The organism is Arthrobacter sp. 4R501, assembly GCF_002929755.1.
Lineage (GTDB): Bacteria > Actinomycetota > Actinomycetes > Actinomycetales > Micrococcaceae > Arthrobacter.
Map to the genome: position 1 here is coordinate 1 of NZ_PJIW01000015.1, position 114,642 is coordinate 114,642.

A 114,642-nucleotide genomic window follows, 5' to 3' on the forward strand; every position below is an offset into this window, starting at 1 on the left:
ACGGCATGGCCTGGCTCTCCGCCTACCTCCCGGCGGACACCGCCGCGGGGATCTGGAACCGGACCACCTCTGCGGCCCGTGCCCTCCAAGGGCCTCATGAGGACCGGAACCTCAGCCAGCTCCGCGCTGACACCGTCGCCACCTGGCTCCTCGGCAACAACATCGCCGGCGCCGGAACCGGCGTTATGACGAACGTGACCGGCGGCAGCGGCGAACCGGGCATGGCAGTGGGCGGCGGTATTCCGTCACCGCGGGCGCAGGTGTTGATCACGGTCCCGGTCATGGCGCTGCTGGGCCTCACCGACGAACCGGCCATGTTGGATGGGTACGGCCCGATCCCGCCGTCCATGGCCCGGAAGCTCATCGTCGACGGCGCCGAGTCCTTCCACCGCGTCCTGATCGATCCCCGCGACGGCGCACCCCTTGAGATCGGGCGGACCAGCTACCGCGTGACCAAAGCCCAACGCCAATGGCTACGACTACGCGACGGAAAGTGCCCGTTCCCCGGCTGCAGCAACCACTCCCTGGACAACGAAGCAGACCACCTCCTCGCCTGGGCCCACGGCGGCCGTACCGGGATCAGTAACCTCGGCCAGCCATGCCGCAAGCACCACCGACTCAGACACACCACCGGTTGGAAACCCACCACCGCCACCAAGAATGAACCACCCGGCTGGATATCACCCACCGGACGGCACTACGCCAGCGAACACCCCGACTGGGAACCACCCCCCTGGCCAGACGACTTCCAGGCAATGGCCGACTATATGGCCAAATATCTGGCCGAACATCCGGAGCCAGCGATCCCCGGACCGAGTCCTGTCCGAACACCATGAGCTGGACCGTGACCTCGCTATTCGCCAGCCGTTGCCGGACGACCAACTCCCACGGCCAACATGGCCGCTGACTGAGCGAGCTACTCCGAGTGGGCGCCAATCAGCACGTGTCTATTTGCCGAGGCCAGCCTTGCGGAGGGCCTCTGCCATGGCGGTGTTTACCGGCACTGGCTTCGGTGCCTGCGGCCGGCCGCCGGACGACTTCGGATCGGGCTTCGAAGTCGATGCGTTGTTTCCCTGGCGCGGCGCCCCGGATCCGCGCTGACCACCCGAGTCGCGTCCGTTCGAGTCTCGCCGCGCATCTGCCGGACGGCCCCCTGCTGGGCGTCCCCCAGCTGGCCGACCGCTTTCAGGCCGCCCCCCTTCCGAACGCCCGGCTTCCGAACGCCCACCCGCCGAACGCGTACTCTCCGAACGCCCGCCCTGCGCCCGCCCACCCGAAGGCGACGGCTCGTCGTCGAGCCTTAGCGTGAGCGAGATCCGTTTCCGCTCCGGATCGGCTTCCAGAACCTTCACGCGGACAACCTGCCCGGACTTCACCACCTCGCGGGGATCGGAAACAAAGCGGTTGGCCAGCGCCGACACATGAACCAGGCCGTCCTGGTGCACTCCGACGTCCACAAATGCGCCGAACGCGGCCACATTGGTGACGGTCCCCTCAAGCACCATGCCGGGCTTGAGGTCGGAGATCTTCTCGATGCCTTCGGAGAAGGTGGCCGCGGCAAAAGCGGGTCGGGGGTCGCGGCCTGGTTTGTCCAACTCCGCCAGGATGTCCTGGACCGTGGGCAAACCAAAGGTGCCGTCGACGAAAGCGCGCGGATCAAGTGACGACGCCGGCGCCGAGCCCGCAGCCACCAGGATTTTCCGGGCAATCGGATACGCCTCGGGGTGCACGCTCGACGCGTCCAGCGGCTCTGCTCCGCCGGTGATCCGCAGGAAGCCGGCGCACTGCTCAAACGCCTTCGCACCCAGGCGGGGCACCTTCTTGAGCTCGCTGCGCTTGGCAAACGGCCCGTGTTCGTTTCGGTACGCCACAATGTTTTCGCTCAGCAAAGGTCCGACGCCGGCCACGCGGCTCAGCAGCGCCGGCGAAGCAGTGTTCACGTCGACGCCAACCGCGTTCACGCAGTCCTCGACCACGGCATCCAGGCTGCGGTCCAGCTTCGACGCCGTGACGTCGTGCTGGTACTGCCCCACGCCGATGGACTTGGGATCGATCTTCACGAGTTCGGCCAGCGGATCCTGAAGTCGCCGCGCAATGGAAACGGCTCCGCGCAGGGACACATCCATGCCCGGCAGCTCCGCCGAGGCCAGCGCCGACGCGGAATACACCGACGCCCCGGCCTCGGAAACCACCAGTTTCTGCGGTTTCGTCTCCGCGGCTGGCAGCAGCTTGATCAGTTCCGCGGCAAGCTTGTCCGTCTCCCGGGACGCGGTTCCGTTGCCGATGGCCACCAGCTCCACGTTGTGCTTCCGGGCCAGCCGCACCAAGGTGGCGAGGGCCTCGTCCCACTTTCGGGCAGGCGCGTGCGGATACACCGTGTCGGTGGCAACCACCTTGCCAGTCCCGTCCACTACGGCAACTTTCACGCCGGTCCGCAGTCCCGGGTCCAGCCCAAGAGTGGCGCGGTTTCCGGCGGGTGCGGCCAGGAGGACGTCGCGGAGGTTGGCGGCGAACACCCGGACAGCCTCGTCTTCTGCGTCGGTGAACAGCCGTCCGCGGAGGTCGGCGGTCAGCCGGGCCAGCACGCGCGAGCGCCAGGCAAGCTGCGCGGTCTGGATCAGCCACGAATCGGCGGGACGGCCGCGGTCGGCGACCCCGAGGCACCTGGCAACGGCGGATTCGTAGCGGGAACGCGCGGCGGCCAGGGCGTCGTCGTCGTTCGGATCCGCCTCGGCGAGATCCAGCTCCAGGACGCCGTCCTTCTCACCGCGCAACAGCGCAAGCACACGGTGCGAGGGCATCCCGGTGGGCGCCTGGGCGAACTCAAAGTAATCGGCGAACTTCTGCCCATCGGCCTCCTTGCCCTTCTTCACCCGCGACACCATCCGCCCCTGCGTCCACAGCCGCTCGCGCAGGGTTGCGGCGAGATCCGGATCCTGCGCAACCCTCTCGACGAGGATGGAACGGGCGCCGGCGAGCGCGGCGGCCGCGTCATCAATGGAGTGTTCGGCGTTCAGGTACCTGGCAGCCTCGCGTTCCGGGTCCAGGTCGGGCCGCTTCAGCAGCGCATCGGCGAGCGGCTCCAACCCGGCTTCACGGGCGATCTGGGCCTTGGTGCGGCGCTTGGACTTGAACGGAAGGTAGATGTCCTCCAGCCGGGACTTGGTATCAGCGGCGAGGATCGCTGCCTGCAGCTCGGGGGTCAGCTGCCCCTGCGCGGCAATCGCTTCGAGGATAGTACGACGGCGGTCCTCAAGTTCGCGGAGGTAGCGCAGGCGCTCGTCGAGCTCGCGCAGCTGCGTGTCATCCAGCGTCCCGGTGGCTTCCTTGCGGTACCGGGCGATGAACGGAACGGTGGACCCGCCGTCGAGCAGGTCCACTGCAGCCTTGACCTGCCAGGTCTTCACGCCAAGCTCGGCGGCGATCTGGGCGTGGATGGCGCTGTCCGGAGTTGGGGCAGACGTGGGGGCGGACGGGACGTGCGGGAGTTGGGTCACCTGAACATTTTGCCCTACGGGCCTGGTCGTCTCCAGCGGCGCCCGGCCGGGCAGCCGGCCGGGGTATTCCGCTCCGGGCCGTGAAGTGCTGTAGTTGATATGCCGTCACAGGTAATCACTTCGAGGAAGAGGCCACCATGCGGGAACTGCTCATCGTCTTTCAGGAAGGATTCGACGAGGCCAACATCACCGTTATGGTCAACGGCAAGGAGGTCCGCCGCGATATGGGAGTGTCCACCAACCCGCTGCTGGGAGAAGCCTACGAAGCGTCCGTGGAGCTGCCCGCGAAAGGGGCGCAGGTGGGCGTGGAAGTCACCAACCGAGGCCTGAAAGCCATTACCAAAGTCAGCGGAAAGCCCAAAAGCCTGCTCGTCTCCATTCAGGACGACAAGCTGGTGATGCGCGAAGGGACGGGCCGGGAGGCATACCTGTAGCTATTTCTCTAGCAATAATCCAGTCGCTGGAGTATTCTGGGGTTACCGCTCAGCGCTTGTGAATCTGGGCGGGCCAATTTTGAAAAATGAGCCAAAACAGCCGTCGGATGGCTATTTGGCGCGGGCTGCCGGGACAGCACACCGAGCAGCCAACGACGGCGGCACCCAAGCCGGGTGCCGCCGTCGTCGTTAATCTCTGGCCAAGGCGAGCATTGACCGCTAAGCCGAATACGCGGGGTAATCCGTGTAGCCTACGGAGCCCTCTGCGTAGAACGTGGACGCGTCCGGTTCGTTCAGGGGGAGGCTTTCCTTCCAGCGCCGCGCGAGGTCCGGGTTGGCAATGGCGGGGCGTCCCACCACCACAGCGTCTGCATGACCGTCGGCCACCAGCGCGGTTGCTTCCTCCAGCGTGGTGATGGTGCCGAAGCCGGAGTTCACCAGGAACGTGCCGTTGAAGCGCGCCCGGAGATCCTGGACCAGCTCACTGGAGGGCTCGTGGTGCAGGATGCTGACGTAGGCGAGGTTGAGCGGCGCAATGCTGTCCACCAGCACCTCGTAGGTGGCGCGGACATCCGCCGCATCGGTCTCGGCGATGCCCTGGACGCTGTGCTCCGGCGAGATGCGGATGCCCACACGGTTAGAACCCACCGCGACCACCACGGCGTTGACCGTTTCGATCACAAAGCGGGCCCGCTTTTCCGGCGAACCGCCGTAACTGTCGTCGCGGACGTTGGAGTTCGGGGCAAGGAATTCGTGGAGAAGGTAGCCGTTGGCCGAGTGCAGCTCCACGCCGTCGAATCCCGCTTCAATGGCGTTAATCGAGCCGGTGACGATTTCCTGCATCACGACGGGCAGCTCACCGATGGTCAGCGCGTGCGGGACGGGGTACGGCTGCTTGCCGGACGGGGTGCGGACCTCGCCGTCGATGGCGACGGCGCTCGGACCCACGATGGTGTGGCCGCCGGTGATGTCCGCATGGGAAACCCGTCCGCCGTGCATGATCTGGGCGAAGATCCGGCCGCCTTCAGCGTGCACCGCGTCGGTGACCTTCTTCCAGGCTGCAATCTGCTCCGCGGTGACGAGACCAGGCTGCCCCGGGTAGGAGCGTCCGGCGGGGCTCGGGTAGATGCCTTCGCTGACAATGAGTCCCAGGGATGCGCGCTGCCGGTAGTGCTCCACGACCAGCGGACCCGGAACACCGTCCTCGCCTGAGCGGAGACGGGTTAGGGGTGCCATTACCAGGCGGTTGGGCAGTTCAAGCTCGCCAAGAGTCAAGGGGGAAAACAGCATGCGCAGTTCCTTTCGAGGTGAATTGGTACTGCTGTGCCCAACTGCCCGGCGCGTGCAAGTATTCCGGTTGAGGCGCGGATCACTCTCTGCGGGGGTGGCTTGTCTGGATTCCGGGCGCGGTTGCCGGCCGCCTCATAGGCGTCGTCTGGAGCTTCCTACCGGGACGATGCCACGCCGGGGCAACCTTGTCCCTGCGGGTTCTGGTTGCAGTCGTCGGCGTAGTTCCGGGTGATGGATCGCCAGACGCTGATGGACTGAGGCGGTGCGCTGAACTGGCCTTGGCCCGGTATGGGCAGCGGCGGTCCGTTGTTCACGGAATATGTGCCTTGGAAGGACGTAGTAAGGACGACTGGGAAGTCACCGGTGTCCGCATAGACGTGGCTCGTTCGGGTCTTCTCACCCCAGCGGTCCTGCGGCAGCGGCCCTCCCATGGAAGGCTGCGGACCGAAGACGGTTCCGTCGCCGTAATTCCAGGTGTACTGAACCGGCGTGGCGACAATATGCACCTGCTGTCCGAGCATCGTCACATCAAACTGTTGCTCGGAAGCGTCGGCGTAGAAGTTTGTCTCGGCCCCGCGGAGCGTGTTGGGGCTGGGCTGCGCGACCACGGCTCCGGCGTTGATAGGCAGGCTCTCGAACTGCCGCTGTATCTGGGCGGCAATGCGGGCCAGCAGGTCCTCCGGCCGAGCATCGTAGAGACAAGTGGGTCCCGAATGGTGGGACCATACAGGATTCGCGATGCCTCTGGGCGCGCTCAGCCAGACTACGGGAATGCCTTCCTCGTTGCCTTCCGGCCCGTTATGGCATTCAATCTGGTCGCGTATACACACTGAATCGAAGTCTCCACCACCGAGGTGGCACTGGAGTTCGTATTTGTATTGGTTGGGGTCTGTAGAGACCATCCCTGGAGGCGCTGGCACGATTCTCCCTGTATCAGGATCAACCATCACATTGTCGGCACCCACTCCTAGGCCCTTTTCTTCGAAGCCAACGACGATGGGCGGTGGTTTGGGTGGCGGCGTGGCAGTGCCGTGAGGCGAAATTGCCGACGTGAGGGCAACAGAGAATGTCGTTAGGAGCAAGCACGCCCGAGTCAGAAAGGCAGTGGACATGACTAGCGAATCAGGCTTAGATCAGTCAGGACCCAACCGCTATCACCGAAGGTTGCCGTGGCTAAACTCGCCCTGTTCGTTGCCTTCGTGGGATCTTGATAAAGCCCACCGTCGGACATGCGAATTTCGATCTGGGCCTGAATTACTTGAACAGTGGCCTGAGAGGGTGAACCTGGATTGAGGTTCGCGTCGATACTGGGGGTCTGAATGGTTCCTCCCGCCACCCAGCGGCCGTCACTCCAGGCCGCCGCCAGTCCATCCCGAAGACCCGTACAAAAGACGCAGTTCGGCCGGCTAATGCCTTCCAGCGGCTTGGTGTCACCGGTTTCATAGCCATAGCTCAACAGTTGAAACCAATAGCGAACGAACGCCTCGAGCCCCTCCTTCGTCTCCGTCTTCGCAACCTCCGGCAACACCGGCATCGGCACATTCTGAGCACGTCCGCTAGCCGAGGCGGGCACATAAGCAGGAGTCGGCGTCGGGGTCGGCGTTGCGCTTGGGCTTGCCGTCGAAGTCGGAGACGCGGACGTGGTGCCCCCAGGATCGCCACCCGAGTTGCAACCGGTCAACAGCAAAACGGAAGCGGCAACAGCAGCAACAAGGTGCAGGCGCGAACGCCGCGAAGTAGTGGAAGTGATGTGCGATGTCATGGGCAGCTAATCCCCCGATAGTTTCAAGACGCCTCGCTCCGAACAATGACCTTAAGGGTAGCCCAGGACACATTTGAGCGATGAAAGTTATCCACAGCCACCCGCCATCGGTTCTACCACCGCGAAGGACCAATAAAAAGTCACACGGACAATCGCCCTCCCAGCCCCCTGCAAACCGGATTCCCACGCGCAACCCCTAGAATTCTTCTACCGAACGTAGAAGAATAGGATTTATGATGTTTACGCACGCAGATGGCAACCCCGTTCTGGAACTCGACGACGAGCAGTCCTGGAAACTCCTGGAAGCTACCAGCCACGGCCGGCTGGTGGTTTCCGTTGCCGGCGAACCAGATATATTCCCCGTCAACTACCTCACCTCGGACCGGAAAATCTACCTCCGCACGGCACCAGGCAACAAGCTGGCGCAGCTCACCATCAATTCAAGGGTGCTGCTTGAAACGGACGGCATCCTCTCGGACGAAGCCTGGTCCGTGGTGCTGCGGGGAACGGCGCGCGTCCTCACCAGCTCAGCCGAGCTCGCTGCCGTCGAAGAGCTCGGCCTGAAATCTTGGGTGCCGACGCTGAAGGACTTCTACGTGGAGATCGTGCCCACGTCCGTCAGCGGCCGCCATTTCGAGCTGGGAGACCAGCCGGAGCGCGAAATCTAGGAGCTCCCAGGCTGGAATCATGGCGGACAGGCTCACTCCCGAGCAGCGCAGCTGGAACATGTCCCGCATCAGGGGCAAGAACACCAAGCCGGAGCTGCTGGTGCGCCGCCTCCTCCACTCCAAGGGCTACCGCTATCGCCTGCACGGCAGGGCCGGCCAAAGCCGCCTGCCCGGCCGCCCGGACCTCGTATTCGCCGGCCGGCGAAAGGTCATCTTCATCAACGGCTGCTTCTGGCACTTCCACGACTGCCGCGTAGGCCAGCACGCGCCCAAGGCGAATGCCGCCTTTTGGGAGGCCAAGCGCACGCGCACCAAAGACCGCGACGCCGACCAGCGCCAACAGTTAATGGCCGCCGGGTGGGAGGTGCTCACCGTGTGGGAGTGCGAGTTGAAGGACGGCTCCGCCCTCGAAGCCCACCTGGTGGAGTTCCTCGGCGCCAGCAAATAGCCCGGCAAGCCGGCGGCAGGCAAGAACGCCAGCCGGAACTTGAGTCAAACTTGAGCCTTTGCCGCCTCCCGAATTGATCGGCGCCCGCAAAGATGAACTCCTATGAAAAACCCGCAGTCTCCTCAGGAATCCCGCAGTCCTTTTCCCGATCGGCTGCATCCCCAAGTAACAGATTTACTCTGAAAGTGGACACAAAACCAGGTCATATCCCGCTATGGGGGCGGCAGGCACGAGCGGAAGGGACGGAAATGGCACCATCCGATGACGCAGGGCGCCCCTTGGTAGATCCCTCCGTACTTGACCGGCTGCGGGTCGAACTCGACGAGGACGAGGGCTATTGCAGCGTCTTCGTAGGGAACTTCATCGACTGCCTGCCACTCCGGATCGGCAAGCTGCGGCTGGCCTTGACCACCGGAGACCTGGATGGGGCCGTGGACGCGATCCTTAGCCTCAAAACATCGAGCCAGATGGTGGGCGCGGAACGGCTGGCGGGCCTGGCCATGGACCTTGAACGTTCAATCCGGGACGAGTCACCGAGTGCGGAACTTTCCGTTGCACTGCCGCAGCTTGCCGTCAACTACCTCCGGCCGATCAACCTGTGCAGCCGCCAGACCCTGCACAGGCTCCAGGCTCAGCGCCCGCCAGGCGCCAAACGGTAGCCCACGCCGCGGACCGTCTGCAGCCAGCGCGGTTGCTGCGGTGAATCACCGAGTTTCTTCCGGAGGTTGCCCATGTGCACCTCCACGGAACGTTCGTCCGCCTCGCTGATGTAACTTCCGACGTCGTAATCCTCGTCCCGGAGCCGACGCACCAAGTCCGATTTGGTCCGGACAGTCCGTCCCGCCTCGAGCAGGGCATACAGGAGTTCGAACTCGGTCCGGGTCAGGTTGAGCTCCTGGCCGTCCACGCTGACCGACCGTGAGGCGTAACTCAGCTCCAGCCCGTTGTGGTTGTAATGACCGTTTCCGCTGTCACTAACGGCGTCTGCCGTGCGATCAGAAACGGGAGCGCTCTCCCCCGCGTCCGGTACCGACCGGGGCCGGCGCATCATCGCCGCTATCCGCGCGCGGAGTTCGCGGGGGCGGAACGGCTTGGTGAGGTAGTCGTCTGCACCGGACTCGAGACCGATCAAAGTATCCAGTTCTTCAGCCCGTGCCGTGAGCATCACGATGTACGCATCCGAGAACTCGCGAATCTGGCGGGAGACCTCGAATCCGTCGATATCCGGCAACCCCAAATCGAGCGTTATGACGTCAGGTTTCAAGATCCTCGCAGCCTTAACCCCTTCAGAGCCGCTGCCAGCCACGGTGACGTCAAAACCCGCCTGCGTCAGGACCGCGCGGACCAACTCCCGGATATCCTGATCATCCTCGATGACCAGACCCACTCGTGCTTCACTCATACCAGCCCCTCAGCCCCCTCAGCCCCCTCTGCCAGCTTGACAACGTCAGAAGTATAGCCCGCTGCCGATATCCTGCTGGTATGCATTCCCCTATACTCCCACTTCAGGCCGCCGTTCATGAGTGAACCCGTAACGTGGGCCACGCGTCGCTTCAAGTTTTTCCGGCGGCCCTTCCATGAATACAGACTGACGGACAGGGTTGTCCTCAGCCAGACGCCGCTGTTCGTCACCTCCATCCTGACGGCATTGCTGATGTGGGCGTTTTTCCCGGGGACGATGGACAACCCGCTCTTCGTGGCCTTCCTCGTTTCCCAGCTGGCCATCATGGCTCTGGGTTACTTCGTGCCGTGGGACCGCCTGCCCTACACCAGCTTCCTGGTCATTCCGCTCCTGGACTTTGCCTCCATCGCCCTGGGCAGGGAGGGCGGGCAGGAGGGCCTGACCGGCATCGGTCTGTTGGCGGTTTTCCCCGTCATCTGGCTGTGCGCATCAGGCTTTTATCCGCGGGCCTCCCTGTGGTTGTCCTTCTTCGGGCCCCTAGCCATCATCTGGGTTCCGCTGCTGATTCGCGGGGATGTTTCGGGCCCCAGCTTGGCGAAATCCCTGCTCGTCCCCGTCATGATGCTGGGAATCGGCGTGTCAGTCAGTGTCCTGACCCTGAGCATGATGCGGCAGCAGCGCACCCTGGAGGAGAAGGACAAGCAGCTCCAGGCAAGCCTGCGCAGCACAAGGCAGCAGGAAGCCTTGCTCAACTCCGTTCTTGAAACTGTGCACCTGGGCGTCCTCGCCGTCGACGCTGACGGACACGACATCCTGATGAACCGGAAGCAGCGCGCCAACCACGAACTGGCCCGCCCGAAGGACATCGACGATCCGAACGAGTCCCAACTGCTGGTCTTCGCCGCAGACCGTACCACCCCAGTCCCGGTGGCGGAACGCCCCGTACGCCGGGCTGTCCTGGGCGAAACGTTCACCGACTACCTGGTCTGGCTGGGCGCCGGCAAGGAGCAGCGGGCCATCACCACCAGCGCCCGGGCCATGAAGGACCCCGACGGGACGTTCGCCGGCTCGGTGATCGTCTTCAGCGACGTGACCGACCTGGTGGACGCCCTGGCCGCCAAGGATGATTTCGTCGCCAGTGTCTCCCACGAGTTCAGGACTCCTCTGACCTCCATCCTGGGCTATGTGGAACTTCTCCTGGAAGACAATCCCGGCAACGACCAACTGGATCCACTGAACATCATCAAGCGCAATTCAGAAAGGCTTCTCACCTTGGTGTCCGATCTCCTGGCCACCAGGAACGGGCAACTGATCGTGACCCCCCACGCCGTGGACGTCGCGGAACTGGTGCGGGCCAGCGTGTCCGCCGCGATGCCCCGGGCTGACGCCTCCCGCGTGGCGCTGAAAGCCGATATACCAGCAAGGCTGGAGGCCCACGTGGACGGCCCCCGCATCTCCCAGGTGCTGGACAATCTTGTCTCGAACGCGATCAAATATTCGCCCGACGGCGGCAACGTCCTGGTGTCGTTGGAGCACGACGGCGGCCACGTCGCCTGCCGCGTCAGCGATACCGGCATGGGCATGAGCGCCGACGACCAGGCCCAGGTGTTCGCCAAGTTCTTCCGGACCAGCAACGTCCGCCGGACAGCCATTCCCGGCGTGGGCCTGGGCCTGCCCATCAGCAAGGCAATCGTGGAGGCCCACGGCGGAACCATCCAGGTGGAAAGCAAACTGGGCCAGGGCACCACCTTCACGTTCCGGGTGCCGGTTTAGCCTCCCGGCCTAGGCTGGGCCCACGCCCGCCGGGTTCCCTGGCCGAGCTTGCGAGGTTAGGGGGCGGGTGGGGACCACTTCGCCCCAGGACTGCCGCGCCAGGTCGCCCACAGCTGCCAGGATGTCCGACGGCGGCAGCGATAGATCCAGCGGAAACTCAACAATGTCGATGTCAGTGTTAAGGATCCGCCGCAGCTTCATCTCGCCCGCGCCTGCATAGACCAGCCAGGCGGTGGGCACGCCCAGGGCGGTGCAGTGGGCAAGCATCTGGTAGTGGTCGGCGGTCAGGGACGCGCCAAGGTCAGCGGCGGCCTTGTACTTCGTGTTGTAGGCCACTACCGGCCGGCCGCCCAAAAGGTGCACCGCATCCGGACGCACGGACAGCCTGTCGGAATCGTGGACAGCCTCGCTGAGGAGAGCGTTGTACTTCAGCCGCATTTCCCCCGGATACGCAGCCATCGCCTCGCGGAGCGCCGTGCCCACAAAATCCTCGAACACCTGGGCCATGTCCACCACAAACGAAGCCGTCTGCTGCTTCCCCTCCCCAGCCTCCGCGGAGGCATTCCGCAGGATCAGCTCAGCGAGGCGCAGCACTGACTGGTAGCGGACGTTCATCCTGCTGGGGGTCCACGGCGGCAGGGGCGCGCCGGCTGGAAGGCGGGTGACGGCGTCGAGCTTTCCCTTCAGCTGACGCAGGCGGCTCAGCACTTCCGGCCGGACGCGTGGAACCTGTCCCATCCGCTCCAGCGCGGCCCGCAGGATCCGGTTTTCGGCGATGTCCTCAGTGAATTCGTCATAGGACACTTCCAGCGGCACCAGCATGCCGGGGCGGCGCGAGATCTGGTCGGAAATCCGGATGCGTCCCTTGACCGTGCGGAGGGACTCGTCAACGGTGAGGTAGCCCTGCAAGGCTCCTCGGCCAAGCGCACGCTCCGCCATTTGGGCGAGGGATTCGGCCAGCGCGCTCCAGAGTTCGCGGTCCTCGGTGGCCGCCACAGAATCGGCCCGGAAGCCCTGATTGCCGGCATAGCTGAGGAGGAACAGGAGCCTGCTCAGCCCCAGCCGGTCCTTGGGGCGCACATCCAGCTGCAGCGTGGCCGTGCGGACCGACCCCACCTTGCCAGCGGGCTCGATCCGGTACAAGCCCATGCCCATCGGGGACGCCTTGGCCAGCCCGCTGGCGTTCACGAAGGCCGCGCTGGCGGCATCCAGGCGTTCCACGGCGCCTTTGGACAGCTCGTCGAGGACCAGATGGCGAGCCGCCTGGCCGCGGCCGTGCAGCGCGGCACCGCTGTGCCCCACGCCACCCAACGCTGCGCCACCCTGAACGGCCCCTCCTGACGCGGCGCCGCCGTGCACCGGAGTGTGGGTCGGCTTAGCTGGTAACAAGGCGTCCCAGCAGCTGCTCCAGCCCGAACCGCTCCTCCAGCTGCGCCCGGGTCAGCTGGCCGTGGTAGTGCTCCTCAAGCAGCGGCATCAGCTCGTATTTCCAGATCCGGCGCAGCCCCGACGGAGTCTGGGCGGCCGTCTTCATGAAGTACGACGGGCCGATCATCAGGTCCCGGTCCCACTCGTCGATCGCCGCATTCAGGGCGTCCAGCAGCAGCGCCGGCGTGGTGTCCAGGTCCCGCGCCTGCAGGAACCGCAGCAGCGACCCCCTCACAGGCTCCGTCTGCGGGTGCAGCTCGATGAACGCGAACCGGCGCCGGATGGCGGCATCCATCATGGCGATGGACCGGTCCGCGGTGTTCATGGTGCCGATGATGTACAGGTTGTCGGGCAGCGTAAACGGCTCGTTGGGGCTGTACTGCAGGTAGATCCGGTCGTCACGGTATTCCAGCAGGAAGTACAGCTCGCCGAACACCTTGGCCAGGTTGGCGCGGTTCATTTCATCGATGATCAGGAAATAGGGCTTCTTTTCGTTCCCGGGCTTCGCGGCTTCCTCGGCCAGCCGGCGCAGCGGCCCCGCCACGAGCTTGAAGGCCACCTGGCCCTCGTCCGTCTTGTCCGGCCGGTAGCCCTCGAAAAAGTCCTCATACGCGTACGACGGGTGGAACTGCACCAGCTTCACCCGCTCGTCCGTGCTGTCCTGGGCCAGTTCCGCCGCGAGATGCTTGGCCAGGTACGTCTTGCCCGTTCCGGGCGGCCCGTACAGGACCAGCTGGCGGTTCTCCTCCAGCAGTTCCGCGATCTCCTGCAGCGGCTCCAGGTCCATGTGCAGCGAATCCGCGAAGTCGCGGTTCAGCGGGCGGAAGCCCTCCTGCACAGGGGGCACGACGGCGTCAGGCGCGTCGGCGTCGTCGTCCTCCGGTTCCGCCTCGGCCGGCACGAGCGCCTGGAGCGCCTGCACCACCCTGGTCACGTCAACAACGATCCCCGAGGTGGCCAGCTGGCGCTGGACGTGGCGGGGCAGGTCCGCGGTGGCGTGGCCGTCGTCGTCCAGCCAGCGCACCTTGCGCCGCAGGCGGCGGTTGTCATCGTTGTGCTCGGGCTCGCCCAGCACCACGCCCAGCCGCACGGTGCCGGCGTGCTGGAACAGCACCAGGTCGCCCGGCTTCATGACGGTGAGGAAGGCGAACACCGCCGTTTTGGTGTCCTCCCGCTCCACGTAGCCGAGATGCTTGTAGTCCTCGTCCACGGCGTGCTGGACCAGCCCCGCGGTCACGCCGGGGTCCAGGTGGCGGAGATGTTCGACGTCGAGCGTCACCTTCTCCTCGTCCTGCCACGCGGTGAGGAGGTCAGTGTTGTCGCTGTGGGTACGCAGCAGCCACGCGCGGCGGCCGGGGTCCCCCACTTTGCGCCACTGGCTGACCAGCTGGCGGGCGTACCAGTCGATGCGCTGGCCCGCCTGTTCATCCAGGTGCAGGCGGATCCGGTTAATGTCCGCGGTGATTTCCTCGTCGGAATCGCCCTTGGCCCCGCCCACCAGCGAGGCGAAGGCGTCGCGGATTTCCTGCCGCTCCACGTCCGCCACTACCGGCTCGAAGTAGCTGGGCCAGGCCAGGTACTCGATGCTGCGGCGGATGGCGGGCTGGTCCCCCGGGGTGCCCGCGGCGAGCTCGTGGAACTTGAGCGGGTCCTTCAGCGCCTTGGCGATGGCCGCCGGAACCTGCTGGTCCACATGCTGCACAAACCGGCAGAGCCACTTGAGGTGGTCCCAGATGGTCCAGTTGAATTCGGCGGTGCGGTCCCTGATCACGCCGTGGTCCGTCATCCCCTTGTAGAGTTCCTCGGGCAGCTCCAGCGGCGGCTCCGGCGCTGTCTCCAGCCAGGACGCGGCCTCCGCCACCCGGGCGCGCTTGACCTTCAGCGACTTGACCTCGTGCGCCAGGGGCAGTGACTGCAGGAAGAGCAGCTCCACGGCCAACTGCTTGGCCTCCCGGGAGGCGTCCTCGAGGTTCTGCCGGAGGTTGGTCATCATGGGCGCCTTGGCGTCCGCGGCTCCCCGGTCCAGGCGCTCCAGCAGCTCCGCCGCGGCCTCCGCTGTCCAGGTCAGGGTCTTCCCGTCCAGGGCCGACGGCTTGCCCTGCATGCCCGGACCCAGCACAAACCAGGCCGCGTCCTCGATCTCCTTTGAGACACCGAGGGCGCGGTGCATGGCAGTCTTGGGATTTGGGGTCATGGGTTCAAATTTACAGGCTCAAACTGGGTGCCTGCTCCGAAGACCCTGACGGTGTGCAGATCCGAGGCCTGCTACTTAACTGCCCCGAGCCCGGCTCCGGGCCGCTTGCGCCCCAGAATGAAGTAGCCCATCGGCCCAATGAAATTGATCAGGGCGGCCACCCGCCAGGCCGCCTTCGGCCCGTTGATTTGCGCCGCGGGACGCTTGGAGATGTCACGCTGGGCGGCCAGCATCAGCGCCACCTGCCCTATACCGATGACCACGAATCCCGTCCGTGCCGCCGGTGACATCTCTTTCCAGGTCTTTTTGTTTTTCTTGGCCATGGTCAACGCTCTCCTTAGTGGGTATTTCCAGTTTCCGGTGTGCGCCGTGCCTGCGCAACGGGTGTGCAGGCACGGCGCCGTACGGTTCAAAACGTGAACGGCTCAAACGGTGAACGGCGCCAGCCGCTCCTTCTGCTCCGGCGTCAGGCGCAGGACGCGGCCGGAAGCCTCGTCCACAAACGCCAGATGGCTGCTGGCCCGGACGCACTCCTCCCGGGTGATCGGGTCCTGCACCACGTAGTGGATGTCGAAGCTGGCGCCCTTCACCGCGCCGATCCACACCTGGACCACAGCCGGGACGTTGCGGTATTCCAACGTCCTGACGTAGCGGATCTTGTGGTCCACCACCAGCGCCAGGGTTCCCTCCGGAACGTCGTTGAAGAGCGACACTTCCGGTTCGATGCCGGGCAGGCCGGCACCCCGGGGAGGCCCGAACGCTGCGATACGGGCCTCCTCGAGCATCCTGACAATCTGGACGTTGTTGATGTGCCCGTAAGCGTCCATGTCGCCCCAGCGCATCGGGACCAGGACCTCGATGCGCCGGGACTCCGGAGTGCTTGGACCGCGGCCGGACGTGTTCTCAGACGCGTGGTCGGTACCCAGCGCGCTCAGCTGTGGACCGCCGTCGAATCGTCCACAACGGTTTCCTCAACATCGGAACCAGCGAACTGGGACATGTACAGCCGGTAGTAGGCACCCTCAGCCGCCAGCAGCGTCTTGTGGTTGCCCTGCTCCACGATCTTGCCGTTCTCCATCACCAGGATGGTGTCGGCGTCCCGGATGGTGGAGAGCCGGTGGGCGATCACAAAGCTGGTGCGGTCCGTCCGCAGCGCCGCCATGGCCTTCTGGACCAGCAGCTCGGTGCGGGTGTCCACGGAGCTGGTGGCCTCGTCCAGGATGAGCAGCGACGGGTTGGCCACAAATGCGCGGGCGATGGTGATGAGCTGCTTTTCACCGGCGCTGACGTTGTTGCCTTCTTCATCGATCACGGTGTCGTAGCCCTCCGGCAGGGCGCGCACAAAGCGGTCCACGAAGGTGGCCTTGGCGGCTGCCATGACCTGCTCCTCGGTGGCGTCCAGGTTGCCGTACCGGATGTTGTCGAAAATGGACCCGCCAAACAGCCACGCGTCCTGGAGCACCATGCCCACCTTGGACCGCAGCTCGGAGCGGCTCAGGTGCGTGACATCCACGCCGTCCAGGGTGATGGACCCGGAGTTGAGCTCGTAGAAGCGCATCACGAGGTTCACCAGGGTGGTTTTGCCGGCCCCCGTGGGACCCACGATTGCCACGGTGTGCCCCGGTTCCGCCGTGAAGGACAGGTTTTCGATCAGCGGCCTGTCCTCCGTGTAACTGAACGTGACGTCGTTGAACTCCACATGCCCGTCGGTCTTGGCCGGCAGGTGCTCGGTGGCGGTCTCGGAGTCCTGCTCATCGGCGTCGAGGAATTCAAAGACCCGCTCCGAGGACGCGACGCCGGACTGCAGCATGTTGGCCATGCCGGCCATCTGGCCCAGCGGCTGCGTGAACTCTCGCGAGTACTGGATGAACGCGGTGGCGTCGCCGAGGGACATCGAGCCGGAGGCCACCCGGAGGCCACCCACGACGGCGATGCCCACATAGCTGAGGTAGGAAACGAACTGCATGACGGGGAAGATCATGCCGGAGACGAACTGGGCTCCGAAGCTGGCCTTGTAGAGGGCTTCGTTCCGCTCTTCGAAGCGTTCCAGCATGTCAGCGTCACGGCCGAAGACCCGCACAAGGTCGTGCCCGGAGAAGGATTCCTCGATCTGGCCGTTCAGCTCCCCCGTGTTCTTCCATTGGGCGGCAAAGAGCTTCTGGCTGCGCGAGCCGATCATGCCGGCAGCCACGCCGGACAGCGGCAGCGCCACGAGGGCGATGAGGGCCAGCTGCCAGGAGACGATGAACATCATGATGACGATGCCGATGACCGTCAGCAGCGAGCTGATCAGCTGTGCGAACGCCTGCTGCAGCGCCTGCTGGACGTTGTCGACGTCGTTCGTCACCCGGGAGAGGACGTCGCCGCGCTGGCGGGTGTCGAAGTAGTTCAGCGGGAGCCGGTTCAACTTCTTTTCGGTGTCGTCCCGGAGCCGGCGGATCACCTTCATGACAATGCGGTTCAGCACGTAGCCCTGCAGCCAGAGGAAGATGTTGGCCACAAAGTACATCAGCAGCACGATGGCGATCAGGACCGAGAGTTTCTGGAAGTTGATCCCGGTGCCGGGAACCAGCTCCATCCGCGAGACCATGTCCGCGAAGTTATCCTGGCCCTGCTGCCGCAGGCCTTCCACGAACTGTTCCTTGCTGGCGCCAGCGGGGAGCTGTTTGCCCACTACGCCGCCGAAGATAACGTCCATGGCCTGGCCCAGGATCTTGGGGGCGATGACGTTCAGGACTACCGAGACCACCACCAGGGCCACCACCGCGTAGATGCCCACAGCTTCAGGCTTCAGAAGACCCAGCAACCTTTTGGCAGACGGCCAGAAGTGCTCGGCCTTCTTGGCGGGCATGCCGCCGAACATGTCGCCGTCGGCCTCGGAGGGCTTGTATTCCTCCTCGAAGAAATCGTCGTCCTCCAGGAGGTCTTCCGGAGTTACGGAATCCGGGTTCGTTTCGGTGGTCGAGCCTGTCGTTTCAGTGGTCGAGCCTGTCGTTTCGGTGGTCGAGCCTGTCGTTTCGGTGGTCGAGCCTGTCGAGACCTTCTTGGCGGCGCTCATGCCATTTCCTCCACGCTCAGCTGGGATTCAACAATTTCCTGGTAGGTGGGTGAGGTTTCCAGGAGTTCCTCATGCGTTCCGCGGTCCACGATCCGGCCGTTGTCCAGGACCAGGATCTGGTCTGCGTCGGTGATGGTGGAGATCCGTTGGGCCACGATGATGACCGTGGCGTCGGCGGTGGTCTGTTTCAGGGCGGCGCGAAGCCTGGCATCGGTTGCGACGTCCAGCGCCGAGAACGAATCGTCAAAGAGGTAGACCTTGGGTTTGGTGATCAACGCCCGGGCGATGCAGAGCCGCTGCCGCTGGCCGCCGGAGACGTTGGTGCCGCCCTGCGCGATGCGGGCGTTCAGTCCGTTCTTCTTCTCGCGGACAAAGCCCTCGCCCTGGGCGATCTGCAGCGCGTCCCAGAGTTCCTGGTCCGTGGCCTCGGTTTTGCCGAAGCGCAGGTTGTGCTCGATGGTGCCCGAGAAGAGGTATGGCCGCTGCGGGACCAGGGCCACGCGCTTGGTGATCTCGGCGCGGTCCAGGTTGCTGACGGAGACGCCGTCCAGGAGGACTTCGCCCTCGGCGATGTCGTACAGGCGCGGCAGCAGGGCCAGCAGCGAGGTTTTGCCTGCACCGGTGGAACCGATGATGGCAACGGTCTCCCCCGGTTTGGCGGTGAAGCTGATGTTGCTCAGCACCGGCGTCTCGGCACCGGGGTAGGCAAAGGTGACGTTCCGGTATTCCACTACCCCGGCCAGCGTGGCGGGAGTCTCAGGACGTTCGGGATCGTGAATGGAGGGTTCGACGTCGAGCACTTCACCGATGCGGTCCGCGCAGACGGAGGCGCGCGGGATCATCATGGCCATAAACGTGCCCATCATGACGGCGATCAGGATCTGGAGCAGGTACTGCAGGAAGGCGGTCAGGGCGCCCACCTGCATTTCGCCCGAATCCACGCGCTGGCCGCCGAACCACAGCACCGCGGCCGTGGACAGGTGCAGGATCATGCCGATGGCCGGGAACATCAGGACAAACAGGGCCCCGATTTTCAGGGAGACGTCCGTCAGGTCCTTGTTGGCAACGCCGAAACGCTCGGTTTCATAGGGTTCGCGGACAAAGGCGCGGACTACGCGGATGCCGATGATCTGCTCGCGAAGAACGGCGTTGATGCGGTCGATCTTCTTCTGCATGGAACGGAACAGGGGCATAAGCCGGACCACCAGGTAGCCCACCACCACGATCAGCACGGGCACGGAGACCCAGACCAGCCACGACAGGCTGATGTCCTCGCGCAGCGCCATGATGATGCCGCCGATGCACATGATGGGGGTGGCCACCATGAAATTCAGTCCCATCAGCACGAGCATCTGGACCTGCTGGACGTCGTTGGTGCCGCGGGTGATGAGGGTGGGGGCGCCGAACGTGTTCACGTCCTTGGCGGAGAAGCTGGTGACCTTGCGGAACACCCCTCGGCGCAGATCGCGGCCCACGGCCATGGCCGTTCTTGAGCCGTAGTAGACGCCGGCGATGGCAGTGCCCACCTGGACAATGGCCACCACCAGCATCACGGACCCGGTCCGCCAAATGAAATCCGTATCCCCGCGGGAAACGCCTTCGTCGATGATCTGGGCATTAAGGCTGGGAAGGTAGAGCGCTGCGATCGTGGACGCCAGTTGGAACACAACGACGGCCACGATGTATGGCATGTACGGTTTGGAGTAGCGCCGAATGAGGGTGAGAAGCATGCCCGTGAATCCTTAGGACGAGAGCGCGAAATGATGAGGATAAGTAGTAACAGACGGGGCTGACATTTCTCAGCCTACCCACTCTACGAAATCCGTTGCCCGGGCGAAACATCGACGGTAAAGATCATCCGATCGGCGTACTCCCCCACGCGGTTCCACGGCCACCCACCTGCGCGAACGGGCACTTGCGGTCCCGGATCGCGGGGGCCTCAAGTGTCCGTTCGCGCCTCTGTCAGTAGCCGTGCTGAGGTCAGCGGCTCGCGGAGGCGAGTTCCGGCGTCGTGCTTTCAGCTTTGGCGCTTTCTGCGGCGCTTTCCCCCGCGTCGGTCCCCGCCCCTGGCTGCGCCTCCGGCTGGATGTCAACGGTGCGCCGCAGCGGGCGCTCCTTGATGAACAGGACCGAGATCAGGGCTATCACCGCAACGCCGGCGGAGATCAAGAAGACCTCGGCGGTGGCGTCTCCGTAGGCGGCGCGCATGATCTCGCGGACCGGTGCGGGCATGTCAACGAGGTCCATGCTGGCTCCGGCCGACCCGCCCTCCACCGGGATGCCGGCCGCAGCCAGGCCTTGGGCGGCGAGTTCGCTGACCCGGCTGCTGAGGACGGCGCCGAGCACGGACACACCGATCGCGCCGCCCACCGAACGGAAGAAGGCCACAGACGCGCTGGCCGAGCCGATATCGGACGCCCGGACGGTGTTCTGCACCGCCAGGACCAGGTTCTGCATCAGCATGCCGAGGCCCACCCCGAGGATTGCCGTGAAGATCCCGGCCTGCCACAGTTCGGTGGTGTGGTCCATCGTGCCGGCCAGGCCGAGGCCGCCGATCAGCAGGATGGACCCGCCGATCAAGTAGCCCTTCCACTTGCCGGTGCGGCTGATGAGCAGACCGGAAACGACGGAGCCGGTCAGGTTGCCGGCGATCATCGGCAGCGTCAGGAGCCCGGCTTCGGTAGGCGTGGCGCCGCGGGCCACCTGGAAGTACTGGCCAAGGAAGGTGGTTGAACCGAACATCGCGATGCCCACGGCCACTGAGGCGATGACGGCCAACGCGGTGGTGCGTTCGGAGATGATCTTCAGCGGGATGATGGGCTGCTCCACCTTGGACTCCACCAGCACCAGCAGGGCCAACAAAACCACACCGCCACCCACCATGGCGGCCGACTGCCAGGAAACCCAGTCGTAGTAGGCAGGGTTTCCGGCGAAGGAAACCCAGATCAGGAGCAGGCTGACACCGGAGGTCAGCAGGATGGAGCCAAGCCCGTCGATCTTGACGTGGCGTTTGATGTGCTCGATTTTCAGGGTGATCTGGAGCAGGATAAGCGCGACGACGGCGAGCGGCACGCAGATGAAGAACGTCCAGCGCCAGCCCAGCGGGCTGTCCACGATGAATCCGCCGAGCAGCGGACCGCCGGCAGTGCCCACTGCCATCACTGCGCCCATGTAGCCGGAGTATTTGCCGCGGTCCCGGGGCGGGATCATGGTGCCAATGATGGCCTGCGCCAATGCAGTGAGCCCGCCCATGGCCACGCCCTGGATAACGCGGGCGGTGAGAAGCAGCGGGATGGTCTCGGAGAGTCCGGCCATGACCGAGCCGGCCACAAAGATGAGAATGCTCAGCTGGACCAGGAGCTTCTTGTTGAAGAGGTCGGACAGCTTGCCCCAGATTGGGGTGGTGACGGCGTTGGCCAGCAGCGCGGCGGTGATCACCCAGGCGAAGTCGGTCTGGGTGCCGTGCAGATCGGACATGATGGTGGGCAACGCGTTGGCCACGATGGTGCTGCTGAGGATGGCGGTGAAGAACGCCGCGAGGAGCCCGGTCAGGGCTTCCATAATCTGGCGGTGGGTCATCGCCAAGGGCGGCGCGGCGGGTTGGCTCGACATATCAGTGCTCCTGGAGGGTCTGGGTTGCGGCGGCTGGTGGCGCGGTTGAAAGTGCCGGGACTGCATGTGCCCGGGCTGAATGCTTGAGGGACTCCGAGAGTTTTGTCAGGATCCGTGCCGTGTCTTCGGCATCCTCCTGGCTCCAGTCGCTGAGGTAATCCTGCAGCGTGGCCGTGCGGCGCTCTTCGATCTTCCGGAGTCTGTCAGCGCCGGCCGGCGACAGGGCAACCAGCTGGGCGCGGCCGTCGTCGGGATCCTGCCGCCGGATGACGTAACCCTGCTCTTCAAGGTCCGCGATGTGGCGGCTGAGGACGGGGGCGCTGACGCCAAGCCGCTCCGCCAGCTGGGTGGCGCGGGATTCCCCCTCCCCCACGAACCTGAGCACGCCCTGCAGCGCAACCCCGGTGTCCTGTCCGCGGAAGCTCGCCGCGGCGACGCATCGGACCACCCGTTGGAGGTCGAAGATGCGGTAGACAAGGTCCGCTGCGGTGTCCGGGGCGACTGCCATGGTTGAGCTCCTCTATTGTTTGCCTAAGGCAACTATATACATAAATGGTTGCTTTGGGAAACTAAAGAAGAGATGACCGGGATCACTGGCCTTAAACGCCAAGCGCGAACCGGCAGCTAATACCCTCAAATTTGCTTGGGAGGGTATTAGCTGCCAGTTCGCGCGTGCTTTGGTGCTGGGTGTTCAGTCGTCCAGGTGGGTGGGGCCGAACATCTTGAGCAGGGTTTCGACGACGACGACGTTGGGTCCGTCCGCCGCGAAGCCCGCCTTGAGCGCGTCCCCGACGTCCTCGGGGGCCACTCGCGTGGCCGGCACACCGAATGCTTCGGCGAGCTTGACGAAGTCGGGACGCGCAAGCTCGGTGGCCGTGGCCTTGCCGAACGCGCCCACCATGTATTCGCGCAGGATGCCGTAGCCGCCGTCGTCCACGATCAGCCAGGTGACCGGGATGTTGTGCTGCTTGGCGGTGGCGAGTTCGGAGATGGAGTACATGGATGAACCGTCACCGGACACCGCTAGGACCCGGCCGGGTTTGCCGACTGTTTCCAGCCCGACGGCGCCGCCGATGGCTGCCGGGAAGCCGTAGCCCAGGCCGCCGGCACCCTGTGCGGAGTGGAACTGGCCCTGCCGGGCATCCCAGCAGCTCCAGCCCCAGTACGCGGAAATGGTCATGTCCCAGAAGGTCTGCATGTCCGCGGGGACGGCTTCCCGGATGTCGGACATGAACTTCAGCTCTTTGCCCAGGTCCTGGGATTCCAGCCTTGCCTTGACCTTGGCGAGCGAGTCCTTCACCAGGTCCTCCGGGGCGGTCCCGTGCCAGCTGCGGGTGGTGGCGACGGGCGCCACAAGGGCATCGTCGAGGGCGGCGAGCGCCTGGCCGGCGTCGGCACGGATACCCAGGCCGGGGCTGTTCGATTCGAGGACGCGCGGCTCGGCGTCAATCTGGATGATGCGGCCGCGGGGCGCGAACGTGAAGTAGTTGGACGTGACTTCCCCGAGGGAGGAGCCAATGACAATCAGGACGTCGGCATCCTCCAGGAGGTCCGTCATGTGCCGGTCCTCGATCCAGGACTGAAGCGAGAGCTCATGGGTCCAAGGGAAGGCGCCGTTGCCGCCAGGTGTGCAGATGACCGGCGCCCGCAGCTTTTCGGCAATCGAGAGCAGCGATTTTTCGGCCCGGCCACGCCGGGTACCGCCACCGGCGATGATGGCGGGACGTTCCGCCGTCGACAGCCATTTCACTGCTTCCCGGACCAGCTCCACGCGGGGCGGGTTGTCCGCTGCTTCGGCGAGCGCGTCCTCCACCGGGGGCACCATGATGGGATCCAGGAGAACGTTCTGCGGGATTTCCAGCCAGACCGGGCCCTGCGGCGAGGAGATGGCTTCAGTCCAGGCATCCTGGATGGCCGACGGAATACCGGACGCGTGCTGGATCAGGCGCTGGCTCTTGGTGACGTTCGCGGCCGAGGCCTTCTGGTCATCGAGCTGGTGGAGCATGCCCTTGCGGCGGGCGCCGAGTCCCTCGAGCGGGATCTGGCTGGCCACCACCACCATGGGCACACCCGTCGCGTAGGCCTCCTGCAGGCCGGCCAGGGACGTCAGTGCGCCGGGTCCGGTGGACAGGAACAGCACACCCACCTCACCGGTGGCGCGGGAATACCCGTCCGCGGCGAAGGCGCTGTTGTTCTCCACGCGGGAGGACACAAAGTGCAGATTGCCGCGGCCCATGGCGTCAAACAGGCCGAGGGCATGCTGGCCCGGAATGCCGAAGACGGTCTTGGCGCCGAGCGCTTCCAGGGTTTCGACGACGAGGTCCCCGCCGTTGCGCTGGCTGGTCCCCCTGGTCGGGGCCGCTGTGCCCGGATCGAAATCAATCATGGTGGTGGCTACTCCTTGGTTCCGACGGCGAAACCGGCAGGTTGGCGGGCTTCTTGGCCGAGAGCCTGGGCGGCGTACCCGTTGGCTGCCCCGAACCGGTCACCTTCAACAGCATTGTCCGCCATCAGTGTGATCAGTTCATAGGCCACATGGCTGGCTGCGACGCCGGTGATTTCGGCGTGGTCGTAGGCGGGAGCAACCTCGACGACGTCGGCGCCCACCAGGTTCATGCCGCGGAAGCCGCGGATGATCTCCAGGAGTTCGCGGCTGGTGATGCCGCCGGCTTCGGGGGTTCCGGTGCCCGGGGCGTGGGCGGGGTCCAGGACGTCGATGTCCACGGAAATGTAGAGGGGGCGGTTGCCGATCCGGTCGCGGACCTTGGCCACGGTCTCCAGGACGCCCTGGTAGTAGACGTCAGCGGAGGTGACGATGCCGAACCCGAAGCGGTGGTCGTCGTCGAGATCCTTTTTACCGTAGAGCGGGCCGCGGGTGCCGATGTGGCTGATCGCTTCCGTGTCCAGGATGCCTTCTTCAACGGCCCGGCGGAACGGGGTGCCGTGGGTGTACTCGGCGCCGAAGTAGGTGTCCCAGGTGTCAAGGTGGGCGTCAAAGTGCAGCATGGCGATGGGTCCGCCGGCCCGCTCGGCAGCCGCGCGGAGCAGCGGCAGCGCGATGGTGTGGTCCCCGCCGAGCGTCACCAGCTTGCTGCCGGCCGCGGTGAGGTCCAGGGCGTTCTGCTGGATGGTTTCGATGGCTTCGTTGATGTTGAACGGGTTGACCGCCATGTCGCCGGCGTCAGCCACCTGGATGTTTTCGAACGGGCTGACGTCCCAGGCGGGGTTGTAGGGCCGGAGCAGTCGGCTGGCCTCGCGGACGTGGTTGGCGCCGAACCGTGCGCCGGGGCGGTACGAAACACCCGAGTCGAAGGGCACTCCCACCACCGTCACGTCAGCCTTGGCCACCTGGTCCAGGCGCGGCAGGCGGGCGTAGGTTGCGGCGCCGGCATAGCGCGGGATACGGGATGAATCGATGGGGCCAAGGTTGCCGTTGGCTTCGATGCGCAGCTCTTCCATGGGGAAGCTCTCCTTCGAGGATTGATCGGCTGGTGTGATACCCATCATAGCCTGAAGTTTTCTTATGCGCATCAAGTGTTTACAAGAACCACCCTCACCGCCGCTCCTCAACCTTGTGGAACTGAGAACAGGGCAGAGACCGGTGATCGCGTCCCAAAGTTGATGTCGAAGGACGGAATCTTCCTCGCGAAGAGCGGGAACACCGGACCGCCGATGCGTTCGGACATTTCGAACCGGGTCTGTCCAGGGCCAGTCTCCGCCAGCGTGTAGACGCGGGTTCCCAAGGCATCGCTCCATGCCAGCCGTTGCGTCGGCGAGAATTCCTTGATTTTCAGGGTGACTCTGAGGGGTGCCGGGGGTCCGCCGCTGTGTGGCGGCGGACACGCTGCGGGATGTGAATAGAAGGGCTGCAGCTACATGCCGGGGATCTGCTGGGCCTCGTGGACCTCGATTTCGCTGCCCGGCATGTTCAGGTGCGGGTGCTGCTTGGCGAGTTCCAGGGCTGCCTCAGCAGTCTCGGCTTCGATGAGGCTGTATCCGGAGACCTCGAGCTGGCTCGGCGCGGTGGCTCCGCCGGGCGAAACGCGGACGCCGTTGGCCAAAGGGGTTCCGAAGTCGATCAGCCCGTGGCCCACTTTGGCCCCCCAGGCGTTCCAGTCCCCCATGGCGGCTTCCATGTCTTCCGGTGCCGGCGGCGCGGCCTCGGCGGGTGTCATCGGGGAGTGGTAGATGAAGAGAAACTTGGACATTTTCGTTCCTTCTTTCGTGATTGTTGTTTTGTTGTTGCGGCGGCGAAACGATCAGGCGGTGACAGTCCGCCCGGTGAACGCAATGAGTCGCTCGAGGCTGCCAGCGGTCTCCGCGACAGGCTGGGCGGGCGCGAAGCTGCCGCCGGAGCGGACCTGCTCGGAGATGGTCACCACGGCCAGGCCCTCTACATAATCCGTAACGACGTCGGACACTGCCAGGTCCTGGCCGCTTGCCTTCGCGAAGTCCCACGCGTGGACCAGCAGCTCGAGGTTCAGGATGCTGGCCACCATGGTGGCGGGGAGTTTGGCGAAACCCATGTCGATGGTGCCGTCAACGCCTCGGCGGGCGAACGCTTCCAGCGTGGGCTGGGCAAGTTCGGCGATGCGGACTTCGGGAGTCGCATCGGCGCGGTCCGTAACGTCGACACCCAGGGCGGTGCCGATGTTCTTCAGCGACCCCGCCAGGTGCCCAAGGAGTTCACGGGCAGTGAAGTCCTCGCACGGCGTCGGCTTTTCCCGGTCTTCCGGGGTGAGCTTACGCAGGACCCCCAGGAGGACTGCCAGCGACGCGTCGGCGGCGATGAGGTGGTCGATGGGGTCCGGGGCAGCGGACCATTCGTCCGGGCCGGCACCGGAATCCGACGACGCCTCCGCGACCAGGCGTCCCAGGAAGTGGTTCCAGCCTTCGGCGTGTGCCGTGGACTGTTCGGGTGTGAGGCCCTCGTGCACCAGTCGAAGCGACGTGCCGCCTTCGACGGGCTCCAGCGTAATGGTGACCGTGGACGCGCCGGGCGGCAGGTCCGTGGCGGACTCCCAGCCCCAGGTGAACACGATTCGCTTGCCCGGCTCGATTTCCTGGAACGTCCCGGCGGCGTGGTGACCCGGGATGATGGTCCAGCGGTACTCGCCGCCGACGCGAAGGTCCACCCGGGCGGCGACCGTCTTCCAGCGGCGCAGGCGTTCCGGCTGCGTGATCAGGGCGAAGGCCTCGTCAGCGCCGACGGGAAGGTGGATGGTTTTATCGAAGCTCATCTGAGCGGTCCTTTGTCTTGGAATGAAGTATTTAGCGGGGTGGTGCAGGGTTGCCTGAACCGTGCCGGCCTGCTGCCTGCGCGGCGGCGTCCGCGGCCAGCAGATCCAGCTCGTCGGTCCAGAACTGCTCGACCAGCGCACGGAGCCGGCCCATGCCCTCGGGGTCGAGCCGGTAATACCTGTTCCGCCCTTCCTTGCGCGCAACTACCAGGCCTGCCTGTTCCAGCAGCAGCAGGTGCTGGGAGACTGCCGAGCGGCTGATCGTGAAGTGGGCGGCCAACTCCCCCACAGCCTGTTCATGACCTGCCAGGAGACGCAGCAACCTCCGCCGGTTCGGCTCCGCAGCGATCTCCAAGGCATCCAACACACTTAATACGTTAGTATCAGCTAACGTATCCGACAAGCCCCGGCGACCGAAAGAGGCCCGCGACTTTTGTCGATCCCTGAACTGCGATTGGAACGGGCAGCGGCGAAACTCTTCCACCGGGTGAAGCATCGCAAGCGCTTGCGAAATTCTTTAAATGCAGCTAATTTTATTCCCATGCCTTCTTCCGTAGAAACCGTCGCCGAACGTGCTGGCGTCTCAGTGTCTACGGTTTCCCGCGCCCTTCGCGATATTCCTGGCATTTCGGTCGAGACTCGCAAGCGCGTGCAAAGGATTGCCTTGGAGTTGGGCTATGTTCCTTCCTTGGCCGGATCCCGTCTTGCCACCGGAAAGACGCGAACGGTGGCGATTCTGACCCCCAGCCTGTCAAAATGGTTCTTTGGCCAGGTCCTGAGCTCTGCAGGCAACGTGCTGCGCGAGGCAGGGTATGACGTCCTTCTCTACGAACTGGCTGACCCGGGGTCCCGTGATCGATTCTTCGCCGGGCCCGGGCTGGCCGGCCGCGCTGATGGTGTCCTCATCCTCGCCCTGCAGCCCAGTCCGCAAGAACTGGCGGCGCTGGACAGGCAGGGACTGCCGATCGCGGTTCTGGGGTCCAATCAGCCGGGGCTTGCCGGCGTAAGCGTGGAGGACAGGGCTGCCGGCCTGTCGGCGGTGCGTCACCTGCTGAACCTGGGACATGAACAGATCGGCTTCATCGGAATCCAGGAACAGGTCGGCAGCACGCTAGGCGGTGTTCCACCCGCGCAACGGCACCTCGGCTACCGCGATGCCCTTGCGGAGGCCGGACTCGAGCCGGATCCCGGCAATGAAGTCTTCGACGAGAACACCGTATCCGGAGGGTCAGCCGCCATGGCCAAACTCCTGTGCGCGGGCAACCCACCCACTGCAGTGTTTGTTGCCTCCGACGAAATGGCCTTCGGCGCTCTGCGCTCACTGCGCGATGCGGGAATCAGCATCCCTGATGATGTGTCAGTGATCGGATTCGACAACCACGAACTCGCCGAACTTCTTGACCTGACCACCATGGACCACTCCGTCGCGCGGCAGGGCAGCGAGGCCGCACGACTCCTGCTCGCCAACCTCCAAGCTACCAACCTCCAAGCTACCGACCCTGCGGCCCCTGCGGCTGGCTCGGTGACCATCACGGCCACGCTGGTCGTCCGAGCCAGCACGGCGCCGCCGCGGCCGCTGCGCAGCAAAAACAAGCTCCAGCGGCACCGCGGATAGCAAACCCACAATCGAAGGAACTCCACATGGAATACCGCAAACTCGGCTCATCCGGCATGTACATCAGCGAACTCGCCTACGGCAACTGGGTCACCCATGGAGAGCAGATCGACCAGGAAGCCGCCACGGCCTGCGTCCGCCAGGCACTGGACTTGGGCATCACTACTTTCGACACAGCCGACGCCTATGCAGGAACCAAGGCGGAGACGGCCCTTGGGGAAGCACTCAAGGGGGTGCGCCGCGAGGGCTTGGAGATTTTCACCAAGGTTTACTTCCCCACCGGTGAAGGCAAGAATGATCGCGGACTGTCCCGCAAGCACGTGATGGAGTCCATCAACGGCTCCCTGCAACGCCTCCAGACCGACTATGTGGACCTCTACCAGGCCCACCGCTATGACTATGAAACGCCCCTCGAAGAGACGATGCAGGCGTTCGCGGACATCGTCCGTGCGGGCAAGGCCCTCTACATCGGGGTGTCCGAATGGACCGTGGACGAAATCCGGGCGGGAGCCAAGCTGGCCAAGGAACTGGGCATCCAGCTGATCTCCAACCAACCGCAGTACTCCATGCTGTGGCGCGTCATCGAGGAAGAAATCGTCCCCGTCAGCGAGGAACTGGGACTTGGACAGATCTGCTGGTCACCCATGGCCCAGGGCGTCCTCACCGGCAAGTACGTGCCCGGGCAGCCCGCACCGTCCGCATCGCGGTTCACCACGGATGACGGCGGCCTCAAGACCGACCACCGCTACCTCGGCGACGACGTCCTTGCCCGCGTCCAGCAGCTCAAACCACTCGCCGAGGAAGCAGGACTGTCCATGGCGGCCCTCGCGCTGGCCTGGGTCCTTCAGAACGCCAACGTCTCTGCCGCCATCGTTGGAGCCTCACGCCCGGAACAGCTCGTGGACAACGCCACCGCGGTCGGAGTGAAACTGGAAGCCGACCTCCTGGCCCGGATCGACGCCATCCTGGAACCCGTCATCGAAAGGGATCCCGGCAAAGTCGAGTCCTTCCTGACCCGCCCCTGACGCAAGGAGGCAGTGGCCCGCAAGCGCTATAGGCCGGATTGGAAGTGGGGATCCGCAGCGTGTCATGCTCCGTCAATTAGCCCACACAAACTTTGCCTGATTGGAGAATCTGGGTAATCCTCACTTTAGGTGAGCCTAACCTTGGCTTCCACGAGCCGAGGTGTCCATCCGCAATGACCGCAAATTACCTGATTGGCCTCCGCGAAGGCCTTGAGGCAACCCTGATCGTGGTCCTGCTGATGGCGTACCTGGTCAAAAGCGGCCGCAGGCATCTCCTCCCGCGAATGTGGGCCGGCGTCGGCATCGCCGTGGCCGTTTCGTTCGGCTTCGGCGCGCTGCTCACGTACGGACCGCGTGGGTTGACGTTCGAGGCCCAGGAGGCCATCGGCGGCAGCCTGTCGTTGCTGGCCGTCGGACTCGTCACCTGGATGGTGTTCTGGATGGCCAGGACCGCCCGGACCCTGGGTGGGCCAGACAGTGAGCGCCACTGCGGCGCGCTCAGCCTTGTCCCGGCCCAGCATCCTGATTCCAGTTCTCTCGGTGGCAGCGGCAGCCGCGTGGTGCACGTCCTTGGCCGTGGGCCATACCCGCCCCTTCGACGCCGGCACGCACCGGCTGGCGCTGTCAACCCATGTCCTGGCGATGGTGCTGGCCTTCGGTTCCGTCATAGTGGTCGACTGGGTCGGGTTCCTGTGGTTGATCGGCAAACGGGGGCTGCACGATACGAGCCGGCTGGAATCTGCGGCAGCGCCGCTGATCTGGGCGGCCTAGCAGGGCTGCTGATCACAGGTGCGCTCATCCATCCGGACATCACCAGCCCCGCCACGCAGCTGAAGATGTGCTGCGTCCTGGGACTGATGCTCAACGGCATCTCCCTGGTCCCGGTAATGCGCAGCCGCCGCTGAGTGGAGTCCGGCGATGTGACCGGCCACCGCGAGTTGTATATGTCGCCATAACCCGGGCAGGAGCGCAGCAACGCTAGCGAGCGGGAATCAGCAACCTACCGGCTGGCGGCGGGGACCAGGACCCAGAGAACCTCGACGGCCTCGTCGGTGGGATTGACCCACGTATGCGGTTCGCGGCCCGGGAAGGTCACGGTGTCGCCGGTGCTGAGCTCGTATTCCTCGTTGGTCAGGATCAGCCGGATGCGCCCCTTGATCACGTGGAGCACATCCACGTCGCAGTCCACGGCGTAAAGCTCAGCCTCGCCGCGGCCATGCGGCTCGATGACGGCCTGGATGATCTGGATGCGCCGTTCGGAGCGGGCAGTCAGCAGCCGCTCCACGATGCCTTCGCCGCCCAGGGAGATCCGTGGGCCTTCGTCCCGCTTAGTCAGGTGGGTTTCCGGGGCCACAAACAGGTCGCCAATGGAGATGGACAGGACCTGGCATAGGGTCACCAGGGACGCGACCGACGGCGACGTAAGGTCACGTTCCACGCGGCTGAGGAAGCCCTTGGTCAGGCCGGTGGCGTCGGCAACCTGCTCGATGGTCAGCCGCTGCGACTGCCGGGCGGCACGGATTCGGGAACCGATGGCAACGGGAACGTTGCTCGGCTCAACTGGCAGTGCCTTCATGTGCAGACCTTTCGTGGCCGGCGGTGCGGCCCCATCTCTGGAGCAATCCTAATGGCCAGCAGCAGACGTGACACGGCAACCACGGCAACGAACACCAGGCAGTGCGGCCGGACCTTGACTGTTGCGTCGGTCACAGCATACGCTTTTAGGCAACAAGTGTTGCCCCTGAGGCAATATTCGAGGAACTCTTCCTCCCAATTCCACAAGAGCAGCGGAATACCGGCTTCCCCAGCAGCGCCGCCGGGATTCCAGAAACACTGCAGATCAGCTCCAAGGAGCCCCAAATGGACGCTAACTTCGTCAACATCGCCATCGTGGTGGTGTACCTCATCGCCATGCTGGCCTTCGGCTGGTGGGGCAAGTCCCGCACCAAGAACAACAGCGACTTCCTGGTTGCCGGCCGCCGCCTCGGCCCCCTGCTCTACACCGGCACCATGGCCGCCGTCGTCTTGGGCGGCGCCTCCACCGTCGGCGGCGTCGGCCTGGGCTACAAGTTCGGCATCTCCGGCATGTGGCTGGTGGTCGCCATCGGCGCGGGTGTGCTCCTCCTGAGCCTGCTCTTCGCCGGCACCATCCAGCGGCTGAAAATCTACACGGTCTCCCAGATGCTCAGCCTGCGCTACGGCCAGCGCGCCACCCAGACCTCCGGCATCGTGATGCTGGCCTACACCCTGATGCTCTGCGCCACCTCCACCGGCGCCTACGCCACCATCTTCGTTGTCCTGTTCGACTGGGAGCGCTGGCTCGCCATCGCCGTCGGCGGCGCCATCGTCCTGGTCTACTCGACCATCGGCGGCATGTGGTCCATCACCTTGGCCGACCAGGTGCAGTTCATCATCAAGACCGTGGGCATCTTCGCCCTGATGCTGCCGTTCACGCTCAACGCCGCCGGCGGCTTCGACGGCATCCGCAGCCGCGTTGACGCCAGCTTCTTCCAGCTCGATGGCATCGGGATGCAGACCATCATCACCTACTTCGTGGTCTACACCCTCGGCCTGCTCATCGGCCAGGACATCTGGCAGCGCGTCTTTACCGCCAAGACCCCCACCGTGGCCCGCTGGGGCGGCGCAACGGCCGGCGTTTACTGCATCCTGTACGGCGTCGCCGGTGCCCTGATCGGCCTTGCCGCCCGCGTGGCCCTGCCCGACATCGACGTCGCCAACCTCGGCAAGGACGTAGTCTACGCCGAGGTCGCCACCCAGATCCTGCCGATCGGCATCGGCGGCCTGGTCATGGCCGCCGCAGTCGCCGCCATGATGTCCACCGCCTCCGGCGCCCTCATCGCCGCCGCCACGGTGGCCCGCGCCGACGTGGTGCCGTTCGTGGCCAGCTGGTTCGGCAAGACGATCAACACCGACGACACCGAAAACCCCGAGCACGACGTCAAGGCCAACCGTTACTGGGTCCTAGGCCTGGGCATCGTGGCCGTGCTGATCTCTATGGCGGCACAGGACGTCGTGGTGGCACTGACCATCGCCTACGACATCCTGGTGGGCGGCCTGCTGGTGGCCATCCTCGGCGGCCTGGTCTGGAAGCGCGGCACCGGCATCGCAGCCGCCTGGTCCATGGCCGTTGGCTCGGTCCTGACCCTGGCACTGTTGATCATGTACGCCGTAGGGGTCATCCCCAGCGTTGACGGCGTCTACGCCAACGAACCCATCTACTGGGGCCTCGGCGCCTCGCTGGTTTCGTACATCGTGATCTCGCTGCTCACGCCTCCCACGGACCCCGAGGTCCGCGAGGCCTGGGAGAAGCGGGTCGCAGGAGCGGTCACCGAAGAGCTGCCCATGGAGGCCCACCCGGTCGCCAGCCACTCGAGCCACTAATCTCGACAGGCTCGATCACCGGAGATAACAGGCTCGATCACCGGCGGCCACTGAGCCCGCAGCTTCACTGAGTTAAGTACGACGGCGGCACTCCCCTTCGCTTCCCCGCGAACCGGAGTGCCGCCGTCGTTCGTTCTATTCGGTTCCGCGGAACTCGTCCTCATCGAGTGGAACCACGCGCTCCTCGGCGTCGACTGCCACCGGGGGCGTGGGAACCACCACCTTTTCGGCGTCCAGGAATTCGTCCTCGGCGTCCCAGTCGTCCACGCTGACGGGGACGTCCTCGGCGTAGTCGTAAGCGGGATCCGATTCAACAGATTCCAGGTGCGGCATGTCCGGGTGCTGTCCGGTGGTGCTCATGATTCGACCTCCGTTTGTTCGCCTGACGTGCTTTGTTGATGGGCGCCGCCGGTGGGCGCGGGCGGACGCCACTCCTTCATCACAGCACCGCCGGTGGGCCCGGTCAAGAGCCGGCGCAACCCGTCCGGGCACACGCGGCAGACCGCGGAATTTTGAGGGAAACCTAAACTCCGCACTGAGGGCAGCCAGCCGAAAATCCGCGGAATTCCGCGGTAAGCTGGGCGTTGCAATGGGGCCGAACCATGCCCATCCAGCACAGGAGCCTTGTGTGTCTCAGCACCCCAATCCCAGCCAAGCCCGGCCGGCGGATTCCACCCCATCCGCGCCGCAGCCCACCCCGGCCGACATCCGCCGGTGGCGCCAGTACCTCGCGGACGAACGGGCAGAGGCCGCTGTCTACCGCGATCTCGCCCAAAACCGCGACGGCGAAGAACGTGCCATCCTGCTGGCCCTCGCCGAAGCCGAGGGGCGGCACGAGGCCCACTGGCTGCACCTCCTCGGCGACCACGCCCAAAAGTCCCGGCCGGCGTCCCTCCGCAGCCAGTTCCTGGGCTTCCTGGCCCGCCACTTCGGCTCCGTTTTCGTCCTGGCTCTCGCCCAGCGCGCTGAAGGCCGATCCCCCTACGCCTTGGATCCCAACGCCACAGACGCCATGGCAGCGGATGAACAGATCCATGAGGAAGTTGTCCGAGGCCTGGCAACCCGTGGCCGCAACCGGCTCGCCGGGACGTTCCGTGCCGCCGTTTTTGGCGCCAACGATGGCTTGGTCAGCAACCTCTCCCTCGTCGTGGGCATGGCCGCTTCCGGAGTGGCGAGCGGGGTGGTGCTGCTCAGCGGTGTGGCAGGGCTCCTCGCCGGTGCCATGTCCATGGCCGCGGGCGAGTTTGTCTCCGTGCGGTCCCAGCGCGAGCTCCTGGCAGCCACGCGTCCCACCCAGATCACCCTCGCGGCCGCCCCGAAACTGGACATCGAAAACAACGAACTGATGCTCGTCTACCTGGCGCGCGGAATGTCCCACGAAGCGGCCGCACACCGCGTGGCCGAACGCATGGGGCTGCTGGGCTGCGACTGCGATCCCAGCCTGTCGCTCCAGCCCGAGGTGCCGGAGACTGAGGACCAGCACGAGGCCGTGGGCACCGCGTGGGGGGCGGCGCTGTCCAGCTTCTGCTTTTTCGCGTCCGGCGCCGTGGTCCCCATCCTGCCGTTCCTGTTCGGCCTGACCGGGTTGACCGCCCTGGTGGTGGCAGCGGTGCTGGTGGGGCTGGCGCTGCTGGCCACCGGCGGAATCGTGGGCCTGCTGTCCGGGACGTCGCCGCTGACGCGCGGGCTCCGCCAGCTGGGCATCGGCCTGGGCGCCGCCGCCGTAACCTACATTCTCGGGCTGGCCTTCGGCACCGTGGTGGGTTAGCGACGGCCGGACGCCGGAATAGTCAGCCGCCCAGCACCGCGAGCGCCTCGTCCAGCCTGTCCACCAGGAAGATCCGGTCCTCCATGGCCCGTCCGGCAGCGAGCCGCCGGAGGAGGGGCCACGCGGGATACTCGTGCTCCCAGTGCTGCCGTCCCACCAGCACCATCGGCGTCACGGCTTCGCGGGCGCTGTAGTAGTTCTCGCAGGCGTCCTGGAAAATTTCCTGCACGGTACCGGCCGCTCCCGGCAGGAAGATGATGCCGCCGTCGCACAGTTCCAGCAGGATCGCCTCCCGGATGGCGTTGGCGAAATACTTGGCGATGTGGGTGGCAAAGTAGTTCGGCGGCTCATGCCCGTAGAACCAGGTGGGGATGCCCAGCGACGGCGTTCCGCCCGGATGGCGTTCGACGACGGCGGCCGCCTCGCGTGCCCACGCGGACACCGATGGGCGGAATCCGGGGACGGCTCCAAGGCCGGCGAGCGCCGCCGTGAACTCCGCGTGCGGAACGTGGCTCAGATACGCGCCGAGGTTTGCCGCTTCCATGGCACCCGGGCCGCCGCCGGTTGCCACGATCCGCCCGCTCTTCGCCAGGAGCCTGCCCAGCTCGGCTGCCTGGGCGAAGTCCAGGGTGCCCCGCAGGACGGCATGCCCGCCCATCACGCCCACGGTGGTGCGGCCGGCGTAGGGGTCCGAGTGAGTGAACTCGTCCAAGGCGTCGCCGATGGCGTGGTCATGCAGCGCCGAGGCCAGGGTGGCGTCCAGCCGGTTGCGTTGCCCCGGGCGGATGCTCCACTGGTACACCAGCGCGTCAGGCAGCTCCTCATAGGGTGAGTTTTCCAGGCCGGCGTACAGTTCCTGCGGTGTATAGAGCCGGGCCCGGTAGGGATCGAACGGCACACCCTGCAACCTGGGGAAGATCAGTGCGCCGCGGCGGCGAAGCCCGTCTTCAACGCCCTGGTCGAAGGTGCAGCCCAGGAAAATGGCACCCTCCACGTCCAGGGTTTCCAGCACCGCGTTCCGGCCGCGCAGGTCCAGGGACTGGGCGTGCCAGCCGTGCATGGCCACCGCGCCGGCGGCGACCAGCCGGTCGAAGGCGTCCAGGCTCTCAACCTCAAGGGTCCGAGGGCTGGGGACCAGGCCGCCGGAGGGGTTCATAGTGCCAGCCTAGACTTCGGCCGAGGCTCCGGCACGGCACGGCACGGCACATCACTGGCACGAGGACGCCCCCGCCGGAAAACCGGAGGGGGTGCCCGTGCCTGGTCCGGTTCCCGGTCAGGAAACCTGGAGGCCGCCGTTGATGTCGTAGGTGGCGGCGGTGATGTAGCCCGAGTCCTGGCCCAGCAGGAAGGCGATCAAGGCTGCCACTTCCTCGCGGGTGCCCACGCGGCCCATCATGATGCCCTCGGACAGCTGCGCTTTGCGCTCATCGGTGAGGGTTCCACCCATGATGTCGGTGTCGATCGGACCGGGGGCAATCGCATTGACCGTGATGCCGAACTCGCCGACTTCCCGGGCCAGGGCGCGGGTGAACCCGAGGATTCCGGCTTTGGTAGCGCTGTAGGCAACCTTCGAGAACGTTCCTCCGCCGCGCTGGGCGGAGATGGACGAGATGCTCACGATCCGCCCGAGCTTGCGCTCGATCATGCCCTTGAGGACACGCTGGGAAACGATAAATGTACCGCGCATGTTGATGGCGAAGACGTTGTCCCACTCCGCCACGGTGGTTTCCATGAACGTCGTCGGGGAGCTGATCCCGGCGAGGTTGGCGAGCGCAACAATCGGGGGAAGCGCGTCTTCGATCTCGGTGATGGCCCGGTCAACGGACGCCTCGTCGGACACGTCGGCTCCAACACCAATGGCCTTGACCGCACGGTTGGAGCCGATCTCCGCGGCGGCGGCCTTGGCGTCCTCCGCATTGATGTCGAGGATGGCGATTGACCATCCCTCGCTGGCCATCCGGTCAGCGGCGGCGCGGCCGATGCCGCGGGCCGACGCGGCGCCGGTCAGGACAACCGTGCGTTCGGAGGGGAAGTTGCTGATAGTCATGAGGTTTTCCTTCAGTGATTTCGAGATCAGGAGATTTTGGTGGCGTGCGTGGAATCAGGCGTCACAGCGGCCGTCGCGGCAACTGCGGGATCCAGCGCGGCATCGCCTTCGGGGCGCTTGCGTGCGTAAAGGTAGGTGGCAACCGCCGTGACGCAGAGGCAGAAGGACAGGAACAGCAGGCCGCTCTGGTTGTTGCCCGTGGCGTCGTTCAGGAGGCCGACAGCGTAGGGGGCCACAAAACCACCGAGGTTACCCAGTGAGTTGATCAGGGCGAGGCCGGAAGCAGCAGCTGCCCCGGTGAGCGCCGCGGACGGCATGGACAGGAACGGGGCGATGGCGCCGTAGATACCCATGGCCGCAGCGGTCAGGGCAATGAGGGCCAGTATGGGGTTGACCGGGAGCAGGTAGCCTGCAGCAAGGAGGCCCATGCCGGCAAGGACCATGCTGACCGCACTGTGCCAGGCCCGCTTTCCGGTCTTGTCCGCACGCTTGCTCCAGAAGTACACAAAGACTGCGGCCACGGAGTAGGGAATGAGAACGATGAACCCGACCTGGGCGGTGGAGAACTTGCCCAAGGCGGCGACGATGGTGGGCATCCAGAGACCCAGTCCGTAGATGCCGCAGACCAGGCCGAAGTACAGGGCCGAGTAGGTCAGGGTCCGCTTGTCCTTGAGGCCGGACAGGAAGTTGTGGCTGCGGCCCGTGGACTTGGCTGCCAGTTCTTTGTCCATGGTGGTGACAAGCCATTCGCGTTCGTCGGCGTTGAGCCACTTGGCGTCCCGCGGGCGGTCGGTCATGAGGATGGGCGTTAGCACGCCCAGGAGAATGGCCGGGATGCCTTCAATGATGTAGAGCCACTGCCAGCCCTGCAGGCCCATGATGCCGTCCATCTGCAGCAGAAGCCCGGAGACCGGGGCGCCGAGGGCGTTGGAGATGGGCTGGGCGAGGATGAAGATGCCCAGTACCGTGACGCGCTGAGCGGCCGGGAACCACAGGGTCAGGTAGAAGAGGATGGCCGGGAAGAACCCAGCCTCTGCCGCGCCCAGCAAGAACCGGATGACGTAGTAGGTGGTTTCACCGTTTACCAGGCACATGGCCGTGGCGAAGATGCCCCACGTAATAAGGATCCGGGCCAGCCACTTGCGTGCGCCGAACCGGTACATGCCAGCGTTGCTGGGCACCTCGAGGAGCGCATAGCCGAGGAAGAAGATGCCGGCGCCGAGCCCGTAAGCTGCGGCATTCAGGCCGATGTCCTCGCTCATGGTGAGCTTGGCGAAGCCCACGTTGTTGCGGTCAAGGTAGGCAACGAAATAGAGCAGGACGATCAGTGGCATAACCCGGCGGCGGACCTTGCGGAGCGTGCGCTCGCCAAGCTCGCCGAGCCCTGCGGATTTTAAGGAGAGTGAAGTCATCTTCGACCTTCTGTCTAACGGAGTCCGGCACCGGCGGTGGTGGCGGGAATCCGTGCGGATATCTTGGGAGGCCCAGTCCAAAGGGGAACGGGATCAATGCGATTTGAGTCAGATGTCAGACATCTGATCGAACAACTGAGAAAAAGCATAGATTAGTGATGCGGATTACGTCAAGACCTGCTTGGTGCGGGCTGCAACGTCAGGATGCTGCGTGGTGCACGTAGCGTTCGTAGTCCCGGTATGTCTGGTCCATATGCTCGTCCATGGTGCGGCGGGCCAGCTCGGCCTCGCCGCTGAGGATGCTTTCCATGACCTTTTGGTGGTACTCAATGGCGTGCAGTTGGATCTCTTCGACGGCGGACGTTTCACGCCGTTTTACGTAAAGGAGCTGACCCAGCTGCGCGAACAGCGCCCGGACAAATGGATTGCCGGAAGCCTTCAACACTGCGTCGTGGAAGGCGATGTCTGCCGCCACGAAGGCATCGAGGTCGCCGGAATCATGGAAGCGCTTCATGTCCGCAATGCACTCGCGCATCTGCTGCGCATGCTCGGGTGTATGGCGTTTGGCCGCGAGCGCAGCGGCCCCGGTTTCCACCATGCGCCGCATCTCGATCAACCCCACTGCGACCTGTTCCGCCCCGTTGTCGTGCGAAGCGGCCTTGAAGATCGCATCCAGACCGGTCCAGTTGTCGGTCGGGTTCACGAAGGTCCCGCGGCCGGCTTTAACGTAGAGGATGTTCTGCGCCCGCAGCGCCTTGAGTGCCTCGCGCACCGTGAGGCGGCTGACGTCGTAGGCTTTGGCGATGTCGGCTTCGGGCGGTAAGGCAACGTGGGGCTGCAGTTTGCCGTCCAGGATATCTTCGAGCAGGCCGTCGACAAGGTCGTCAACAAGTGTCCTACGGCCCATCGTGCTTTCCACCTTTAGTCTTGCCCCGTACTCCGGGTGCCATCCACATTACAGAAGCCGCCGTACGGACCGGGACCCCCACCAGCTTCACCGCCCGTTAAGGCGGCGTCTCAGTTCACTTCCATACCAAAGCGGGCCGTAGCCTTGACCGCCAAAGTTCGGCTGATATTATCAACAAAGGCAGTATGTCCTATCAAGCGAACATAGTAGGACATGGATTCCCTCCCGGGCCTCGGGCGGGCACCAGCTTCCGGCATGGAACGAGGAATATCCAGTGGCGAATCAACTTGGTCTCATCATCGACCGCTCCTCGCCCGTACCCCTGTACCACCAGGTGGTGCAGGGCATCGAGGCCGCCATCCACAGCGGAATCCTGGAACCCGGCAGCCGGCTGGAGAACGAAATCGATCTCGCGGCCCAGCTGAACCTCAGCCGGCCCACCATGCGCAAAGCCATGGACGAGCTGGTCCGTTCGGGGCTGCTGGTCCGCAAGCGCGGCGTGGGTACGCAGGTGGTCTCCAGCCAGGTCCGCCGCCCCCTGGAGCTCTCCAGCCTGTTTGATGACCTCTCCAACAACGGCAAGAAGCCCACCACCCAGGTGCTGACCTTCTCCCACATGGAGGCCGACGCTGCGACGCTCGCCACCCTCGAACTGCCTGCCGGCTCCAAGGTGTACCACTTCACCCGCCTGCGGAAAGTGGGCGGCAAGCCCCTGGCCCTGATGGAGAACTGGGTCCGGGACGACATCGCCACCATGGACGAAGCCATGCTGGCCTCTGAGGGCCTCTACGCCATTCTCCGCCGCGGCGGAGTCAACTTTCGCCTGGCCTCGCAACGAATCGGCGCGATGATCGCCAACGACTACCAGGCGCGCCTGCTGGAGGCGGAGGTCAATACCGCCCTGGTCACCATGGAGCGCACCGCAACGGACGACGCCGGCCGCCGTGTGGAAACCGGACACCACGTGTACCGGGCGGATTCGTACAGCTTTGAAATGACACTCGTACAGCGATAGCGCAAGGAAAACATCAATGACTAACTGGGTCTACCCCCTGGGCAGCGCCGCCGACGGCGGCTGGGACATCTCGCTCGGAACCTCCGATTCAACCCTGGCCGTGGACGGCTGGGCCCATACGGGCCTGAAGGTGGCCACCTTAACTGCAGGAGCCGACGTCGTTCTCCCGGCAGCGGACGAAGAGCGGATTGTGGTTCCCCTCAACGGCTCCTTCACAGTCTCTGTGGACAATGAAGAGTATGTCCTGGCGGGGCGGGCGTCCGTGTTCCACGGCCCCACCGACGTGCTGTACTCGGGCACGGGCCGTGCCGTCACCATCAGCTCGTCCGACGGCGGACGGGTGGCGGTCGCCACCGCACCGGCCAAAGCCTCCTATCCCACCCGCCTGGTCACGGCGGCGGAGACACCCGTGGAACTGCGCGGGGCCGGCAACTGCTCCCGCCAGGTCCACAACTTCGGCACGCCTGCTGCCCTCGAGGCTGACCGTTTCATCGTGTGTGAAGTCCTCACTCCCGCCGGGAACTGGTCCTCTTACCCTCCGCACAAGCACGATGAGGAAAAGGACGGCGAAACGAACCTCGAGGAGATCTATTACTTCGAGACGCAGGTGGCTGCGGGCTCCGGGGCACCCGCCGACGCCGACGCCATCGGCTACCAGCGCGTCTATGCCTCGGATGAGCGTCCGATCGACGTGGCGGCCGAGGTCCGCACGGGCGACGTTGTACTGGTCCCGTACGGTTGGCACGGCCCCGCCATGGCGGCCCCGGGCTACGACCTGTACTACCTGAACGTGATGGCCGGCCCCGGTCCCGTCCGTGAATGGCTCATCAGCGACGACCCGCACCACGGCTGGGTCCGCCAAAACTGGGACGGCCAGGACGTCGATCCCCGGCTGCCGTTCGGCGCTTAGAGAGCAAGCGCTAGAGATTAAGAAAATGCCCCTCCGGAACGGATTCCGGAGGGGCAATTTTCATGGCAGCGGTACGCTCACCTGGCTACGCTGATGGCCACCCTGACCGGGACGCCCGTGGCCAGCGATTCCTGGGCGGCGTCCGCCACGCGGGAGGCGGCCACGGCGTCCTCCGGGGTGCAGGGATTCTCCCGCCGGCCCAGGATCAGCTCCACAAACGCGGCCATTTCGGACCGGTACGCCTGGTCGAAGCGCTCTGCGAAGGTCCTGTGGGGTTCACCGGCGGGGAAGGCGATCCCGGCTTCGGCCGACGCCATAGCTGTTTGTTGATCGAGCCCAACCATCAGCGAACGGCTGGAGCCCTGGATTTCCAGGCGGACGTCGTGGCCGGCCCCGTTGTAGCGGGTGGCTGAGACGGTGCCGACCGTGCCGTCGTCGAACGTGATCAGTGCCAGCGCCGTATCCACGTCTCCCACGGCGCCGATGGCCGGATCGCCGTTGTTGGATCCCTTGGCGTAGACCTCCACGATCTCGCGGCCGGTCAGCCAGCGGAGGATGTCGAAGTCATGGACGGAACAGTCGCGGAACAGTCCGCCGGAACTGGCGAGGAACTCCACGGGCGGCGGCGCCATGTCGCAGGTGACAGCGCGCAAGGAGTGGATCCAGCCCAGCTCGCCCGCTTGGTAGGCACGCTTGGCCTCAAGGTAGCCGTGGTCGAAGCGGCGCTGGTGGCCGATCTGCACCACGCCGTTGTTGTCGCGGATGTAGTCCAGCACCGGCAGGGCGTCCGCCACGTTCATGGCCACAGGCTTTTCGCAGAAGACCGGGATTCCGGCGTCCACGCCCGCCTTGATCAGTTCGGGGTGGGTTCCGGTCCCCGTGGCGATGACCAGTCCGTCCACGCCGGAGCCGATGAGTTCCGCCACCGAGGGCAGGAAACCGGCGCCGAGGCCCGCAGCAATGCCCCTGGCGTGGTCCTCGGCGACGTCCGTCAGCAGGAGCTTGACGTTGATGCCGTCCGAGTTGAGAACTCCGTTGAGCGCGGCGATGTTGTTGGCGTGCATCACGCCGATGCGCCCCACTCCGACCAGACCGAGAATGACGTCCTTCATAGTGTTCCTTCCGTTGAAAACGTTGTAGTGCCTGGCACCGTGAACGCCGCCCGGAAGGCCGCCAGGGCTTCCTCGTCGTCACCGCTGGCCCAGGCTTCCATACCCACCGTCCCCTCGTAGCCTGCGTCGGCGAGCGCCCTGGCCACGGCCTGGTAGTTGATCTCCCCGGTTCCGGGTTCGCAGCGCCCCGGTACGTCGGCCACCTGGACTTCGCCGATGTGCGGCAGGGCGGTCCGCACAAGCTCGATGAGGTTCCCCTCCCCCAGCTGTGCGTGGTACAGGTCCAGCATGAGCTTCACGTTGGGGTGCCCGGTTGCTTCAACGAGCGCCAGGGTGTCCTTGGCGCGGGCGAGCGGGATGCCGGGGTGGTCCAGGATCGTGTTGAGGTTCTCCAGGCAGAAGGTCACCCCATACTTCTCCCCCAAGTTGCCGAGCCGTTCCAGGGTCCGCGCCCCGGTGCTCCACATGCGGCCGGTGGACCGGTAGAGGGGGCGGGCCGCCTGGCCATCGATGAGCTCCGCGGAGTGCACCACCATGCGGCTGACGCCGAGTTCCAGGGCGGTCGGGATCAGCGACTCGGCCGTCCGCACCACGTCGTCGGCCGTGTCATGGTCCACGAGGCTCCCGGAGGTGTACCCGGTCATGGAGGAGAACACCGCGCCGGTGGACTTGAGCGCGGCCAGGTCCTTGTCCCTGGAGTCCCACATCTCGACGTCGAATCCGGCGTCGTGGATCCGCTGCACCCGTTCCACAAACGGCAGGTCCGTGAAGACCATTTCCGCGCAGACGGCGAGCCGCATCAGACGCCGGCCCGGGTGTCGTCACGGAGCGCCACCGGGGCTGCGGCCACAGCCACGGGGCCGCCCTGTTTGACCGATTCGATGCACGCGAGCGCCATGGCCAGCGCGCGGCGGGCGTCTGCGGCGCCGGGGGTGAGGGTGAATGCGCCCGGCGCCGGCGGTGTGCCGTCCCGCTGCGCACGAACCGTGGCGGCGAAATCGGCGAGTTCGTCCGTGTAGGCCTGCCGGAAGAGTTCCACGTTGAGGCGAGGGGTGTCCGCGGACAGTCCGTCCGCCGTGTAACGCCGGGCCGCCGTCTCGGTGGCACGGCCGGCCTGGACCATGCCCTTGGAACCGAAAACCTCTCCGCGGATGTCGTAGCCATAGAGGGCGCTGAAGTTTGCCTCGGCCACGGCGATGGCGCCGTTGCTGTAGCGGATGGTCACCACCGCGGTGTCTAGGAAACCCTGATCGCGCAGTTCCGGTTCCACGAGGGCGTCGGCCACGGCATAGACCTCCACCGGCTCGGCGCCTTCGTTGAACCAGTTGAGGGTATCGAAATCGTGGATGAGGGTCTCCAGGAAGATGGTCCAGGCCGGGACCCTGGCCGCGTTCGGGATGCTGCCGGTCCCGGGGTCGCGTGTCAGCGAGCGCAGGAGCTGCGGCTGCCCGGCGATGCCGGCCGCAAGGTCTTTCTTGGCGGCCTGGAAGTCTTCCGCGTAGCGGCGGTTGAAGCCAATCTGGAAATGCACCCCGGCGACCTCCACTGCGGCCAGCGCAGCGTCGAGCTCGTCCAAGCCCTGGCCCGCGGGCTTCTCGCAGAAGACGTGCTTCCCCGCGGCGGCAGCCTGGGTGATCAGGGCGGAGTGGAAGCGGGCCGGGCTCGCGATGACCACGGCGTCGATCTCCGGATCGGCCAGGATGTCCGCGGCGTCGGCCGTGACCTTTGCGGTGCCCAGCGATTGGGCAAGGGCCTGGGCGGATTCCACATTGGGGTCGGCGATGGCCGCCAAGACGGCGCCCGGGACGCGGCGGGCGATGCTTTCGGCATGGAACGCCCCCATCCAGCCGGAGCCGATGAGCCCGACCTTCACGGGTGCGGAGAGTCCTGCGGAGTGCTGTTCGATGTAGGCCATTGGCCCGTCCTTTCGCTTGTCAAAACAAAAATGAATCAGAGCCGTGCAGCGTCCTCGTCCGCCAACGTCTCTTCGCCTGGGAACACGACTCCCAGCTGGCGTCGGATCGCGTCGGCCACGTCCAAGGTGCGGATGGACGCTGCCAGCGTCCGCTGGCCGGCCTGTGTCTGCCCGGCGGCCACGGCACGGGCCACGGCCGCCGCCTCGTAGTGCAGTCCCTCGAAGTGGCCGCCGGGCGGTTCCTCATGGCGCAGCCGGGCCCCGTCCGGGAAGCGGACCTCGAAGCCGCCGGGCATGTTGAAGGGCCCGTCGATGGTCAGCGTGGCTTCGGAACCGACGATCGTGGCGGAGGTGGGCGTGAAGTTATGCAGGTGAGTGTTCACTACGGCCTGCGCGCCGCCGGCGAACCGCATGATGGCGGACAGCTGGGCGTTGACCCCGGATTCGTGAGGCTGGCCGATCGCATGCAGCTCTTCCGGCAAACCCAGGACCTCGGTGACCAGGGCCAGCGGGTACGTGCCGAGATCCAGCAGCGGGCCGCCGGCCAGCGCGGGATCGAAGATCCTGTGGCTGCGTTCGAAGTGTTCGCCGTATTCGGCAAAAACCGTGGTGACGGTGCCCAGGGTCCCGGCGTCGAGGATCTGCCGGATCACGTCGAACTTGGGCAGGAAGAAACTCCACATGGCCTCGGCGGCGAACACCCCGGCGGCCTCGGCCCGCTGGGCGATGTCCCGGGCCTGCGCCGCGTTGAGGCCGATCGGCTTCTCGACCAGAACGTGTTTGCCGGCGTCCAGGGCGAGCACCGCGGCCTGGTGGTGGAAGTTGTGTGGCGTGCAGACGTAGACGATGTCGATGTCCGGGGCGGCCGCCAGCTCCTCATAGCTGCCGTAGGCCGCGGGCACGTCGAAAGCGTCCGCGAATGCCTTGGACCGGCTGAGCGAACGGGACCCGACGGCGGCGATCACCTGGTCCGTGTGCGCCTGGACGGATTCGGTGAAGCGTTCGGCGATCCAGCCCGGTCCCATGATCCCCCAGCGAAGCACCGGGGCATCCCGCGGACCGGGCACGCGGGAGACCGGTAGGGCGGAAAAGCTCACGAGTAGCTCACTTTTGTGTAGGCGCCATCGCTGTGCAAAGACTGGATCATGGCTTGGGCCACGAGCGAGGCGTTGAGGCCATCCTGCGCCCCGGCCAAGGGTGGTTGTTCCCCCTGGGCCAATGCTGAGATCCAGGCCTGCAACTGCAGCCGGTACGCGTCGGCGAAGCGCGGGCGCCAGTCTGCGGGTATTGCCGTCTGGCTGAGGCCCGCCTGCTGGACGCCCAGCAGTGCGGAATCATTCAGGCCGGTGGTGCCACGTTCCGAGACAACCTCGCAGCGCGTGGTGTAGCCGTACTGGGCGTTCAGGAACAGTTCCAGCGTGGTCACCGTGCTGTCGGCGGTGCGGAGCATCATAAAGGCGGGGTCCCGCAGACCGCCGTCGGCATGGCGTGAGCTCCGCCCGGCCTGCCATGACACCTCCATGATGCGCGAGTCCAGCAACCAAGGGATGATGTCCAGCTCATGGATGGCCGAATTGGTGATGGCCGATTCCGAGGTGATGCCGGGGCCCGCAGCGGCGTTGCGGCTGGTGCAGTGGACCATCAGGGGCTCACCGTGGATCCGGTCCTGCACGGCCTGGCGCAGGGCCACGTAGCCGGGGTCGAAGCGCCGCATAAAGCCCAGTGAGAGCAGGGATGCGCCGGTGGCGGCCACAATGTCGGCGTCCGCCGCTACCACCTCGAGGCTTTCCAGGAGTGTGGGTGCCAGTGGCTTTTCGCACAACACCGGGGTCATCGCCTCGAAGCATTCCAGCACCAGCCCGGCGTGGGTGGAGTCGTGGGAGGCAACCACGACGGCGTCCACCTCCTTGGAATGGATCAGCTCGGAGGGATCGGTGGTGATGCGGGCGGATGGCGGTGCAGCGGCCCCAGCACGGCCGGCGTCGAGGTCTGCCACAAAGGTGACTTCGGCGCCGCCGATAGTGGTGGAGAGGTTGCTGATGTGGTCGGCGCCCATGATTCCGGCGCCGATGACGCCTACCCGGATCGGCATGTTGGTCCTGTCCTGTCCATCGTGATTTTGCAGGTCGTTTGATGGCTGCCCCATGGCAAGGCAGGGGCCCGCCGGCAGTCCGCCGGAGGGCCCCTTCGGGCCGGCGCGGCTAGGCGTGTCTTGGGGCGCCTGCCTGGACGGCGTCAGCGACGTCGGCCACTTCGGCTTTGACTTCCTTGAGGGCTTCGCTGTGGCCGCCGAGCTGTTCCAGTTCGTGGGCGAGTTCGGCCAGTTCCGCGCCGCCGGCCATTTGGGCGGTGAGTTCGTCGAGGGTGATGTCCTTCTTGTCGTAGTAGCCGATCGATTTGCCGCGTTTGAGCAGCAGGAACCGGTCGCCGACAGGGAAGGCGTGGTGCGGGTTGTGGGTGATGAAGATGACCCCGAGGCCGCGGTCGCGGGCCTGCAGGATGTAGCGGAGCACGACGCCGGACTGTTTCACGCCCAGAGCTGCGGTGGGCTCGTCCAGGATCAGGACCTTCGCGCCGAAGTACACGGCCCGGGCGATCGCGACGCACTGGCGTTCACCGCCGGAGAGCTGGCCGATCGGCTGCTCCACATCGCGGAGGTCGATGCCCATCTCGGCGAGTTCCTTGAGCGTGATGGCTTTCATCTTCTCGACGTCCAGGCTCTTGAACGGGCCAAAGCCGCTGGTCAGCTCGGAACCGAGGAAGAAGTTCCGCCAGATCGGCATCAGCGGGACCACGGCGAGGTCCTGGTAGACCGTGGCGATGCCGGCGTCGAGGGCGTCACGAGGGGAGGTGAACTTCCGTTCCTCGCCCATGATGTTCAGGACCCCGGCGTCGTGCTGGTGCAGGCCGGCGATGATCTTGATCAGCGTGGACTTACCGGCGCCGTTGTCGCCCAGCACGCAGGTGACGCGGCCGTTGTCCACGGCCATCGTGACATCGGACAGAGCGATGATGTTGCCGTAATGCTTGCCTACTCCCTCGAGGGAGAGCAGGTGCACGGGCGTGTGCGTGAGGGGATCTTTTTCATTCTGGAGCAGCGTTTGCTGGTCGATTTCTTTGGCATTCATTTCTCCGGCCCCTTACTTGAGTTCCGCGCGGCGCTTGACGATGAGGTTGACGATGGTGGCCAGCAGCAGCATCAGGCCCAGGAAGAACTTGAACCAGTCCGGGTTCCACTGCGCATAGACGATGCCCTTGTTGGCCATGCCGAAGATGAACGCGCCGATCGCGCCGCCGATGGCCGAGCCGTAGCCGCCGGTCAGGAGGCAGCCGCCGATGACAGCGGCGATGATGTAGAGGAACTCGTTGCCCACACCCTCACCGGACTGCACGGTGTCGAAGGCGAAGAGGTTGTGCATGCCCAGGATCCAGCCGCAGAAACCGACTCCCATGAAGAGCCCGATCTTGGTGGCTTTGACCGGGACGCCTACGGCGCGGGCGGCGTTCTCGTCCCCGCCGACGGCGAAGATCCAGTTGCCCACCCGTGTCCGCATGAGCACCCACGTGGCCACGGCGACGAGAGCGATCCAGATGAAGACCGTGATTTTGACATCGATGCCGGCGATGGTGACGGAGGAGGCGAACACGGAGCGGGCGGAGTCGAAGCCGTCCATGGCGGAGATCGATGGTGAGGACACGGAGCCGCCGATCAAGCGGGTCAGGCCCAGGTTCAGGCCGGTCAGCATCAGGAATGTCGCGAGGGTGACGATGAAGCTGGGCAGCTTGGTCTTCATCAGGATCCAGCCGTTGATGAACCCGATGGCCAAAGAGACCAGCAGGGCCAGGACAACCCCGACCCAGACATTCGTGCTGAAATACCAGCTGAACATCGAAGCGGTCAGTGCCGAGGAGATCACGGCGACGCCGGTGGAAAGGTCGAACTCCCCGCCGATCATCAGCAGGGACACCCCCACGGCCATGATCCCGATGGTGGAGCTGCCGTACAGGATGGTGGCCAGGGCGTTGGGCTGTGTGAACGTCGGGGAAACAAACGCGAAGAAGACGAAAAGGACGATTGCGCCCACGAGGGCTCCGACCTCGGGCCGGCTGAGGAGCTTCTGCAGCGGGCTGCGCTTGGCGACGCGTTCATCAATCGCCGGTAATTTGAGCTTGGGCTGGGTCATGGTCATGATGATTCTCCTTGCTGCCGGGCCGGCGTTGGCCGGCCCGGCCAGCGGGCTGTTTAGCGGATACCCTGTTCGGCGAACTTCAGGACTTCGGCCGCGTTGGACTGGTCGATGATGGCCGGGCCGGTCAGGACCGACTGGCCGCCGCCGATCTTGAATCCGCCGCGCTTGTTCTGCCACAGCGCATCCACGGCGCTGTAGCCCTGCAGCCATGGCTGCTGGTCAACGGTGAAGAGCACACTGCCGTCGGAGACCTTTTGGGCCAGTTCCTTGTTCAGGTCGAAGCTGGCAACCTTGGCGGTGCTGCCTGCGGTGGAAACGGATTTCAGAAGGGTCAGCGTGATCGGGGCACCAAGGCCGATGATCACGTCAGCGTCTTTTGAGGCCTGCAGCTTGGCGGTTGCCGTTGATTCAACGGACGTCATGTCGGCGCCGTTGACGTACAGGATTTCCGTCCCGGGCACCTTGGCCTTCACACCGGCACAGCGGGCTTCGAGTCCCACGTGCCCCTGTGCCTGGATCACGCAGACCGGGTGCTTGAACCCACCCTCTGCGAGCCTTGTGCCCACGGCCTGGCCGGCGAGCTGTTCGTTGGAACCGAAGTGGGTGAACGCTCCGAGCTGCGCGGAGGCCGATTCTCCGGCGTTGAAGCTGACAATCGGAATGCCCGCGTCGGCGGCCTTCTTCAGCGCACCCTTCAAAGCCTCAGGCGTGGCCAGAGTCACGGCGATGCCGTCCACCTTCTGATCCACGGCCTGCTCGATCAGCTGGGCCTGCCGGCCGGCCTCCGGATCGGAGGTGTACAGCAGCTCGACGTTGTCCTTCGCCGCAGCTTCCTCGGCGCCCTTGCGGACGGTATCCCAGAATGTGTCACCGGCGGGGGCGTGGGCGATCAGGGCAATCTTGATCCGGTCCGTGGTGGCGACCTGTCCGCCGCCCACGTTGCCGGTATCCGCCGGCTTGCCGCCCGTGCTGGAGCAGGCGCTTAGTGCCATCATGGGAACAACTGCCGCCACGAGAGCCGCCTTGCGCCAAGAAAAATTTGCCACGTTAATCTCCTTTGATCTCAGGTTCCGGGCTGCCACTCTGCAACCGTCGGAGCACTGTCTACCTCGATCATGGTGATTCAACTCACGAATGTCAATAGTTTGTCCTGACATTAGGATGTTTTGACGTGGGGAGCCTGCTGTGGCCGCCTAAAGTGCCGGTCGCGCCGTGGTCCCGCGGACAACCAGGGCGGGCTCGATCAGCCTGCGTTGCGGGCCAACCGTGGAGTCGTGAATGCGCGCCAGCAGCGCCTTTGCCACATCCACGCCCACCAGGTCACTTCGGTTGTCCACGGAAGTCAGCTCCAGATACCGCGACTTTGCCAGGGTCGAATTGTCGTATCCGATCACGGAGATGTCCCCCGGGACCGCAAGCCCGCGCGCCTTGATAGCGCCCAGCGCACCCAGCGCCATGGTGTCATTGGCGGCGAAGATTGCGGTGGTGTCCGGATAGTGGTCCAGCAGCCAGCACGTCGAGGCGTAGCCATCCTCCTCGGACGTTCCGCCCTGCTCCCCTACGATCCATGGTTCGGCGCCGGACTCACTGAGCCGGGCGTGGAAACCCGCGCGCCGGTGCGCAGCGGCACCGCCGGATCCGGAAAGGTGGCCAATGCGCGTGTGGCCGAGCCCCAGAAGATGGCCGGCGGCCATTCCGCCGCCACCGTCGTCGTCATTGGTGATCAGATCCGCGCCGGCCGGCACGCCATCGCGCCACCCGGCCACGACCGTCGGAATCCCCACCCCAGCCAACATTGAGGCGCTTGGCTCTGCCGCTATCACCAGCCCGTCAACGTGCATGGCAAGCAAACCGTCAACAGCTCCCTGGATGCGGTTCTCCCCGGGGCGGGAATCAGCCAGCATCACCTGGTAGCCATGATCGGTCAGCGCAGATTCCATCCCCCGCAGCAGATCGACGAACCACAGGTTCCGGTAGTCGTCGATCACCAGCCCGATGCTCTTCGTCCGGCTGCTGGCGAGCGTGGTGGCGGCGCGGCTGGGGCGGTACCCGAGGGCCGAGATGGCCGTCTGGACGGCTTCGCGACGCTTGTCGCTCACCCTCGCGGGGTTCTGCAGGACGAGTGAAACCAGCGACGGCGAGACCCCCGCCTGCTTTGCCACGTCATAGATCGTGGGGCGTCGGTTCCTGGGGCTGTGCAACGTCATTGAAGGTGCCTTTCGTGTCTGCCCTTGAGGATATCCGTAGAGTGATTGACAGGACATACATACATGGATACGCTCAGTTCCAACGCACTAAATTGTAGCGCTACAAAATGCCGTTGGACCTACCCGCTGCGGCTGAATTTCAAAGGAGAAATCAATGGCTGAAAGCCTAGGCGTCGCCGTCATCGGTGCAGGCATGGCCGGCAAGGCCCACGCTGCCGCGTACCGCACCGCGTCTGCCCTCTACAGCCCGGTACTTCCCCCGGTGCGCCTGGTCTCGATCGGCGACGTCAACGCCGAATTCGGCTCGTTGGCCGCCCGTCGTTTCGGATACGAGCGCAACGACACGTCATGGCAGGCAATCGCCGAAGCCGATGACATCGACGTTGTCAGCGTGGTCATCGCCAACTCGCTCCACCGCGAAGTCGTGGAGGGCCTGCTCGCTGCCGGCAAGCACGTTTTGTGCGAAAAGCCGTTGAGCGACTCCCTGGCAGACGCCCGCGCCATGGCCGAGGTAGCCCGCGCGGCCGAGGCCGGCGGAACGATCGCCCGCATTGGCTTCACCTTCCGCCGAACCCCTGGCATCGCCTACATCCGGGACCTCATTCGCAACGGCGTCCTCGGCAATGTGCTGCACTTCAGCGGCCGCTACTGGACCGACTACGGCTTCAGCCCCTCCGCTCCCATGAGCTGGCGCTACAAGGGCGGCCCCGGCTCCGGTGCGCTCGCCGACGTCGGAAGCCACCTGACGTACATCTCCGAGTTCCTCTGTGGTGACATCAAGTCGGTCACCGGCGGCAGCCTCAGCACCGTGATCGATAAGCGGCCCCTCCCGCTCGCGGCCGTTATGGGCCACGACCATGCTGCCGTCAGCGACACCTTCGAAGCCGTCGAGAACGACGACTACGCAGCCTTCAACGCGGAGTTCGGAACCGGCGCCGGCAGCTTTGAAGTCTCCCGGGTTGCAGCCGGCCACGCCAACAGCCTCCAGTTCGAGGTGTTCTGCGAGAACGGTGCCGCCAAGTTTGACCAGCGCCGCCCCGCCGAAATCCAGCTGTTCCTCAACGACGGCTCCGGCAACGAGAACGGCTACCGCCAGGTCATCCTCGGCCCGGGACACCCCTACATCGCCGGTGGCCTCGCCATGGACGCCCCCGAAGTCGGCTTTGGCCAGAACGACGCGTTCGGCTACCAGGCCCGCGCCTTCCTCGAAGAGGTCGCCGGCCTCAGCGAGGAAGAGTCCCTCCCCCGCTGCGCCACGTTCGACGAAGGCGTGCGCAACATGGAACTGCTCGGCGCCGTCACCGAATCCGCGCTCAACAACGGAAAGAAGATCACGCTATGAGGCTCGGCGTCTACAACGCGGTCCTGCACGACCGGCCGCTTCCCGAAGCCCTGAAGGTCATTGCCGAGCTTGGCCTCACCGGTATCGAGATCAACACTGGCGGCTTTCTCCCCGCCGTGCACGTCCCCACCATGGACCAGATCCTGGAAAGCGACGCCGCCCGCGATGACTACCTGGCAATCTTCGAGGGCACCGGTGTTTCCATCGCAGGCCTTAACTGCAACGGCAACCCGCTGCACCCCAACCGCGAAATCGGCGAGAAGCACGCCGAGGACATCCGCCGCTCCATCCGGCTGGCCAGCCGCCTCGGCCAGGACCGGGTAGTCACCATGTCCGGTCTGCCGGGCGGAGAGCCCGGAGCCACCACCGTCAACTGGGTGGTCAACGCCTGGAACTCCGCAGCACTGGACGTATTGGACTACCAGTGGGGCGTGGCTGCGGAATTCTGGAAGGAAACCGACCGCCTGGCGGCTGACCACGACGTCAAGGTGGCCCTCGAACTGCACCCGCAGAACCTCGTCTTCAACACCGCCGACGTCCGCAAGCTGATCGAGCTGACCAACGCCACGCACGTCGGCGTCGAACTTGATGCCTCCCACCTGTTCTGGCAGCAGATGGATCCGGTCGCCGTGGTGCGCGAACTCGGACCGCTCGTGTTCCAGGCAGCGGCGAAAGACGTCCGCGTAAACACTGAAAACGCTGCGCTCTACGGCGTGCTGGACAACAGCTTCCGCCGGCTCGCGCCGGAGGAAAACCGCACCAACCTCGGCGGCGACGAGTGGGCCAACGAGTGGCCCAAGAACTCTGCCTGGGACTTTGTGGCCCTGGGCCGCGGGCATAACACCGCCTACTGGACGGAGTTTCTCCGCGCCCTGCACGAAGTAGACCCGGAGATGCTGGTCAACATCGAGCACGAGGACACGTCCTTGGGCCGGATCGAGGGCCTCCAGGTGGCGGCCAAGGTGCTGCGGGATGCTGACGCTGCGCTCAGGTCGTCGCTGAACCTGACGGCTTAGTCAGCCACCTGGTCAGCAAAGGCCTGTGAACAGCAAGGGGGCGGCGCACATGCGTCGCCCCCTTGCTGTCCCAGAGGCCGGCCCTAAGACAGAAGGAAGCGAAACATGCGTATTGGCATTGTGGGATACGGAGCAGGCGGCAGGTACTTCGATGCCCCGTTCATCGAGGCGGCCGAGGGAGTCGAACTGGTGGGCATTGTGGCCCGTTCGGAAGCGAAAAGGGCTCAGGCGGAAGCGGACTTCTCGGGGCTGCCTGTTTATGGGAGTCTTACCGGTCTGCTCGACGCCGGCGTGGACGCGGTGACCATCACCACGCCGCCACACACCCGCCATGACCTGGTCATGGAAGCCATTACAGCGGGCGTGCACGTTGTGGCCGACAAGCCCTTCGCCCCCACGGCGGAGGCCGCGCGTGAACTCGGCGAGGCCGCCGTGCGGCCGGCGTTGTCCTGAACGTCTACCACAACCGGCGCCGCGACGCCGATATCCGTCCGGTAGCTGAACCGGCAACGTGGGGCATCGACGCGGCCGAAAACTGGGGCACCCTGGCCACGAAGGACGGCCGCGAGGCCATTGCCTCGGCACAGGGGAACTATGGCGGCTTCTACACCGAGTTCGCCCGCGCGGTCCGCGGCGACGGCCCTGAACCCGTACCGGCGACGGAAGGAATCCGGACGCTGGAGGTGCTGGATGCGGCCCGCCGCAGTGCGCTGGAGAACGCGGTGATCGCGCTCTAGCACCCTCTGGGCGTACACGTAAGAACGCCCGACGCCGGCCGGCGTCGGGCGTTTTCGCGTCACCTTGGTTTTGTGTCGCCTTAGACGGACACGCCTGAGCGCTCCTTGAACAGGTGCTCGAGCTCCTCCAGGGATTTATCCTTGGTCTCCGGAACCACGCGCTTGACCCAAACAATGGCACCCAGCTGCAGTGCCACGAAGATGAAGAACGTCGCCGAAACACCGATCCACGAGACCATTTGCGGGAAGAAGAACCCGATCAGGAAGTTGATCATCCACAGGACAAAGACGCAGATGCCCATCGCGATGCCGCGGACGTGCATGGGGAAGATCTCGGACATGGTCAGCCACGTGACGGTGCCGATGCAGCCCTGCATGGAAGCCAGGAACGTCACCATGAACAGCAGCACAAGATAGCCGCGCAACGTGCTCTCCGGCAGGAGCATGGAGACGAGCGCGATGGCCGTCAGGGAAGAGGCGGTGCCGCACAGTCCCGCGATCAGCATGGGTTTGCGGGGCACCCGCGTCATCAGGTACATGCCCACGATCACGGCCGCCACGGACGTGACGCCGTTGAGGACGTTGGCGATCAGGGCGCCCTGGTCGCCGAATCCGGACGAGGACAGGATGGACGTCCCGTAGTACATGATGGCGTTGACGCCGCTGATCTGGTTGATGATGGCCATGCCCAGGCCCACCACGAAGATCCTGCGGATCCACGGAACGGTGAGGTCCTTGAACGTGCCCATCCTGGCCTGGTAGTCCTCCCGGGCTGCCTGCCGTACCTCGTCGAACTCCGCCGAGACGTCGCCGGCGGCGCGGGTGGAGCGCAGCACCTCGAGGACTGCACCGAAGCGGCCGGCCGACGCCAGCCAGCGCGGGCTCTCCGGCAGGACCAGCATGCCGAACCACAGGACGACGGCCGGGAGTGTGGCGATGACCAGCATCCAGCGCCACACGTGCGTTTCCTCGGGGAAGGCGTTGCCCAGCACCGCATTGAAGGTGAAGGCCAGGAATTGGCCGGTGACGATCATCAGCTCGTTTTGGGTGACGATGCGGCCGCGTTGGGCCGCCGGCGACATTTCCGCGAGGTACACGGGAACAATCACGGAGGCGCCGCCCACGGCCAGGCCCAGGAATGTCCGGGCCACGATGAGCAGCTCCGTGCTTGGTGAGAGGGTGCAGGCGATGGTGGCCACCACGAAGATCAGGGCCAGTCCCATGATGGTCTTGCGCCTGCCGAAGCGGTCCGAGAGCCGGCCTGCGCTGATGGCGCCGAAGGCCGCACCGAACAGGAGCGTGGAAGTGACCAGTCCTTCGGTGAGCGGCGTCAGCCCGAGGTCCCGCTGCATAAACGGCAGGGCGCCGTTGATGACGCCGGTGTCGTAGCCGAACAGGAGCCCGCCGAACGTGGAGAAGAGCGCCACCTTCCGCATGAACTTCTTCGGGTTGGCCGGGTTGTCCTGTTTGATGCTGCCGGGGGCGTCGGATTGGACTGTGCCGGGATTCGTCATGGTTCCGTTGCTTTGGTCCGTCTTCCCCACCACTACTTGGCCTGGGCGACGTAGTGGCGCATCGTCTCCAGCTGGTAGCGGGACACGTCCTCGGCGTTGTCGTCTTCGGCGAAGACACTGGACACCATCACGGTGTTGTCCTTGTCCAGGAAGCCGATTTCCTTGAGCCCGCCGAAGAACTCGTCCCAGTTGACGTCGCCGTCGCCGATCTTCAGGTGCTGGTGCACCCGCACGGCGTTTCCGGGCGGGTTGGTGATGTAGCGCAGGCCGTGCGAGGCGTGGTGGTCCATGGTGTCCGAGACGTGGACCAGGCGGAGCTTGTCCCCGGCGGCCCGCATGATCTCCAGCGGCTTGTTGCCCATGTGAAATGAGTGCGAGGCCACGTAGACCATGCCGATGTTGGGGGAGTTCAGCCCGCGGATTACGCGGATGGCGGCCAGGCCGTCTTCGACGAAGTCGTCCGGGTGCGGGTCGATCAGGACATCCAGGCCTTCACGCTCGATGATCGGCAGCAGTTCTTCCATCGAGCGGTAGAAGGCGCGTTCGGATTCTTCAGCCTTCTCGGGGCGGCCGCTGAATTCGGTGTTCATGGTGCTGACGCCGAGGTCCACGGCAATTTGGATGGCGCGCTTCCAGTAGCGGACGGCGGCCTCGCGGGCATCCTCGTCCGGACCCGACCAGCGCAGGACCGGCAGGACTGACGCGATTTCGACGCCGGCATCCTTGCAGGCCTTGTTCATCTGGGCCACAAGCTCATCGTCGGCTTTGGGGTGGTTGTAGAACGGGATCATGTCCGCATGCGGAGTCAGCTGCAGGTACTTGTAACCGAGATCGGCGGCCACGCGCGGAAATTCCAGCAGGCTGTGGCTGTGGTGGAACGGGGTGGGGTCCAGGGCGATTTTCATGGTCACTCCTTTGTGAATGAGTCCGTGATCTAACTGAGTTTTTGTCCAGATAATGCGCCGAAACGGGCCTCAAAGGCGCATTATCTGGACAAGAACTACGAGTGCGGGCGGGGCTTAGTTGTAGAGGTCCGGCTTGGCGTTCAGCTGGACCTTGACCTTTTCGCCCGACCTCTGGGCCTCGACGCCGGCCTCGCAGCAGGCTGCGGTGGCGTAGCCGTCCCAGGCGGTGGGGCCGCCGATTTCGCCGCGGACCGCAGCGTCAACCCAGGACTGGATTTCGACATCGTACGCCGCGCCGAAACGCTCTTCGAAGCCAGGGGTGACGTTGCCGCCCCAGCGGCCGGCGCTGCGGGTGTACGGGCCCTTGTCGCCGCCGATGTTCACGATGCCGTCTTCAAAGGAGGCCTGGGTAGCCACTTCATAGCCGAACTTGGCGTTGACGTAGATTTCGACGTCGGCCAGGACGCCGGACTCGGTTTCGAGCAGGACATGCTGGGGATCGTGCTGGCCGGCCGGGGCGTTCTTCGTGGCCTTGCCCAGACGGACCTGGACGCTGGTGATTTCCTCGCCGGTGAAGAAGCGGATGGCATCGAACTCGTGGACCACTGAGTCGTTGATCAGCATCTCGTTGGTGAAGCCGGCGGGCGTGGTGGGGTTGCGGTGCTGGTGGTGGAGCATCAGCAGCTCGCCCAGTTCGCCGTCGCGGATGACGGAGCCCAGGGCGGCGTATTCGGCGTCGAAGCGGCGCATGAAGCCGACCTGGATGCGCTTGTGTCCCAGCGCGGTTTCGGCCTCGACAACTTTCCACGCACTTTCGGCGTCAGGGGTGAGCGGCTTTTCGCAGAGGATCGGGAAGCCCTTCTCAAGTGCCTTGTACAGGATTTCCTCGTGGAGGAAGCCCGGCGTGGCGATCAGCACGGCGTTGACGTCCCCGTTGTTGAGCGCCTCGTCGGCGCTGGCAAGCGCCACGGCACCGTCGATGCCTTCGATGGCGGCCTGCGCACGGGAGAGGTCAACGTCGACGACGGCGGCCACTTCGGCGCCGTGGATACGGGTGCTGAGCCGCTTGATGTGGTCCGCACCCATGCGGCCTGCGCCGATGACGGCAACGCGGAGAATGTCAGTCATTGTTCTGTCCTTAGTATCTTGCTGCTCAGTATCGGGGGTTAGCTGACCGTGGTGCGGGAGCCGCACGACAGCAGGTAGTTTCGGGTGCGCTTGGCGATCGGCATGGGGACGTCGAAGGCCACCGGGTACATGTCCTGCTCCACGATGCCGAAGATGGGGCGGTTCAGTGCCTCCACTGCTTCGATCACAGCGCGCAGGTCCGGAAGGCCATTCGGCGGCTCGGTCATGACGCCGGCGAGGTTGGCCGCGGCCCAGGTCATGTTTTCCTCGTTAACCTTCTTCAGGATGTCCGGGTTGATCTGCTTCAGGTGCAGGTAGCCGATGCGGTCCGGGTAGTTCTTGATGAGCTCCAGGCTGGAAGCTCCGCAGTATTCGGCGTGGCCGGTGTCCAGGCACAGGTTCAGGTACTTCGGGTCCGTGGCCGCCAGGAGGGTTTCGATGTCCTCCTGGGCCCCGACATGGGAATCGGCGTGCGAGTGGAACTGCTGCTTCAGGCCGAAGTCCTCCAGCAGGGTCTTGCCCAGGCGGTTGTGGCCGGCGAACAGGTCGCTCCAGGCCTTCTCCGTGAGCTGGCCGCTTTCCACGGCTTCGCCGGTGACGTCATCGCGCCACATGGCCGGGATGACCACGATGTGCTCCCCGCCCATTGCTGCCGTTAGCTCGGCGACCTTGCGGGCTGGCTCCCAGGCCGTTTCCCACTGGTCCAAGCCGCGGTGGAATGCGGTGAACACAGTTCCTGCGGTGACCTTCAGGTCGCGCTGCTTGAGTTCTTCGGCGAGGCGGGTGGGGTCGTTCGGCAGGTATCCGTACGGACCGAGTTCGATCCACTTGTAGCCGGACTCGGCCACTTCGTCGAGGAAGCGCTCCCATGGGGTCTGCTTCGGGTCATCCGGGAACCAGACACCCCAGGAATCGGGGGCGGTGCCGATGATCAGTTTGTTCTCTGTCATTTCCATTCCTTTGCATCGCCTGGATTCGACAAGCTCAACCAACGGTGGTTGAGCTTGTCGAAACCCAGAGGTGGGGATTAGTTGGAGGGGAAGTTGTACGAGGCACCGGAGGCGTGGGTGGGCTCGGGCCAGCGGGACGTGACTACTTTGCCGCGGGTGTAGAAGGAGACGCCTTCGGGGCCGTAGATGTGCTTGTCACCGAAGAGTGAGGCCTTCCAGCCGCCGAAGGAGTGGTAGGCCACCGGCACGGGCAGCGGCACGTTGATGCCGATCATGCCCACGGTCACCGAACGCTGGAACTTGCGGGCGTTCGCGCCGGAGGAGGTGAAGATGGCGGTGCCGTTGCCGTACGGGTTGGCGTTGATCAGGGCGATGCCGGCGTCCAGGTCCTCGACGCGGACGACGACGAGCACGGGTCCGAAGATTTCCTCGGTGTAGGCGGTCATTTCGGTCTTGACGTGGTCGATGACGGTGGGGCCGACCCAGAAGCCGTCCTCGTGGCCGGGCACGACGAGGTCGCGGCCGTCCACTACCATGGCCGCTCCCGCGGTTTCGGCTTCGGTGACGATCTTGACGATGCGTTCCTTGGAGGCAGGCGTGATCACGGGGCCCATTTCGGCGTCGGGCACGGTGCCGTTGTTGACCTTCACGGCGAGGGCGCGCTCTTCGACCTTCTTGACGATCAGGTCAGCGGCGTCGCCGACGGCGACGGCCACGGAGATGGCCATGCAGCGCTCCCCGGCGGAGCCGAAGGCGGCGGCGGCGAGGTGGTCCGCGGCGTTGTCCAGGTCGGCGTCGGGCATGATGATCGCGTGATTCTTCGCGCCGCCCAGGGCCTGGACGCGCTTGCCGTGCTTGGTGGCGGTCTCGTGGACGTACTGGGCGATCGGGGTGGAGCCCACGAACGAGATGCCGTCCACGTCCGGGTGGGTCAGGAGCCCTTCCACGGTTTCCTTGTCGCCGTGCAGGACCTGGAACACGCCGTCGGGCAGGCCGGCCTGCTTCCACAGCTTGGCCAGCAGCATCGAGGCGGACGGGTCACGCTCGGAGGGCTTGAGGATGAAGGCATTGCCGGCGGCGATGGCCATCGGAGCCATCCACAGCGGCACCATCACCGGGAAGTTGAACGGGGTGATCCCGGCGACCACGCCGAGCGGCTCGCGGAAGGAGAAGACGTCGATGCCGGTGGAGACCTGGTCCGAGTAGTCGCCCTTGAGGAGGGTGGGGATGCCGCACGCGAACTCGATGACCTCCAGGCCGCGGCCGATCTCGCCCTTGGCGTCGGAGAGGACCTTGCCGTGCTCGGCGGTGATCAGTTCGGCGAGCTCGTCGATGTGGGCGGCGACGAGTTCGCGGAACTTGAACAGCACATTGGTGCGCTTGGCCAGGGAGATATCGCCCCAGGTGTCCGCGGCGGCGCGGGCGGCGGCGACGGTGGCGTCCAGGTCCGCACGGTTGGCCAGCCGCAGCTCCGCGGAGACGGCGCCGGTGGCGGGGTTATAGACGGGCTGGGTGCGGGTGCCCTCGCCGGCGGTTTCGGCCCCGTTGATGAAGTGGTTGATGGTGGTGGTGACGGTCGTCGTTGACATGGTGTTGGACTTCCTTGGTCTGTGGCTGTTTGTGGGCTGTGGCTGGTGGGGCTCAGCCGAGCAGTTTGCGCTGGCGGTTCTTGTGGTCGGTGTAGGTCTTGAAGGCCTGCTGCGTGGAGTCGAGGTCCGAGACCTGGGAGACGGGAACGTCCCACCATGATTCGGAGCTCGGGGCGTCCAGCAGGGGGTCGGATTCGACGTGGATCAGGATGGGCCCGCCGCGTTCAGGCGCGGCCTTGGCGTCCCGGACGGCCTGCTCGAGTTCGGCAATGACCTTCTCCCCCGGTTCGATCCGGATCACCTTCACGCCGAGGCTTTCGGCGTTCAGGGCCAGGTCCACGGGGAGGGTTTCGCCTTCGTCGAAGCTGTGCTGCTCCTCGTTCAGCGCCCGGTACTGGGTGCCGAAACGCTGCGAACCGAGGGATTCGGACAGCGAGCCGATGGAGGCGTAGCCGTGGTTCTGGATCAGGACCACGATCAGCTTGATGCGTTCGGCGACGGCGGTGACCAGTTCGGTGTGCATCATCAGGTAGGAGCCGTCCCCCACCATGACCACAACGTCCCGGTCCGTGCCACCGCGCGCGGCTTCTGCCAGCGCGGCGCGCTTAACGCCGAGCCCGCCCGGGATTTCGTAGCCCATGCAGGAGTACGCATATTCCACGTGGTAGCCGAACGGGTCCCGGACGCGCCACATCTTGTGCAGGTCACCGGGCAGGGAACCTGCAGCGCAGATGACGACGTCCGCGGCGTCCATGGCCCGGGACGTGGCGCCGATGATCTCGTTCTGGGCCGGCAGAGGGGTGAAGCGGGTATCGAAGGCTTCGTCCACCGTGGCGTCCCAGCGCTTCTTCTCCGAGGCGATCATCGCTTCGAGGTCCGCACCGACGCGGTAGCCGCCCAGGGCCTGGTTCAGCTTGACCAGCGCCTTGCGAGCGTCGGCCACGATCGGCAGCGACGTGCCGTGCTTGTACGCGTCGATGGCGGCGACGTTGATGTTGATGAACTTGACGTCGGGGTTCTGGAACGCGGTCCGCGAGGCGGTGGTGAAGTCCTCATAGCGAGTGCCGATCCCGATGATCAGGTCCGCCTCGGCAGCGATGGCGTTGGCCGCCGTCGTGCCGGTGGAGCCTATGGCCCCGAGCGAGAACTTGTGGTCCCACGGCAGGACGCCGACGCCGGCCTGGGTGTTGCCCACCGGGATGCCCGTCAACTCGGCAAATGCAGCGAGCTCCTCGTTGGCGTAGGCGTAGAGGACGCCGCCGCCGGCGATGATCAGCGGGCGCTTCGCGGCCCGGATGGCTTCGGCGGCGCGGCGGATGTCCTCGTCGTCGGCTTCAGGGCGGCGGATGCGCCATTCACGTTCGGCCAGGAACTCCTCAGGCACGTCGAAGGCTTCGGCCTGGACGTCCTGCGGCAGCGAGATGGTGACGGCACCGGTTTCGGCCGGATCCGTCAGGACGCGCAGGCCGTGGTGGAAGGCCGAGAACAGCTGTTCCGGGCGGGAGACCCGGTCGAAGAACTTGGACAGCGGGCGGAACGCGTCGTTGACGGTGATGTCGTAGGCGTAGGGCTGCTCGAGCTGCTGCAGGACCGGGTCCGCGGCGCGGGTGGCGAAGGTGTCGCTGGGCAGCAGCAGCACGGGCAGGCGGTTGGTGGTGGCCAATGCCGCACCGGTGAGCAGGTTCGAAGATCCCGGACCGATCGAGGTGCTGATGGCAAACGTCTGGCGGCGGCGGGTGTGCCGGGCGTAGCCCACGGCCTGGTGCACCTGGGCCTGCTCGTTGCGGCCCTGGTAGTACGGCATGATCGCCGGATCCGCGGCCTGGTACTGCTTCAACGCCTGGCCGACGCCGGCGACGTTGCCGTGGCCGAAGATGCCGAACGTCCCAGGAATCAGCCGCTCCCGGTAGTCCTCAGTGCCGATGCGGTCCACCGTGTATTGCTTGGAAAGGTACTCGACGACGGCCTGGGCGACTGTCATTCTGCGTGTTGCTGTTCCCATGGGGCGTTACTCCGATACTTTCGCTGATGACTGCAGCACGGGCGTCTTGAGCAGCGAGGCGGCGGTGGCGACGGCGCCGGCCACATCGCCGTCGGCCGGGTACAGCAGCGTCCGGCCCACGGTGAGGCCCTGGACGCCGGGCAGGGCCAGGGCGGCCTGCCAGCTGGCGAAGACCTCGTCCTGGGTGCCTTCCGGGTCCCCGCCGAGGAGCACGGTGGGCAGCGTGGTGGCCGCCATGACGCGTTCCATCTCGGCCACCACGGGCAGCTTCATCCAGGTGTAGGCGCTCGTGGAGCCCAGGCCCTGGGCGATCGCGATGGACTTGATGACCCCGTCCGGGCTGAGGTCGTTGCGGACCTTGCCGTTCTGCCAGATCGAGAGGAACGGTTCCACCATGGCGATCAGCTTGCGTGCGGCGAGGGAGTCGACGGCCCGCGCTGTGGCTTCCAGGGCGGAGGCGGTGTCCGGGTCGCCGAGGCAGATACGGGTCAGCATCTTGCCGCCGTCGGCCCCTAGGGCTTCCAGGGCTGCGGCCGTGTGGCCGGTGAAACGGTCATCGATTTCGTTGACGAGCCCGGCCAGGCCACCGCGGTTCATCGAGCCGAAGACCAGCTTGCCTTCGAGCGCCCCCAGCAGGAGCAGGTCGTCCATGATGTCCGGGGACGCGAGGACACCGTCGACGGCGGGATTCGCCAGGGCGATCTGCAAACGGTCCAACAGATCGCGGCGGTCCGCCATGGCCACCGGGTCGTTTCCCACGGAGAGGGCTCCGCGGGCGGGGTGGTCGGCGGCAACGATGAAGTTCTGCACACCGTACTTCAGCCCCGGATGGCGCCGGCGGGTGGCTGCCGCGCGGGCAACGGCGTCGGGGTCTTCGAGCCGGAGGGCGCTCAGGTGCTGGTAGCGGCGGGGATCGTCGTTGGCGCTCAAGACGCTGCTCCTTCGGAAACTGTGGTGTGGGACGGATGTGAGGCGGCGGCACCGGCCAGGGCGGGAGCCAGGCGGCCGCGTTCGGCCAGCAGAGAGGTGACCTCCTCCGGCGTCGGCATGGCGTCGGCGCAGGACAGTCGGGAGGCCACAATGGCGCCGGCGGCGTTGGCGTAGTCCAGGACCTGGGCCAGCGGCCAGCCGGAAAGCAGTCCGTGGCAGAAGGCCCCACCAAACGAGTCGCCGGCACCGAGGCCGTTGAGGGTTTCCACCGGGACCGGCGCGGAGACCACGCGTTCGGTGCGGGTCTTCGCCATCACGCCTTCGGGGCCAAGCTTGACCACGGCGATTTCGACGCCGGCGGCCAGCAGCCGGTCGGCCTGCTCGTCTGGGGTTCCTTCGCCCACGGCGACGGCACATTCCTTGTCGTTTCCGATGGCGACCGTGACGTGCGGCAGGATCTTGGCAACCTCGGCCCGGGCGTCCTCTTCGGAGGCCCAGAACATGGGCCGGTAGTCCAGGTCCAGGATGGTGTACTGGCCTTCCTTGAGACCGGTCCGGGGACGGGCAGCATGGGCGGCCAGGTGGGCTCCGCGGCTGGGCTCCTGGCACAGACCGGTCACCGTCGACCAGAAGATCCCGGCTTCACGGATGGCATCCAGGTCCAGCTCCGCGGCCTTGATCTGCAGGTCAGGCGCCGTGGGGAAACGCCCGTAGAAGTAGAGCGGAAAATCATCCGGCGGCATAATGGCGCAGAACGTCACCGCGGTGGGCCATTCCTTCACCGGCGTCACGAAAGCATCGTCCACGTTGAACTTGCGCAGTTCACGGTGGAGGTATTTCCCGAAGGCGTCGTCGCCGGTGCGCGTGATCACGCCTGCAGTGCGGCCATGCCGCGCGGCGGCCACGGCCACATTGGATGGGGAACCTCCGAGGTACTTTCCGAAGGACGTGACGTCCTCCAGATCCACCCCGATGTCGTTCGGGTAGATATCAACACTGATGCGCCCGATCGTGAGCAGTTCGTGGGTCACGGTAATCGCGGACCTTTCTGGTTTGAGCTCCATACCCCTGTACAGCAAGAGCTAGGGCTCGGGTTCCTGGCCGGGCCCCCGTGAGCGGGGCCACAACCACTACCTTGCCCTAGAATCATTGTCCTGTCAAAGGTTTGTACTGACATATTTACAACCTGCACAAGGCGCTGAATTGGCACCCTCGGAATTACTTCCGGGGGACCGCCAGTTCGCCCGTGACGTACTGCGCCCGCCCGAAGCCGAACGACCAGTCACCGGCGGCATTCTCCACATATCCGATGAACACGTCCTCACCGGCAATATCAAGCCCCGCCAGCCGGTCGGCGATCGCCGCAAACAGCGACTGCTTGGCCGCCTGGCTCCGGCCGCCCTGCGTAAAGATCTGGATCATCACCACATCGGGGGTGCGCTCGAAGCCGAGTCCTGCATCCTGGGCGACTATCTGGCCCTGCGGGTGCTCGGTGAGAATGTGGAAGTAGTCACGCTCCGGGATGGCATACTCCGCGAGGATCGCGTCATGGATGCCCCCGCTCAAGCGCTGCAACTGTTCAGCGGTGCGCCCGTTATTAACATCGATTCGTACCAGCGGCATTTTTCATCTCCCTGAAGTTTGTCCTGACATACTAACAAACTTCCGAGATGATCCGCAAGGAAAATCCCCAACACCCCTTCCGTCTCGGGCAGGGCCGGGAGTATGGTTAAACAACCAAATAGTTGATCAATGAATAAGTTGATTAACAGATCGAGAAAGGCCTGCACCACGATGAACCCCGACGACGGCACCCTGGACTCGGCCTTTATGGCCCTGGCCGACCCCGTGCGGCGGCGGATCATCGCCCGGCTCAGCCGCGGGCAGGCCACAGTCAACGAATTGGCGGAACCCTTCGCGATCACCAAACAGGCGGTCTCGAAGCACATCCAGGTCCTCGAGCAGGCAGGGCTCGTCACCCGCAGCAGGGAAGCCCAGCGCCGGCCCGTCCACCTGAATCCCGCACGGCTGGAGGCTCTCACAGCGTGGATCGACCAGTACCGGCTGGTCCGCGAAGAGCAGTTCCGCAGCCTGGATGCCGTGCTTCGATCCAGCGCCGCGCCAGCGGCGAGCAATGCTAAGGAGTCATCATGAGCAATTCCCTGAAACTCAGCGTTCCCGACGGCCTTCCTTTTATCGACTTCGAGCGGGAGTTCGACTTCCCGGTGGCGGACGTCTTCCGCGCGCATAAGGACCCTGATCTGATCGTCCAGTGGCTCGGCCCGCGGGGACTGAAGATGGACATCGACCACTACGATTTCCGCACCGGCGGCACCTACAGCTACCTGCACACGGGGCCGGACGGCGTCGCCTATGAGTTCAGCGGGGTCTTCCACACCGTCCGGGAAAACGAATTCGCCATCCAGACCTTCGAGTTCGGCGGCTACCCGGATGTTGTCAGCCTTGAATTCATGACGTTTGAGGACCTCGCCAACGGACGCACCCGCCTGCGGGGCCACTCCGTCTACCCCACCCAGGAGGCCCGCGACGGCATGGCGCAGTCCGGCATGGAAGGCGGCATGACCGAAGGCTACGAGCGGCTCGACGAACTGCTCAGCGGCGCCAAGGTCTAGAACAGCCCTTAAACGCGTACGACGGCGGCCGGTTACCTTCCCGGAGAAGGTAACCGGCCGCCGTCGTACTGGTGATCGAGCCTGTCGGGACCCGTGGTCACCGGTGGTCGAGCCTGGCGGGACCCTGGGCGGGCTTTTCCTAGCCGTTGAACTCCGCCGGGTGCGGACCGGTGCGGCCGTCCCGCTCCAGGCCGTCGATGACCGACAGCTCGTCCGCGGTCAGGTCAAAGCCGAAGACGTCCAGGTTCTCCCGGATCCGCTGCGGGGTGACCGACTTGGGGATGATGATCCGGCCGTGCTGCAGGTGCCAGCGCAGAATGGCCTGCGCGGGGCTCACACCATGCCGTGCTGCGATGTCCACAACGGCCGGATCTGCCAGCACGGCACCCTGGGCGAGCGGGCTCCAGGCCTCCGTGGCAATCCCGTGCGCGGCGTTGAAGTCTGCAATGTCCCGCTGCTGGAGTGCCGGGTGCAGTTCAATCTGGTTGATGGCCGGAACCGTGCCGCCCAGGTCGACAACCTTCTGCAGGTGTTCGGGGAGGAAGTTGGAGACGCCGATGGCCCTGGCCTTGCCGCTGGCCAGCAGGTGCTCCAGCGCCCGCCAGGACTCGAGGTACAGGCCGGTTGCCGGCGCGGGCCAGTGGATGAGGTAGAGGTCCAGGTAGTCCAGTCCCAGCCTGTCCAGGCTGGCCTCGAATGCTGCCAGCGTGGCGTCGTAGCCGAGGTCGGCCACCCACAGCTTGGACGTAATGAACAGCTCTTCGCGGTCGATGCCGGACTCGGCCAGGGCACGTCCGGTACCCGCCTCATTGCCGTAGATGGCAGCGGTGTCGATGCTCCGGTAGCCGGCTGCAAGCGCGTGGCTGACCGCGGCGGTGGTGTCGTCGTCGGACACCTGGAAGACGCCGAACCCCAGCTGCGGCATCCGCACGCCGTTGTTGAGGGTGATCTCGGGGATGGACGTGGTGATGGGGGTGGAAGTCATGGGCTCTCCTGTTGCGGGTTGAGGATTGAGGTTTGAAGGTTTAGCGCAGGACGGCGACGGGCTCGGCAGCCACGCGTTCGCCGGAGGCGGCGTTGGCGTTGGCGCTGGCGCTGGCGTCAGAGGATGCGTGCCGGACGGCCCGCTTGGCTCCGACGGCGGCGATGATCATCACCACGAGCCCCAGCAGGGTGATGCCGGCCCCTGCCCAGATGGGTGAGGTGTAGCCGAGTCCGGCGGTGATGGTCACTCCGCCGAGCCAGGCGCCGAGGGCGTTGCCGACGTTGAAGGCGCCGATGTTGGCGCCGGACGCGAGGGTGGGGGCGCTGGAGGCGTACTTCATCACACGCATTTGCAGTCCCGGCACCGTGGCGAAGCCGAAGCCGCCCATCAGGACGATAGAGGCGACGGTGAGCGCCTGGTTGCCGGCGGTCAGGGCAAAGCCGACGAGTACAACCACCAGTACGGAGAGCACCACAACGAGCGTGCGGTCCACGTTGCGGTCCGCCGCCTTGCCGCCGATGGTGTTCCCGACAAAGAGGCCACCACCGAAGACGATCAGCAGCCACGGCACGGTGGAAGCCGCGAAGCCGGAGACCTCGGTGAGGGTGAAGGCGATGTATGTGAAGGCGCCGAACATCCCGCCGTAGCCGAGGATCGTGACGAGGATGGACAGCCACACCTGGCCGGAACGGAAGGCGCGCAGTTCACTGCTCAAGGTTCCGGGCGTGGTGTCCCCATGGCCGGTCTTCGGAACCAGCGCGAGGATGCCCGCCAGGGCGATGACTCCGATGACGGTGATGGCCCAGAACGTCGAGCGCCAGCCTGCCGCCTGTCCCAGCATGGTGCCGAACGGCACGCCCAGGACGTTGGCGGCGGTGAGCCCGGTGAACATGATGGCGATGGCGCCGGCCTTTTTGGTGGGGGCAACCATGTCCGCGGCCACCACGGCTCCGATCCCGAAGAAGGCACCGTGCGCCAGGGCGGCGATGATCCGGCCGATCATCATCATCCCGTAATCGGGAGCGATGGCGGAGACGAGGTTGCCGGCGATGAACAGCACCAGCAGGACGGCGAGGACGGGCTTGCGTTCGAAGCGGGTCACCGCGGCAGTCAGCACCAATGCGCCGACGACCACGGCAAGAGCGTACCCGGAGATCAGCCAGCCTGCCGTGGCCTCGCTGACCTGGAAGTCGGCGGCAACCTCGGGCAGTAGGCCCATGATGACGAACTCGGTGAGTCCGATGCCGAACCCGCCGAGGGCGAGGGCTATCAGGCCAATGGGCATGGGATGCTCCTTTTGAAAACTGTACGGAATGAGATAGGACGCGTAAGCTAGTAGTTGCAGACGCGTTATTTATTGTTGCACAAGCAGATACACCGCGCAAGCAACTATTATTGATTGTGCTCCGCCTCACGCCGCCAGGCTGTTGGAGCACCCGCGAGAGGAAAGACAGATGGGCATCAAGGACGACGCCGTGGAGGTCCGGGCACAGGGTTGGCGCACGCTCGCGGCGCTGCACGGCCTGATCGAGGGCGAGCTGGAACGCTCCCTGCAGGCCGAATCAAAGCTGTCAGTGGTGGAGTACACCGTGCTGGATGCGCTCAGCCGCCAGGACGGCTGGCACATGCGCATGCAGCAGCTCGCCCGCGCCACAGCCCTCAGCGCCAGCGCCACTACTCGGCTGGTCAACAGGCTTGAGGACCGCGCCCTGCTGACCCGGATCCTCTGCGCGGACGACCGCCGCGGCATCTACACAGAGCTCACGCCCAGCGGCATCGCCCTGCTGGAGGAAACCCGGCCCGTCCATGACGCCACGCTGGAGCGCGCCCTGGCCGAGGCCCAGGAGATTCCCGAGCTGGCCGCGCTGGTGGAGGCACTCCCCCGGCTCCACGCGAACGCATAGTTCAAGTACGACGGCGGACGGTCACCTTCCAGGAGAAGGTGACCGTCCGTCGTCGTACTTAACCAGAAACGCGGGGTCACTCCGTGCCCGATCCAACCTCTGGAACGGGCAGGGAGTGACCCCGCGTTGCTCTTACAGAAATACTAGAGCGTTGCGTAAACTTCGCGCAGCAGCTTGGCGGTCTCGGACGGCGTCTTGCCGACCTTCACGCCTGCAGCCTCGAGGGCTTCCTTCTTGGCCTGGGCGGTTCCGGCGGAACCGGAGACGATGGCGCCGGCGTGGCCCATGGTCTTGCCTTCGGGTGCGGTGAAGCCGGCAACGTAGCCAACAACCGGCTTGGTGACGTGTGCCTTGATGTAGTCGGCAGCACGCTCTTCGGCGTCGCCACCGATTTCGCCGATCATCACGATCGCCTTGGTCTCGGGGTCAGCCTCGAACGCGGCCAGGGCGTCGATGTGCGTGGTGCCGATGACGGGGTCGCCGCCGATGCCGATGGCGGTGGAGAAGCCAAGGTCGCGCAGTTCGTACATCATCTGGTAGGTCAGGGTTCCGGACTTGGAAACCAGGCCGATGGGGCCCTTGCCCGTGATGTTGGCCGGCGTGATGCCGACCAGCGCTTCGCCCGGGGTGATGATACCGGGGCAGTTCGGGCCGATGATGCGGGTGACCTGCTTGCCGTCGGCGTCAACCGTGGACTGGGCCAGTGCCCAGAACTCGGCGGAATCCTGGACCGGCACGCCTTCGGTGATGACTACGACCAGGCCGATGCCTGCCTCGATGGCCTCAACCACGGCGTTCTTGGTGAATGCCGGCGGGACGAAGACGATGGAGACGTCGGCGCCGGTTTCAGCCATGGCTTCCTTGACGGTGCCAAAAACGGTGATTTCGGTGTCGCCGTGCAGGACCGTGGTGCCGGCCTTACGGGCGTTGACGCCACCAACAATGTTGGTGCCGGCCTTCAGCATCAGGGCGGTGTGCTTGGTGCCTTCGCCGCCGGTGATGCCCTGGACGATGACCTTGGAGTCCTTGTTCAGATAGATAGACATGGTGCGTCCCTTTACTTAGCTGCGTTGGCGAGCTCGGCGGCCTTGTCGGCGCCCTCGTCCATGGTGGCGGCCAGGGTAACCAGCGGGTGGTTGGCCTCGGCCAGGATGCGGCGGCCTTCTTCAACGTTGTTGCCGTCGAGGCGGACTACCAGCGGCTTGTTGGCGGAGTGGCCCAGCTCGGCCAGCGCGCCAACGATGCCCTTGGCGACGGCGTCACACGCGGTGATGCCACCGAAGACGTTCACGAATACGGACTTGACCTGCGGGTCGCCCAGGATGACGTCGAGGCCGGCGGCCATGACCTCGGCGGAAGCTCCACCGCCGATGTCCAGGAAGTTGGCGGGCTTGACGTTGCCGTGGTTTTCACCGGCGTAGGCGACAACGTCCAGGGTGGACATGACCAGGCCTGCACCGTTGCCGATGATGCCCACGGAGCCGTCCAGCTTGACGTAGTTCAGGTCCTGCGCCTTGGCCTTGGCCTCGAGCGGATCTGCAGCGTCCTTGTCTTCAAGGAGGGCGTGCTTGGCGTGGCGGAAGTCGGCGTTCTCGTCGAGGGAGACCTTGCCGTCCAGTGCCACGATGTCGCCGGCGCCGGTCTTGACGAGCGGGTTGACCTCAACGAGGGTGGCGTCTTCCTTCTTGAAGACGTCCCAGAGCTTGAGGATCACGGCGGCGACCTTGCCGCGCAGTTCCTCATCGAAGCCTGCAGCTGCGACGATTTCGTCAGCCTTGGCCTGGTCGATGCCCACAGCGGGGTCGATGGCGATCTTGGCGAGCGCCTCAGGGCGTTCGACGGCGAGCTGTTCGATTTCCATGCCACCTTCTACCGAGCACATGGCCAGGTAGTTGCGGTTGGCCCGGTCCAGCAGGACGGAGAAGTAGTACTCCTCGGCAATGTCGGCACCCTGGGCAATCATCACCTTGTTGACGGTGTGGCCCTTGATGTCCATGCCCAGGATGTTGGTGGAGTGCTCAAACGCCTCATCGGCGGTCTTGGCAACCTTGACGCCGCCAGCCTTACCGCGGCCACCGGCCTTAACCTGGGCCTTAACGACAGTTACGCCGCCGATTTTCTCGGCAGCTGCCTTTGCTTCTTCTGGGGTGTACGCCACGATGCCGGCAAGCACGGGTACACCGTGCGCCTCGAACATATCGCGCGCCTGGTATTCAAACAGGTCCACGGTTTAGTGTCCTTCTACGTCGAAGTAGTTTCTGTACAGTCGGGCACCGCCGAAGACGATGACCGGGCTGCGGATTGCCTGCACCTGCGACCAGTCCGGAAACGGGCCCCACAGCGCAATGCTCCATTCGGAACTCTAGCCCTCTCAGAGGACCGGCCCGTTCCACACTACCGCTTATGTGAGTAACGACACTATTCTATGGAGCGTAGAAAAACGCCTAGATTACGGGGTTTTTGAGGCCTCCGCGGGTGCCGGGGAGGCTGTTGCCGCGTCCTTGGAAATAAGTTCGTAGCGGTCCCGGGCCACAAAGAATCCGACGCCGGCCGAGACGTTTCCGCACGCCACGCCGCCGTTATGGGCCGAACAGCGCAGCCCGTTCCGTTCCAGGTTCTGGCCCTCGGCGAGGACCCGCAGTTCCGTCAGCGGGCCGCTCTTGTTTCCCTTGGGTCCGTAGGCTGCCTCCATTTGTGTGACGCCGGAACGGCACTCCCCATACGTTGCCCTGTCCGGGCTGAGCAGCGCCGCTCCGCCCAGATAGCCCAGGCCGGTGCCGGCGCAGTCGTCCTTGATGTCGCCCGCGGCAGGCTTGGGGTATCCGGCAAGCTCGCAATGCGCCACCGGGACGGTGGCGAGCTTGTTGTTGGCCGCATCACTGAAGCTGTTCGACTCATACGGGAGGTCAAGGTGTTCCCCACGGGCCGACGTCAGGGAACACACAATGTTCCGGTCCTCCGTGATGAAGGACAGGACGTCCCCGCTGGCCCTGAACGCGGCGGGGTCGGCCAGCGCTGCCTGTTCCAGTTGCTCCATGGCCGGCAGCGGCGGCGGGGCCACATAGCCCGGGTCCTCGGTGGTGATGCTGCAGGCAGTGCCTGCCAGCAGGAAGAAGGCGGCCAGGATCCCCAATACAGTCCGTCGCATGGCCTCCATTATGCCCCGGCAGCGGTCTCAGGCCGTCGGGCGCGTCCCGGCGGCCTCTACGACGGCGGCAGCAGCTTCGGCGGGATCCTCGCGGTCGAACTGCTCCCGCATCGTCCGGGCGCGGGATTTCCAGCCAGGATCCGCCAGGACCTTTCGAACTGCACCGGCTATGTCCGCGGGCTTGGGTGACTCCGTCCTGAGGTTAATGCCGACGCCGGCGTGTTCCACCCGGGCGTTAACATCACTTTTGCCCTCGTTGATGCCCGAAACCACCAAGGGAACCCCCTTGGACAGGCTCAGCTGCACACCGCCGAATCCGCCGTTGGTGATGAAGACATCCGTGAAGTCAAAGACCTCCGCGAAGTCCACGTAGTCCCGGACCACCACGTTGGGCTGCGTGTACCGGGCTTTCAACGCTTCGGTGCCGTGCCCGCCGGTTGCCACGATGACCAACGCATCCATGTCCTTGACCGCCTCAAGCGACGGAACGATGAGTTTGTCCTGGTCAAGGTTGTCCACTGTTCCTTGGGTGACAACGAGCGTTGCGGGATAGGACCGGGGAAAGCCGCCGTCCCCACCGGAACCGGATGCGGCCTCACCGGAACCGCCGGTCGCCTGGCCAGGCGACCGGTATGGCAGGAGCGCCCCGACGTAGTGCACTTTGGCATTGACCCGGCGCCGCGGGAAATCGAGGGATTCCGTGCCGGTCTGGATAATGGCGTCCGAGCACCGATAGGGTTCGTCCGTCAGCCGGCCTTCCCGCGGAACAGGCTGGCCGTAGGCGGCATGCTGCCGGCGGTAGCTCTGACTGGCAGGCCGAAGGATGACCTTGTCGGACAGCAGGCCCGCCAGGCCTTGGACCGCCTTCTCCGCGGGATTGCGGGGCGGCCGGAACCCGAAGAAAAGCGGCGGGACCTGCGGGTCGCTTTCCATGTTGGGGATCGCAACAAAATTCACCACCGACTTGCCCATCAAGTGGGAGACGAGCCGGTGAATGAACATGGAACTGTCCGCCACAAGAACGTCGAAGGGATTCTGCTGCGCGACCTCGCGGATGTCCTCGAAGAAGTGGCTGACGTTGCTGGCGAAAATTTTCTCGCCGTCGAAGCCGATGGCCCGTGGGCCCTTGAGCTTGGCCCGCTCCGGATAGAGCTCATTGAGGTTGTCCGCGCGGTGCTCGATGGCCCTGCGGAAGGGGAAGTGCTGGATTCCCAAGCCGGCGAGCCTGTCCGCATAGACGGGACCCGTGTACCAGGCCACCTCGTGGCCGCGGTCCTTGAGCCGCATCGCCACGCCCGTCATGGGGTTGAAATGGCCGTCAATGGCCTGGCTGGCGAACAGGATCTTCACAGTGGTGCCCCCGAATCTGCTGTGCTCAAGTTCTGCTGTGCTCAAGTGGCCTGCGCTGCACCGGTTCCCCGGCTACCGGCTGTTTCCCGGGTACCGCGCGTTCCTGAACTGTAAGCCAGCCGCGGTGCCCGGACAAGGGCAGGCGTGGTCAGGCGTCGAGCTTCGTGAGTGGCGCGTAGCGGAGCAGCAGTCGCTTCTCGCCGACGCTGAACTTCACCTTGGCCACTGTCTTGTCCCCCGCGCCTTCCAACGCCAGCACCGTGCCGTTGCCGAAGCTGGTGTGGTTGACCTTGTCGCCCACACTGACGGCCACAATCTCCTTCTGCGGCTGGACCCGGTTCTTGGCGATGGCCGCGGGAACGTCCGCGTTGAAGCCCGCCGAGGAATCGGCGGCCGCGCCGCGGGACGTGCCGGCGCCCCAGAAGGATCCGCCGTAACGGCTGGACCCGATCGACGCGCTGCTGCTCCCCCACCCGCCGGGCTGCCGGCTGGTGCCTTCGCGTTTCCACTCCAGCAACTCGGCGGGAATTTCCTCGAGGAACTGGCTGGCCGGGTTGTACTGGCTTTGGCCCCACATGCTGCGGACTTCGGACCGGGTGACGTAGAGGCGCTTGCGCGCGCGGGTCAGGCCCACGTAGGCAAGCCGGCGTTCCTCGGCGAGTTCCTTGGGGTCCGTGGCCGAGCGCTGGTGCGGGAACAGCCCGTGTTCCATGCCCGTCAGGAACACCACCGGGAATTCGAGCCCCTTGGCGGTGTGGAGGGTCATCAGCGTGACCACGCCGAGGCGTTTAGCTTCGGCCACGGCGGCGTCGATGTCCGCACCCGGCGCATCCGGGATCTGGTCCGCGTCAGCGACCAGCGACACCTGTTCCAGGAACGCGCCCAGGGAACCTTCCGGGTTCTCCTGTTCGTATTCACGCACGCCGGCGACGAGTTCCGCCAGGTTCTCCACGCGGGACTCGTCCTGTGGATCAGTGCTGGAACGCAGCCCGGCGAGGTAGCCGGTCTGTTCCAGGACTGCTTCCAGCGCGGCGGCGGCGCCTGAACCGGAGGCAACCTCTGCGAGGTCGTCCAGCAGTTTCACAAACCCGAGGACGGCGTTGACGGAACGGGTGGCCATGCCGGGAGCCTCTTCAGCCCGCCGGGCGGCGGCCATGAACGACATCCGTTCGCGCTCGGCCAGTGCGGCCACTGCACCTTCGGCGCGGTCACCAATGCCGCGCTTGGGTTCGTTGAGCACCCGGCGCAGGTTGACGTCGTCGTCCGGGTTCACCAGAACGCGGAGGTACGCGAGGGCGTCCTTGATTTCCTTGCGGTCGTAGAAGCGGGTGCCGCCCACCACCTTGTACGGCAGGCCTACCCGGACCAGCACATCCTCAATGGAACGGGACTGCGCGTTGGTGCGGTAGAAAATGGCAACATCACCGGGGCGGAGGTTGTCCTCGTCCTGGAGCCGGTCAATCTCCTTGGCAATGAACTGGGCCTCGGCGTGCTCGTTCTCGCCCACATAGCCGATGATCTTGTGGCCCTCGCCCTCGGCGGTCCACAGCCGCTTGTCGGGGCGGTTGGGGTTGCGTGAGATCACGGAGTTGGCCGCGCTGAGGATGTTCTGCGTGGAGCGGTAGTTCTGCTCCAGTTTGATGGTGCGGGCTTCCGGATAGTCCTTTTCGAACTCCACGATGTTGCGGATGTCGGCGCCGCGGAAGGCGTAGATGGACTGGTCGGAGTCGCCGACGACGGTGAGCTCGGACGCACCGGGGCCCTCCCCCACTATCTCGCGGACCAGGGCGTACTGGGCGTGGTTGGTGTCCTGGTACTCGTCCACGAGGACGTGCCGGAACCGCCGCCGGTAGGAATCGGCGAGCGCCGGGAAGGCTCGGAACATGTAGACGGTCTCGGCGATGAGGTCATCGAAGTCCATGGCGTTGGCCTGGCGCAGCCGCTGGGTGTAGCCCTTGAAGACGTCAGCCACGGCGGACTCGAAGGGATCGTTGTAGTTCACGGAGGACGAGTATGAATCGGCGTCGATGAGCTCGTTCTTGAGCGCCGAGATCTTGTGCTGGATGGCCTTGGGCGCGAACTTCTTGGGGTCCAGGTCCAGGCTCTTGGAGACCTGGATGACCAGCCGCAGCGAGTCCGCGGAGTCGTAGATGGAGAAGTTCGACTTCCGGCCGACGTTCGCGGCTTCCTGGCGCAGGATACGCACGCAGGATGAGTGGAACGTGGAGATCCACATGATCTTGGCCCGTCCACCCACCAGCGCCGCGATGCGCTCCCGCATCTCAGCGGCGGCCTTGTTGGTGAACGTGATGGCCAGGATCTCACCGTGATGCGCGCGGTGCGTGGCAATGAGGTACGCGATCCGGTTACTGAGGACGCGGGTCTTTCCCGAGCCGGCGCCGGCCACAATTAGCAGGGCGCCGCCGGCGTGCTTGACGGCCTCCTCCTGCTGCGGGTTAAGCCCCTCCAGGAGTTCCTCGGCATTCGGCCGGTGGTGGGCCGGCTCGCCGTTGCCGTCATGAGAGGGCGCCTGGTTGGCCCAACCGCCCGTGCGCTGGGCGCCCTGTTCTGCTGCGTGTTCGGACCCGCCGCCAGGCCCGCCGCCACCGAATTCGGCGGCCGCGGCAAGGCCCTCCGGGCGCGACTTGGTGCGGGCGGAGGCTGGCGCGGCGGCCTTGAACGGTCCGTCAGAGTACGGGTCAAACAACATATCCATGGTGCCTACAAGTCTAGGCGGTAGGGCTGACAGTCAGGTCCAGCCTGTGGATAACACCGTGCTCCGCACCCGGGAAGCGTGCAAAATGCGGCCCGGACTCAGGCCACCGAGCCCGATTCGAGGGCCGCACGCAACTCCCGCACCGCCGTCGTGCCTCCCGCCATAAACCAGTCCAGGCCGTTGATCCGGACCGTGTCCGTAGCGCCGCCGGCGGCGCGGACGATCGCCTTGCCCGGCAGCCAGTCCCATTCCGGGCAGCTGTGCTGGAACCAGCATCCCAGCTGGCCATCGGCCACCCGGCCCAGGTCGCAGGACCCGGAGCCGAACATCCGCAGCGCCGCGGCGGAGGTGGCCGCAGCGTGCCAGGGCATGGCGCAGAGCGGATCCATCAGCCAGGTGGGGTGGATGTAGGTGGCTGCGCCGAGTTCGGCGAGCGCGGTTGCGTTGCGCGCCCCGCCGCCCTGGACAGCCCCTGTGTCCCGGTAGGCGGTCAGCACCTCGCCATTCAGCGTGGCCGCGTGGGCCGTGCCGCCGAGCCAGAGCTTGTCCTCCTCGGGCTGGAAAATCGCGCCGAGCAGCACATCGGACGAGTCCTTCAGCGCGAGGGCCGAACACCAGTACGTGGACCCGTGCAGGAAGTTGTAGGTGCCGTCCACGGGGTCGATCACCCAGGTGCGGCCGCTGGTTCCGGCCACCGCGGCACCCTCTTCGCCCACGATGCCGTCCTCCGGCCGGCAGCGCTGCAACTGCCCCAGCACGTAGGCTTCCGCAGCGTGGTCGGCGGCGGTCACCACGTCGGAGATGGAGGTTTTCTGCTGGGACTGCAGCCCGGCCATGCGCATCAGGAGCGCCAGTTGCCCGGCTTCGCGCACCAGCGCGGATGCCAGCTGATAGTCGTCCAGGGCGGGGTCAAGTTCAAGGGCGCTGTGCCGGCCAGTGGTCATGGACCCAGTTTAGGTGGCGGGATAATGGTGCCATGGCCAAAACCCCAGCGCAGCGGATCAAGAAGCACGGCTCCAAGGCGGCTGTTCCGCAGCACAGCCTCCCGCCGGTCATCAACCCCTCCACCAGCCGTTCGCCGCAGAAGGCCCAGAGCAACACCAACCTGATCCTCATCGCGGGCGTGACAGTGAGCCTGTTCCTGTTCTGGTACGTCCACCTGCTCACGCTCCAGCAGCTCACCCAGCTCTCCGGCGGCCTGGCCATGCCCGACTCACTCGTGGGAGGTTTTGACGCCGGCTACGTCGGCCAACTGAACGCCGCCATGGACAACGACGCCCGCGGCCAGCTCAACTACGTCCACAAGACAGCCGGCACCCTGTTCCCGCTCATTTTCGGCTTCACGTGGCTGCTCCTGATCGGGACCAATGTCGCCAAGAAGGCCCTCCGCTGGGCACTCTGGGCCCTCCCGCTGCTGTTTGTGGTGGTCCGGCTGTGGGGCAATGTCGCCATCGACGCCGCGCTGGGATCGGAAACGGCCGACGCCGGCCAGGTCGCCTTGGCGTCCGGGCTCACCGTTGCCGGGTGGGTGCTGTTCGTCGTCAGCCTGCTGGCCGGGGCTGCGGCTGTGTTCCTGCGCAGGAAGCCCGCGAAAGCCGGCTAGGCCCGCGCCGCCCCAGTAACCCTGGCGGCCCCAGCAGCGCGCTGCTCCTTGCGGTGCCGGTGCATACGTTGGGCGATCACCAGGCCCGCCGCCGCCACGCCCACGGTGACCGGATAACCCATCAGCCGCTCCAGGGTGCCCGGCTCCGGAACATCCAGGCCTGTCAGTCCGCCTGTGACCAGCGCGGCGAGGGACACCAGCCCGCACACCAGCACGAACCACCCCAGCGGAGTCTGCCGCAGCCATAACACCCCCAGCAGCAGCAACGCCAGCGCGCCGGCCAGGAAGTACATCAGGGCCCCGGCGAAGTGCCAGCCGGAGCCGACGTCCTCCGGCACCAGGCCCACGATCATGGTCCCCGCACCGGCAGTACCGGTCAGGACCCGCACGGCAACCGCCGCCTGCCAGGGTTTCCGGCGCCCCGGTTGGACCCGGGCCCCTGCCCGGGCGGCGACACAGAGCAGCCCGGAACCCAGCAGCAGCGCACCGAGCAGCATGCCCAGCCCCTGGACCACAAAGGAGGCGTTCATCAGCCAATGCAGCGGCGAACACACATCCCGTCCGTCGTAGATCCCGCAGTGAAGCGCGCCGAGGTCGCTGATGTATCCGGTCCGGCGGTCGTAGGGCTGCGGCCCGCCCCAGGCACCGATCACGGCCGCTTCCGCCACAAAATACTGCAGGACACTCAGGACGGACCAGGCGCCGATGTACTGGCGGGTCGAGGCGGTGTCCGGGAGGTAGGCCACGGCGGGAGCGGACGACGGGGCTGATCTCATGCCAAGAGCGTAGTACGGCCTCCCACCTTGTATGCTTGTATCCGTGTCCGGACGGACCGGCCCTGCCGGACCAGCGGACACGCGCCCTCGTAGCTCAGTGGATAGAGCACGGCTCTCCTAAAGCCGGTGTCGTTGGTTCGATTCCAATCGAGGGCACTTGAATCTTCCTTCCCCGGAGTTCGACCTCCGCGCCTACCTGCTCGGCCCCTCGCCGGCCGGGAACTTGCCCGTTGAGGGAAACTGGGCCGTCGAACGGCAGCTACTGGACCGGTCCACCGGCACCCACGGAACCTATTCCGGCGTCGTACATTTTTCCCCCGCGGACGACGGCGGCCTGGCCTTCCGTGAGGAAGGCACCATGCGCTGGCCCACCTTTACCGGCCCCGCCTTCCGCGAATACCTCCTGAAACCCGCCGACCGGCCCGAGGCCCTGGACGTGTTTTTTGCCGACGGGCGGCCCTTCCACCGGATGAGTTTCGGCCCGGAGGCCAACCTGGACCAGCACTGGTGCGATCCCGATACGTACCGCGTGGCCTACACCTACGAAGGCCCGGACAACTTCAGTTACACGTGGGATGTGACCGGCCCGCGCAAGGACCTGCTGCTGACGTCCGCCCTGAAGCGGCAGGTCTGAAGCGGCAAGTCGGAGCCGGCGAGACTGAACACGCTAGGCTCGGAACCGTGAAATCCCGCATTATTGTCTCCGCCGTCTGTGTCTTCGATGACGCCGGCCGGCTCCTGACCGTCCGCAAGCGCGGCACAAGCATGTTTATGCACCCGGGAGGCAAGCCCGAAGCCGGCGAAACCGCCGTCCACGCCGCTGCGCGGGAACTTCAGGAGGAAGTGGGGATCGTGGTGGATCCGCGCGAGCTGGAGCTGATGGGCGTCTGGATCGCCGACGCCGCCAACGAGGCCGCCACGGACATCGAAGCCACGGTGTATACCGCACCCGGAACCTGGACCGCGCACCCCTCGGCTGAGATCGCCGAGATCCGCTGGCTGGACCTGGCGGCGCTGGACCGGGGCGCGCCGCTGCCAGCGGACCTGGCCCCGCTCCTGACGGACCACATCCTGCCGGAACTTGCCGCGCTGCGCCCCGGCCCCAAGTAGGTAGCAGTAGGTGTCGTTTTGAGGGCTCAAAACGACTTGCTGCTACCCAGTTGGGGAAGGCTGAGCCCTAGTACTCCGGAACGGCTTCCGCTGCCACGGCCGTGGCCTCGGCGAACTGCGTCTGGTACAGCTCGGCGTACCGGCCCTCGGCCGCGAGCAGATCGGTATGGTTCCCGCGTTCCACGATCCGCCCGTCCTCGACCACCAGGATGACGTCGGCGGCACGGATGGTGGACAGCCGGTGGGCAATCACGACGGCGGTGCGCCCCTCGAGCGCGGCGCCCAGGGCCGCCTGCACGGCGGCTTCGTTGGTGGAGTCGAGTGCGGCGGTGGCCTCGTCGAGGATGACCACCCGGGGCTGGGAAATCAGCAGCCGGGCGATGGTGAGGCGCTGGCGTTCACCGCCGGAGAGCCGGTAGCCGCGCTCCCCCACCACGGTGTCCAGGCCGTCTGGCAGGGACCGGATCATGGTTTCCAGGCGGGCCTGCCGGATGGCATCCCACATGTCCTCTTCCGTGGCGTCCGGCCGGGCAAGCCGGAGGTTGGAGGCAATGGATTCGTGGAAGAGGTGTCCGTCCTGGGTGACCATCCCCAGCGTGTCCCGCAGGGAATCGAAGGTGGCGTCCCGGACGTCCAGCCCCGAGCCGGGCAGAGTGCCGCCGAGCCGCACGGCGCCGGAATCGACGTCGTACAGCCGGGAAAGCAGCTGCGCGATAGTGGACTTTCCTGCACCGGAAGAACCCACCAGGGCGACGGTCTGCCCGGGTTCCACCCGGAAACTGATGCCATGCAGCACCTCTTCGCCGCCGCGGGTGTCCAGCGTGGACACTTCCTCGAGCGAGGCCAGCGAGACCTTGTCCGCCGAGGGGTAGGCGAAGCGGACGTCGTCAAACTCCACCGAAACGTTTCCCGGCGGGATGGCCACGGCGTCGGGCTTCTGCTGGATCAGGGGCTTGAGGTCCAGGATCTCGAAAACCCGCTCGAAGCTGACCAGGGCGCTCATGATTTCCACGCGGGCGTTGGACAGGGCGGTGAGCGGGGCGTACAGGCGGGTCAGCAGCAGGGCCAGCACCACAACGTCGCCCGCGGCGAGCTGACCGCCGATGGCCAGCCAGCCGCCCAGGCCGTAGACCAGTGCCAGGGCGAGCGCGGACACCAGCGTCAGCGCGGTGACGAAGGTGAACTGCAGCATGGCGGTGCGGACACCGATGTCCCGGACCCGTCCGGCGCGGACCGCGAACTCGCGGGATTCCTCGTCCGGCCGGCCGAAAAGCTTCACCAGCGTGGCGCCCGGCGCGGAGAACCGCTCGGTCATCTGGGTGCCCATGGCCGCGTTGTGGTTTGCCGCCTCACGCCGCAGGTCCGCGAGCTTGGAGCCCATCCGGCGGGCAGGGATCAGGAAGATCGGCAGCAGGATCATGGCGAGCACGGTGACCTGCCAGGAAGTCCCGAGCATTACGATCAGCGTCAGGATCAGGGCCACCACGTTGCTGACTACGCCGGACAGCGTGCCGGCGAAGGCGGACTGCGCGCCGATGACGTCGTTGTTCAGGCGGCTGACCAGGGCGCCGGTGCGGGTCCGGGTGAAAAACGCGATGGGCATCTTCTGCACATGGTCAAAGACCCTGGTGCGCAGGTCCACGATCACGCCTTCGCCGATGTTGGAGGACAGCCAGCGGCTCACGAGCCCCAGGCCGGCTTCGGCAACGGCCACCACGGCGATCAGCAGCGCCAGCCGGATCACTTCGTCCGTACCCGCCTTGGCCACGATGGCATCAACCACCTGGCCGGCCAGCACGGGCGTGGCCACGGCAAGGAATGCCATCACAATGGACAGCGCCACAAACGCGATCAGCTTTGTCCGGTGCGGGCGGGCGAAGCCCAGGACCCGTTTCAGGGTGGCCTTGGAGAAGGGCCGGGAGCCGTTCTTGGCCCGGGAGATGTTGTACAGGGAGTGCCAGGCGACGCCGTCCATGCTCATCGCTGTTCCTCCGTTGCGTCTGCCATCAGTTCAGTTACCGTTCCGTTGTCCACATTCCACCGGACATCCAGCCGCACGTTCTCGAGCAGCCTCCGGTCATGGGTTACTAACAGCAAAGCGCCCTCATAACTTCCCAGCGCCTCTTCCAGCTGCTCGATGGCGGGCAGATCCAGGTGGTTGGTGGGTTCGTCCAGGACCAGCAGATTCACCCCGCGGGCCTGCAGCAGCGCCAGTGCGGCGCGGGTGCGTTCGCCCGGCGACAGGGAATCCACGGGGCGGGTGGTGTGGTCCGCCTTCAGCCCGAACTTGGCCAGCAGGGTGCGGACCTCCGCCGCTGTCAGGTCCGTGAGCACGGCTTCGACGGCGTCGGCAAGGTTGAGGTGGCCGGCCAGCAGTCCGCGGGCCTGGTCAATTTCGCCGATGGCCACCGAGGCACCCATGGCGGCGTTGCCAGCGTCGGGCGCCTGCACGCCCAGGAGCAGGCGCAGCAGCGTCGACTTGCCGGCTCCGTTGGGGCCGGTGATGCCGATCCGCTCCCCCGCGTTGAGCTGCAGGTTCACCGGGCCCAGCGTGAAGCTTCCCTGCTTCACGACGGCGTCACGCAAGGTGGCCACCACCGCACTGGACCGGGGCGCCTGGCCAATGGTGAACTGCAGCTGCCATTCCTTCCGCGGCTCCTCCACCACGTCCAGCCGGGCAATCCGGGATTCCATCTGCCGGACCTTCTGGGCCTGCTTTTCCGATGACTCGGTGCTGGCGGCCCGGCGGATCTTGTCATTGTCCGGGCTTTTCTTCATGGCGTTCCGCACGCCCTGGGAGCTCCACTCACGCTGCGTCCGGGCACGGGAGACCAGGTCTGCCTTGGTGGACGCGAACTCCTCGAACTTTTCCCTCGCGTGGCGCCGCGCCACCGCGCGCTCCTCCAGGAAGGCCTCATAGCCGCCGTCGTAGACCGCCACGGAATTCTGCGCCAGATCCAGTTCCACGATGGTGGTCACGCAGCGGGCCAGGAACTCGCGGTCATGGGACACCAGCACCACACCGCCGCGCAGTCCCTGCACAAACGCTTCCAGTTTGGCCAGGCCGGCCAGGTCAAGGTCGTTGGTGGGCTCGTCCAGCAGCACAACGTCGAACCGGCTGAGCAGGAGCGCCGCGAGGGCCACGCGGGCGGCCTGGCCGCCGGAGAGCCCGGTCATGGGGGCGTCCGCGCCGGTGTCCAGCCCGAGGTCGGCAAGGACGGGCGGGATGCGTTCGTCGAGGTCTGCCGCGCCTGAAGCCATCCAGCGGTCAAAGGCCAGCGAGTAGGCGTCATCGGCGCCCGGTGCGCCGGAGCCCAGCGCCTCGGCGGTGGACTCCATCTCCCCGGTGGCTTGGGCGCAGCCGGTCCGGCGCGCGATGTAGCCGGCCACAGTCTCTCCGGCCACGCGCTCGTGTTCCTGCGGCAGCCAGCCTACAAAGGCATCGGAGGGGGCGAGGCTGACGCTGCCGCCCTGGGGCTGGTCCACGCCGGCCAGCAGGCGCAGCAGGGTGGACTTGCCGGCGCCGTTGGCGCCCACCACACCCACCACGTCGCCGGGGGCCACCGTGAGGGAAAATTTGTCGAACAGCGTCCGGTGGTCGTGGCCGCCGGAAAGATCTTTGGCAACAAGGGTTGCAGTCATAGGTTGGTCCATCCTCTCGCCACCGCCCGGCCGGAGGAGCCCGCCTGAATCGGCCCGATACTGCGGTGAATCCGCAATGTGCCGCCCCGAAAAGTGCCGGGGCACTAAAGAGCCCGCCGGTCCGGACTTGGGGGGTGTACGGACCAACGGGCTCGACCATCAAGCATAGTCGACTCAGGACCCCGCACCAAACTGCCGCCGAAAGGTCAGGCTAAAATCAAAAGGCAATCATCCGTTCAGCAGAGAGCCGATATGCCAATTCCTGCCAAAGCGTTCCAGCGCTGGCTGCACGGCATCGCCCCCAACACGAGCACGTCCGACATCTGCCGCGTCTCCGGCATCAAGCGGACCACGCTTGCCCAGCAGCTTGTCCGGGGCAAGGTGGCAGAGACTACGGTGGTGAGCATCAGCCGGGCGTACAGCGTCAATCCCGTTTCGGCGCTGGCGGCGTTCGACGCCTACAGCCAGCTCACGGACACGCGCCCGCCCAGCAGGTCCGAACTGGTCAGCCAGATCTCCACTCCGGACCTCCTGCGGGCAGTTTTGGCCCGTTCCGCCGCGGACCCGGGCGGCGTGCCGGCGGCAGCCGCGCCGGCCGGTTCGTCCGTGTTGGAGCCGGCCCCGCACGCCACTTCGGTCAAGAACTGGGTGGAGGCAATCGACGACGGCGAGCTGCGGCACCGGGTCTCCGCCGCCACCGGAATCGCGCCGCAGAACTATTCGGCGCAACTTACCGCAAACCGGCTGGCTCCGGAGCTTGCGGTTGCCACCTCCCTTGCCGCCGGCGTCGCCCCGGCCAGCGGCCTGGTGGCCACCGGGCTGGTCACGGAGGCGGAGGCCGGCTGGCCTCCCGGAGCCCGGCAGGCCGCCCTGGACAGCCTGTCCGACGCCGAGCTGACCACTTTGGCCGGTGACCGGCTGCAGACTCTCGGCAGGGCCCTCCGCCGGCAGGAACATGACCACGAGAAAACCGAAAAGATCTGGGAGAACCTGGGATGATCGAAATCCTGCAGTGGTCCACGCTGACTGTCTGCGGCCTGGTGACCGTCGCGAGGGTTCCCAGTGCCGCGAGGGGGAGGAACCGGACACTCTTCTACATCTTTGCGCTGATGACTCTCGCCATCCTGCTCAGCATCCAGGCACCGTACCTTGCCATCGACCAGGCGCTCGGCGGTGTTAATGTGGCCAACCTCCTGCTCCGCTTTGTCATCTTCGCCGCTATTTTCTTCGTGGGCATCCGCGTCACCCGGGGCTTTGGGGCCGACGACGCCTACCGGCTGCTGACCGGACGGATCGGAATGGCTGTGCTGGGCCTGACCTCGCTGATGGTGGTGGTTGTGTTCGTGATGATGGACACTGCGGGGTCCTCCGCGGGCATGGGCTCGGTGTCAGCCAAGGACGCCCGGCACGGCCTGCTGGTTGAGTACTACGGGGCCGCAGGCCGTGCCTACCCTGCGTACGTTTCGCTGGTCCTGCTGCCTGCCATGGTGCGGGCCTGCCGGAGCACTTTTCCGCTCTTGGTCCGGGTAGCGGCATTCCTGCTGGCCCTCGGAGCGGTTGCCATTGGCGCGAGCCTGTTGTTCCCAGTGCTCCCACCGGCGTTGGGTTCAGTGGAATTTGTCATCAACTACACAGCAGTCCTATGTTTTGTCATCGGGCTGGCGCTGATCTGGGTAGCCAAGCTGCGGTCCGGGCAGAATGAGCCGAGACAAAAGACTTCTACTGCAAAGTAGCCTTCAAACTTTCACAAAATCATTAGACATGGCACAATCATGAATGTGTGAAGTTAGGCACCGGCGTTTGCGAACGGGGATAGATTCCTGGACGCCGGGCCTGTTGAGTCTTTGCATGCTTTGGGGGGATGAGTGGTGGCGGGCCGTTGGGGACCGCCCCCACTCAGCCATTTAACGGCCAGGTCCGCTTCCGTCGCGCCCGAGTGCTGACCCGCCCGAGTGCTGGTGCAACCGCGCGCTGACCGGACAGCTGGCATCCATGCCGCACCTAGCGCGCGAACCTCAGGGTGACCAGCTGGAACGGGCGCAGCGAAAGCTCCACCGACTGCTCTGCTGCGGCAGTGTTGACGCCCGGCGCGTTGGTGGCGCGCTCCAGCAGGTCCGTGGCCAGGACGGCCGTGACCGGGAAGTTGGCCGTGAGCACGCCGGCGGACCGCTGCCCCAGGGACTCATAAAGGCGGACCACAACGTCACCGGAGCCGTCTTCGGCAAGCTTGACCGCCTCGATGACCAGGGCCGGGTTGTCCACGGCGAACAGCGGCTCCACACCGCGGGCGCCCTTCACCAGCCGGGGTACGAGGTTCGTGCGGTACCCCTCCTCCACAGCGTCGGCGATCCCGGCTCCGGGGCGGATGGTCACGGTCAGTTCCTGGTGGCCGCGGTCCGCGGTCGGGTCCGGGAACTTCGGTGCCCGCAACAGGGAAAGCCGCACCGAGGTGGTGGTCCCGCCGTCGGAGTCCCGCACGCTCCTGGTGACATCGTGTCCGTAGGTGGCCGCGTTGGAAATCGCGACGCCGTAGCCGGGCTCGGCCACGTGGATCCAGCGGTGCGCGCAGATCTCGAACTTGGCGGCCTCCCACGAGGTGTTGACATGGGTGGGGCGGAAGACATGGCCGAACTGGGTCTCCGAGGCGGAGCGGTCCGCCCTGACGTCCAGCGGGAAGCCCAGCTTGAGCAGCTTCTCGCTCTCCTGCCACTCAACGGCTGTGGTAATGGTGAGGGAGCAACTGCCGGCATCCAACGTGATCCGCTGGGTGAGCGGTGACGAGCCGGCAACCCGGTCCACCACCACAACAGCACGGGTTCCGGTCTGCTCCAGCCGGATGCCCTGCGCCGCCGTGAGGGCGGTGACGTTGCGCCGGTAAAACTCGTCGATGTCCCACGCGTCCCACTCGTTGGGCGTGTCCCGGTGCAGTTCCAGCAGGTTGCCGCGCGCTCCGGGCGCGATGGCTTCGCGTCCCGTGGCGTAGTCGGTGAGGGAGGCCAGCAGGCCATCGGCATCCAGGACGGCCCGGATGATGCCGTTGTCCAGCACATAACCGCCATCCACAGGAGTCGCCTGAACCGGCTGGCTGGCCAGCGGAAGCTCTGCGGCGGCCAGGGCCGGAACGCCGTTGCGCGCGTGCGGTGCGGCGTTGAGCAGGAAGGTCCGCGACCCCTCGCCGAGGAGCGCGGCCGCTGCCTGCGCTATGAGGTTTTCGAGGCTGGCACTGATCGCGGCGTAGTTGCGTTCCGCGTCCTGGTGGACCCAGGCGATGGAGCTGCCGGGCAGGATGTCGTGGAACTGCTGCAGCAGCACCAGCCGCCAGAGCCGCTTCAGCTCTGCTGCCGGGTACTCGAAGGAACCGGCGCCGCGGACAGCGGCGGTGGCACACCAGAGTTCGGCCTCGCGGAGCAGGTGTTCGCTGCGCCGGTTGCCGCGTTTGGTCTGGGCCTGGCTGGTGTACGTGCCGCGGTGAAGTTCCAGGTACATCTCGCCTACCCATACCGGCAGGGAGGAATACTCGCGCTCCGCCTGCGCGAAGAAACTCTCCGCGGAGCCCACCCTGACCTTGGGCGAGCCTTCGAGGTCCGCGGTGCGGCTGGCGGCAGCCAGCATTTCCCGCGTAGGCCCGCCGCCGCCGTCGCCGTAGCCGAACGGGACGAGCGAGGTGTTGCCGCGCCCGTGGTCGCGGAAGTTCCGCTCGGCGTGCGCCAGTTCGCGTCCGCTGAGCTCGGCGTTGTAGGTGTCAACGGGCGGGAAGTGCGTGAACAGCCGGGTTCCATCGATGCCTTCCCAGTTGAAGGTGTGGTGCGGCATGCGGTTGACTTGGTTCCACGAGATCTTCTGCGTGAGGAACCAGCGGCTGCCGGCCGCCTTGACGATCTGCGGCAAGGCCGCCGAGTAGCCGAAGGAATCCGGGAGCCATGCTTCGCGGCATTCGACGCCGAACTCGTCGAGGAAGAAGTTCTTGCCCTCAATGAACTGCCGGGCCATGGCCTCGCCGCCGGGCATGTTGGTGTCCGACTCGACCCACATGCCGCCCACCGGGACGAACTGCCCGGCCTTGACCTTTTCCCGGATCCGGCTGAAAAGTTCCGGGTAGAACTCCTTCATCCAGGCGAGCTGCTGGGCTGACGAGCAGGAGAACACAAAGCCCGGATCCTCATCCATCAGCGCCACCACGTTGGAGAACGTCCGGGCACATTTGCGGATGGTTTCACGCACCGGCCAGAGCCAGGCGGAGTCGATGTGGGCGTGGCCCGTAGCCACGAGCTGGTGGGCGGAAGCGTAGGCGGGCCTGGACAGGACCTCAGCCAGGGTTGCCCGCCCGGCTGCGGCGGTGCCCGGGACGTCGTCGGGATCCATCTGGTCCATCATGCGCTCCAGCGCACGGAGGATCTCATGGCGCCGCGGCTGCTCCGGGGAGAGTTCGTGCATCAGCCCGGCGAGGGTCCAGATGTCCTGCTGGAGTTCCCAGACTGTCTGGTTGAGTTCGGCGATGGCGATCCTGCCCAGCCGGTACTGCGGCGCCGTGCCTGCCGTTACCTTGTCCCCGTACGGTGTGGCGGCGAAGGTCCAGCCCTGCGCCATGTCCGGGTTGGCGGCCGCTTCAACGTAAAAGTCTACGGACATGCCGCTGCCCAGGAGCTTCAGGGGAATGTACTGGTTCCGGGGCGAAATGGCCTTGATGATGCTGCCGTCCGGGCGCCAGGCGATTCCCTCGCACTGGAATCCGGGGGCTTCGTTGATGAAGCCAAGGTCCACCACGATTTCCACCGCGGTGTCCGGGCCGGTGCCCCAGGCCTCCGGGACGTCGCCCTGCAGGCGCAGCCACTTGGTTCCCCACGGCTGGCCCCAGGCAGCACTGTGTTCCTGCGGCGCGAAGTGATTCCGCAGGGCTTCCATCACGGACACCGGCTCGCCGGGCGCATCCCAGCTGCTCAGATTCAGGGGAACGGTGCGGGCGTAAACGGCGGGAATGATCCGCTCGCGGACAAACCGGTCCAGGCGGACTTCGGTGATCCGGCGGTCGTCATGCAATGTAAACCCTCTTAGGTGCTTGAAACTGGAGTACTCGAATCCGGACCAAACGCGTCCAATCGATGGATAAAATCTACCGGCTGGTAGCTCAATAGCCAAGCGTCACCGGAAATCTTCGCCGAAGTGTGCTGGCGCCGTTTTTATCCCGGCGCGTTCGCGCATAACTCTGCCGCTTCCTCCCCCGGAACCGGCGCGGCGGGCAGCGTAATCCTGCGCTGTCCAGCGTAAATATTCAGGCTGGTGCCCCGGCTGAATCCTGCCAGGGTCATGCCGCTGGCCTCCGCCAGCTCCACCGCAAGGCTCGACGGCGCACTCACTGCCGCCAGCACGGGAATGCCCGCCAACGCGGCTTTCTGGACGAGTTCAAACGACGCGCGGCCCGAGACCTGCAGGACCAGCCCGGCCAGCGGAAGCAACCGCTCCCGCAGGGCCCAGCCCACCACCTTGTCAACGGCGTTGTGGCGCCCCACATCCTCGCGGAGGCACAAGAGCTGCACGCCGCCGTCGTCCGTTATGCGGAAGAGGCCCGCGGCATGCACTCCGCCGGTGACGTCAAAAACGTCCTGCGCTTCGCGGAGCCGCCCGGGCAGGGACGCCAGAACGTCAGCGGGCACGGTCAAAGGATCCGCCGCCGGGCTGAAATGGGAGGACTTGCGCACTGCCTCGATCGAGTCCGTGCCGCAGATACCGCAGGAGCTGGACGTGAAGACGTTCCGACCCTTCGCCGGGAGTTCGACGTCGGGCCGCAGCTGGGCTTCCACCACGTTGAAGGTCTGGACGCCGTCTTCGTCCTCGCCGGCGCAGAACCGCAGCGACACCAGCTGCTCGGGAGCCCAGATGATCCCCTCGGACACCAGGAATCCGGCCACCAGGTCAAAGTCGTCCCCGGGCGTGCGCATGGTCACCGAAAACGACAGCGCACCGATCCGGATTTCCAGCGGCTCTTCAACGGCGAGGACGTCCTCGCGGTGGCGGACCGGGAACTCAAGGGCATTGGGCGAGCCATCCAAAACATACTTGTGCACCTTGCGGCGCTGCGTCACGCGCCCCATCAGCGAACCGCCAGACGGTCTTGAAGGGCCCCGTGGACGTTCCGGACCTGCCGGCTGGCGCTGTTCATAGGTCCATCATTGCACCACTGGCCGGGCTGTGGCGTACGTGGTTCCGCAGCACGGCGCCTACCCCAGCAGGGCACTCCAGTCCACCGGACCGGCGGGCTTCGCAGCGTCCTTGCCAGCTGCCCGGGTGGCCGGCTTCGCGGCGGGCCGGCCCTTGGGCTTGGTACCCGGCTGCGCGGGCGCGGGCACCGGCGGCCCCCACGGCAAAGCGAACGCCGGGACTGGTTCGCCCAGCTGCACGCCATGCGGCGGAACAACCATCACACCGTCCGCCGACGCCAGTCCGCGCATCATCCCGGGACCCGTGTGCTTGGCCGGTGAGGCCATCCCGTACAGCAGGCGGAACGGCATCAGCCTGGTCCGGCCCGGCTCCGGCTCGATAGTGGTGCCGCACGGGACCTCCTGCACCGGCGGCAGGGTGCCGTGGCCCAGCGCCGCCAGCAGCGGTTCGCCCACCGTGGACAGAGCCATCATGGCGGCCAGCGGGTTCCCGGGGAGCCCCAGGACAAAGCGCCCGTCGGGGAGCTCGGCCAGGACAGCCGGATGGCCGGGGCGCATGGCGATGCCGTCGATGACCAGCCGCCCGCCTAGTTCCGCCACGGCCCGGCGAAGGTGGTCGGTGTCCGAGCGGCCCGTACCGCCCGTGGTGATCACGACGTCGGCAGGCAGCGCGGAGGGGTCCGGCACCTCCGGCGGAAGGTCGGCCAGGCCGTCCAGCCACTCAGCGTAGGAATCGCCGATCCGCTCCTGGCCGCCGTTAATACCGCCGAGCATTTCCACAACGGCCGCGAGCTGCGGACCGAAGGTGTCCCGAACCTGTCCGGGGACCGGCAGCCCGTGGGCCACAACTTCGGAGCCGGTCAGCAGGAGCTTAACCACCGGCTTGCCCTGGACCAGCAGGTCATCGTGCCCGGCAAGCGCCGCGACCGCCAGCTGGGCCGGGTTCAGCGTTACACCGGCCTTGACCAGCACCTCCCCCGCTGCCGCTTCCTCGCCGGCCCTGCGGATATGCTGGCCGTTCCCGGGTTCGCCGGGGCGCGCAGTGCCGCCGGTCATCAGGAGCGGCAGGCCGTCGTCGTCCGTTCCAAGCACGGCACTTTCGCTGCGCAGGACCGCTTTGGCGCCGGGCGGGATCAGTCCGCCGGTGACGATGGGGCTGGCCTGGTGGGGTGCCAGCCGCTGGCCTGCCTCTGCCACGATCCACGGACCGCTGCCGTTGACGGCCCATCCGTCCATCGCAGACGACGCGTAGTGCGGCATGTCGTGCAACGCGGTGATGTCTTCGGCCAGGACCCTGCCCAGGGCTTGGCCCAGGGGAACCCGGCCCGGCGGAATCGGCGTGGCGATATCAAAGGCGGCCTTGCGCGCCTCTTCCCAGGTGTGGGCTAGGTGCTTTGCCGGGGCTGTCTGCTGCTCGGGATTTTCGGATACGTCGCCGGGGGCGGCGGTCACTGAACGGGAGTCATTCGACGGGGGTCCCGGCGGATTCGGCGTCATAGTCAGCAGCCAGGGTGCGGGCACGGTCCATGGCAGCGGTCATGGCGGCGGCGTTGGTGGCCTGCCCTGCTCCCGCAGCCAGGCCGGCGGCGAAACCGGCAATAAAGGTGGTGAGCGGGGCGGCGGGGCGGACCACTGAGTGGGCTGCCACGCCGGCCAGCGACAGGATGGTGTTGACGTCGATCTGGACGTCCTCCAGTTCATACGCCTGGAGCAAGGACCTGCACCATTCTTCCAGCGTCTCTTCCTGGCTTTTCACGCTCTGCCTCCCAAATCGTCTGCGGCAGTGTTGCCCCGGAACCCGGCTAAGGGATCCGGACCGGCCACTCCAAGTGCGGCGGCATCGTCCCAGGTGTCCACGTCTGCCGTGGAGCCGGCCGGAACGGCGACAAGCTGCACGTCCAGACTAGCAAGGAGTGCCCTCACCGAACCGTTGATTAAGCGTCCTGTGCTTTCCAGTTCCGCCACGGAACGTTGTAGCGCGGCTGTGCTATAAAAACCGACCAGCGGCTGACGGCGGCCATCCTCCGAGACGGCCACCACGCCGTCCGGTGCCAAGCCCGCGGGCGCTCCGGCGGCGGGTCCTCGCGCACGCAACGCAGCCTTCAGCGCCGCCACCGCCTGCCCCACGTTGGGCATGTCGCAGGCCAGCACCAGCGTCAGCCCGGGGCGGCTGCCACCCGCGGAGGACAGGGCCGCGAGCCCGGCCGCAATGGCCGCCGCGGGACCGCTAAAGGGGGGTTCTTCGCGGCAACGGAGAAATCCGGCCGGGATTTCGCCGGCCGGCACCTCCCCGGTGTCCGGACCAACCACGACGGCGGCCCGGGCTCCCCTCGCAGCGGCGGCGGAGCGACGCAACAGGGAGTCGCCGTCGTACGTCAGACTCTGCTTGGGCACGCCACCGAGCCGCGACGAACGGCCGCCGGCGAGGATGACGGCATCGAAGGCGAGGGGGTCAGCGTCCACCCTCCCAGCTTAACCGCGCAGACCGGAATGCTGCGCCGGGCTGGAACTACCGCGCGGACCGGAACAAGGCGGCCCGCTCAGGCGGCCCGCTCAGGCAGCAGGAACGGATCCCAGGCCGGCGTGGGCTTCTCAAGTTCCTTGATCTGCCAGATGGTGCCATGCGGCGGTTCCGGAACAAACCTGAGCTTCCAGCCCATTTCAGCGGGGGTGTGATCGCCCTTGGTGTTGTTGCAGCGGAGGCACGCGGCCACCAGATTCTCCCAGGAGTCGGCGCCGCCACGCGATTTGGGCTGCACATGGTCGATGGTGTGGGCCCCTTTGCCGCAATACGCGCAGCGGTGTCCGTCCCGCCGCAGGACGCCGCGGCGGCTGACAGCGGTGCCCTGGTTGTATCTGGGGCGGATGTAGCGGTTCAGGAGAATCACGGACGGGCGGCCCAAAATCTCCTGAGGCCCCACCACAGGGTCATCGCCCTCGGCAATAACACTGGCCTTGCCCGTGAGCACAAGCACCAGCGCCCGGCGGAAGGTGACTACCGCCAGCGGTTCATATCCAGCATTCAGAACGAGAGTGCGCATGCACGTACCTCTTCGTGGCCGCACCCGTCAGGGGCACGAGGGCCGGCTGCCCCCGGCATATCCGGGCTATGGATCGACACCACAAGAGTAAACAAAGAATCCCGGGATCAGCTAATCGCAGAAGCGGCGGCCGTCACGTGTCGGGCCTGGGCGACTGTCCGGATCGGTACGACAAGCCGCAGACAGCAAAGGACCCCCGCCGTGAGGCAGGGGTCCTTTGAAGGCTGACTCTGGTGCTAGGACACGCGGATGTAAACGGGGCCGGAGCCCACATTGGCGCTGAACACTACGGTCTGGTTGCCATTGTAGCCCCCGTGCACGGCCTGGCCGTTGCCAGCGTAGACGGCAATGTGGGCAACGCCCGCGCCGCCGTCGGCGTAGTACAACAGGTCGCCGGGCTGGGCCTCGGCGGCGCTCACGGTTTGACCGAGGGACAGGTAGCCTGCGGGCCAGTCGCGGAAGTTGATCCCCACGGCAGCCAGCGAGTTGGTGACCAGCATGGTGCAGTCCTGGCTGACACCGAGTTGTGCGTAGGCAGCGGAGAGGATGGCAGCACCCTTGCCGCTGGCTGAGACCGGCGCCTTCGGAGCGGCCGGTGTTGCCGACGCTACCTTGACGGTGGCCGCGGCCTTGGCCGGAGCCGGAGCTTCAACAACAGGTGCGGGAGCCTCAACCGGAGCCGGCGTGGTGGTCACTGCGGGCTTCTCGTAGGAGATGGCAATGGTGGAAGCAGCCGAAATGATGGCCGGGGCGGAAACCTCAGCCTCAAGGTTCGAAGCGGACGCAGCTTCACGCTGGACGCCGGTGTCAGCCGCGTTCGCAGCGATACCACTGGTCAGGACAAGGCCGGAAGCAGCAGCGATAACCGCAGCCTGACGGCCCATGCCGCCGGCGTTGTCGCCGACAGCCTTGGCAATGACAGCCAGCGAGTTGGTCTTGGCGACCTCGGCGCGGTGCCGTGCAACAGTTGCACGTGTAGTCATTAATTTTCTCTCTTTCGTTTTCCTCAGGACCGCGTGGGCAGCCCAAGGGCTTTGGACGCGCCGGCATCTTGGGGGTACGCCGGCACGCCCCGAACGGGGATTTAGCGAAGAGTTTCTCGTGAAGAAACGGTTCCGGCAGCGCAGGGCTGCAGGAACTACTGGACTGCAGGAACTACGGGGCCATCGTGAAGAACGCGGAGGAGCCCGTGGATGCCACCGAGTGGAGCAGCGTGCCCTGTGACGGATTCAGTGCGCTGATCATCATGCCGTTGCCGACGTAAATGCCAACGTGGGCGCCGCCATTCTGCATGACCAGGTCACCGGGGGCCGGTGTGGCCGTGGGCCGCATGGCTGTCCAGGCATTGGTGCGGGGAATGCTGATGCCAGCCTGGGCGTAGACCCACTGCGTGAAACCGGAGCAATCCCAGCCATTGGGAGTGGTGCCGCCCCAGAGGTAGGGGTTGCCGATACCGGTGTAGGCAAGTGCTGCCAGACCCGAAGCGTCGGCGGAGGAGACAGTGTCAGCGAGCTTGCTGGCCGCGGCCTCGGTTGCGGCAGCACCCTGAGCCCCGGTTTCGGAGGCCGTGGACTGCGCACGGACCGTCTCAACCTTCGGCGCCGGCGTCGTCTTGATGACGGGGCGTTCGAAGGAAACGGTAGCCGTAGGCGCGGCAGTTACGGCAAGCGCCGTCTGCGCGGAACCGGACTCGGTAGAGGCGGAAACGCCGGCGGTGGAATCCGCGGCGTTGGCCGGAAGCCCCATGCTCAGGATCAGACCTGATGCAGCTGCGATCACAGCAGCCTGGCGACCTACGGTCCCGGCATTGGCACTGACGGCCTTGGACACGGAGCCCAAGGGATTAGTGCGAACCGGTTGTGCGCGGTGACGCGCAGAAGTATGGCGTGAAGACACGAAGGTAGCCTCTCCCAATGCCTGCGAGGTGAGCTGTCGGATTCGGATGGGAGTCACCCGGCCGCGCTGCTTCACAGTGGAAGCTTTGCGACTTAACCCCAAGGCCTTCAGAATCGAAGACCAAAATTGGTTCCCCCGCCCCTGCCAGACGATGTCATGCGAACGGACCTTGAGCGGTGGCAGAGCTAGGCAATCCACTCAAGAACGTCAACTTCGGAAAAGTTGACGCGCTTTAGACGTTACAGGAGTTCCGAGCCAATGTCACATTCAGGTCACGGCACGTCGCCGCGATTCGAGAGTTGGCCATCATTTGGGTCAGAGCCAGCCGGTGGGGTCAACGACTTCGCCATTGATCTGGACCTCGAAGTGGAGGTGGCAGCCCGTGGACGCGCCCGTGGTGCCGCTGAGGGCAACCACGTCGCCGCGGCTGACCGTCTGGCCTACCTTGACGCTGGCGGAGGAGAGGTGGTTGTAGGTGGTTTCAAGGCCATTGCCGTGATCCACCACCACGCGGTTGCCACCGCCGTACTGGTGCCAGCCAACGAAGGTCACGGTGCCGCTGGCAGCGGCCATGACGGAGGTTCCGCACTGGGCCACGTAGTCCTGGCCGCGGTGAAAGTCGCCGGAGCCGCCGGTGATGGGACTGACCCGGAACCCGAAGGGTGAGGCCGTAACCAGCTGGGCCAGCGGCGGGCCAAGGCTTCCGGCAGAGGCGGCGCGGGTAATGGATCCCGCGGACTGGGCGCTCAACAGCTGCTTCAGCTTGCCGTCGGGATCACCCTGGGTCACTACGGACGAGCGGCTGAAATCAATTTGGGCGGCGGCTTCGGCGGTCACTTCGGGCTGCGGAGCAGCGGAGACGGCTAACGCAGCCTGGCCGGGTGCCGGAGTGGCCATCACGGGGCCGGTCACAGGAACCGTCACAGTGAGAGCCAGGCCTGTTGCTGCCAAGGCGATGCCGGCCTTCTGGCCGAGGCCACTGGCGGCGGCGAAATCCGTCATCTGCCGGAAGGGTCCCCGGCGGCGGCGGGCTTCCCGCTGTGGGTCGCGGGGCCTCTCCGCGCTGAAATCCTCGGCCACTCTGGGCGCCGAGGCGGGACCCACCGCGCGACGGCGGCCCCTGGAGTATTGCGTGGTCAAGAATGTTCCTCTCTGGGTAGCCTGCGAAGTTAGCTGTCGGATTCGGGTCAGAGAGTTCAAAGACCCGGTCCGCCGTGACAAGCACTTCGCGCAGAGATATCCCGTGAGGATCCTTCGCTGGAAGAGGCTTGCTGCTGACGGACTTAACCCCAAGGCAGTCTTACGACTGCCGGTTGTGGTTCCCCCGCCTCTGCCAGTTGGTGACTGATGCACCTGATCCGCTGGCAGAGCTCGGCTCCGGATCAGGTAACGCTTTTGTATCGACGCTGAGTTTCAACTATAGGTGATTAACTTGGACAGTAACAATTCCGTTATCTTTGCGGAACCTTGCGTCGCTGCGCTATGGAACGGCCACACGCGGCGGACCGCCTTCCCGTCAGCTGACGGAAACGAAGACGTGGGATGCCACTTCCGGGGGCAGCTCGAGCGCCCCTTCGATTCCCGGAACGCGCACCGAAATGTACTCCCCTACGCGCTCCAGGGACACCGTGGCACCGGGCCTGATCCCGCCTTCATCCAACTGGACCAGCAGCTCAGGTTCCACCTGGATGGGCTCAGCCAGCCGGCTGACTGTCACGTTCGACGCTGGTCCGTAGCCCTGCATCGCATCCAGGAGATTAATCACACCGGCGTCTGGGAGCGCGGGCGCCGGCCCGCCCAGGGCGGCCAGCCCGGGGATGGGGTTGCCGTACGGAGACTCGGTGGGGTGGTTGAGCAATTCGTAGATGCGCTGCTCTACGCGTTCGCTCATCACATGCTCCCAGCGGCACGCTTCATCGTGGACATAGGCCCAGTCCAGGCCAATCACATCCGCCAGGAGCCGTTCCGCGAGCCTGTGCTTGCGCATCACTTCCGTAGCGCGTTTCCGCCCGGCTTCCGTGAGCTCCAGGTGGCGGTCCCCGGAGACCACGACCAGTCCGTCGCGTTCCATCCGGCCGATGGTTTGGGACACCGTGGGACCGGAATGCCGCAGCCGTTCGGCGATGCGTGCGCGAAGAGCAACGATGTTCTCTTCCTCAAGCTCCAAAATGGTCCGAAGATACATCTCCGTAGTATCGATCAGATCCGTCATCCAGCTCAGCTCCTCGAGCGCAGTACCTTGCGTTGTCCCACCGTATCGCGTCCCGCTCAGCGGCGAGGTCCGCTAAAAAGCTTAGCCTATTTTGAATTTGTCTGGATAATGCCCGGGCGGAGACAAACAGTCTCATTGGCCGGACTATGACGGCCCCGGTTCCCCGCCCAATCGAGGGTTCAGGCAGAATAAGGGAGGTCCTTATGCAGTCACCGCCGACTACCGGCCACCCCACCGCCCGGACGTGAGCCACGTCCATGCCGAAATTGGAGCCCCCGTGAGCGAAACCAGCATCACTATTCCCGCCGACCTCCTGCCAAAGGATGGACGATTCGGCGCAGGACCCTCCAAGGTCAGGCCGGAGCAGCTCGAAGCGCTCTCAGCGGCGTCCAAGACCATCCTGGGCACCTCCCACCGCCAGGCTCCGGTCAAGAACCTCGTGGGCTCCGTCCGTGAAGGCCTCAGCCAGTTCTTCCGCGCCCCCGAAGGCTACGAAGTGGTCCTCGGCGTCGGTGGCTCCACCGCTTTCTGGGACGTCGCCAGCTTCGGCCTGGTGGAAAAGAAGGCCCAGCACCTGTCCTTCGGCGAGTTCGGCTCCAAATTCGCCTCAGCCACCAACAAGGCCCCGTTCCTGGACGCCTCCTCCATCATCAAGTCCGAGCCCGGCACGCGCCCGGTATCGGCCGCCGAGGCTGGCGTGGATGTCTACGCCTGGCCGCAGAACGAAACCTCCACGGGTGTCGCGGCTCCGGTCAAGCGCGTCGCGGGCGCCGACGCCGGTTCCCTGGTCCTGGTGGACGCCACCTCCGCAGCCGGCGGCCTGGACGTGGACGTCTCCGAGGCCGATGTCTACTACTTCGCCCCGCAGAAGAACTTCGCGTCCGACGGCGGCCTGTGGCTGGGGCTCTTCTCCCCCGCCGCGCTGGAACGCGCCGCCCGGGTCAAGGCCAGCGGCCGCTGGATCCCCGATTTCCTGGACCTCCAGACTGCCATCGACAACTCCAAGCTGAACCAGACGTACAACACGCCGTCGCTCTCCACCCTGGTGACCCTCGACGCGCAGGTGCAGTGGCTGAACGCCAACGGCGGCCTGGACTTCGCGTCCGCCCGCACCGCTGACTCCGCCGGCCGGATCTACTCCTGGGCCGAGGCCTCCGAGTACGCGACCCCGTTTGTGGCCAAAGCGGAGGACCGTTCCAACGTCATCGCCACCATCGACTTCGACGACTCGATCGACGCCGCCGCGATCGCCAAGGTCCTGCGCGCCAACGGCATCGTGGACACCGAGCCGTACCGCAAGCTGGGCCGCAACCAGCTCCGGATCGCCACATTTGTGGCCATCGAGCCGGCCGACGTCTCCGCGCTGCTGGCAAGCATCGACTACGTGGTGGGCGAGCTGCGCAAGTAGCGCACCCGCGCGAACGGACACTTGGGGCCCAGATACCGGGGCCCAAGTGTCCGTTCGCACTGTTTTTGTGGTGACGCCAGTTGTCAGTGTCCGGCGGCGTCGTCCGGGTTTTCGTCCCGGGCGGCGCCGTTTGCGTTGTCCCCCGGTTGTTGGCCGCCCAGGTGGGAGACGACGCCGAAGTAGCGCAGGCCGCGGGCGCGCCGGTTGAAGGTGAGCCGGAGCTGCTGGGCACGAATGATCCAGATCATTCCGATCACGGCGGCGATGATCCCGGAGGCGGCCGCAACGGAAAGCGACCACCGGGGGCCGGCGACGTTGGCCACCCATCCCACCAACGGGGCGCCGATGGGTGTGCCGCCCATAAAGATGGCCATGTACAGGGCCATGACCCTGCCCCGCATCACGGGATCGGTGGTGGTCTGGACGTAGCCGTTGGCACTGGTCATCATGGTGATAGCGAACAGGCCCACCGGCACCAGCGCCACGCCGAACCAGAAGTAGTCCGGGGCAAGCGCGGCCAGTCCCGAGGTCACCCCAAAGGCAGCCGCCGCGCCGAAGATCATCCGCAAGCGGGGCTTGCCGCGGCCGGCGGCGAGCAGCGCGCCTGCCACGGAACCGATGGCCATGATGGAATTCATGAGCCCGAACGCGCTGGCGTCCAGCCCGAATTCCGTGCCCACCATCGCGGCGATGAACAGCACGAAGTTAAGGCCGAGTGTTCCCACGATGAACACGGCCACCAGGACCACCACAATGTCCGGCCGGAACCGCACATAGCGCAGCCCCTCCCGGATCCGGCCCTTGCCCGGAGCTGCCAGGGGAAGCTGGCGCAGTGACGCGGCGGGGATCTTCCACAGGCTCAGGAGCATGGCCAGGAACGTGCAGGTGTTGATCAGGAACACCCAGCCGGGACCTACCGCCACGGTGAGGACGCCGGCCACGGCGGGCCCGATCATCCGGGCGACATTGAAGGAGGCGCTGTTCAGGGCCACGGCGTTGGGCAGGTAGTCGTCCCGCACGAGTTCAGAAACGAAGGTCTGCCGTACCGGGGCATCGAGGGCGGAGACCATGCCCAGCAGCAGGGCGAAGCCGTAGACGTGCCACAGCTGGCCGGCGCCGAGCACCACCAGGATGCCCAGGCCGGTGCTCAGTAGTGCCATCAGCGACTGCGTGATGACCAGCAGCTGCCGGCGGCTGAAGCGGTCCGCCACGAGGCCGGCGACCGGCGCGAGGAAGAGCTGCGGCCCCAACTGCAGCGCCATGGTGATCCCCATGGCCCCGGCGTCGTGATCGGTGAGGTGGTCAAACACCAGCCAGTCCTGGGCCGTCCGCTGCATCCAGGTTCCGATGTTGGAAACCAGTGCGCCGAGGAACCAGATCCGGTAGTTGAGGATATGCAGGGATTTGAAGGTGGACATCAGTGCCGGCCTTCTTGGTTCTCAACCCTGCGCATTGGCAACTGCTTAGTCAGCCTCGCCGGCGGGGTCGTCGTCTTCGGATCCTTCGTCCCGGTCCTCGGACCCGGGAGTGTCAGCCTCGGCGTGCGAAGTGTCTGGCTCCGCAGCCGAAGCAACAGCTGCGCGCGGCTCGTCTTCCTCTGCCGCCTGTGCGTCCTCGGGGCGGACGCGCTCGGCCCACGGCACCCACTCCGGGGAGAGGATGGAGTCCTCCGACGGCAGGAGGCCAAGCTCGCTGACCGTGACCACCTTGGAGCGGGAGTTCCTGGTCAGGACCGCGTACCACTGCCAGCCGTGGTAGCCGGCCATTCTTGATTCGAAGAGGTGGGTGACCAGGCGGTCGCCCTCACTTTTGGCAGCCAAATGCGCACCGATGTCCGACGCCGCCGCGATGCCTTCGATGGCGGTTCGCGCCTCGCCAACGGCAGCGGCGAGGAAGGCATCCGGCTTTCCGGTGCGCCACACGGGCACGCCTGCGCGGCGCTTGGCCTCGGCTTTGGCGCCTACTTTCTCCGCTGTTGTGGTGTCCGGCTGTTCAGCGTCCGCGTTCATGGCCAAGACCTAAACGTCCAGCTCGTCGGCAACCTTGCGCAGGGCAGCCGCGATGGCTTTGCCCTTGTTGCCTTCCGGGTACTTGCCCGCGGACAGGGTTCCGGAGAGGTTGTCCAGCACGCTGACGAGGTCCTGGACCAGCGGCGCGAGGTCCCGGGCGCTGGGCCGCTTGGCCTTGGCGATGGACGGCGTCTTGTCCAGGACGCGCAGGCCCAGGGCCTGTGCACCCTTGCGGCCGTCGGCAACGCCGAACTCAACCCGGGTGCCGGCCTTCAGTTCCGTGATGCCTTCGGGCAGCGATGATTTGGGCAGGAAGACTTCCTGGCCGTCCTCGCCTGCGAGGAATCCGAAACCTTTTTCCTTGTCATACCACTTGACCTTGCCGGTAGGCACGTAATCAACCTTCTTCGTTCTGACGTCTTCTGACACGGCCGGCAGTCACCGCATCCGCACTGATGTGCGGGTTCAGGGTATGACAGCGACGGACCGTGTTGGTCTGTTCTTCAAGGTTATCCTGCCGGGGGCCGGAATCCTGCTTTCACGCACCCTTCGTCCTGCCGCCTGCCTGCGGCTGTGTGCCCGCCGCGCACGGCCGCCTGTGGCGCCACCACCGGCCGACCGGCTGTTAGCGTTGCCTGCATGACACCCTCGCGATACCGGCGCCCACTGATGATCTGCGCAGCGGTTGTTGCCATGCTTTCCCTCGTAGCGGTGGGAGCCGTCATGGCACTGGCCTTCGCAGGCTCCGCTGCTCCGGCCTGGGTCACTGCCACTGCCCTGTACGGGTTGCCTGTGGCGTTCCTGCTGATGCTTTTCCTGGTGCTGGACAGCGTGGCGGGCCGGCGCCGGGCAGGAAAGTCCGGCGGGCGGTAACGTTGGACTGATGTCCCTTATTCGCGCGCTCAGCAAAGAACTGGAAGCACGCAGCGATGACTCGTTGCGGGCGCTCTTTGCAGCGCGGCCGGACCTTATGTCCCCCGCCGTTCCTGACTTTTCCGCCCTGGCCGCGCGGGCAAGTGCGCGGGTCAGCGTCCAGCGCGCGCTCGAGCGGCTTAACAGGCCACAGATGCAGGTGCTGGAAACGCTGCATCTGTGTACCAACACGGACACCGAACACAGCGCCTCGGCGGCGGGCGTCCGGAAACTCATTGCAGGGTCCACGGTGGCGGCGCTGGAACGCATCCTGGCCTCGCTCGAGGAACTGGCTTTGGTGCACCGGGCAGAGCCGCCGCATGGAACGGCGGTTTCGGGCCACCGCCAGCGCTACTACCTGCCGGTGGGAAGCCTCAAGGACGTGGTGGGAATCTATCCTGCGGGGCTGGGGCGGAGCTACACCGAGCTGGTAAGGCTCCAGCCCGCGTTTGCCCAGCGGGCAGTCCAGCTCGTTGCCGAGCTGCGCCGCAGCGGCGTCTCCATCCAGAACGCCACCACCCCCATGGAGGCCGCCCTCGCGCTGCAGCATTGGACATCCTCGCCCGAGGCACTCGGCGAGGCTTTGGCTGGAGCCCCGGAACGCACGACGGCGCTGCTCGCCAAATTCCGCAACTGGGCCATGGGTGCCGTCCCCCAGGCGCAACGGAAAGCCTCGGTCTCGACCCAGGGCGCCGACGTCGGGCCCGTGGACTGGCTCCTGGCCCGTGGCCTGCTGGTCCCCCTGGACGCCGCGCACGTGGAACTGCCGCACAGCGTGGGGCTGTCCCTTCGCGGCGGTGCCATCATCAATGACTTCTCCCTTTCCCCGCCGGTTCCGGAGCTGGGCACCACCACCGCTGCGCTTCGTCGGAACGCGGCGCTGGGCGCCATCGCTGAAACCCTCCGGCTGGTGGGTGATCTCCTCCACGCCGTCCGCGAACAGCCTCTGGCCACACTGCGCAGCGGCGGCGTAGGCGTCCGGGAAATGAAACGGCTGGCCGAGACACTGCGCATCGACCAGCACCGGGCCGGCCTCCTGCTGGAGATCAGCGCCCTCTCCGGCCTGTTGCGCCTTGACGTCGACTCATCCTCCTGGGTGCAGCCCCCGCAGCTGGAGTGGCTGGCCCTCCCCCGCCAGGAGCAGTGGCTGTGGCTGGTCAATGCCTGGCTCGCGAGCGAGCGTGTGCCTTCACTGGTGGGTCAGCCCGCTAACGGCCCGGGCGGCGTTCCCGCCGCACACCGTGCCCTGGCCGGGAACACCGTTAATGCCCTTTCGGCAGAGGCGCAGCGGCCGGACGCCCCCGTGGTCAGGAAGAGGATCCTGGAAATCCTGGAGGAACTCACCCAGGAGGCTGCCGCTGCGGACGGCACGGCACCGGTCCTGGATGCTGCGGCCGTCCTCCAGCGGGCTGAATGGACGCAGCCGCGGATGGCCCGCCGGTTCAGTTCCCTGATCAGGGGTGTGCTCGCGGAAGCGGAGCTGCTCGGACTGATCGGCTCCGGTGCGTTGAGCCAGCTGGGCAGCGCCATTGCCGAAGACAACCCTGACGAGGCCTTGGGCATCCTGGGCGAGCATCTGCCTGCGGCACTGAACCACGTCCTGCTTCAGGCGGACCTGACCGCAGTTGCCCCGGGCTACCTGGCTCCGGAGCTGGCCGAAAAACTACTGGTGATGGCCGACGCCGAGGGGCACGGGCCCGCCACTATCTACCGGTTCTCTGCCAACTCGGTCCGGCGGGCGCTGGACGCCGGGCATGACGCCTCGAGCCTGCTGGAGTTCCTGCGTGAGCATTCGGCCACGGCCGTGCCCCAGCCCTTGGAATACCTGGTGGAGGACACCGCGTCCCGGCACGGCCGGCTCCGGGTGGGAATGGCCGCCAGCTTTATCCAAAGCGATGATGAGGCAACCGTGCTGGAGCTGGCGGCGGAGTCCAAAGCGGCCGGCCTGGGGCTGGCCCGCATTGCGCCGACGGTCCTGATCTCCACCGCTCCGCCGCGGGAGACAGCCCAGGTCCTGCGCGGACTGGGCCTCTCGCCGTCGGTGGACCAGGCCGAGCCCGGCGTGGTCCGGCTCCGCCGCACTAACAATGTTCACGGCAGCGCCCGCCCCATCTACACGGCGCCGCGGACCGCACCCGCAGAGGACGACGTCGCCGCGCAGCTGGCCGTCCTGCGGAACAGGCGGGCTGAAGCCTCCGGAAACCACGCAGGCCCCGTGGCTGGTTCCGGCGAAGCTGCGACCCAGCTTGGGCTGGAGACGCTGCAACGGGCTATCCGGCTCAAGCAGCGCGTGAGCATGAACGTGGTGGACAGCCAGGGGAATCCCTGCCTTGAAACAGTTGTTCCCCTCTCAGTAAACGGCGGACGCGTCAGGGTCTTTGATCCTGTCAAGGAAACCGAGCGTGTGCTCTCCATCCACCGCATTATCGACATTGAGGCCGCGGAAGAACTGCGCCAGTGAAGGACTGCCCCGCGTGAACGACGGCCCGCTGATCGTCCAAAGTGACAAGACCATCCTGCTCGAGGTGGACCACGAACTGGCCACCGAAGCGCGCCACGCCATCGCCCCCTTCGCCGAACTGGAACGGGCCCCGGAGCACATGCACAGCTACCGGCTGACGCCCCTGGGCCTGTGGAACGCACGCGCCGCCGGCCTGGACGCCGAGAAGGTCCTGGACACGCTGCTCAAATACTCGCGGTTCCCCGTGCCGCATTCGCTGCTGATCGACGTCGAAGAGACCATGTCCCGGTACGGGCGGCTGCGGCTGGAGAAGGACCCGCAGCACGGCCTGGTGATGCGCACGGACGACTACCCGGTGTTGGAGGAGGTCATCCGGGCCAAAAAGATCCAGCCCCTGCTGGGGCCGCGGATCGACGGCGAAACCATTGTGGTCCACTCCTCACAGCGCGGCCAGCTCAAGCAGCTGCTCCTGAAAATCGGGTGGCCGGCGGAGGATCTGGCTGGCTACGTGGACGGCACACCTCACCTGATCGCCCTGAACGAGAACGGCTGGAAGCTCCGCCCGTACCAGCAGCTCGCCACCGAGAATTTCTGGGCCGGCGGCAGCGGCGTGGTGGTGCTGCCCTGCGGGGCCGGGAAGACGCTGGTGGGTGCCGCAGCCATGGCCACGAGCTCCACCACAACCCTCATCCTGGTCACGAACACGGTGGCGGCCCGGCAGTGGAAGGACGAGCTGCTCAAGCGGACGTCCCTGACGGAGGACGAAATCGGCGAGTACTCGGGCGCGGTCAAAGAGGTCCGCCCGGTCACCATCGCCACGTACCAGGTCCTCACCACCAAACGCGGCGGCCTGTACCCGCACCTGGAGCTGGTGGACGGCCACGACTGGGGCCTGATCATCTATGACGAAGTGCACCTCCTGCCGGCGCCGATCTTCCGGATGACCGCGGACCTGCAGGCCCGCCGCCGGCTGGGCCTCACCGCCACCCTGGTCCGCGAGGACGGCCGCGAAGGCGAGGTCTTCAGCCTCATTGGGCCCAAACGGTACGACGCGCCCTGGAAGGACATCGAAGCCCAGGGCTATATCGCCCCCGCGGACTGTGTGGAGGTCCGCATTGACCTGCCCCGGGACGAACGCGTGGCCTATGCCATGGCCGAGGACGCGGACAAGTACCGGCTGTGCGCCACGTCCGAGTCCAAGACCCTGATCGTGGAACAGCTGGTGGCCCGGCACCAGGGCGAGCAGCTGCTGGTGATCGGGCAATACATTGACCAGCTGGACGAGATCGGCGAGCGCCTGCAGGCTCCCGTCATCAAGGGCGATACGTCCGTCAAGGAACGGCAGAAGCTCTTCGATGCATTCCGGGCCGGCGACGTGAACACGCTGGTGGTTTCCAAGGTGGCCAACTTCTCCATCGACCTGCCCGAGGCCTCGGTGGCCATCCAGGTCTCCGGTTCCTTTGGGTCGCGGCAGGAGGAAGCCCAGCGGCTGGGCCGGTTGCTCCGCCCCAAGAAGGACGGCCGGGCGGCCCGCTTCTACTCGCTGGTGGCCCGGGACACCCTGGACCAGGATTTCGCGGCCAAGCGGCAGCGCTTCCTGGCAGAGCAGGGATATGCCTACCGGATCATGGATGCCAAGGACGTCGGCGCCGCCTGACGGTCACCCGGTGTTCCTGTCCGGCGATGGGGATGGTCACGCCCCGGGGGCTCCCCATGGAACACCCACCATCCATCCAGAAAACTCACAGATTCTGGGAGCATGATGGGAACATGAAGAAGACCGGCCCAGAAGCCAAGCTGCTAGTTGTTGATGACGAACCCAACATCCGCGAGCTGCTGTCCACCTCGCTCCGGTTCGCAGGCTTCGAGGTGGTCTCTGCCGCCAACGGCCGTGACGCGCTGGCCGCCGCCGAGCTCCACGCGCCCGATCTGGCGGTACTGGACGTGATGCTGCCGGACATGGACGGCTTCACCGTCACCCGCAAGCTGAGGGCTTCGGGCAAGCACTTCCCGGTCCTGTTCCTCACGGCGAAGGACGACACCGAGGACAAGGTCACCGGCCTCACAGTAGGCGGGGATGACTATGTCACCAAGCCGTTCAGCCTGGACGAGGTGGTGGCCCGCATCCGTGCCGTCCTGCGCCGCACGCAGCCCCTACTCGACGACGACGCCGTGATCCGGGTGGACGACCTGGAGCTCGACGACGACGCCCACGAAGTGCGCCGCGGCGGCACCGTGATCGAACTGTCCCCCACGGAATTCAAGCTCCTCCGGTACCTCATGCTGAACCCCAACCGGGTGCTGTCGAAATCCCAGATCCTGGACCACGTCTGGGAGTACAACTTCAACGGCGACGCCTCGATCGTGGAGTCCTACATCTCCTACCTCCGGCGCAAGGTGGACATTGATCCGGACGCACCGGCACTGATCCAGACCAAACGCGGAGTCGGCTACGTGCTCCGGACGGCAGAGAAGCGCTGACCTTGCTGCAGCGGTGGAAATCGGCCTCGTTGAGGTCCCAGCTGGTGGCCATGATCATGGCACTGCTGATTGTTGCGCTGACCTCAACCGGCGCCGGCACCCTCACGCTGCTGCACAGCTACCTCCAGGCGCAGGTGGATGACAAGCTGTACGCCGCCGTCGACCTCGCCAGCAAGCAGCGCTCGTTCACCCAGCTGCAGGCACCCACCAACCCGATGGTCCCCACTGACTACTCGCTGATCCTTTACACCCCTGGTGAGAACCCCCAGCTGTTGGGCGGCGATCCGGATGACCACCCCGACATCGCAACCATCTCCGTTGAGGACGCCCAAAACCGGGGCACCCGCCCGTACCAGGTCAGGGGCACCGACGGCCAGAACTGGCGGGTGGTCGCGGTGACCGTGCTCTATGTCGGCCGTCCCGCCGTCGTTGTCATAGGCTTGCCGCTGCAAAGCGTGGATGACGTACTCAAGCACGCCACCCTGGTGGTCACCGGCGTCGGCCTGCTCACCCTTCTGCTGGCCTCCCTGATCGCCAGCTGGACCGTATCCCGGTCATTCCGTCCTCTGGCCAAGGTGGAAAAGACCGCAGCCGCCATCGCCGCGGGCGACCTTTCCAGGCGTGTGGACGTCGAAAATCCCGGCACTGAAGTGGGGCGGCTCGGCAGCTCGCTGAACGCCATGCTGGCGCATATCGAGACTGCCTTCGCCGCCCGGACAGCCTCCGAAGGCAGAATGCGCCGGTTCGCGGCCGACGCCTCCCACGAGCTGCGTACCCCGCTCGTGACCATCAGGGGTTTCTCCGAGCTCTACCGCCATGGCGCGCTGGCCACCGACGAGGACGTGGCCACGGCCATGGGGCGGATCGAAAGCGAAGCCAAACGGATGGGCTCTATGGTGGAGGACCTCCTCCTGCTGGCGCGCCTGGACGAACAGCGCCCGCTCCAGCAAAAGCCCGTGGACCTGCAGCTGATTGCCCACGATGCGGTGGTGGACACGCAAGCAAGCGACCGCTCGCGCCCCATCTCCCTGACCGGCCTTGGTGACGATCCGGCCGCCCCCGCGCCGGTGCTCGGTGACGAAGCAAAACTGCGGCAGGTGGTGGGGAACCTCATGGGGAACGCCCTGCGCTACACCCCGGACGGCAGCCCGATCGAACTAGCCGTCGGGGTCCGGACCTCCGACGGCGGGCAGCCGCTCGCCGTGATCGAGGTCCGTGACCACGGCCCTGGCATCTCCGAGGAGGACGCGTCCAAGGTGTTCGAGCGTTTCTACCGCGCGGACACGTCCCGGACGCGCGAGACCGGCGGCAGCGGCCTGGGGCTCGCGATTGTCGCGGCCATCGTGGGATCGCACGGCGGGTCCGTCAGGGTGGAAAAGACCGACGGCGGCGGGGCCACGCTGGTGGTCAGCCTGCCCGTCCGGGACGACGCCACCGATGAGGCTCACGCCGGCGATGACCACCTGGGGGAAGCCCACCCGGGCGCAGCGGCCACGCAGGATGGCGATCCCCTGGACGGAGGCCGCGGAGATGGCAAGGTTATCCACATATAGCCATGGAGCGTGGCGTGCGGGCAGTGCCCGTCCGTAGGCTCGCAGTAGTGGCCCGGAGCAGCCGGGCGGGCAGCACATGCTGTCCCACTACTTCGAGAGGCAGCAAGCCATGAGCATCATTTCCGTCGACACCGAACTCCTTCAGCTGAAGTCGGCCACCGTCAAAGCAACCGTGGACCGGATCAGCGCGGACGTCCAGGCCATGAAGCGCGGCCTGGACGAACTGCAGTCCACCTGGCGGGGCTCGGCTGCCAACAACTTCCAGGCCCTGGTGACCGAGTGGACACTCACCCAGGGCAAGGTGGAGACATCCCTGGCATCCATCAACATGGCCCTGGCATCAGCAGCGTCCACCTACGCCCAGGCCGAGCAGGGCAACACGCAGCGCTTCAGCTGAGTCCGCGGCCGAAATGGCTTCTACGCCTCCGGCGTCCCCTGGCGGAATCGGAGCCGCCATCTGTTGCCGTCCAAGACCCACAGTGAGCTATGGAGAGCCGTGCCTGAGCGCGAGTAGCTTCGGCACGTCAGCAGGATCGCGCTGGTGCCGATGCGGTCCGCACCCAGGATCTCCAGTTCAGTGTGCTGCCCCGGTTCCTCTTCCAATGCCATCATCGTGGCGTCCCGGGTCCATACCCTGCCCGAGGTTCCAATCTCCATAAAGTCAGGGTGCAGGAGGACGCCGGTGCGGCCGATGTCGCCACGGATGTCGGGGCCCGACAACTCGCGTTCGAGGGCCTCGACGATCGCTTCGGGGCTCATCTCGGCCCCGGCGGACTCCGACGGAATGAAGGAGTCGCTCTCCAGCTCACTGAAGAGGTCCGGCTCCTCGTAGGGGCCTTGGTTGAAAAGGTCCTGGCTGTACGAGCCCTGACCGTCGGAGCCAGCACCGCCGGCTGTGGTGGCGGCCTGAAGGCTGGCTGCAGTGGCGGCGCCGGGGCTGGTCAGTGCGGCGCCTGCCCCAGGGCTGACGGCAACCCGGCTATCAGCTGCTGGGCCAACCGCTGCCGGGGCTCCCGCGAAGCCCGGGCCTGAACGCGCTGCCACACCCTGCTGGTATGCTGTGGCGGCTGCACGCGCGCGGACATCGGCTGCCTCATTGAGGTCGTGGCCTGCGTGGCCCTTGACCCATTCGAACGTGTATTTCCGGCCGGCGATTTCCCGGTCAAGTTCCTTGAGCAGCTCAACGTTCAGGACGGGTTTGCCGTCGGCCTTCCGCCAGCCCTTGCGTTTCCAGCCCGGCATCCACTTTGTGATGGAGTTGATCACGTACTGGCTGTCGCACAGGACCCTCAGGTCCTCCTCCGGGACGTGGGCGGTGGCACGGAACAGATCCAGGACGGCCATCAACTCGCCCTGGTTGTTGGTGCCGTGCGGCCATCCCCCGGCGCGCCAGCAGTCGTCGTTCACATACCAGGCCCAACCGGCCGGGCCGGGATTTCCTAGAGCCGAACCGTCGGCCGCTGCAGTAATTGTCACCTAACCATCCTGCCAGATTTCGGTGACAGGCCACGGCCACCGGCCCGCCCCAGATGCTCTATCAGTCCTGGTTGCCAACGGGCCTTCGAAGGGACCAAGAGTGATAGAGCAACGCATAGTCCCCGGGAGGCGTTAACACCGGCGGCGGCCCCCACCGTTTGGTGAGGACCGCCGTCGTGCGTCTTACTTGGGGGAAATGGGGACTAGAAGCCGCCCATGCCGCCCATGTCGTCGCCGCCACCCATGGCCGGAGCGTTCTTCTCCGGCTTGTCGGCCACAACGGCCTCGGTGGTGAGGAACAGACCGGCAATGGAAGCCGCGTTCTGCAGGGCAGAGCGGGTTACCTTGACGGGGTCGTTGATGCCGGCAGCCAGCAGGTCGACGTATTCGCCGGTTGCTGCGTTCAGGCCGTGGCCTGCAGGCAGGCCGCGGACCTTGTCGACAACGACGCCAGGCTCGAGGCCGGCGTTGAAGGCGATCTGCTTCAGCGGGGCGTCGATGGCAACGCGGACGATGTTCGCACCCGTTGCTTCGTCACCGGTCAGGTTCAGGTTCGCGAACGCCTTGGCGCCGGCCTGGATCAGCGCAACGCCGCCACCGGCGACGATGCCTTCTTCAACAGCAGCCTTCGCGTTGCGGACAGCGTCCTCAATGCGGTGCTTGCGTTCCTTGAGCTCAACCTCGGTTGCGGCACCGGCCTTGATGACTGCAACGCCGCCGGCCAGCTTGGCCAGGCGTTCCTGCAGCTTCTCGCGGTCGTAGTCCGAATCGGAGTTTTCGATCTCGGCACGGATCTGGGAAACGCGGCCAGCGATCTGGTCGGCGTCGCCGGCACCTTCCACGATGGTGGTCTCGTCCTTGGTGACAACAACCTTGCGGGCGCGTCCCAGGAGTTCCAGTCCGGCGGTCTCCAGCTTGAGTCCGACTTCCTCGGCGATGACCTGGCCACCGGTGAGTACAGCGATGTCGGCCAGCTGGGCCTTGCGGCGGTCACCGAAGCCCGGAGCCTTGACGGCAACGGACTTGAAAGTGCCACGGATCTTGTTGACGATCAGGGTGGCCAGGGCCTCGCCCTCGATGTCCTCGGCAATGATCAGCAGCGGCTTGTTGGACTGCATGACCTTTTCCAGGACAGCAACCAGTTCCTTGACGTTGGAGATCTTGGAGTTGACGATCAGGATGTACGGGTCCTCAAGGACCGTTTCCTGGCGCTCGGTATCGGTAACGAAGTAAGCGGAGATGTAACCCTTGTCGAAGCGCATGCCTTCGGTGAGCTCGAGCTCCAGGCCGAAGGTGTTGGACTCCTCGACGGTGATGACGCCTTCTTTGCCCACCTTGTCCAGGGCTTCAGCGATCAGGGCGCCAATTTCGTCGTCACCGGCGGAGATGGAGGCAGTAGCCGCAATCTCTTCCTTGGTTTCGATTTCCTTGGCAGAGGCCAGCAGCTCAACCGTGACGGCCGCTACGGCCTTCTCGATACCGCGCTTGAGGGACAGCGGGTCAGCGCCGGCCGCGACGTTGCGCAAGCCTTCCTTGACCAGGGCCTGCGCGAGCACGGTAGCCGTGGTGGTGCCGTCGCCAGCGACGTCGTCCGTCTTCTTGGCAACTTCCTTGACCAGCTCGGCGCCGATCTTTTCGTAAGGGTCGTCCAGCTCGATCTCCTTGGCGATGGAAACACCATCGTTGGTGATCGTGGGGGCGCCCCACTTCTTTTCGAGGACGACGTTGCGTCCACGCGGGCCGAGGGTGACCTTGACGGCGTCGGCGAGGATGTTCAGGCCCCGCTCAAGACCGCGGCGTGCCTCTTCATCAAATGCAATGATCTTGGCCATAACGGCAGTAGTCCTTTCGGGACAGTCGTTAAGAATGAACCTCACTGCAGTGCCCGCGACGGACGATCCTTCACCGGCGGCCTCTGTATGCCGCGGCTGGGGATCTCACTCCAGCTAGGTATTTCTCTCGCTCCACGACCGCCGCCAAGCCTCGATGCCGGACAAACCGGACGTTGCTTTAGCAGTCGGTACGTAGGAGTGCTAACTCAATAATTAGCACTCCCTAGGTGAGAGTGCAAGCGAAAGGTCCCCCAAATCGCCCTGTCAGGGCGGCCCGTTCGCCATCGGCGATCAGCCTGCGGCCCGGCCTGCCGCCTCATGGCCGCTGAGAACTGCCCTGTTGTCTGCGCCGTAGGTGAAAACCATGTAGTTGGCCGTGGTGATGTCACCGTTGGCGTCGAAGGCAACTGGCCCCGATTCGCCGTCGTAATTAATGCCTGCCCCGGTCTTCAGGACCGCGAGGCAGTCGGTGTAGGACAGGCACGGCTTGGTGGCCGGGCCCGAGGCCTGCGCGGCGGCCTGCCCGCCTGCTGTCCCGCCGGAGACGGCGATCAGGTTGGCGGCGATGGAGCGGCCGGCATCGTCGTCAGCCTTCGCTGCCGCCAGGACCGCCAGGTTCACGGCGTCGTAGGTCTCCGCGGCGAACGAAAGGTCTTTCAGGGCAGGGTTGACCGACACAAGACGGGCTTGGAAGTCCGCAGACGGCAACAGGCCCGGCACCACTGCACGCGCGCCGTCGAGCGCCTTGGATCCAAGTCCCGAACCGTACTGGGCGAAGGCGCCGTCGCTCAGGATGATGCTCTTGCCCGAAAGGCCCGCGTTATTGAGCTCGGCGATGGCGCCCTGGGCGTCGTCCCTGGCGATCAGCACTACAGCGTCAGGAGTGGCGGCCTTGGCAGCAGCTGCGGCGTTCCCGGCGTCGCCGGGCTTGAAGGCGGTGTTTGAGACAGTTTCCAGGCCGGCGTTCTTGGCGGCGCCGGTCACCGCGGCAGCTACGTCCCTTCCGTAGCTAGAGTCCTGGTGGACCACGGCAAGGCTCTTGGCGCCGCCGTCCTTGGCCAGCTTCACCAGCACCGATGCCTGGGCAACGTCCGCCGCGGCGGTCCTGAAGTAATAGCCGCCGCTCTTGTAGCGGGACAGGCGGGCAGCGGAGTTTGCAGGCGAGACTAGCGGGACCCGGGCAGCCGAGAGGACGTCGATGGCAGCGGCGGCGTGACTCGAATCCGTGGGTCCAATGACCGCGTCAACCTTGGCTGAGGCCAGATTCCTGGCCTGGGCGCCGGCGCCATCACCGGCGCCCACCACCAGATCCACAGGCCTGCCCTTGTGGCCGCCGGCCGCATTGATTTCCTTGATTGCCAGTTGGGCCGCCGCGAGCTGCGAGTCGTTGAGGAAGGCCTGCTTCCCTGTGCTGTCCTGGATCAGCCCGATCCGCAGCGTGCCGTCACCGGATGCTTCAGCGGATTCAACGCGGGCGCCGCCGCCGGCTCCGGCACAGCCGGCCAGTGCCAGCAGGAGGGCCGCCCCTGTGATTGTGCGGACGATTGTTGAACGCAAGCTGCGGTAGATCACTGCGCGGGCCGGACGTTTTCTGCCTGCGGGCCCTTCTCGCCTTCACCGACTTCAAGCTCCACGCGCTGTCCCTCATCCAGGGCCCGGTAACCTTCGCCCTCAATGGCCGACCAGTGCACAAAGACATCGTCCCCGGAGCCGTCCACCGTAATAAAGCCGTAGCCCTTTTCGGCGTTGAACCACTTAACCGTTCCCAATGCCATGATGTTCACTCTTTTCCGTCGTGCCGTCGGTCCCCGTCGGAAGTGTGCCGCTTGTTACGGACCGAAGCCTGAAATCACTCTAGCGACAAGCCATCCGGCGGGCCGAACCACACGGCCGCTCCGGGGCCCAAAAGTTACTCAGGCGTGACCGCGAGACGCTACTGGTAGCCCGGCCCCAGGACAACAACCAACGGCACCTGGAAGTCCTGGCTCTCCACCAGAGTAGGGATGTTCAGGAGTTCGGAGAGTGCTTCGGCGTTGGCCTTCTGCGCCGGTCCTGAATAGAAGATTGCGGATGTCTGCTGCGGAGCGCCGCCCCAGTTCCCCACCTGACCCAGCGTCCAGCCATCGGCCTGGACCATAGAGCTGATGCGTCCGGCGAGCCCGGCCTTACCGGCGGCGTTGTAGATGGCCACGCCCTGGGTCTTGTCCAGCACAACCGCGGAGGGAATGTTACTGGGCGAAGCGCCGGGCTCGGCGTCAGGGCTATTAGAGGGCTTCGGGTCCGTGGAGGCTTCAGCGGTGGCCGACGGTGCCGCGCTTGCCTCGGGGGCCGCGGCCGATTCCAGGCTGGTGGAGGCATCACTGCCGGCCTGGGTGAACCCGAGCTTGGGAAGGATCAGGAAGGACACCACTCCAATGGCCAATGCCACAATCCCCACCGCGAGGATGGGCCACAGCTTGCGGCGGGCAGGCGCCGAGGCCGCACGGTGGACGCCTTGCCGTGAGGCGGACTCCGGAACCTTGTCGAATTCATCCCGAGCGTATTTGGTCATGATGGGGAGACGTCCTTGTTGATTGCTGCTGATGGCTCAGCACGAGCGTGGTCAGGCGTCGGAACCCAGGCGTCGTGCAGTGCGTGCCCGGTGACGCGACGTACGTAGTCTACGCAATCTCTTGACCAGCATGGGGTCGTGGGCCAGTGCAGCCTCGGTGTCGATGAGGGCGTTGAGCAGCTGGTAGTAGTGCGTTGCGGACAGATCGAACAGCTCCCTGATGGCCTGTTCCTTGGCCCCGGCGTACTTCCACCACTGCCGCTCGAGTGCCAGCATCTGCTGGTCGCGCTCGCTCAACGGGGAGTCACGGAGGGTAAAGTCAGCCAGCAAAGAACCGCGCTCCTCCGGCTCCGGCATATGTTCCCGAGCAGGTTCCGCCACGGCACACCCCTTCGCTGGTCTCGCTGAATCACCGGTCAAGTTACAAAATCTCCTCCCCATGCTACGGCGTGAATAACACTGTTGTCATTTGCGCCCCGGCCGGAGCGTCCGGCAACCCTGCGAGAATGGGAGCGTGTTTGAATCTGACGCGCTGTTCGAACTGACGGCGGACCCGGCGGAGGCCGTTGGCTTTGCCGAGATGGCCGCCTTGCCGCTCAGTGAGCTGATGGCTGCCGACTGGGCGGAGGCGCTGGGCCCCGTAGAGAGTGAGCTGCGCGGCGTCCTGGGCTTCCTGGCCGCCGAAGTTGCCGCGGGGCACCGGGTGCTGCCGGCGCCGTCGAACGTTCTGCGCGCCTTCCGGCAGCCGCTGGCCGGCGTGAAGGTCCTCGTAGTGGGCCAGGACCCCTACCCGACGCCGGGCCACGCGATCGGCCTGTCCTTTGCCGTTGACGGGCGGACCCGCCCCATCCCGCGGAGCCTGGCGAATATCTACCGTGAGCTGGAGTCCGACCTCGGCCTTCCGGCGCGCGTCCACGGCGACCTGTCCGCCTGGGCCAGCCAGGGGGTCCTGCTGCTTAACCGGGTCATGAGCGTCCGCGCCGGGGCAGCCGGCTCCCACCGGGGCAAAGGCTGGGAGGCCATCACGACGGCGGCAGTCACCGCGGTGGCCAGCCGGCGCACTTCCGACGGCGGGCCGTCGCCGCTGGTGGCGGTGCTGTGGGGCAAGGACGCGGAGAGCGTCCGGCCCCTCCTGCCCGGGGCGGCGGTCGTGTCCAGCGCCCACCCCAGCCCGTTGTCGGCGTCGCGCGGATTCTTCGGCTCCCGGCCCTTCAGCACCATCAACCAACTGCTGCAGGACCAGGGATGCCCTGGCGTAACCTGGGAACTCCCTCCGGTCCCTTAGCTTAGGGTTACCTTATGAGCACAGTTCCGGCTGCCACCAGCGCCACAAAGAATACACGTCCGCAGATCGATCTCACGGTCATCCGACGGGAAGAACTCTCGCCCCACATGGTCAGGATCGTGGCCGGCGGCAAGGGTTTTGCCGCCTACGTGAACAACAGCTTCGTGGACCGCTACGTCAAAATCGTCTTCCCGCAGCCCGGCGTTGACTATGCCCAGCCCCTGGACCTGTGGACCATCCGCGAAACCATGCCCCGCGAGCAGTGGCCCTTCACCCGCACCTACACGGTCCGCTGGGTGGACACCGAGGCCCAGGAACTCGCCATCGACTTTGTGATCCACGGCGACGAAGGGCTGGCCGGACCATGGGCGGCTGCCGCCAAGCCGGGGGACGCCTTCACCTTCACCGGCCCGGGCGGCGCCTATAACCCGGCGCCTGGCGCTGACTGGTATCTCTTTGCCGGCGATGAAGCAGCACTTCCTGCGATCGCCGCCGCCATCGAATCGTTGCCGGCTGAAGCGGCCGGCCTGGCGTTTATCGAGGTGGACAGCGACGCCAACATCCAGCCCCTTGCGTCCCCGGCGGGCGTTAAGGTGACCTGGCTACGCCGCCAGGGCGCGCCGGCCGGCGCCGGGGACCTCCTCGTCTCAGCGGTGGCCGACGCCGAATGGCCCACTGGCCGCGTTGACGTTTTTGCCCATGGCGAGCGCGGCTACATGAAGCGGCTGCGGGACGTGTTTTTCGTCCAGCGCGGCCTGGAACGGAGCCAGGTTTCGCTGTCCGGCTACTGGGCCCAGGGCCGCGTGGAGGACGACTTCCAGGCCGAGAAGAAACTGCCCGTGGGGAAGATCTAAGCAGGGCAAATCTGAGCAGGGAGATCTGAGCTGTACCTAGCGCCGCCGGGCGCGGCGGCGTTCGTTGCTGGCTAGGCTGCGTGTCAACGGCCGGGCCAGGGTGTCGCCGAGGACAATGCCGGCGGCTGTTCCCAGGACGATCGCGCCGGCGTTGAGCATGCCGCCAGCTCCCAGCAGGACTTCGGATTCCTCGATGGTCAGCACA

Annotated in this window: 105 protein-coding genes, 1 tRNA gene, 2 pseudogenes and 2 riboswitches (1 of these 110 only partly in view); of the genes and pseudogenes, 35 read left to right on the top strand and 73 right to left on the bottom strand. The window is 65.8% G+C overall.

The window, feature by feature from the left end; genetic code table 11:
* The coding region (locus CXR02_RS15230; RefSeq protein WP_146072559.1) for an HNH endonuclease signature motif containing protein at positions 1-836 on the top strand (836 nt) is incomplete at its 5' end.
* Positions 837-947: 111 nt separating this feature from the next.
* On the opposite strand, the gene CXR02_RS15235 is transcribed toward CXR02_RS15230, so the two are convergent.
* Positions 948-3,497 (bottom strand): Tex family protein, encoded by a 2,550-nt coding sequence (locus CXR02_RS15235; protein WP_104062759.1) that lies wholly within the window; start codon positions 3,495-3,497, stop codon positions 948-950.
* Positions 3,498-3,634: 137 nt separating this feature from the next.
* On the opposite strand from CXR02_RS15235, the gene CXR02_RS15240 reads away from it, so the two are divergent.
* A complete protein-coding gene (locus CXR02_RS15240) occupies positions 3,635-3,931 on the top strand; it encodes a hypothetical protein (RefSeq protein WP_104062760.1) in 297 nt (98 codons plus the stop codon).
* Between the two features lie 219 nt (positions 3,932-4,150).
* Here CXR02_RS15240 and CXR02_RS15245 read toward each other — a convergent pair whose 3' ends face one another.
* The 3 genes from CXR02_RS15245 to CXR02_RS15255 form a co-directional block, all read right to left on the bottom strand.
* Positions 4,151-5,221 (bottom strand): alkene reductase, encoded by a 1,071-nt coding sequence (locus CXR02_RS15245; RefSeq protein WP_104062761.1) that lies wholly within the window; start codon positions 5,219-5,221, stop codon positions 4,151-4,153.
* A gap of 155 nt (positions 5,222-5,376) precedes the next feature.
* A complete protein-coding gene (locus CXR02_RS23020; RefSeq protein ID WP_258061003.1) occupies positions 5,377-6,123 on the bottom strand; it encodes a PKD domain-containing protein in 747 nt (248 codons plus the stop codon).
* Positions 6,124-6,335: 212 nt separating this feature from the next.
* Positions 6,336-6,983, bottom strand: a complete 648-nt coding sequence (locus CXR02_RS15255) for a DUF6318 family protein (RefSeq protein WP_104062762.1) — start codon at positions 6,981-6,983, stop codon at positions 6,336-6,338.
* 233 nt (positions 6,984-7,216) lie between these two features.
* Between CXR02_RS15255 and CXR02_RS15260 the strand changes: the two genes are divergently transcribed.
* The 3 genes from CXR02_RS15260 (at position 7,217) to CXR02_RS15270 (ending at position 8,758) form a co-directional block, all read left to right on the top strand.
* Positions 7,217-7,651, top strand: coding sequence for a pyridoxamine 5'-phosphate oxidase family protein (locus tag CXR02_RS15260; RefSeq protein WP_104062763.1), 435 nt, complete (start codon positions 7,217-7,219; stop codon positions 7,649-7,651).
* 19 nt (positions 7,652-7,670) lie between these two features.
* Positions 7,671-8,099, top strand: a complete 429-nt coding sequence (locus tag CXR02_RS15265) for a very short patch repair endonuclease (protein ID WP_104062764.1) — start codon at positions 7,671-7,673, stop codon at positions 8,097-8,099.
* 248 nt (positions 8,100-8,347) lie between these two features.
* The gene (locus CXR02_RS15270; RefSeq protein ID WP_104062765.1) at positions 8,348-8,758 is read left to right on the top strand and encodes an Hpt domain-containing protein; all 411 of its coding nucleotides are present in this window, start codon (positions 8,348-8,350) and stop codon (positions 8,756-8,758) included.
* On the opposite strand, the gene CXR02_RS15275 is transcribed toward CXR02_RS15270, so the two are convergent.
* Positions 8,731-9,501, bottom strand: coding sequence for a response regulator transcription factor (locus CXR02_RS15275; RefSeq protein ID WP_181037253.1), 771 nt, complete (start codon positions 9,499-9,501; stop codon positions 8,731-8,733). The genes CXR02_RS15270 and CXR02_RS15275 overlap by 28 nt on opposite strands.
* Positions 9,502-9,618: 117 nt before the next feature.
* Here CXR02_RS15275 and CXR02_RS15280 point away from each other — a divergent pair, with 117 nt between their 5' ends.
* Positions 9,619-11,274 carry a cell wall metabolism sensor histidine kinase WalK gene (locus CXR02_RS15280; RefSeq protein WP_104062767.1) on the top strand — a complete coding sequence of 552 codons (1,656 nt, stop codon included), beginning with the start codon at positions 9,619-9,621 and terminating at the stop codon, positions 11,272-11,274.
* A gap of 9 nt (positions 11,275-11,283) precedes the next feature.
* On the opposite strand, the gene CXR02_RS15285 is transcribed toward CXR02_RS15280, so the two are convergent.
* The 13 genes from CXR02_RS15285 to CXR02_RS15345 all read right to left on the bottom strand — a co-directional run bounded on the left by CXR02_RS15285 (position 11,284) and on the right by CXR02_RS15345 (position 27,173).
* Positions 11,284-12,576 (bottom strand): McrC family protein, encoded by a 1,293-nt coding sequence (locus CXR02_RS15285; RefSeq protein WP_258061004.1) that lies wholly within the window; start codon positions 12,574-12,576, stop codon positions 11,284-11,286.
* 73 nt (positions 12,577-12,649) lie between these two features.
* Positions 12,650-14,896 carry an McrB family protein gene (locus CXR02_RS15290; protein ID WP_104062768.1) on the bottom strand — a complete coding sequence of 749 codons (2,247 nt, stop codon included), beginning with the start codon at positions 14,894-14,896 and terminating at the stop codon, positions 12,650-12,652.
* Positions 14,897-14,967: 71 nt separating this feature from the next.
* Positions 14,968-15,219: a PLDc N-terminal domain-containing protein gene (locus CXR02_RS15295; RefSeq protein ID WP_104062769.1), complete on the bottom strand. Its 252-nt coding sequence runs from the start codon at positions 15,217-15,219 to the stop codon at positions 14,968-14,970.
* Positions 15,220-15,321: 102 nt separating this feature from the next.
* Positions 15,322-15,738 carry a thioesterase family protein gene (locus CXR02_RS15300; RefSeq protein WP_104062770.1) on the bottom strand — a complete coding sequence of 139 codons (417 nt, stop codon included), beginning with the start codon at positions 15,736-15,738 and terminating at the stop codon, positions 15,322-15,324.
* An 89-nt stretch (positions 15,739-15,827) separates the two neighbouring features.
* Positions 15,828-17,759 (bottom strand): ABC transporter ATP-binding protein, encoded by a 1,932-nt coding sequence (locus CXR02_RS15305; RefSeq protein ID WP_104062771.1) that lies wholly within the window; start codon positions 17,757-17,759, stop codon positions 15,828-15,830.
* Positions 17,760-17,950: 191 nt separating this feature from the next.
* Positions 17,951-19,684 carry an ABC transporter ATP-binding protein gene (locus CXR02_RS15310; protein ID WP_104062772.1) on the bottom strand — a complete coding sequence of 578 codons (1,734 nt, stop codon included), beginning with the start codon at positions 19,682-19,684 and terminating at the stop codon, positions 17,951-17,953.
* A 250-nt stretch (positions 19,685-19,934) separates the two neighbouring features.
* Complete coding sequence (locus CXR02_RS15315) at positions 19,935-21,566, bottom strand: MFS transporter (protein ID WP_104062773.1); 1,632 nt, start codon at positions 21,564-21,566, stop codon at positions 19,935-19,937.
* Between the two features lies 1 nt (position 21,567).
* On the bottom strand, positions 21,568-22,074 hold the full coding sequence (locus tag CXR02_RS15320) for a MarR family winged helix-turn-helix transcriptional regulator (RefSeq protein ID WP_104062774.1): 507 nt from the start codon (positions 22,072-22,074) through the stop codon (positions 21,568-21,570).
* Between the two features lie 183 nt (positions 22,075-22,257).
* Positions 22,258-23,952: a thiamine pyrophosphate-binding protein gene (locus CXR02_RS15325; protein ID WP_104062775.1), complete on the bottom strand. Its 1,695-nt coding sequence runs from the start codon at positions 23,950-23,952 to the stop codon at positions 22,258-22,260.
* Between the two features lie 8 nt (positions 23,953-23,960).
* Positions 23,961-25,025 (bottom strand): agmatinase, encoded by a 1,065-nt coding sequence (gene speB, locus CXR02_RS15330; RefSeq protein WP_104062776.1) that lies wholly within the window; start codon positions 25,023-25,025, stop codon positions 23,961-23,963.
* Between the two features lie 413 nt (positions 25,026-25,438).
* Complete coding sequence (locus CXR02_RS15335) at positions 25,439-25,774, bottom strand: hypothetical protein (RefSeq protein WP_104062777.1); 336 nt, start codon at positions 25,772-25,774, stop codon at positions 25,439-25,441.
* A gap of 51 nt (positions 25,775-25,825) precedes the next feature.
* Positions 25,826-26,806, bottom strand: a complete 981-nt coding sequence (locus CXR02_RS15340) for a TIGR03086 family metal-binding protein (RefSeq protein ID WP_104062778.1) — start codon at positions 26,804-26,806, stop codon at positions 25,826-25,828.
* Between the two features lie 31 nt (positions 26,807-26,837).
* Complete coding sequence (locus CXR02_RS15345; RefSeq protein WP_219816439.1) at positions 26,838-27,173, bottom strand: helix-turn-helix transcriptional regulator; 336 nt, start codon at positions 27,171-27,173, stop codon at positions 26,838-26,840.
* Between the two features lie 174 nt (positions 27,174-27,347).
* Here CXR02_RS15345 and CXR02_RS23290 point away from each other — a divergent pair.
* The 4 genes and pseudogenes from CXR02_RS23290 to CXR02_RS23025 form a co-directional block, all read left to right on the top strand.
* Positions 27,348-27,482, top strand: a pseudogene (locus CXR02_RS23290) (LacI family DNA-binding transcriptional regulator); the annotation flags it as partial.
* Between the two features lie 51 nt (positions 27,483-27,533).
* On the top strand, positions 27,534-28,421 hold the full coding sequence (locus tag CXR02_RS15350; RefSeq protein WP_258061007.1) for a LacI family DNA-binding transcriptional regulator: 888 nt from the start codon (positions 27,534-27,536) through the stop codon (positions 28,419-28,421).
* A 26-nt stretch (positions 28,422-28,447) separates the two neighbouring features.
* Positions 28,448-29,446, top strand: coding sequence for an aldo/keto reductase family protein (locus CXR02_RS15355; RefSeq protein ID WP_104062781.1), 999 nt, complete (start codon positions 28,448-28,450; stop codon positions 29,444-29,446).
* A gap of 173 nt (positions 29,447-29,619) precedes the next feature.
* Positions 29,620-30,351, top strand: a complete 732-nt coding sequence (locus CXR02_RS23025; RefSeq protein WP_258061009.1) for an FTR1 family protein — start codon at positions 29,620-29,622, stop codon at positions 30,349-30,351.
* Between the two features lie 95 nt (positions 30,352-30,446).
* Here the strand turns inward: CXR02_RS23025 and CXR02_RS15365 are convergent, their stop codons facing one another.
* Positions 30,447-31,022: a helix-turn-helix domain-containing protein gene (locus CXR02_RS15365; RefSeq protein WP_058929916.1), complete on the bottom strand. Its 576-nt coding sequence runs from the start codon at positions 31,020-31,022 to the stop codon at positions 30,447-30,449.
* Positions 31,023-31,306: 284 nt separating this feature from the next.
* Here CXR02_RS15365 and CXR02_RS15370 point away from each other — a divergent pair, with 284 nt between their 5' ends.
* Complete coding sequence (locus tag CXR02_RS15370) at positions 31,307-32,848, top strand: sodium:solute symporter (protein ID WP_104062782.1); 1,542 nt, start codon at positions 31,307-31,309, stop codon at positions 32,846-32,848.
* Between the two features lie 135 nt (positions 32,849-32,983).
* On the opposite strand, the gene CXR02_RS15375 is transcribed toward CXR02_RS15370, so the two are convergent.
* Positions 32,984-33,208: a hypothetical protein gene (locus tag CXR02_RS15375; protein WP_104062783.1), complete on the bottom strand. Its 225-nt coding sequence runs from the start codon at positions 33,206-33,208 to the stop codon at positions 32,984-32,986.
* Positions 33,209-33,476: 268 nt separating this feature from the next.
* On the opposite strand from CXR02_RS15375, the gene CXR02_RS15380 reads away from it, so the two are divergent.
* A complete protein-coding gene (locus tag CXR02_RS15380; protein ID WP_258061012.1) occupies positions 33,477-34,616 on the top strand; it encodes a VIT1/CCC1 transporter family protein in 1,140 nt (379 codons plus the stop codon).
* A gap of 22 nt (positions 34,617-34,638) precedes the next feature.
* On the opposite strand, the gene CXR02_RS15385 is transcribed toward CXR02_RS15380, so the two are convergent.
* The 4 genes from CXR02_RS15385 to CXR02_RS15400 all read right to left on the bottom strand — a co-directional run bounded on the left by CXR02_RS15385 (position 34,639) and on the right by CXR02_RS15400 (position 38,982).
* A complete protein-coding gene (locus tag CXR02_RS15385) occupies positions 34,639-35,772 on the bottom strand; it encodes an LOG family protein (protein WP_104062785.1) in 1,134 nt (377 codons plus the stop codon).
* Positions 35,773-35,889: 117 nt separating this feature from the next.
* Entirely contained in the window at positions 35,890-36,663 is a 774-nt protein-coding gene (locus tag CXR02_RS15390; RefSeq protein ID WP_104062786.1) for an SDR family NAD(P)-dependent oxidoreductase, read from the bottom strand.
* 26 nt (positions 36,664-36,689) lie between these two features.
* Positions 36,690-38,075 (bottom strand): MFS transporter, encoded by a 1,386-nt coding sequence (locus CXR02_RS15395; RefSeq protein WP_104062787.1) that lies wholly within the window; start codon positions 38,073-38,075, stop codon positions 36,690-36,692.
* A gap of 199 nt (positions 38,076-38,274) precedes the next feature.
* Entirely contained in the window at positions 38,275-38,982 is a 708-nt protein-coding gene (locus CXR02_RS15400) for a FadR/GntR family transcriptional regulator (RefSeq protein WP_104062788.1), read from the bottom strand.
* A gap of 274 nt (positions 38,983-39,256) precedes the next feature.
* On the opposite strand from CXR02_RS15400, the gene CXR02_RS15405 reads away from it, so the two are divergent.
* The gene (locus tag CXR02_RS15405) at positions 39,257-39,997 is read left to right on the top strand and encodes a GntR family transcriptional regulator (RefSeq protein ID WP_104062789.1); all 741 of its coding nucleotides are present in this window, start codon (positions 39,257-39,259) and stop codon (positions 39,995-39,997) included.
* A 16-nt stretch (positions 39,998-40,013) separates the two neighbouring features.
* Complete coding sequence (gene iolB / locus CXR02_RS15410) at positions 40,014-40,907, top strand: 5-deoxy-glucuronate isomerase (RefSeq protein WP_104062790.1); 894 nt, start codon at positions 40,014-40,016, stop codon at positions 40,905-40,907.
* A 77-nt stretch (positions 40,908-40,984) separates the two neighbouring features.
* On the opposite strand, the gene CXR02_RS15415 is transcribed toward iolB, so the two are convergent.
* From CXR02_RS15415 to CXR02_RS15455, 9 genes are all read right to left on the bottom strand, one after another.
* Complete coding sequence (locus CXR02_RS15415; RefSeq protein ID WP_104062791.1) at positions 40,985-42,019, bottom strand: Gfo/Idh/MocA family oxidoreductase; 1,035 nt, start codon at positions 42,017-42,019, stop codon at positions 40,985-40,987.
* A complete protein-coding gene (locus CXR02_RS15420; protein WP_104062792.1) occupies positions 42,016-42,819 on the bottom strand; it encodes a TIM barrel protein in 804 nt (267 codons plus the stop codon). The genes CXR02_RS15415 and CXR02_RS15420 overlap by 4 nt, the downstream gene beginning before the upstream one ends.
* Positions 42,819-43,934, bottom strand: coding sequence for a Gfo/Idh/MocA family oxidoreductase (locus tag CXR02_RS15425; RefSeq protein ID WP_104062793.1), 1,116 nt, complete (start codon positions 43,932-43,934; stop codon positions 42,819-42,821). Before CXR02_RS15425 ends, CXR02_RS15420 begins: the two co-directional genes overlap by 1 nt.
* A gap of 35 nt (positions 43,935-43,969) precedes the next feature.
* Complete coding sequence (locus CXR02_RS15430) at positions 43,970-45,031, bottom strand: Gfo/Idh/MocA family protein (RefSeq protein ID WP_104062794.1); 1,062 nt, start codon at positions 45,029-45,031, stop codon at positions 43,970-43,972.
* Positions 45,028-46,026, bottom strand: a complete 999-nt coding sequence (locus CXR02_RS15435) for a Gfo/Idh/MocA family oxidoreductase (RefSeq protein WP_104062795.1) — start codon at positions 46,024-46,026, stop codon at positions 45,028-45,030. The genes CXR02_RS15430 and CXR02_RS15435 overlap by 4 nt, the downstream gene beginning before the upstream one ends.
* A 109-nt stretch (positions 46,027-46,135) precedes the next feature.
* Positions 46,136-47,062 carry an ATP-binding cassette domain-containing protein gene (locus CXR02_RS15440; RefSeq protein ID WP_104062796.1) on the bottom strand — a complete coding sequence of 309 codons (927 nt, stop codon included), beginning with the start codon at positions 47,060-47,062 and terminating at the stop codon, positions 46,136-46,138.
* Positions 47,063-47,074: 12 nt separating this feature from the next.
* Positions 47,075-48,124 (bottom strand): ABC transporter permease, encoded by a 1,050-nt coding sequence (locus tag CXR02_RS15445; protein WP_104062797.1) that lies wholly within the window; start codon positions 48,122-48,124, stop codon positions 47,075-47,077.
* Between the two features lie 53 nt (positions 48,125-48,177).
* Positions 48,178-49,170: a substrate-binding domain-containing protein gene (locus CXR02_RS15450; RefSeq protein ID WP_258061013.1), complete on the bottom strand. Its 993-nt coding sequence runs from the start codon at positions 49,168-49,170 to the stop codon at positions 48,178-48,180.
* A gap of 147 nt (positions 49,171-49,317) precedes the next feature.
* Positions 49,318-50,331 carry a LacI family DNA-binding transcriptional regulator gene (locus CXR02_RS15455; RefSeq protein WP_104062799.1) on the bottom strand — a complete coding sequence of 338 codons (1,014 nt, stop codon included), beginning with the start codon at positions 50,329-50,331 and terminating at the stop codon, positions 49,318-49,320.
* 154 nt (positions 50,332-50,485) lie between these two features.
* Between CXR02_RS15455 and CXR02_RS15460 the strand changes: the two genes are divergently transcribed.
* The 3 genes and pseudogenes from CXR02_RS15460 to CXR02_RS15470 all read left to right on the top strand — a co-directional run bounded on the left by CXR02_RS15460 (position 50,486) and on the right by CXR02_RS15470 (position 53,426).
* Positions 50,486-51,673, top strand: a complete 1,188-nt coding sequence (locus tag CXR02_RS15460; protein WP_104062800.1) for a Gfo/Idh/MocA family protein — start codon at positions 50,486-50,488, stop codon at positions 51,671-51,673.
* Entirely contained in the window at positions 51,670-52,689 is a 1,020-nt protein-coding gene (locus CXR02_RS15465; protein ID WP_104062801.1) for a sugar phosphate isomerase/epimerase, read from the top strand. The genes CXR02_RS15460 and CXR02_RS15465 overlap by 4 nt, the downstream gene beginning before the upstream one ends.
* Positions 52,690-52,794: 105 nt before the next feature.
* A pseudogene (locus CXR02_RS15470) lies at positions 52,795-53,426 on the top strand (Gfo/Idh/MocA family protein).
* Positions 53,427-53,506: 80 nt separating this feature from the next.
* Here the strand turns inward: CXR02_RS15470 and CXR02_RS15475 are convergent.
* The 9 genes from CXR02_RS15475 to CXR02_RS15515 all read right to left on the bottom strand — a co-directional run bounded on the left by CXR02_RS15475 (position 53,507) and on the right by CXR02_RS15515 (position 64,067).
* The gene (locus CXR02_RS15475) at positions 53,507-54,940 is read right to left on the bottom strand and encodes a sugar porter family MFS transporter (RefSeq protein ID WP_104062844.1); all 1,434 of its coding nucleotides are present in this window, start codon (positions 54,938-54,940) and stop codon (positions 53,507-53,509) included.
* A gap of 32 nt (positions 54,941-54,972) precedes the next feature.
* A complete protein-coding gene (locus CXR02_RS15480; protein ID WP_104062802.1) occupies positions 54,973-55,845 on the bottom strand; it encodes a sugar phosphate isomerase/epimerase in 873 nt (290 codons plus the stop codon).
* A 114-nt stretch (positions 55,846-55,959) separates the two neighbouring features.
* A complete protein-coding gene (locus CXR02_RS15485) occupies positions 55,960-56,973 on the bottom strand; it encodes a Gfo/Idh/MocA family protein (RefSeq protein WP_104062803.1) in 1,014 nt (337 codons plus the stop codon).
* Positions 56,974-57,011: 38 nt separating this feature from the next.
* The gene (locus tag CXR02_RS15490) at positions 57,012-57,923 is read right to left on the bottom strand and encodes a sugar phosphate isomerase/epimerase (protein ID WP_104062804.1); all 912 of its coding nucleotides are present in this window, start codon (positions 57,921-57,923) and stop codon (positions 57,012-57,014) included.
* Between the two features lie 77 nt (positions 57,924-58,000).
* Complete coding sequence (locus CXR02_RS15495) at positions 58,001-59,512, bottom strand: CoA-acylating methylmalonate-semialdehyde dehydrogenase (protein WP_104062805.1); 1,512 nt, start codon at positions 59,510-59,512, stop codon at positions 58,001-58,003.
* 52 nt (positions 59,513-59,564) lie between these two features.
* The gene (iolD, locus tag CXR02_RS15500) at positions 59,565-61,493 is read right to left on the bottom strand and encodes a 3D-(3,5/4)-trihydroxycyclohexane-1,2-dione acylhydrolase (decyclizing) (RefSeq protein ID WP_104062806.1); all 1,929 of its coding nucleotides are present in this window, start codon (positions 61,491-61,493) and stop codon (positions 59,565-59,567) included.
* Positions 61,494-61,520: 27 nt separating this feature from the next.
* Positions 61,521-62,444: a deoxyribose-phosphate aldolase gene (locus CXR02_RS15505; protein ID WP_104062807.1), complete on the bottom strand. Its 924-nt coding sequence runs from the start codon at positions 62,442-62,444 to the stop codon at positions 61,521-61,523.
* Positions 62,441-63,475, bottom strand: a complete 1,035-nt coding sequence (iolC, locus tag CXR02_RS15510) for a 5-dehydro-2-deoxygluconokinase (protein WP_104062845.1) — start codon at positions 63,473-63,475, stop codon at positions 62,441-62,443. The genes CXR02_RS15505 and iolC overlap by 4 nt, the downstream gene beginning before the upstream one ends.
* Positions 63,476-63,662: 187 nt before the next feature.
* Positions 63,663-64,067: a tautomerase family protein gene (locus CXR02_RS15515; RefSeq protein WP_056346697.1), complete on the bottom strand. Its 405-nt coding sequence runs from the start codon at positions 64,065-64,067 to the stop codon at positions 63,663-63,665.
* A gap of 171 nt (positions 64,068-64,238) precedes the next feature.
* On the opposite strand from CXR02_RS15515, the gene CXR02_RS15520 reads away from it, so the two are divergent.
* A complete protein-coding gene (locus CXR02_RS15520; RefSeq protein WP_056346696.1) occupies positions 64,239-64,598 on the top strand; it encodes a helix-turn-helix transcriptional regulator in 360 nt (119 codons plus the stop codon).
* Positions 64,595-65,077, top strand: a complete 483-nt coding sequence (locus tag CXR02_RS15525) for an SRPBCC family protein (protein ID WP_104062808.1) — start codon at positions 64,595-64,597, stop codon at positions 65,075-65,077. Before CXR02_RS15520 ends, CXR02_RS15525 begins: the two co-directional genes overlap by 4 nt.
* A 139-nt stretch (positions 65,078-65,216) precedes the next feature.
* Here the strand turns inward: CXR02_RS15525 and CXR02_RS15530 are convergent, their stop codons facing one another.
* Complete coding sequence (locus tag CXR02_RS15530) at positions 65,217-66,062, bottom strand: aldo/keto reductase (protein WP_308470695.1); 846 nt, start codon at positions 66,060-66,062, stop codon at positions 65,217-65,219.
* Between the two features lie 40 nt (positions 66,063-66,102).
* Positions 66,103-67,347, bottom strand: coding sequence for an MFS transporter (locus CXR02_RS15535; RefSeq protein WP_104062809.1), 1,245 nt, complete (start codon positions 67,345-67,347; stop codon positions 66,103-66,105).
* 169 nt (positions 67,348-67,516) lie between these two features.
* On the opposite strand from CXR02_RS15535, the gene CXR02_RS15540 reads away from it, so the two are divergent.
* Entirely contained in the window at positions 67,517-67,966 is a 450-nt protein-coding gene (locus CXR02_RS15540) for a MarR family winged helix-turn-helix transcriptional regulator (RefSeq protein ID WP_104062810.1), read from the top strand.
* Between the two features lie 143 nt (positions 67,967-68,109).
* On the opposite strand, the gene sucD is transcribed toward CXR02_RS15540, so the two are convergent.
* The 6 genes from sucD to CXR02_RS15570 form a co-directional block, all read right to left on the bottom strand.
* Complete coding sequence (gene sucD / locus CXR02_RS15545; RefSeq protein ID WP_104062811.1) at positions 68,110-69,012, bottom strand: succinate--CoA ligase subunit alpha; 903 nt, start codon at positions 69,010-69,012, stop codon at positions 68,110-68,112.
* Positions 69,013-69,023: 11 nt separating this feature from the next.
* Positions 69,024-70,193 carry an ADP-forming succinate--CoA ligase subunit beta gene (gene sucC / locus CXR02_RS15550; protein WP_104062812.1) on the bottom strand — a complete coding sequence of 390 codons (1,170 nt, stop codon included), beginning with the start codon at positions 70,191-70,193 and terminating at the stop codon, positions 69,024-69,026.
* Between the two features lie 222 nt (positions 70,194-70,415).
* A complete protein-coding gene (locus tag CXR02_RS15555) occupies positions 70,416-71,123 on the bottom strand; it encodes a hypothetical protein (RefSeq protein ID WP_104062813.1) in 708 nt (235 codons plus the stop codon).
* 18 nt (positions 71,124-71,141) lie between these two features.
* A complete protein-coding gene (locus tag CXR02_RS15560; RefSeq protein WP_146072560.1) occupies positions 71,142-72,509 on the bottom strand; it encodes a glycosyltransferase in 1,368 nt (455 codons plus the stop codon).
* 103 nt (positions 72,510-72,612) lie between these two features.
* On the bottom strand, positions 72,613-75,180 hold the full coding sequence (pcrA, locus tag CXR02_RS15565) for a DNA helicase PcrA (RefSeq protein WP_104062815.1): 2,568 nt from the start codon (positions 75,178-75,180) through the stop codon (positions 72,613-72,615).
* Between the two features lie 98 nt (positions 75,181-75,278).
* On the bottom strand, positions 75,279-76,124 hold the full coding sequence (locus tag CXR02_RS15570) for an inositol monophosphatase family protein (RefSeq protein ID WP_104062816.1): 846 nt from the start codon (positions 76,122-76,124) through the stop codon (positions 75,279-75,281).
* Positions 76,125-76,156: 32 nt separating this feature from the next.
* On the opposite strand from CXR02_RS15570, the gene CXR02_RS15575 reads away from it, so the two are divergent.
* A complete protein-coding gene (locus CXR02_RS15575) occupies positions 76,157-76,783 on the top strand; it encodes a hypothetical protein (protein ID WP_104062817.1) in 627 nt (208 codons plus the stop codon).
* Here CXR02_RS15575 and CXR02_RS15580 read toward each other — a convergent pair.
* Positions 76,780-77,559, bottom strand: a complete 780-nt coding sequence (locus CXR02_RS15580; RefSeq protein WP_104062818.1) for a DUF998 domain-containing protein — start codon at positions 77,557-77,559, stop codon at positions 76,780-76,782. The two genes, CXR02_RS15575 and CXR02_RS15580, sit on opposite strands and share 4 nt — an antisense overlap.
* 83 nt (positions 77,560-77,642) lie before the next feature.
* Here CXR02_RS15580 and CXR02_RS15585 point away from each other — a divergent pair.
* From CXR02_RS15585 to CXR02_RS15595, 3 genes are all read left to right on the top strand, one after another.
* Positions 77,643-77,715: transfer RNA gene (locus tag CXR02_RS15585), tRNA-Arg, on the top strand.
* A gap of 1 nt (position 77,716) precedes the next feature.
* Positions 77,717-78,193, top strand: coding sequence for a DUF6314 family protein (locus tag CXR02_RS15590; protein ID WP_181037255.1), 477 nt, complete (start codon positions 77,717-77,719; stop codon positions 78,191-78,193).
* A 47-nt stretch (positions 78,194-78,240) separates the two neighbouring features.
* Positions 78,241-78,669 carry an NUDIX domain-containing protein gene (locus tag CXR02_RS15595; RefSeq protein ID WP_104062819.1) on the top strand — a complete coding sequence of 143 codons (429 nt, stop codon included), beginning with the start codon at positions 78,241-78,243 and terminating at the stop codon, positions 78,667-78,669.
* Positions 78,670-78,736: 67 nt separating this feature from the next.
* Here CXR02_RS15595 and CXR02_RS15600 read toward each other — a convergent pair whose 3' ends face one another.
* Together CXR02_RS15600 and CXR02_RS15605 are read right to left on the bottom strand one after the other, a co-directional pair.
* On the bottom strand, positions 78,737-80,650 hold the full coding sequence (locus CXR02_RS15600; RefSeq protein ID WP_104062820.1) for an ABC transporter ATP-binding protein: 1,914 nt from the start codon (positions 80,648-80,650) through the stop codon (positions 78,737-78,739).
* On the bottom strand, positions 80,647-82,311 hold the full coding sequence (locus CXR02_RS15605; RefSeq protein ID WP_104062821.1) for an ABC-F family ATP-binding cassette domain-containing protein: 1,665 nt from the start codon (positions 82,309-82,311) through the stop codon (positions 80,647-80,649). Before CXR02_RS15605 ends, CXR02_RS15600 begins: the two co-directional genes overlap by 4 nt.
* A gap of 252 nt (positions 82,312-82,563) precedes the next feature.
* Here CXR02_RS15605 and CXR02_RS15610 point away from each other — a divergent pair, with 252 nt between their 5' ends.
* The gene (locus CXR02_RS15610; RefSeq protein WP_104062822.1) at positions 82,564-83,310 is read left to right on the top strand and encodes a hypothetical protein; all 747 of its coding nucleotides are present in this window, start codon (positions 82,564-82,566) and stop codon (positions 83,308-83,310) included.
* Positions 83,307-84,044, top strand: a complete 738-nt coding sequence (locus tag CXR02_RS15615; protein WP_104062823.1) for a hypothetical protein — start codon at positions 83,307-83,309, stop codon at positions 84,042-84,044. Before CXR02_RS15610 ends, CXR02_RS15615 begins: the two co-directional genes overlap by 4 nt.
* A gap of 268 nt (positions 84,045-84,312) precedes the next feature.
* On the opposite strand, the gene CXR02_RS15620 is transcribed toward CXR02_RS15615, so the two are convergent.
* The 10 genes from CXR02_RS15620 to CXR02_RS15660 form a co-directional block, all read right to left on the bottom strand.
* A complete protein-coding gene (locus CXR02_RS15620) occupies positions 84,313-87,348 on the bottom strand; it encodes a glycoside hydrolase family 38 C-terminal domain-containing protein (protein ID WP_104062824.1) in 3,036 nt (1,011 codons plus the stop codon).
* 140 nt (positions 87,349-87,488) lie between these two features.
* Complete coding sequence (gene fdhD / locus CXR02_RS15625; RefSeq protein WP_104062825.1) at positions 87,489-88,400, bottom strand: formate dehydrogenase accessory sulfurtransferase FdhD; 912 nt, start codon at positions 88,398-88,400, stop codon at positions 87,489-87,491.
* Between the two features lie 126 nt (positions 88,401-88,526).
* Entirely contained in the window at positions 88,527-89,963 is a 1,437-nt protein-coding gene (locus CXR02_RS15630; protein WP_104062826.1) for a molybdopterin molybdotransferase MoeA, read from the bottom strand.
* The gene (locus CXR02_RS22445) at positions 89,929-90,222 is read right to left on the bottom strand and encodes a DUF6457 domain-containing protein (protein WP_056346664.1); all 294 of its coding nucleotides are present in this window, start codon (positions 90,220-90,222) and stop codon (positions 89,929-89,931) included. Before CXR02_RS22445 ends, CXR02_RS15630 begins: the two co-directional genes overlap by 35 nt.
* The gene (locus CXR02_RS15635; protein ID WP_181037256.1) at positions 90,219-90,929 is read right to left on the bottom strand and encodes a molybdenum cofactor guanylyltransferase; all 711 of its coding nucleotides are present in this window, start codon (positions 90,927-90,929) and stop codon (positions 90,219-90,221) included. The genes CXR02_RS22445 and CXR02_RS15635 overlap by 4 nt, the downstream gene beginning before the upstream one ends.
* 77 nt (positions 90,930-91,006) lie before the next feature.
* Positions 91,007-91,507 (bottom strand): HNH endonuclease, encoded by a 501-nt coding sequence (locus CXR02_RS15640; protein WP_104062827.1) that lies wholly within the window; start codon positions 91,505-91,507, stop codon positions 91,007-91,009.
* 236 nt (positions 91,508-91,743) lie between these two features.
* Positions 91,744-92,490 carry a C40 family peptidase gene (locus CXR02_RS15645; RefSeq protein WP_104062828.1) on the bottom strand — a complete coding sequence of 249 codons (747 nt, stop codon included), beginning with the start codon at positions 92,488-92,490 and terminating at the stop codon, positions 91,744-91,746.
* 172 nt (positions 92,491-92,662) lie between these two features.
* The gene (locus CXR02_RS15650) at positions 92,663-93,337 is read right to left on the bottom strand and encodes a C40 family peptidase (protein ID WP_258061018.1); all 675 of its coding nucleotides are present in this window, start codon (positions 93,335-93,337) and stop codon (positions 92,663-92,665) included.
* A 70-nt stretch (positions 93,338-93,407) separates the two neighbouring features.
* Positions 93,408-93,570: riboswitch (cyclic di-AMP (ydaO/yuaA leader) on the bottom strand.
* A 148-nt stretch (positions 93,571-93,718) separates the two neighbouring features.
* Positions 93,719-94,543, bottom strand: coding sequence for a M23 family metallopeptidase (locus CXR02_RS15655; protein WP_104062829.1), 825 nt, complete (start codon positions 94,541-94,543; stop codon positions 93,719-93,721).
* Positions 94,544-94,546: 3 nt separating this feature from the next.
* Positions 94,547-94,790: riboswitch (cyclic di-AMP (ydaO/yuaA leader) on the bottom strand.
* 129 nt (positions 94,791-94,919) lie between these two features.
* A complete protein-coding gene (locus CXR02_RS15660; RefSeq protein ID WP_058929975.1) occupies positions 94,920-95,615 on the bottom strand; it encodes a metal-dependent transcriptional regulator in 696 nt (231 codons plus the stop codon).
* A 277-nt stretch (positions 95,616-95,892) separates the two neighbouring features.
* Here CXR02_RS15660 and serC point away from each other — a divergent pair, with 277 nt between their 5' ends.
* Positions 95,893-97,023, top strand: coding sequence for a phosphoserine transaminase (gene serC / locus CXR02_RS15665; protein WP_058929976.1), 1,131 nt, complete (start codon positions 95,893-95,895; stop codon positions 97,021-97,023).
* A gap of 83 nt (positions 97,024-97,106) precedes the next feature.
* Here the strand turns inward: serC and CXR02_RS15670 are convergent, their stop codons facing one another.
* The 3 genes from CXR02_RS15670 to CXR02_RS15680 are packed head-to-tail and all read right to left on the bottom strand — an operon-like array spanning position 97,107 to position 99,425.
* A complete protein-coding gene (locus CXR02_RS15670; protein WP_104062830.1) occupies positions 97,107-98,441 on the bottom strand; it encodes an MFS transporter in 1,335 nt (444 codons plus the stop codon).
* Positions 98,442-98,486: 45 nt separating this feature from the next.
* The gene (locus CXR02_RS15675; RefSeq protein WP_104062831.1) at positions 98,487-99,032 is read right to left on the bottom strand and encodes a DUF3027 domain-containing protein; all 546 of its coding nucleotides are present in this window, start codon (positions 99,030-99,032) and stop codon (positions 98,487-98,489) included.
* Positions 99,033-99,041: 9 nt separating this feature from the next.
* Complete coding sequence (locus CXR02_RS15680; RefSeq protein ID WP_056347308.1) at positions 99,042-99,425, bottom strand: cold-shock protein; 384 nt, start codon at positions 99,423-99,425, stop codon at positions 99,042-99,044.
* A 246-nt stretch (positions 99,426-99,671) separates the two neighbouring features.
* Between CXR02_RS15680 and CXR02_RS15685 the strand changes: the two genes are divergently transcribed.
* The 6 genes from CXR02_RS15685 (at position 99,672) to CXR02_RS15710 (ending at position 106,836) form a co-directional block, all read left to right on the top strand.
* Positions 99,672-99,905 (top strand): hypothetical protein, encoded by a 234-nt coding sequence (locus CXR02_RS15685; protein WP_058932785.1) that lies wholly within the window; start codon positions 99,672-99,674, stop codon positions 99,903-99,905.
* A 10-nt stretch (positions 99,906-99,915) separates the two neighbouring features.
* A complete protein-coding gene (locus tag CXR02_RS15690; RefSeq protein ID WP_104062832.1) occupies positions 99,916-102,405 on the top strand; it encodes a helicase-associated domain-containing protein in 2,490 nt (829 codons plus the stop codon).
* 13 nt (positions 102,406-102,418) lie between these two features.
* Positions 102,419-104,062, top strand: coding sequence for a DNA repair helicase XPB (locus CXR02_RS15695; RefSeq protein ID WP_104062833.1), 1,644 nt, complete (start codon positions 102,419-102,421; stop codon positions 104,060-104,062).
* Between the two features lie 113 nt (positions 104,063-104,175).
* Positions 104,176-104,886, top strand: coding sequence for a response regulator transcription factor (locus CXR02_RS15700; protein ID WP_058929981.1), 711 nt, complete (start codon positions 104,176-104,178; stop codon positions 104,884-104,886).
* A 2-nt stretch (positions 104,887-104,888) separates the two neighbouring features.
* Positions 104,889-106,439 (top strand): HAMP domain-containing sensor histidine kinase, encoded by a 1,551-nt coding sequence (locus CXR02_RS15705; RefSeq protein ID WP_181037258.1) that lies wholly within the window; start codon positions 104,889-104,891, stop codon positions 106,437-106,439.
* A gap of 109 nt (positions 106,440-106,548) precedes the next feature.
* Positions 106,549-106,836: a WXG100 family type VII secretion target gene (locus CXR02_RS15710; protein ID WP_104062850.1), complete on the top strand. Its 288-nt coding sequence runs from the start codon at positions 106,549-106,551 to the stop codon at positions 106,834-106,836.
* Positions 106,837-106,856: 20 nt separating this feature from the next.
* Here CXR02_RS15710 and CXR02_RS15715 read toward each other — a convergent pair whose 3' ends face one another.
* The 6 genes from CXR02_RS15715 to CXR02_RS15740 all read right to left on the bottom strand — a co-directional run bounded on the left by CXR02_RS15715 (position 106,857) and on the right by CXR02_RS15740 (position 112,679).
* Positions 106,857-107,915 carry a ribonuclease HI family protein gene (locus CXR02_RS15715; RefSeq protein ID WP_104062834.1) on the bottom strand — a complete coding sequence of 353 codons (1,059 nt, stop codon included), beginning with the start codon at positions 107,913-107,915 and terminating at the stop codon, positions 106,857-106,859.
* Between the two features lie 203 nt (positions 107,916-108,118).
* Positions 108,119-109,747: a chaperonin GroEL gene (gene groL / locus CXR02_RS15720; protein WP_058929984.1), complete on the bottom strand. Its 1,629-nt coding sequence runs from the start codon at positions 109,745-109,747 to the stop codon at positions 108,119-108,121.
* 291 nt (positions 109,748-110,038) lie between these two features.
* The gene (locus CXR02_RS15725; RefSeq protein WP_258061019.1) at positions 110,039-111,304 is read right to left on the bottom strand and encodes an ABC transporter substrate-binding protein; all 1,266 of its coding nucleotides are present in this window, start codon (positions 111,302-111,304) and stop codon (positions 110,039-110,041) included.
* Positions 111,305-111,315: 11 nt separating this feature from the next.
* Positions 111,316-111,522, bottom strand: coding sequence for a cold-shock protein (locus tag CXR02_RS15730; protein ID WP_141139551.1), 207 nt, complete (start codon positions 111,520-111,522; stop codon positions 111,316-111,318).
* A 158-nt stretch (positions 111,523-111,680) separates the two neighbouring features.
* Positions 111,681-112,298, bottom strand: coding sequence for a LytR C-terminal domain-containing protein (locus CXR02_RS15735; protein WP_104062837.1), 618 nt, complete (start codon positions 112,296-112,298; stop codon positions 111,681-111,683).
* Between the two features lie 51 nt (positions 112,299-112,349).
* Positions 112,350-112,679: a DUF3263 domain-containing protein gene (locus tag CXR02_RS15740; RefSeq protein ID WP_058929987.1), complete on the bottom strand. Its 330-nt coding sequence runs from the start codon at positions 112,677-112,679 to the stop codon at positions 112,350-112,352.
* A gap of 133 nt (positions 112,680-112,812) precedes the next feature.
* On the opposite strand from CXR02_RS15740, the gene CXR02_RS15745 reads away from it, so the two are divergent.
* Together CXR02_RS15745 and CXR02_RS15750 are read left to right on the top strand one after the other, a co-directional pair.
* On the top strand, positions 112,813-113,583 hold the full coding sequence (locus CXR02_RS15745) for a uracil-DNA glycosylase (protein WP_058929988.1): 771 nt from the start codon (positions 112,813-112,815) through the stop codon (positions 113,581-113,583).
* A gap of 14 nt (positions 113,584-113,597) precedes the next feature.
* Complete coding sequence (locus CXR02_RS15750; RefSeq protein WP_104062838.1) at positions 113,598-114,437, top strand: siderophore-interacting protein; 840 nt, start codon at positions 113,598-113,600, stop codon at positions 114,435-114,437.
* Positions 114,438-114,473: 36 nt separating this feature from the next.
* Here CXR02_RS15750 and CXR02_RS15755 read toward each other — a convergent pair whose 3' ends face one another.
* Positions 114,474-114,642, bottom strand: partial view of a threonine/serine exporter ThrE family protein gene (locus CXR02_RS15755; RefSeq protein WP_104062839.1) — the 3' portion only. 1,319 nt of this gene lie beyond the right edge of the window; only the last 169 of its 1,488 coding nucleotides appear in the window; its start codon lies beyond the right edge, outside the window — the gene reads right to left on this strand; it ends in the stop codon at positions 114,474-114,476.

Coding starts and splice junctions, on each gene's coding strand:
- pcrA (WP_104062815.1), bottom strand. CDS start 75,180: ATGGATATGTTGTTTGACCCGTACTCTGACGGACCGTTCAAGGCCGCC.
- groL (WP_058929984.1), bottom strand. CDS start 109,747: ATGGCCAAGATCATTGCATTTGATGAAGAGGCACGCCGCGGTCTTGAG.
- CXR02_RS15395 (WP_104062787.1), bottom strand. CDS start 38,075: ATGACTTCACTCTCCTTAAAATCCGCAGGGCTCGGCGAGCTTGGCGAG.
- CXR02_RS15490 (WP_104062804.1), bottom strand. CDS start 57,923: ATGACAGAGAACAAACTGATCATCGGCACCGCCCCCGATTCCTGGGGT.
- fdhD (WP_104062825.1), bottom strand. CDS start 88,400: ATGGGGCGCGTGACGCAGCGCCGCAAGGTGCACAAGTATGTTTTGGAT.
- CXR02_RS15425 (WP_104062793.1), bottom strand. CDS start 43,934: ATGGCCTACATCGAACAGCACTCCGCAGGACTCTCCGCACCCGTGAAG.
- CXR02_RS15290 (WP_104062768.1), bottom strand. CDS start 14,896: ATGACCCCAAATCCCAAGACTGCCATGCACCGCGCCCTCGGTGTCTCA.
- CXR02_RS15365 (WP_058929916.1), bottom strand. CDS start 31,022: ATGAAGGCACTGCCAGTTGAGCCGAGCAACGTTCCCGTTGCCATCGGT.
- CXR02_RS15540 (WP_104062810.1), top strand. CDS start 67,517: ATGGGCATCAAGGACGACGCCGTGGAGGTCCGGGCACAGGGTTGGCGC.
- CXR02_RS15375 (WP_104062783.1), bottom strand. CDS start 33,208: ATGAGCACCACCGGACAGCACCCGGACATGCCGCACCTGGAATCTGTT.
- CXR02_RS15355 (WP_104062781.1), top strand. CDS start 28,448: ATGGAATACCGCAAACTCGGCTCATCCGGCATGTACATCAGCGAACTC.
- CXR02_RS15710 (WP_104062850.1), top strand. CDS start 106,549: ATGAGCATCATTTCCGTCGACACCGAACTCCTTCAGCTGAAGTCGGCC.
- CXR02_RS15600 (WP_104062820.1), bottom strand. CDS start 80,650: ATGAGCATGGACGGCGTCGCCTGGCACTCCCTGTACAACATCTCCCGG.
- CXR02_RS15445 (WP_104062797.1), bottom strand. CDS start 48,124: ATGACCATGACCCAGCCCAAGCTCAAATTACCGGCGATTGATGAACGC.
- CXR02_RS15660 (WP_058929975.1), bottom strand. CDS start 95,615: ATGACGGATCTGATCGATACTACGGAGATGTATCTTCGGACCATTTTG.
- CXR02_RS15245 (WP_104062761.1), bottom strand. CDS start 5,221: ATGCTGTTTTCCCCCTTGACTCTTGGCGAGCTTGAACTGCCCAACCGC.
- CXR02_RS15515 (WP_056346697.1), bottom strand. CDS start 64,067: ATGCCGCTGGTACGAATCGATGTTAATAACGGGCGCACCGCTGAACAG.
- CXR02_RS15260 (WP_104062763.1), top strand. CDS start 7,217: ATGATGTTTACGCACGCAGATGGCAACCCCGTTCTGGAACTCGACGAC.
- CXR02_RS15485 (WP_104062803.1), bottom strand. CDS start 56,973: ATGACTGACATTCTCCGCGTTGCCGTCATCGGCGCAGGCCGCATGGGT.
- CXR02_RS15575 (WP_104062817.1), top strand. CDS start 76,157: ATGGCCAAAACCCCAGCGCAGCGGATCAAGAAGCACGGCTCCAAGGCG.
- CXR02_RS15520 (WP_056346696.1), top strand. CDS start 64,239: ATGAACCCCGACGACGGCACCCTGGACTCGGCCTTTATGGCCCTGGCC.
- CXR02_RS15610 (WP_104062822.1), top strand. CDS start 82,564: ATGCCAATTCCTGCCAAAGCGTTCCAGCGCTGGCTGCACGGCATCGCC.
- CXR02_RS23025 (WP_258061009.1), top strand. CDS start 29,620: ATGACCGCAAATTACCTGATTGGCCTCCGCGAAGGCCTTGAGGCAACC.
- CXR02_RS15525 (WP_104062808.1), top strand. CDS start 64,595: ATGAGCAATTCCCTGAAACTCAGCGTTCCCGACGGCCTTCCTTTTATC.
- CXR02_RS15280 (WP_104062767.1), top strand. CDS start 9,619: ATGAGTGAACCCGTAACGTGGGCCACGCGTCGCTTCAAGTTTTTCCGG.
- CXR02_RS15295 (WP_104062769.1), bottom strand. CDS start 15,219: ATGGCCAAGAAAAACAAAAAGACCTGGAAAGAGATGTCACCGGCGGCA.
- CXR02_RS15640 (WP_104062827.1), bottom strand. CDS start 91,507: ATGCGCACTCTCGTTCTGAATGCTGGATATGAACCGCTGGCGGTAGTC.
- CXR02_RS15415 (WP_104062791.1), bottom strand. CDS start 42,019: ATGAAGGACGTCATTCTCGGTCTGGTCGGAGTGGGGCGCATCGGCGTG.
- CXR02_RS15305 (WP_104062771.1), bottom strand. CDS start 17,759: ATGTTCGGCGGCATGCCCGCCAAGAAGGCCGAGCACTTCTGGCCGTCT.
- sucD (WP_104062811.1), bottom strand. CDS start 69,012: ATGTCTATCTATCTGAACAAGGACTCCAAGGTCATCGTCCAGGGCATC.
- CXR02_RS15270 (WP_104062765.1), top strand. CDS start 8,348: ATGGCACCATCCGATGACGCAGGGCGCCCCTTGGTAGATCCCTCCGTA.
- CXR02_RS15475 (WP_104062844.1), bottom strand. CDS start 54,940: ATGACGAATCCCGGCACAGTCCAATCCGACGCCCCCGGCAGCATCAAA.
- CXR02_RS15275 (WP_181037253.1), bottom strand. CDS start 9,501: ATGAGTGAAGCACGAGTGGGTCTGGTCATCGAGGATGATCAGGATATC.
- CXR02_RS15440 (WP_104062796.1), bottom strand. CDS start 47,062: ATGAATGCCAAAGAAATCGACCAGCAAACGCTGCTCCAGAATGAAAAA.
- CXR02_RS15325 (WP_104062775.1), bottom strand. CDS start 23,952: ATGATTGATTTCGATCCGGGCACAGCGGCCCCGACCAGGGGGACCAGC.
- CXR02_RS15385 (WP_104062785.1), bottom strand. CDS start 35,772: ATGAACCCCTCCGGCGGCCTGGTCCCCAGCCCTCGGACCCTTGAGGTT.
- CXR02_RS15645 (WP_104062828.1), bottom strand. CDS start 92,490: ATGACTACACGTGCAACTGTTGCACGGCACCGCGCCGAGGTCGCCAAG.
- CXR02_RS15630 (WP_104062826.1), bottom strand. CDS start 89,963: ATGACGCCGAATCCGCCGGGACCCCCGTCGAATGACTCCCGTTCAGTG.
- CXR02_RS15675 (WP_104062831.1), bottom strand. CDS start 99,032: ATGAACGCGGACGCTGAACAGCCGGACACCACAACAGCGGAGAAAGTA.
- CXR02_RS15265 (WP_104062764.1), top strand. CDS start 7,671: ATGGCGGACAGGCTCACTCCCGAGCAGCGCAGCTGGAACATGTCCCGC.
- CXR02_RS15605 (WP_104062821.1), bottom strand. CDS start 82,311: ATGACTGCAACCCTTGTTGCCAAAGATCTTTCCGGCGGCCACGACCAC.
- iolB (WP_104062790.1), top strand. CDS start 40,014: ATGACTAACTGGGTCTACCCCCTGGGCAGCGCCGCCGACGGCGGCTGG.
- CXR02_RS15340 (WP_104062778.1), bottom strand. CDS start 26,806: ATGAGCTTCGATAAAACCATCCACCTTCCCGTCGGCGCTGACGAGGCC.
- speB (WP_104062776.1), bottom strand. CDS start 25,025: ATGGAAGAGCTGCGCATCGAAGCCAACGGCAACCTTGGCCCCATCGAT.
- CXR02_RS15535 (WP_104062809.1), bottom strand. CDS start 67,347: ATGCCCATTGGCCTGATAGCCCTCGCCCTCGGCGGGTTCGGCATCGGA.
- CXR02_RS15240 (WP_104062760.1), top strand. CDS start 3,635: ATGCGGGAACTGCTCATCGTCTTTCAGGAAGGATTCGACGAGGCCAAC.
- CXR02_RS15735 (WP_104062837.1), bottom strand. CDS start 112,298: ATGACCAAATACGCTCGGGATGAATTCGACAAGGTTCCGGAGTCCGCC.
- CXR02_RS15455 (WP_104062799.1), bottom strand. CDS start 50,331: ATGACGTTGCACAGCCCCAGGAACCGACGCCCCACGATCTATGACGTG.
- CXR02_RS15580 (WP_104062818.1), bottom strand. CDS start 77,559: ATGAGATCAGCCCCGTCGTCCGCTCCCGCCGTGGCCTACCTCCCGGAC.
- CXR02_RS15300 (WP_104062770.1), bottom strand. CDS start 15,738: ATGCGCTGGGGCGACATGGACGCTTACGGGCACATCAACAACGTCCAG.
- CXR02_RS15320 (WP_104062774.1), bottom strand. CDS start 22,074: ATGGCAGTCGCCCCGGACACCGCAGCGGACCTTGTCTACCGCATCTTC.
- CXR02_RS15685 (WP_058932785.1), top strand. CDS start 99,672: ATGACACCCTCGCGATACCGGCGCCCACTGATGATCTGCGCAGCGGTT.
- CXR02_RS15460 (WP_104062800.1), top strand. CDS start 50,486: ATGGCTGAAAGCCTAGGCGTCGCCGTCATCGGTGCAGGCATGGCCGGC.
- CXR02_RS15420 (WP_104062792.1), bottom strand. CDS start 42,819: ATGCGGCTCGCCGTCTGCGCGGAAATGGTCTTCACGGACCTGCCGTTT.
- CXR02_RS15400 (WP_104062788.1), bottom strand. CDS start 38,982: ATGGGCCGTAGGACACTTGTTGACGACCTTGTCGACGGCCTGCTCGAA.
- CXR02_RS15435 (WP_104062795.1), bottom strand. CDS start 46,026: ATGCCGATCCGGGTAGGCGTCATCGGCGCCGGAATCATGGGCGCCGAC.
- CXR02_RS15615 (WP_104062823.1), top strand. CDS start 83,307: ATGATCGAAATCCTGCAGTGGTCCACGCTGACTGTCTGCGGCCTGGTG.
- CXR02_RS15690 (WP_104062832.1), top strand. CDS start 99,916: ATGTCCCTTATTCGCGCGCTCAGCAAAGAACTGGAAGCACGCAGCGAT.
- CXR02_RS15495 (WP_104062805.1), bottom strand. CDS start 59,512: ATGTCAACGACGACCGTCACCACCACCATCAACCACTTCATCAACGGG.
- CXR02_RS15315 (WP_104062773.1), bottom strand. CDS start 21,566: ATGTCGAGCCAACCCGCCGCGCCGCCCTTGGCGATGACCCACCGCCAG.
- CXR02_RS15310 (WP_104062772.1), bottom strand. CDS start 19,684: ATGCTTCTCACCCTCATTCGGCGCTACTCCAAACCGTACATGCCATAC.
- CXR02_RS15730 (WP_141139551.1), bottom strand. CDS start 111,522: ATGGCATTGGGAACGGTTAAGTGGTTCAACGCCGAAAAGGGCTACGGC.
- CXR02_RS15370 (WP_104062782.1), top strand. CDS start 31,307: ATGGACGCTAACTTCGTCAACATCGCCATCGTGGTGGTGTACCTCATC.
- CXR02_RS15700 (WP_058929981.1), top strand. CDS start 104,176: ATGAAGAAGACCGGCCCAGAAGCCAAGCTGCTAGTTGTTGATGACGAA.
- CXR02_RS15255 (WP_104062762.1), bottom strand. CDS start 6,983: ATGACATCGCACATCACTTCCACTACTTCGCGGCGTTCGCGCCTGCAC.
- CXR02_RS15570 (WP_104062816.1), bottom strand. CDS start 76,124: ATGACCACTGGCCGGCACAGCGCCCTTGAACTTGACCCCGCCCTGGAC.
- CXR02_RS15465 (WP_104062801.1), top strand. CDS start 51,670: ATGAGGCTCGGCGTCTACAACGCGGTCCTGCACGACCGGCCGCTTCCC.
- CXR02_RS23020 (WP_258061003.1), bottom strand. CDS start 6,123: ATGGTCTCTACAGACCCCAACCAATACAAATACGAACTCCAGTGCCAC.
- CXR02_RS15480 (WP_104062802.1), bottom strand. CDS start 55,845: ATGAAAATCGCCCTGGACCCCACCCCGTTCCACCACAGCCACAGCCTG.
- CXR02_RS15555 (WP_104062813.1), bottom strand. CDS start 71,123: ATGGAGGCCATGCGACGGACTGTATTGGGGATCCTGGCCGCCTTCTTC.
- CXR02_RS15530 (WP_308470695.1), bottom strand. CDS start 66,062: ATGACTTCCACCCCCATCACCACGTCCATCCCCGAGATCACCCTCAAC.
- CXR02_RS15335 (WP_104062777.1), bottom strand. CDS start 25,774: ATGTCCAAGTTTCTCTTCATCTACCACTCCCCGATGACACCCGCCGAG.
- iolD (WP_104062806.1), bottom strand. CDS start 61,493: ATGACAGTCGCCCAGGCCGTCGTCGAGTACCTTTCCAAGCAATACACG.
- CXR02_RS15390 (WP_104062786.1), bottom strand. CDS start 36,663: ATGACTATCAGCAACTTCCCCTCCGAACGCACGGTTGTCCTGACCGGC.
- CXR02_RS15670 (WP_104062830.1), bottom strand. CDS start 98,441: ATGTCCACCTTCAAATCCCTGCATATCCTCAACTACCGGATCTGGTTC.
- CXR02_RS15750 (WP_104062838.1), top strand. CDS start 113,598: ATGAGCACAGTTCCGGCTGCCACCAGCGCCACAAAGAATACACGTCCG.